Source organism: Nostoc sp. 'Lobaria pulmonaria (5183) cyanobiont' (genome assembly GCF_002949795.1).
Taxonomy (GTDB): Bacteria; Cyanobacteriota; Cyanobacteriia; order Cyanobacteriales; family Nostocaceae; genus Nostoc.
The window spans coordinates 2056772-2172114 of record NZ_CP026692.1 but is presented as its reverse complement, the minus strand read 5'-3'; the positions used below and the strand labels follow the sequence as shown (position 1 = coordinate 2172114).

General features: G+C 41.3%; 100 protein-coding genes, 3 tRNA genes and 4 pseudogenes (2 of these 107 running past the window's edge). 63 read left to right on the top strand and 44 right to left on the bottom strand.

What is annotated here, in order from left to right; all coding sequences use genetic code 11:
* Positions 1–548 carry the 3' portion of a DNA-methyltransferase gene (locus NLP_RS09345; protein ID WP_104906160.1) on the top strand. Its footprint begins 439 nt before the window's first position, so the window shows 548 of its 987 coding nt (coding positions 440–987); the start codon falls outside the window, past its left edge; it ends in the stop codon at positions 546–548.
* Positions 549–566: 18 nt separating this feature from the next.
* On the opposite strand, the gene NLP_RS09340 is transcribed toward NLP_RS09345, so the two are convergent.
* The gene (locus NLP_RS09340) at positions 567–1160 is read right to left on the bottom strand and encodes a restriction endonuclease (protein ID WP_104906159.1); all 594 of its coding nucleotides are present in this window, start codon (positions 1158–1160) and stop codon (positions 567–569) included.
* 420 nt (positions 1161–1580) lie between these two features.
* On the opposite strand from NLP_RS09340, the gene recA reads away from it, so the two are divergent.
* Together recA and NLP_RS09330 are read left to right on the top strand one after the other, a co-directional pair.
* Positions 1581–2660, top strand: coding sequence for a recombinase RecA (gene recA / locus NLP_RS09335; RefSeq protein WP_104906158.1), 1080 nt, complete (start codon positions 1581–1583; stop codon positions 2658–2660).
* Between the two features lie 550 nt (positions 2661–3210).
* Complete coding sequence (locus tag NLP_RS09330; RefSeq protein ID WP_094327275.1) at positions 3211–3534, top strand: thioredoxin family protein; 324 nt, start codon at positions 3211–3213, stop codon at positions 3532–3534.
* Here the strand turns inward: NLP_RS09330 and NLP_RS09325 are convergent.
* On the bottom strand, positions 3521–3754 hold the full coding sequence (locus NLP_RS09325; RefSeq protein WP_104906157.1) for a hypothetical protein: 234 nt from the start codon (positions 3752–3754) through the stop codon (positions 3521–3523). The two genes, NLP_RS09330 and NLP_RS09325, sit on opposite strands and share 14 nt — an antisense overlap.
* Before the next feature lie 83 nt (positions 3755–3837).
* Complete coding sequence (locus tag NLP_RS09320) at positions 3838–5688, bottom strand: S8 family peptidase (RefSeq protein ID WP_104906156.1); 1851 nt, start codon at positions 5686–5688, stop codon at positions 3838–3840.
* Between the two features lie 118 nt (positions 5689–5806).
* On the opposite strand from NLP_RS09320, the gene NLP_RS09315 reads away from it, so the two are divergent.
* Positions 5807–6241: a hypothetical protein gene (locus NLP_RS09315; RefSeq protein ID WP_104906155.1), complete on the top strand. Its 435-nt coding sequence runs from the start codon at positions 5807–5809 to the stop codon at positions 6239–6241.
* Between the two features lie 326 nt (positions 6242–6567).
* Here NLP_RS09315 and NLP_RS09310 read toward each other — a convergent pair whose 3' ends face one another.
* Together NLP_RS09310 and NLP_RS35500 are read right to left on the bottom strand one after the other, a co-directional pair.
* Entirely contained in the window at positions 6568–9453 is a 2886-nt protein-coding gene (locus NLP_RS09310; protein ID WP_104906154.1) for a choice-of-anchor D domain-containing protein, read from the bottom strand.
* A gap of 314 nt (positions 9454–9767) precedes the next feature.
* Complete coding sequence (locus NLP_RS35500; RefSeq protein WP_267894912.1) at positions 9768–9899, bottom strand: hypothetical protein; 132 nt, start codon at positions 9897–9899, stop codon at positions 9768–9770.
* Positions 9900–10324: 425 nt separating this feature from the next.
* On the opposite strand from NLP_RS35500, the gene thiD reads away from it, so the two are divergent.
* From thiD to NLP_RS09290, 3 genes are all read left to right on the top strand, one after another.
* Positions 10325–11158 (top strand): bifunctional hydroxymethylpyrimidine kinase/phosphomethylpyrimidine kinase, encoded by an 834-nt coding sequence (gene thiD, locus NLP_RS09300; protein WP_104906152.1) that lies wholly within the window; start codon positions 10325–10327, stop codon positions 11156–11158.
* A gap of 199 nt (positions 11159–11357) precedes the next feature.
* Positions 11358–11966: a hypothetical protein gene (locus NLP_RS09295; protein ID WP_104906151.1), complete on the top strand. Its 609-nt coding sequence runs from the start codon at positions 11358–11360 to the stop codon at positions 11964–11966.
* A 360-nt stretch (positions 11967–12326) separates the two neighbouring features.
* Positions 12327–12665, top strand: a complete 339-nt coding sequence (locus NLP_RS09290) for a P-II family nitrogen regulator (protein ID WP_012410794.1) — start codon at positions 12327–12329, stop codon at positions 12663–12665.
* 130 nt (positions 12666–12795) lie between these two features.
* Here the strand turns inward: NLP_RS09290 and rdgB are convergent, their stop codons facing one another.
* The 3 genes and pseudogenes from rdgB to NLP_RS36015 form a co-directional block, all read right to left on the bottom strand.
* On the bottom strand, positions 12796–13374 hold the full coding sequence (gene rdgB / locus NLP_RS09285; RefSeq protein WP_104906150.1) for an RdgB/HAM1 family non-canonical purine NTP pyrophosphatase: 579 nt from the start codon (positions 13372–13374) through the stop codon (positions 12796–12798).
* Positions 13375–13481: 107 nt separating this feature from the next.
* The gene (locus tag NLP_RS09280; protein ID WP_104906149.1) at positions 13482–14918 is read right to left on the bottom strand and encodes a phosphoglucomutase/phosphomannomutase family protein; all 1437 of its coding nucleotides are present in this window, start codon (positions 14916–14918) and stop codon (positions 13482–13484) included.
* Between the two features lie 225 nt (positions 14919–15143).
* Positions 15144–15602 (bottom strand): annotated as a pseudogene (locus tag NLP_RS36015) (IS701 family transposase); the annotation flags it as partial.
* A gap of 175 nt (positions 15603–15777) precedes the next feature.
* On the opposite strand from NLP_RS36015, the pseudogene NLP_RS09270 reads away from it, so the two are divergent.
* Positions 15778–16149 (top strand): annotated as a pseudogene (locus NLP_RS09270) (DNA cytosine methyltransferase); the annotation flags it as partial.
* A gap of 33 nt (positions 16150–16182) precedes the next feature.
* Here the strand turns inward: NLP_RS09270 and NLP_RS09265 are convergent.
* The 5 genes from NLP_RS09265 to NLP_RS09245 all read right to left on the bottom strand — a co-directional run bounded on the left by NLP_RS09265 (position 16183) and on the right by NLP_RS09245 (position 21231).
* On the bottom strand, positions 16183–16737 hold the full coding sequence (locus NLP_RS09265) for a SinI family restriction endonuclease (protein WP_267894933.1): 555 nt from the start codon (positions 16735–16737) through the stop codon (positions 16183–16185).
* A 441-nt stretch (positions 16738–17178) separates the two neighbouring features.
* Positions 17179–17658 carry a plasmid segregation centromere-binding protein ParR gene (locus NLP_RS09260; RefSeq protein WP_104906147.1) on the bottom strand — a complete coding sequence of 160 codons (480 nt, stop codon included), beginning with the start codon at positions 17656–17658 and terminating at the stop codon, positions 17179–17181.
* 5 nt (positions 17659–17663) lie between these two features.
* The gene (locus NLP_RS09255; RefSeq protein WP_104906146.1) at positions 17664–18821 is read right to left on the bottom strand and encodes a ParM/StbA family protein; all 1158 of its coding nucleotides are present in this window, start codon (positions 18819–18821) and stop codon (positions 17664–17666) included.
* Between the two features lie 239 nt (positions 18822–19060).
* Positions 19061–19684, bottom strand: a complete 624-nt coding sequence (locus NLP_RS09250; RefSeq protein WP_104906145.1) for a DedA family protein — start codon at positions 19682–19684, stop codon at positions 19061–19063.
* Positions 19685–20148: 464 nt separating this feature from the next.
* Positions 20149–21231, bottom strand: coding sequence for a Gfo/Idh/MocA family protein (locus NLP_RS09245; protein WP_104906144.1), 1083 nt, complete (start codon positions 21229–21231; stop codon positions 20149–20151).
* A 338-nt stretch (positions 21232–21569) separates the two neighbouring features.
* Here NLP_RS09245 and queC point away from each other — a divergent pair, with 338 nt between their 5' ends.
* Positions 21570–22244: a 7-cyano-7-deazaguanine synthase QueC gene (queC, locus tag NLP_RS09240; RefSeq protein ID WP_104906143.1), complete on the top strand. Its 675-nt coding sequence runs from the start codon at positions 21570–21572 to the stop codon at positions 22242–22244.
* Positions 22245–22296: 52 nt separating this feature from the next.
* On the opposite strand, the gene NLP_RS09235 is transcribed toward queC, so the two are convergent.
* A complete protein-coding gene (locus tag NLP_RS09235; protein ID WP_199784787.1) occupies positions 22297–23733 on the bottom strand; it encodes a hemolysin family protein in 1437 nt (478 codons plus the stop codon).
* Positions 23734–23799: 66 nt separating this feature from the next.
* Positions 23800–24501: a hypothetical protein gene (locus NLP_RS09230; RefSeq protein ID WP_104906141.1), complete on the bottom strand. Its 702-nt coding sequence runs from the start codon at positions 24499–24501 to the stop codon at positions 23800–23802.
* Between the two features lie 296 nt (positions 24502–24797).
* On the opposite strand from NLP_RS09230, the gene NLP_RS09225 reads away from it, so the two are divergent.
* A tRNA-Ile gene (locus NLP_RS09225) sits at positions 24798–24870 on the top strand.
* Between the two features lie 110 nt (positions 24871–24980).
* Here the strand turns inward: NLP_RS09225 and NLP_RS09220 are convergent.
* Entirely contained in the window at positions 24981–25412 is a 432-nt protein-coding gene (locus NLP_RS09220; RefSeq protein ID WP_104906140.1) for a hypothetical protein, read from the bottom strand.
* Between the two features lie 106 nt (positions 25413–25518).
* Between NLP_RS09220 and pyrE the strand changes: the two genes are divergently transcribed.
* Together pyrE and NLP_RS09210 are read left to right on the top strand one after the other, a co-directional pair.
* Entirely contained in the window at positions 25519–26142 is a 624-nt protein-coding gene (gene pyrE / locus NLP_RS09215) for an orotate phosphoribosyltransferase (protein ID WP_104906139.1), read from the top strand.
* A gap of 16 nt (positions 26143–26158) precedes the next feature.
* On the top strand, positions 26159–26488 hold the full coding sequence (locus NLP_RS09210) for a hypothetical protein (RefSeq protein WP_104906138.1): 330 nt from the start codon (positions 26159–26161) through the stop codon (positions 26486–26488).
* 163 nt (positions 26489–26651) lie between these two features.
* On the opposite strand, the gene NLP_RS34795 is transcribed toward NLP_RS09210, so the two are convergent.
* Positions 26652–26888 (bottom strand): hypothetical protein, encoded by a 237-nt coding sequence (locus NLP_RS34795; protein ID WP_234017259.1) that lies wholly within the window; start codon positions 26886–26888, stop codon positions 26652–26654.
* A 589-nt stretch (positions 26889–27477) separates the two neighbouring features.
* Positions 27478–27549: transfer RNA gene (locus NLP_RS09195), tRNA-Thr, on the bottom strand.
* Positions 27550–27914: 365 nt separating this feature from the next.
* Here NLP_RS09195 and argF point away from each other — a divergent pair.
* The 8 genes from argF to NLP_RS09160 all read left to right on the top strand — a co-directional run bounded on the left by argF (position 27915) and on the right by NLP_RS09160 (position 35999).
* Entirely contained in the window at positions 27915–28835 is a 921-nt protein-coding gene (gene argF / locus NLP_RS09190) for an ornithine carbamoyltransferase (RefSeq protein ID WP_104906136.1), read from the top strand.
* A gap of 209 nt (positions 28836–29044) precedes the next feature.
* Positions 29045–29650, top strand: coding sequence for a transcriptional repressor LexA (lexA, locus tag NLP_RS09185; protein ID WP_104909820.1), 606 nt, complete (start codon positions 29045–29047; stop codon positions 29648–29650).
* A gap of 78 nt (positions 29651–29728) precedes the next feature.
* Positions 29729–31210 carry a DNA phosphorothioation system restriction enzyme gene (locus NLP_RS09180; RefSeq protein WP_104906135.1) on the top strand — a complete coding sequence of 494 codons (1482 nt, stop codon included), beginning with the start codon at positions 29729–29731 and terminating at the stop codon, positions 31208–31210.
* A 324-nt stretch (positions 31211–31534) separates the two neighbouring features.
* On the top strand, positions 31535–31708 hold the full coding sequence (locus NLP_RS34065; protein ID WP_167407660.1) for a hypothetical protein: 174 nt from the start codon (positions 31535–31537) through the stop codon (positions 31706–31708).
* Positions 31705–33777, top strand: coding sequence for an AAA family ATPase (locus NLP_RS09175; protein ID WP_104906134.1), 2073 nt, complete (start codon positions 31705–31707; stop codon positions 33775–33777). The genes NLP_RS34065 and NLP_RS09175 overlap by 4 nt, the downstream gene beginning before the upstream one ends.
* 11 nt (positions 33778–33788) lie before the next feature.
* A complete protein-coding gene (locus NLP_RS09170) occupies positions 33789–34358 on the top strand; it encodes a Uma2 family endonuclease (protein ID WP_104906133.1) in 570 nt (189 codons plus the stop codon).
* A gap of 197 nt (positions 34359–34555) precedes the next feature.
* Positions 34556–35026, top strand: coding sequence for a DNA phosphorothioation-associated protein 4 (locus NLP_RS09165; protein ID WP_104906132.1), 471 nt, complete (start codon positions 34556–34558; stop codon positions 35024–35026).
* Positions 35027–35057: 31 nt separating this feature from the next.
* A complete protein-coding gene (locus NLP_RS09160) occupies positions 35058–35999 on the top strand; it encodes an HNH endonuclease (RefSeq protein WP_104906131.1) in 942 nt (313 codons plus the stop codon).
* Here the strand turns inward: NLP_RS09160 and NLP_RS09155 are convergent, their stop codons facing one another.
* Entirely contained in the window at positions 36000–37598 is a 1599-nt protein-coding gene (locus tag NLP_RS09155) for a DGQHR domain-containing protein (protein WP_104906130.1), read from the bottom strand.
* A gap of 172 nt (positions 37599–37770) precedes the next feature.
* On the opposite strand from NLP_RS09155, the gene dndC reads away from it, so the two are divergent.
* The 9 genes from dndC to NLP_RS09110 all read left to right on the top strand — a co-directional run bounded on the left by dndC (position 37771) and on the right by NLP_RS09110 (position 47724).
* Complete coding sequence (gene dndC, locus NLP_RS09150) at positions 37771–39429, top strand: DNA phosphorothioation system sulfurtransferase DndC (protein ID WP_104906129.1); 1659 nt, start codon at positions 37771–37773, stop codon at positions 39427–39429.
* A 277-nt stretch (positions 39430–39706) separates the two neighbouring features.
* Positions 39707–41770, top strand: coding sequence for a DNA sulfur modification protein DndD (dndD, locus tag NLP_RS09145; protein WP_104906128.1), 2064 nt, complete (start codon positions 39707–39709; stop codon positions 41768–41770).
* Between the two features lie 68 nt (positions 41771–41838).
* The gene (gene dndE, locus NLP_RS09140) at positions 41839–42225 is read left to right on the top strand and encodes a DNA sulfur modification protein DndE (RefSeq protein ID WP_104906127.1); all 387 of its coding nucleotides are present in this window, start codon (positions 41839–41841) and stop codon (positions 42223–42225) included.
* 51 nt (positions 42226–42276) lie between these two features.
* A complete protein-coding gene (locus NLP_RS09135; protein ID WP_104906126.1) occupies positions 42277–43734 on the top strand; it encodes a DNA phosphorothioation-associated putative methyltransferase in 1458 nt (485 codons plus the stop codon).
* Between the two features lie 245 nt (positions 43735–43979).
* Positions 43980–45494, top strand: coding sequence for an AmpG family muropeptide MFS transporter (locus tag NLP_RS09130; protein WP_104906125.1), 1515 nt, complete (start codon positions 43980–43982; stop codon positions 45492–45494).
* The gene (locus NLP_RS09125; protein ID WP_104906124.1) at positions 45479–45901 is read left to right on the top strand and encodes an ABC transporter permease; all 423 of its coding nucleotides are present in this window, start codon (positions 45479–45481) and stop codon (positions 45899–45901) included. The genes NLP_RS09130 and NLP_RS09125 overlap by 16 nt, the downstream gene beginning before the upstream one ends.
* A gap of 145 nt (positions 45902–46046) precedes the next feature.
* Positions 46047–46235: a hypothetical protein gene (locus tag NLP_RS09120; RefSeq protein WP_104906123.1), complete on the top strand. Its 189-nt coding sequence runs from the start codon at positions 46047–46049 to the stop codon at positions 46233–46235.
* A 22-nt stretch (positions 46236–46257) separates the two neighbouring features.
* Positions 46258–46809 (top strand): GNAT family N-acetyltransferase, encoded by a 552-nt coding sequence (locus NLP_RS09115; protein ID WP_104906122.1) that lies wholly within the window; start codon positions 46258–46260, stop codon positions 46807–46809.
* A 156-nt stretch (positions 46810–46965) separates the two neighbouring features.
* The gene (locus tag NLP_RS09110; protein ID WP_104906121.1) at positions 46966–47724 is read left to right on the top strand and encodes a HEAT repeat domain-containing protein; all 759 of its coding nucleotides are present in this window, start codon (positions 46966–46968) and stop codon (positions 47722–47724) included.
* Between the two features lie 61 nt (positions 47725–47785).
* Here NLP_RS09110 and NLP_RS09105 read toward each other — a convergent pair whose 3' ends face one another.
* The 7 genes from NLP_RS09105 to NLP_RS09075 all read right to left on the bottom strand — a co-directional run bounded on the left by NLP_RS09105 (position 47786) and on the right by NLP_RS09075 (position 58976).
* The gene (locus NLP_RS09105; protein WP_104906120.1) at positions 47786–48193 is read right to left on the bottom strand and encodes a phosphomannose isomerase type II C-terminal cupin domain; all 408 of its coding nucleotides are present in this window, start codon (positions 48191–48193) and stop codon (positions 47786–47788) included.
* A 175-nt stretch (positions 48194–48368) separates the two neighbouring features.
* A complete protein-coding gene (locus tag NLP_RS09100; protein WP_104906119.1) occupies positions 48369–49712 on the bottom strand; it encodes a PQQ-dependent sugar dehydrogenase in 1344 nt (447 codons plus the stop codon).
* 177 nt (positions 49713–49889) lie between these two features.
* On the bottom strand, positions 49890–51077 hold the full coding sequence (locus tag NLP_RS09095) for an EAL domain-containing response regulator (protein WP_104906118.1): 1188 nt from the start codon (positions 51075–51077) through the stop codon (positions 49890–49892).
* Between the two features lie 159 nt (positions 51078–51236).
* Positions 51237–51611, bottom strand: a complete 375-nt coding sequence (locus NLP_RS09090; RefSeq protein WP_158680322.1) for a hypothetical protein — start codon at positions 51609–51611, stop codon at positions 51237–51239.
* A 912-nt stretch (positions 51612–52523) separates the two neighbouring features.
* Positions 52524–55328: a glycoside hydrolase family 10 protein gene (locus NLP_RS09085; protein ID WP_104906116.1), complete on the bottom strand. Its 2805-nt coding sequence runs from the start codon at positions 55326–55328 to the stop codon at positions 52524–52526.
* Between the two features lie 1220 nt (positions 55329–56548).
* On the bottom strand, positions 56549–57874 hold the full coding sequence (locus NLP_RS09080; protein WP_104906115.1) for a TIGR03279 family radical SAM protein: 1326 nt from the start codon (positions 57872–57874) through the stop codon (positions 56549–56551).
* 277 nt (positions 57875–58151) lie between these two features.
* Complete coding sequence (locus NLP_RS09075; protein ID WP_104906114.1) at positions 58152–58976, bottom strand: undecaprenyl-diphosphate phosphatase; 825 nt, start codon at positions 58974–58976, stop codon at positions 58152–58154.
* A 447-nt stretch (positions 58977–59423) separates the two neighbouring features.
* On the opposite strand from NLP_RS09075, the gene NLP_RS09070 reads away from it, so the two are divergent.
* From NLP_RS09070 to nadB, 3 genes are all read left to right on the top strand, one after another.
* Complete coding sequence (locus tag NLP_RS09070; RefSeq protein ID WP_199784786.1) at positions 59424–60203, top strand: DUF3120 domain-containing protein; 780 nt, start codon at positions 59424–59426, stop codon at positions 60201–60203.
* Positions 60204–60774: 571 nt separating this feature from the next.
* Positions 60775–61203, top strand: a complete 429-nt coding sequence (gene psbU, locus NLP_RS09065; RefSeq protein ID WP_104909818.1) for a photosystem II complex extrinsic protein PsbU — start codon at positions 60775–60777, stop codon at positions 61201–61203.
* Between the two features lie 163 nt (positions 61204–61366).
* A complete protein-coding gene (nadB, locus tag NLP_RS09060; protein ID WP_104906113.1) occupies positions 61367–63043 on the top strand; it encodes an L-aspartate oxidase in 1677 nt (558 codons plus the stop codon).
* 269 nt (positions 63044–63312) lie between these two features.
* Here the strand turns inward: nadB and NLP_RS09055 are convergent, their stop codons facing one another.
* From NLP_RS09055 to btpA, 4 genes are all read right to left on the bottom strand, one after another.
* On the bottom strand, positions 63313–63549 hold the full coding sequence (locus tag NLP_RS09055) for a hypothetical protein (protein ID WP_104906112.1): 237 nt from the start codon (positions 63547–63549) through the stop codon (positions 63313–63315).
* Positions 63550–64294: 745 nt separating this feature from the next.
* A complete protein-coding gene (locus tag NLP_RS09050) occupies positions 64295–66499 on the bottom strand; it encodes a CHASE2 domain-containing protein (RefSeq protein WP_104909817.1) in 2205 nt (734 codons plus the stop codon).
* A 623-nt stretch (positions 66500–67122) separates the two neighbouring features.
* The gene (locus tag NLP_RS09045; RefSeq protein WP_104906111.1) at positions 67123–68106 is read right to left on the bottom strand and encodes a vitamin K epoxide reductase family protein; all 984 of its coding nucleotides are present in this window, start codon (positions 68104–68106) and stop codon (positions 67123–67125) included.
* Between the two features lie 106 nt (positions 68107–68212).
* Positions 68213–69061: a photosystem I biogenesis protein BtpA gene (gene btpA, locus NLP_RS09040; protein WP_104906110.1), complete on the bottom strand. Its 849-nt coding sequence runs from the start codon at positions 69059–69061 to the stop codon at positions 68213–68215.
* Between the two features lie 757 nt (positions 69062–69818).
* Between btpA and rimO the strand changes: the two genes are divergently transcribed.
* Together rimO and NLP_RS09030 are read left to right on the top strand one after the other, a co-directional pair.
* Positions 69819–71138 carry a 30S ribosomal protein S12 methylthiotransferase RimO gene (rimO, locus tag NLP_RS09035; RefSeq protein ID WP_104906109.1) on the top strand — a complete coding sequence of 440 codons (1320 nt, stop codon included), beginning with the start codon at positions 69819–69821 and terminating at the stop codon, positions 71136–71138.
* A gap of 281 nt (positions 71139–71419) precedes the next feature.
* Complete coding sequence (locus tag NLP_RS09030; protein ID WP_104906108.1) at positions 71420–72949, top strand: DEAD/DEAH box helicase; 1530 nt, start codon at positions 71420–71422, stop codon at positions 72947–72949.
* Between the two features lie 162 nt (positions 72950–73111).
* Here the strand turns inward: NLP_RS09030 and NLP_RS09025 are convergent, their stop codons facing one another.
* Together NLP_RS09025 and NLP_RS09020 are read right to left on the bottom strand one after the other, a co-directional pair.
* Positions 73112–74059, bottom strand: coding sequence for an aldo/keto reductase (locus tag NLP_RS09025; protein WP_104906107.1), 948 nt, complete (start codon positions 74057–74059; stop codon positions 73112–73114).
* A gap of 235 nt (positions 74060–74294) precedes the next feature.
* Positions 74295–74519: a hypothetical protein gene (locus NLP_RS09020; protein ID WP_104906106.1), complete on the bottom strand. Its 225-nt coding sequence runs from the start codon at positions 74517–74519 to the stop codon at positions 74295–74297.
* A gap of 523 nt (positions 74520–75042) precedes the next feature.
* Here NLP_RS09020 and NLP_RS09015 point away from each other — a divergent pair.
* Positions 75043–75432: a hypothetical protein gene (locus NLP_RS09015; protein ID WP_234017258.1), complete on the top strand. Its 390-nt coding sequence runs from the start codon at positions 75043–75045 to the stop codon at positions 75430–75432.
* Positions 75433–75578: 146 nt separating this feature from the next.
* Here the strand turns inward: NLP_RS09015 and NLP_RS09010 are convergent, their stop codons facing one another.
* Positions 75579–76388: an Rpn family recombination-promoting nuclease/putative transposase gene (locus NLP_RS09010; protein ID WP_104906104.1), complete on the bottom strand. Its 810-nt coding sequence runs from the start codon at positions 76386–76388 to the stop codon at positions 75579–75581.
* Positions 76389–76635: 247 nt separating this feature from the next.
* On the opposite strand from NLP_RS09010, the gene NLP_RS09005 reads away from it, so the two are divergent.
* The 4 genes from NLP_RS09005 to NLP_RS08990 all read left to right on the top strand — a co-directional run bounded on the left by NLP_RS09005 (position 76636) and on the right by NLP_RS08990 (position 80804).
* Positions 76636–78069 carry a BCD family MFS transporter gene (locus tag NLP_RS09005; RefSeq protein ID WP_104906103.1) on the top strand — a complete coding sequence of 478 codons (1434 nt, stop codon included), beginning with the start codon at positions 76636–76638 and terminating at the stop codon, positions 78067–78069.
* 77 nt (positions 78070–78146) lie between these two features.
* Entirely contained in the window at positions 78147–78953 is an 807-nt protein-coding gene (locus NLP_RS09000) for an inositol monophosphatase family protein (protein WP_104906102.1), read from the top strand.
* 216 nt (positions 78954–79169) lie between these two features.
* Positions 79170–79742, top strand: coding sequence for a hypothetical protein (locus tag NLP_RS08995; protein ID WP_104906101.1), 573 nt, complete (start codon positions 79170–79172; stop codon positions 79740–79742).
* A 108-nt stretch (positions 79743–79850) separates the two neighbouring features.
* Positions 79851–80804 carry an MDR/zinc-dependent alcohol dehydrogenase-like family protein gene (locus NLP_RS08990; RefSeq protein ID WP_104906100.1) on the top strand — a complete coding sequence of 318 codons (954 nt, stop codon included), beginning with the start codon at positions 79851–79853 and terminating at the stop codon, positions 80802–80804.
* 93 nt (positions 80805–80897) lie between these two features.
* Here NLP_RS08990 and NLP_RS08985 read toward each other — a convergent pair whose 3' ends face one another.
* From NLP_RS08985 to petP, 4 genes are all read right to left on the bottom strand, one after another.
* On the bottom strand, positions 80898–81185 hold the full coding sequence (locus NLP_RS08985; RefSeq protein WP_104906099.1) for a hypothetical protein: 288 nt from the start codon (positions 81183–81185) through the stop codon (positions 80898–80900).
* Positions 81186–81265: 80 nt separating this feature from the next.
* Complete coding sequence (gene chlG, locus NLP_RS08980) at positions 81266–82312, bottom strand: chlorophyll synthase ChlG (protein ID WP_104906098.1); 1047 nt, start codon at positions 82310–82312, stop codon at positions 81266–81268.
* A gap of 154 nt (positions 82313–82466) precedes the next feature.
* Complete coding sequence (locus NLP_RS08975) at positions 82467–83567, bottom strand: Get3/ArsA fold putative tail anchor-mediating ATPase NosAFP (protein WP_104906097.1); 1101 nt, start codon at positions 83565–83567, stop codon at positions 82467–82469.
* 121 nt (positions 83568–83688) lie between these two features.
* Positions 83689–83880 carry a cytochrome b6f subunit PetP gene (gene petP / locus NLP_RS08970; RefSeq protein ID WP_104906096.1) on the bottom strand — a complete coding sequence of 64 codons (192 nt, stop codon included), beginning with the start codon at positions 83878–83880 and terminating at the stop codon, positions 83689–83691.
* A gap of 157 nt (positions 83881–84037) precedes the next feature.
* On the opposite strand from petP, the pseudogene NLP_RS08965 reads away from it, so the two are divergent.
* From NLP_RS08965 to rfbD, 15 genes and pseudogenes are all read left to right on the top strand, one after another.
* Positions 84038–84279: pseudogene (locus NLP_RS08965) on the top strand (Uma2 family endonuclease); the annotation flags it as partial.
* A 125-nt stretch (positions 84280–84404) separates the two neighbouring features.
* Positions 84405–84557 carry a hypothetical protein gene (locus NLP_RS36010; protein WP_442946647.1) on the top strand — a complete coding sequence of 51 codons (153 nt, stop codon included), beginning with the start codon at positions 84405–84407 and terminating at the stop codon, positions 84555–84557.
* Positions 84558–84681: 124 nt separating this feature from the next.
* Positions 84682–84804 (top strand): hypothetical protein, encoded by a 123-nt coding sequence (locus NLP_RS36005; protein ID WP_334820196.1) that lies wholly within the window; start codon positions 84682–84684, stop codon positions 84802–84804.
* Positions 84805–85201: 397 nt separating this feature from the next.
* Positions 85202–86047 (top strand): ABC transporter permease, encoded by an 846-nt coding sequence (locus NLP_RS08955; protein WP_104906095.1) that lies wholly within the window; start codon positions 85202–85204, stop codon positions 86045–86047.
* 156 nt (positions 86048–86203) lie between these two features.
* Positions 86204–87502, top strand: a complete 1299-nt coding sequence (locus NLP_RS08950; RefSeq protein ID WP_104906094.1) for an ABC transporter ATP-binding protein — start codon at positions 86204–86206, stop codon at positions 87500–87502.
* A 133-nt stretch (positions 87503–87635) separates the two neighbouring features.
* On the top strand, positions 87636–89183 hold the full coding sequence (locus NLP_RS08945; RefSeq protein ID WP_104906093.1) for a class I SAM-dependent methyltransferase: 1548 nt from the start codon (positions 87636–87638) through the stop codon (positions 89181–89183).
* On the top strand, positions 89180–91501 hold the full coding sequence (locus tag NLP_RS08940) for a glycosyltransferase (RefSeq protein WP_104906092.1): 2322 nt from the start codon (positions 89180–89182) through the stop codon (positions 91499–91501). Before NLP_RS08945 ends, NLP_RS08940 begins: the two co-directional genes overlap by 4 nt.
* 13 nt (positions 91502–91514) lie before the next feature.
* A complete protein-coding gene (locus NLP_RS08935; protein ID WP_234017255.1) occupies positions 91515–92657 on the top strand; it encodes a DUF4214 domain-containing protein in 1143 nt (380 codons plus the stop codon).
* 4 nt (positions 92658–92661) lie between these two features.
* Positions 92662–93819, top strand: a complete 1158-nt coding sequence (locus NLP_RS08930) for a glycosyltransferase family 4 protein (protein WP_104906090.1) — start codon at positions 92662–92664, stop codon at positions 93817–93819.
* Between the two features lie 749 nt (positions 93820–94568).
* A complete protein-coding gene (locus NLP_RS08925) occupies positions 94569–95540 on the top strand; it encodes a GDP-mannose 4,6-dehydratase (RefSeq protein ID WP_104906089.1) in 972 nt (323 codons plus the stop codon).
* An 8-nt stretch (positions 95541–95548) separates the two neighbouring features.
* On the top strand, positions 95549–96730 hold the full coding sequence (locus NLP_RS08920; RefSeq protein ID WP_104906088.1) for a glycosyltransferase family 4 protein: 1182 nt from the start codon (positions 95549–95551) through the stop codon (positions 96728–96730).
* Positions 96730–97824 carry a glycosyltransferase family 4 protein gene (locus tag NLP_RS08915; RefSeq protein WP_104906087.1) on the top strand — a complete coding sequence of 365 codons (1095 nt, stop codon included), beginning with the start codon at positions 96730–96732 and terminating at the stop codon, positions 97822–97824. The genes NLP_RS08920 and NLP_RS08915 overlap by 1 nt, the downstream gene beginning before the upstream one ends.
* 91 nt (positions 97825–97915) lie before the next feature.
* Positions 97916–98992: a glucose-1-phosphate thymidylyltransferase gene (locus NLP_RS08910; protein ID WP_104906086.1), complete on the top strand. Its 1077-nt coding sequence runs from the start codon at positions 97916–97918 to the stop codon at positions 98990–98992.
* A gap of 118 nt (positions 98993–99110) precedes the next feature.
* Entirely contained in the window at positions 99111–99656 is a 546-nt protein-coding gene (rfbC, locus tag NLP_RS08905; RefSeq protein WP_104906085.1) for a dTDP-4-dehydrorhamnose 3,5-epimerase, read from the top strand.
* A 163-nt stretch (positions 99657–99819) separates the two neighbouring features.
* The gene (gene rfbD / locus NLP_RS08900; protein WP_104906084.1) at positions 99820–100710 is read left to right on the top strand and encodes a dTDP-4-dehydrorhamnose reductase; all 891 of its coding nucleotides are present in this window, start codon (positions 99820–99822) and stop codon (positions 100708–100710) included.
* 40 nt (positions 100711–100750) lie between these two features.
* On the opposite strand, the gene NLP_RS08895 is transcribed toward rfbD, so the two are convergent.
* The gene (locus tag NLP_RS08895; RefSeq protein WP_104906083.1) at positions 100751–101491 is read right to left on the bottom strand and encodes a 2-phosphosulfolactate phosphatase family protein; all 741 of its coding nucleotides are present in this window, start codon (positions 101489–101491) and stop codon (positions 100751–100753) included.
* Positions 101492–101972: 481 nt separating this feature from the next.
* Between NLP_RS08895 and NLP_RS08890 the strand changes: the two genes are divergently transcribed.
* Positions 101973–102392 (top strand): BlaI/MecI/CopY family transcriptional regulator, encoded by a 420-nt coding sequence (locus NLP_RS08890; RefSeq protein WP_104906082.1) that lies wholly within the window; start codon positions 101973–101975, stop codon positions 102390–102392.
* Complete coding sequence (locus tag NLP_RS08885; protein ID WP_104906081.1) at positions 102392–103231, top strand: M56 family metallopeptidase; 840 nt, start codon at positions 102392–102394, stop codon at positions 103229–103231. Before NLP_RS08890 ends, NLP_RS08885 begins: the two co-directional genes overlap by 1 nt.
* 394 nt (positions 103232–103625) lie before the next feature.
* On the opposite strand, the gene NLP_RS35770 is transcribed toward NLP_RS08885, so the two are convergent.
* Positions 103626–104684: an nSTAND1 domain-containing NTPase gene (locus NLP_RS35770; RefSeq protein WP_325034756.1), complete on the bottom strand. Its 1059-nt coding sequence runs from the start codon at positions 104682–104684 to the stop codon at positions 103626–103628.
* A complete protein-coding gene (locus NLP_RS08875) occupies positions 104674–105834 on the bottom strand; it encodes an AAA family ATPase (protein ID WP_104906080.1) in 1161 nt (386 codons plus the stop codon). The genes NLP_RS35770 and NLP_RS08875 overlap by 11 nt, the downstream gene beginning before the upstream one ends.
* A gap of 127 nt (positions 105835–105961) precedes the next feature.
* On the opposite strand from NLP_RS08875, the gene NLP_RS08870 reads away from it, so the two are divergent.
* A complete protein-coding gene (locus tag NLP_RS08870; RefSeq protein ID WP_104906079.1) occupies positions 105962–106201 on the top strand; it encodes a hypothetical protein in 240 nt (79 codons plus the stop codon).
* A gap of 208 nt (positions 106202–106409) precedes the next feature.
* Here the strand turns inward: NLP_RS08870 and NLP_RS08865 are convergent.
* The 4 genes from NLP_RS08865 to NLP_RS08850 all read right to left on the bottom strand — a co-directional run bounded on the left by NLP_RS08865 (position 106410) and on the right by NLP_RS08850 (position 108422).
* Positions 106410–106481, bottom strand: a tRNA-Asn gene (locus NLP_RS08865).
* Positions 106482–106625: 144 nt separating this feature from the next.
* On the bottom strand, positions 106626–107174 hold the full coding sequence (locus NLP_RS08860) for an NYN domain-containing protein (protein WP_104906078.1): 549 nt from the start codon (positions 107172–107174) through the stop codon (positions 106626–106628).
* A gap of 284 nt (positions 107175–107458) precedes the next feature.
* Complete coding sequence (locus NLP_RS08855) at positions 107459–108136, bottom strand: ABC transporter ATP-binding protein (protein WP_104906077.1); 678 nt, start codon at positions 108134–108136, stop codon at positions 107459–107461.
* A gap of 13 nt (positions 108137–108149) precedes the next feature.
* A complete protein-coding gene (locus NLP_RS08850) occupies positions 108150–108422 on the bottom strand; it encodes a hypothetical protein (RefSeq protein ID WP_104906076.1) in 273 nt (90 codons plus the stop codon).
* A gap of 444 nt (positions 108423–108866) precedes the next feature.
* On the opposite strand from NLP_RS08850, the gene psbD reads away from it, so the two are divergent.
* The 6 genes and pseudogenes from psbD to NLP_RS08820 form a co-directional block, all read left to right on the top strand.
* Positions 108867–109922, top strand: coding sequence for a photosystem II D2 protein (photosystem q(a) protein) (gene psbD, locus NLP_RS08845; RefSeq protein WP_012409998.1), 1056 nt, complete (start codon positions 108867–108869; stop codon positions 109920–109922).
* A 782-nt stretch (positions 109923–110704) separates the two neighbouring features.
* Positions 110705–110986: a 4a-hydroxytetrahydrobiopterin dehydratase gene (locus NLP_RS08840; RefSeq protein WP_104906075.1), complete on the top strand. Its 282-nt coding sequence runs from the start codon at positions 110705–110707 to the stop codon at positions 110984–110986.
* A gap of 497 nt (positions 110987–111483) precedes the next feature.
* A complete protein-coding gene (locus NLP_RS08835) occupies positions 111484–113226 on the top strand; it encodes an iron uptake porin (protein ID WP_104906074.1) in 1743 nt (580 codons plus the stop codon).
* 292 nt (positions 113227–113518) lie between these two features.
* A pseudogene (locus NLP_RS08830) lies at positions 113519–113728 on the top strand (transcriptional regulator); the annotation flags it as partial.
* Positions 113729–113806: 78 nt separating this feature from the next.
* Complete coding sequence (cysK, locus tag NLP_RS08825) at positions 113807–114769, top strand: cysteine synthase A (RefSeq protein ID WP_104906073.1); 963 nt, start codon at positions 113807–113809, stop codon at positions 114767–114769.
* A 15-nt stretch (positions 114770–114784) separates the two neighbouring features.
* Positions 114785–115343, top strand: partial view of a J domain-containing protein gene (locus tag NLP_RS08820; RefSeq protein ID WP_104906072.1) — the 5' portion only. It continues 143 nt past the right edge of the window; 559 of the gene's 702 nt are visible here — the first part of the coding sequence; its start codon is at positions 114785–114787; the stop codon falls past the right edge of the window.

Here is a 115343-nt window from a genome sequence, read left to right as displayed (position 1 = left end):
AAGGAGAACCAGCAGTCTTTAACAAAGTCTACACACCCATTCAAGTTTGTCGGCATTGCGGGGGAGAAATTCGTGACTATGGTGGGCATCGCAAAAAACTTAATGAGAAAGGTATCAACTTAATGGATGTTTGGGATGCGCCAGAAGACGTTTGGGAAGATACTTCTGAAGCCGATTATACCGGAGTTTTATGGACATTGACAGAGGAAATATGGACTGACATTCCACCAGTTCGGCATCGTCGGCATAAAAAACGAGTTCCCAACGAACTTGCTCCCATTATGCTAGAGCGAATTATTGCAATGGCATCTAATCCAGGGCAAATTGTAGTTGATCCATTTGGAGGCTCTGGCACTACATTTTACGCAGCAGAAAAGCTACAACGTTACTGGATTGGCTCAGAAATTGGGGATACACATCCAGCGCTAGAACGATTGACTGATCTGGCTAATGGAATCATGGAACAGTGGGAATCGGCAAGGGGAAGCAAGAAATTAAAACAAAGTAACACAACTGCGTTACAACTTCCAATTCCTTACTCTACATAGTTATATATGCAGGAGACTTCAGACTAAAGCACGACCATCAGTACCTTTAGTAAGTGTTCGTACATTCCTATCCACCTGATCGTGTTCAATTACAAAGATTGCAAGAAAACCCTCTTGGATTTGAACTGCCCGCCAAACATCAAAGTATGGCTCTAACTCTTCGTAGTTACCAATTCGATCCGTTAGGTAAGGGTAAAGTTTCCTGCTAGGGAGTACCAAGGCAGCACCTAGAAAAATACCACGTAGCAATCCGAGAACCATTTTATTAACTGCTCGATGGCTTGAGGAAATATTACCAGTTTCCCACTCAAGAGCGAAAAGATAATTGTCAAGGACTTTTGTTGCATCGACCTTTCCTGGTGATTTGGTTGCATAATTAATTCGAGTTTCAAGTCTCCATCCAAACTGATCTCTCAACGCAATCATGCAAGCTTCTTTTATAGGCTTCACACCATTACCATGCTTTGTTGGATTGATTGTAAAGCTGGATGTACCAGGAGGATACACAATTAGAGAGATAGCATTACGAATTTCAGTGCGAATGATACACCAATCGTTTGATTCTTCAAAACTTCCAATACTGATTAAAGAAACTTCTTGAACAATCTTCATAACTAAATCTCGCTTTACTTCGTTACACCACCTTAGAAGCCGTCTACATCTTCCCTTTACGCGATAACGCCCCTGTCTTGTCGATGATATGCTGATTGGCATGGCGATCGCTCCTCATTTAGCAACCTCCGCAAATGCTCACGAGTACGGTTCTACTGACAGTGTTGTTTAGGTAATTTATTTTTTCTTTAAAATCTCTTGCTTACCCAGCCAAAAAAAGCTATCTCTGAATGCAAGTTGGTATCATTGTGCAAGACTACCCTAATGTGGTAGCGATCGAGTTACGATCTTGTCACACCCTTTTTTTGATTTGAGAAGTCCTATTCCAGAATTTTCTGGTTAAAATAGTATATCTGTTCTACTCCAACTTCCAGAGCAACACTCCTTAAAACCATATATTTAGAGGCATTAGAGGCAGGAATGGCTATCAACACCGATACTTCAGGCAAGCAAAAAGCGCTGACTATGGTGCTCAACCAGATTGAGCGCAGCTTTGGTAAAGGAGCAATCATGCGCTTGGGCGATGCCACCCGGATGCGGGTGGAGACTATTTCCAGTGGGGCGCTCACCCTAGATTTAGCATTGGGTGGTGGTTTACCCAAGGGTCGGGTAATTGAAATTTATGGTCCGGAAAGTTCCGGTAAGACTACAGTAGCGCTACACGCCCTCGCCGAAGTGCAAAGAAATGGCGGTATTGCTGCCTTTGTTGATGCTGAACACGCCCTCGATCCTACTTATGCTGCGGCATTGGGTGTAGATATTGACAATCTGCTGATTTCCCAACCTGACACAGGCGAATCAGCTTTGGAAATTGTCGATCAGCTTGTGCGCTCTGCTGCGGTTGATATTGTAGTTATAGACTCAGTAGCAGCGTTGGTTCCCCGTGCTGAAATTGAAGGCGATATGGGTGATGCTCACGTTGGTTTGCAAGCGCGGTTAATGAGCCAAGCTCTACGTAAAATTACTGGCAATATTGGTAAATCTGGTTGTACAGTAATTTTCATCAACCAGTTGCGGCAAAAAATCGGTGTTACTTACGGTAGCCCAGAAACTACTACTGGCGGTAACGCATTGAAATTTTACGCTTCGGTGCGCTTGGATATTCGCCGGATTCAAACCTTGAAAAAAGGTACAGATGAATATGGTAATCGCGTTAAAGTCAAAGTTGCCAAAAATAAAGTAGCGCCGCCTTTTAGAATAGCGGAATTTGACATTATTTTTGGTAAAGGTATTTCTACCTTAGGTTGTGTTGTTGACTTAGCAGAAGAAACTGGCATTATTGTCCGCAAAGGAGCTTGGTATAGTTACAATGGCGATAATATCTCCCAAGGACGAGATAACGCCATTAAGTATCTAGAAGAAAAGCCTGAATTTGCTGAAGAAATTAAGAAACTAGTGCGTGAAAAGCTAGATAAAGGCGCTGTTGTTTCTGCTAACTCCGTAGCTAAAGCCAGTGACGAAGATGAAGAGGAAGAAGTAGATTTAGAGCCAGAAGAATAAGGAATCTGGATTTATTAATCTGCAATTGCTAACATATGGTGCGTTACAAAGACAGCTAACGCACCTTATTTTTTCAAAAATCGAGATTTGGGTATTGTAAAATATAAGTCTAAATCCAGACAGTGAATAGATTTGGACTCATCTTCACATCCTACTTGATATTTTGGGGTAGGCGTAGCCCGTCGTAAACATCGCACTGCCTTGTCACTATTGGTCAAAGATTGGGAATATGCTACTTAAGGCAGAGCCAATACTGCTCGGTTAAGAAGATTTCTCGGTTGGGTTGAAGGTCGTCAAACCCAATAAAGCCATAAAAATGTTGGGTTTCGTTCCTCAATCCAAGCTACCCCGAAGTGCTTTTTTAGGCAAAACCTACGCAGTATTGAAGCAGAGCCGGCTAAAAAATTGCTTCTTTACTAGAAGCAGAGAAGGAGGATAAAATACTGAATCAGGGTTTCAGTCTGAAGTTGACACTAATGACCATCTGTATGGTAATATCTCATAGCATTATGCTAAAAAACTTTGCCTAGAATCAAAGAGTAGCCAACCCATGAGTTTAGCTGTAATTAAGTTCTCTTCAGAAGAGTGCGGCATCTGCCACAAAATGTCTTTTTATGACAAAAAGGTGGCTGAAGAACTGGGTTTAGAATTTATTGATGTAAAAATGCAAGATACGACTGCTTATCGCAAGTATCGCAAGATTTTATTGACTCAATATCCCGATAAATCAGAAATGGGATGGCCTACTTACATTATCTGCAATTCTCCAGAGGGTGAATTTCAGATTGTTGGTGAAGTAAAAGGGGGTCATCCCAAAGGAGAGTTTAGAAGCCGTCTACAAGAAGTTCTGAATTCTACAGCTAATCAGAACTAATTACCTCAAAAGATTTGACCTCTAAGACAGGGCCAATCATGGCAATAGTCATGACATCTTCGCGTACCTGTCCTTTAACTTTTGCCTTTTGTCCGGCTTTGAGTAAGTCTTTGTCAGCCCCTTTAAGGATTTCGTAAGTAACACCCTCTTCTGTAACTAACGCCCATGCGCCTGTGCCAATATCACGACGTTCGATTGTACCTGTAAGTGTAATGCTCATAAGAATGGGGAGTGGGGAGTTAGGGAGTGGGGAGTAGGGAGTAGGGAGTTATTAAGAATTCTTTCCCATTCCCCATTCCCCGTTTACACAATTTTTTCTTCGTTTTTCAATGCTAAACGAGCAAGTCCATAGCAGATTAGGGCATTGACAATGAGAAAGAGGCGTGCTAAATTAGCACTTCCAAATCCCCAAACTGCCGGCTCGAAAAACGCACTTGTAGTTAAGCAGGCTGCTACACCTAAAGTTGAACCAATGGCAAACCATTTCCAACTAGGATGTCCCAGCAGCAATGCCATTAACACAATCGGAATCAGTACGCTAGCAAACAGGGGATTCAACGTATCAGTTCCTTGGAGGGTATTGCCTAGTTCGGGAATTGAACTGCCCAAAACTCGGAAAGGCCATTGAGGAAGATCAAAAATATAGATTCCCTTGAGGAAGAATAACCCAGAACTGCCGGCAATTAGTCCACTGGATAAAGACCAACTCCAAGCGAAGGGGAAGTAAACGCGTAAAAACCAAGCTAGCAGATAGGAACCAACTACCATTAAAATCTTGGGTAACAGTGCGATCGCACCACCATCAATCCAAAAGCCGGGGTTAAGATAGCCGCTATCCCGTAACCACCGAAAGAAATCTGGGAAACTGATTTGCCCGCTAAAGGCTAGTTTGACTGCTGCTTCTGCATTGAGTTGTCCGGCGCCATAATAGTTCAAACCATCATCCTGGATAACTCGTGCCGACTGCTTGAGGACTTTTAAAACTTCATCTGGTTCTTTGATGCCAGCAGCTTTAATTAATGCTACAACACCAGCAACGTGGGGAGAAGCCATACTTGTACCCTGGAAACCCAGAAATATGCCTTCGCCATTTTCATCGATAGTTTCTTGGAGAATCTTACCAGCTTCACTACCACCAGGAGCAGATATATCTACCCCTGCACCAAAGTTAGAATAGGGCGCTCTTTCGCCATCTGGGCCAATTGCCGAAACGCCGATGACATAGGGATAGCGGGCTGGATAACTTGCTCCGTTGGTGTTTTCATTTCCGGCTGCGGCAACAATAACTACACCTTTTCTATGGGCATACTCGATCGCATCTTTCATCAACTTGCTTTCACCGCCACCGCCCAAGCTCATATTAATCACATCTGCGCCTTTATCAGCGGCAAATTTAATCGCTTCGGCAATATCGGCAACGGTACCACCACCAAATGAACTGAGTACCTTCAGCGGCATCAGACTGGCTTCGTAGGCAATTCCAGCGACGCCATATTTGTTATTTGTAGCTTGGGCAATAGTTCCAGCAACATGGGTTCCGTGACCGTTATCGTCTGTGGCTTCTTCTCGGTCGTTAACAAAATCATAGCCCTTGACGAATTTTGTCTCATACAAGTCGCGAACCTTGGTAATTCCCGTGTCAATAACTGCGACTGTGATGCCACTGCCTTTGGTTTGGCTCCATGCGCCTTCAATACCGATTTTGTGCAAGTTCCACTGCTTGCTGTAATATTGGTCGTTGGGGCCAGTTAATGAAGGACTTGCTTCTTCATCTTCTTGGGGTCGCAAAAATTCACCTAGCCAAGCGGTTTTACCCGGTTGTGGAATCTTGCTGTAGATATAGTTTGGTTCAATGAATTCTGTAGCTTGGGCAAACTGAGATTTTTTCAGTTCTTGGAGCCGTTGGCGATCGCCCTTGATAATATACACATTATCTTTTTTGGAAAACTTGTTGTCTAATTGGGGTGTAACGTTGTATTGTTTGGCGATCGCTTGTAAATCCTGTTCCACGACAAGTGATGGAATATCTTCGCGAAAATCAAGCAAAATCGTCTCAAACTCTCCTTTAGCTGCCAATCCCTGAAAATTCAGGAAACTAAATATGGCAACTCCCAGCCCAATGACAAACAAGCACAATAATATAAGCTTTCTCATATTAACTCATCACCGCTTTTTGCCAGTTTGCTCACTACCATAACTTATCTGCACCCTTTGATGGTAGATTTTGCACTTTTAGTTACAAGTTTTATTCAGGAATCAGGATTTTTTAACGATGGAACGTGGTCTTTTGTGGTTGCCTCTGTTAGTAATGTTTTTCTGGTTAGCTTGGCAAGGCTCGAAGGAGTATCAAAAAGTCGAAGCCTATCGCGCCTGGGCAGAGCAATTTGAACGGGCTAAGTATGATATTTATGCTGTATTAGGTCAAAAAGACAACAATATCACTTGGGGAAAACCCACACCTCAAGGACCGATTAAACTAGAAACATTCTCCTTGCTTGATATCAAACAAATCCAACTTTTAGTAGATGAAAAATTAGTAGATGTAAACAATCCATCTGAAAAAGGTCGTTCTATAGAATTAGAATTTCTATTTTCCGAATCTACTAACTCAGTGCGGGTTCCGTTTACAGAAATCCCTTTGGCAGCAGAATGGGGTAAGTTTTTGCAGGGGCTATTACAAGACTTGCGATCGCAACCACAGCAGTAGTTATATTAAAACTATAAGTTACAAATATGACGGCTATTTCTGGTCAAAAAGTTAGATCGCTAGTAGTGATATTATTCATAGGCAATGACGTTTTTATTAGTAAAGATGTTTTTTGGAATGGCTTTTACTTAACTACCATTTATTCAACATCTCCATAAATTAAATATACGTTATCCAAAAACCTTGTAGAGATGTAGCACTGCTACATCTCTACATTCTTTTTCACCAGATGTTGCGCCCCTATGGGTGTGGTCTATCTAATTGAAAGCCGCCTTAAAATTCGATTCATGTTTGGATTACACTTGCATTCAGTTAACCCGACCCAGCTATGCTTGAATGATGAAATCAGAGGCAGTAAGAGAGGGCGCACCAGTAAGTTGTGCAAATTGACCACCACTGCCGAAACCAGCAGCGCTACCATTTTGATTGTAAAATAACTGCCCAGTCATACGGTCGTAAACAATTACAGCATCGCTAAGTGCCCCTAAACTAGTGATTTGGAAATCACTGGCGTTACTAAAACCCGTTCCCACATCAGAAGTAATAGCACTAAAAGTAGTCTGATCGAGGACAATCTTATCACCTTGAGAGTGATTGAAGTCACCAATAGTATCAATACCCACAGCAGCAGTATTAAAGATAGAATTGGTGTCGTAGAGGAAAGAGTCAGCACCTGTACCACCCACAAGAGTATCGTTTCCCCGTCCACCAATTAGAAGATCGTTGCCAGTACCACCCCGCAGTAGGTCGTCACCACCGCTGCCATCAATGGTATCATTACCCCCTTGACCATTAATCACATCGTTTGAACTGTAAAAACCGCTGATGTTATTGTTCAAGTCATTGAGGAAAGTGACAGTATTTGCTGTAGAAATATACGTTTGAGTGGAGTTGGCACTAATCACATCAAAGCTTTTGGTAACACTGTCTTCTCCGTCAAATATGATATTGCCAATGGCAGGTCTTGTTGTCGATGCGGCTAAGTTGTCTAGGTTTTCTAACTTAAAGTTTTGCAAAGTGACTTTGGTATTAGCCACATTTCCAAAGGTGACTTCTAAATTGTTGCCATTTTGAGTTAATTGCAGATTTCTTGCAGTCAATTCAGTCCCAATAAATTGCAAGGTATCTACTTTGGCAATTACCGCAGCCGAAGGATTTGAGCTAGTACCTACACCACCAAAGTCAGTGATGCTGTAATTGCCATCGCCTCGTCGGATAGTAAAGGTGTCATTGGAGTTAGTGCCATTGAGAACTTTAATTCCTTGAGGAGGAGCGGGTCTGACTTTGCCACTAATGGCAAAGTCAAAAGAGCTTTCATCAATATCGTTGTTTTTTAAACTTAAGTTGCCACTATAAGTACCGGCTGTAGTGGGATTGAGTGCCACCGATATGGTAGTAGAAGCATTAACAGCCACGCTCGTTGGAAGAGTTCCGACCAAACTAAATCCGTCGGGAAGTTTAAGATTACTCAGCTTGAGCGCGCCTGTACCGGTGTTCTTGATAGTAAAGGTTTTGGTCAAGGTATCACCAACAGTCGTTTCACCAAAGTTAATGGCAGTGGTGTCACCATCTGTAATGTCAACATTGTCATTGAGAACTTGAATTTCCGGGGTATAAACTGTGCCACTAATGCCAAAGTCAAAGGGGCTTTCATTAACATCGTTGTTGTCTAAACTGAGGCTGCCACTATAGGCGCCGGGTGCAGTGGGATTGAGTGCCACCGATATGGTGGTGGAAGCATTAACAGCCACACTCGTTGGAAGAGTTCCAACCAAACTAAATCCGTCGGGAAGTTTAAGATTACTCAGCTTGAGTGCAGCTATACCGGTGTTCTTGATGGTAAAGGTTTTAGTCAAGGGTTCACCAACAAGAGTCTCACCAAAGTTAATAGCGGTGTTGCCATCTATAATCTCAACATTGCCATTGAGAACTTGAATTTCTGGGGTTTTGGTAGAGTTGCGGGGAGCTTCGTATGCACCAATATCAATGACTGTACTGCCATTACCATCACCATCCTGAGGAGTCCTCTTAGTAATGCTATTGAAAGCATTGGAACCACCATCGATCGCAACACTTCCAGGTTTGAGTGCAAAATTCCCTTTGTCTGCATCAACAAATTGAGGATCTTGACCCAAAAGATTTTGTAACCCAGTAGCGTTTAAATTATCTGAAGCTTGGAATACGTTCGAGTTATAAACAAGATTGCGATCGAAAATTACATTTGTGTCATACCTAATTCTGTTAGCATTTTGATTGTCGCTTGCATACATAATGTTGTTGTATACACGTACATTTTCCGAGTAAGTAACACCAATCTCTCCAGATTCTGGAAGAACCTGGGCATTCTTGTAAGCTGTGTTATTGATCACATCAACATTGGTAGCTTTGAAAACATTAATGCCTGCACCTCCATTGTTGTAAGTAATGTTATTTGCAATTAATGCTTTACCTGTATAGGCCACATTATCTATGCTGATATCGGTAGTATCAAGCATAATCCCATGTCCCTCAGTGATTTTGTCAGTGCCTCCTCCTTTCCACGGAACTAAACTTTGGTTATCGTAGACAATGTTGTCTCGAAAAATCATTCTGTAGTCAGTGGTATTGTTATCAAAATTAAAACTGCGGAGAGACGTTATTCCCTGATTGCCGTAAGGTGAATACCAAGCGTTTCCAGACACAATGTTTTTCTCAACAGTTATATAGTCTGAATTACTGAATGCTATACCTCCACCTGGAAAGTTACGGATTGTGTTACCAGTAATGACAATATGATGGGGATTAGTACCACTTACACCAGCGTCGTTTTTCCATGTATTAACAGCAATTCCATCACTATTGGTCAAGGGATTATTAAGGTTATTCTTCTCTTGCAAGGCATAGTCGAGAGTGATGTTTTCCCGATTGCCTTTTATATCAAGTCCTTCAATCCGCACGTAGGATGAACTCAATATAGTAATGCCACTTCCCGTTGTTGTTATCGTTGGCGTAGCCCCTGGATAAGCTTTTATTGTTGTCCAGTTATCTGGTGAGCCATTCAAGTTTAAAAGCGTAACCCCTTTCATTTGATAATTTCCATTCATAACGTAGAGCGTGTCGCCTGCTTTCATCTCATACACAGCTCTACCCCAGGTGAGAAATGCAGATTTTTCGTCTAAGCCATTATTTTTATCGCTGCCTGTTGCAGAAACGTAATATGTATTGCCAGCCATCTGTTTACTCCGAATATATGTAGGGGAAATTGGTAGTACAATCTCAGCAACTTTCTTCAGTTGCTAAGTAGTTATTTGAATGAGTCATCTATCTGCACTGTTAAGGACAGTCACAGTTGTCCGGTCGCGACTTAAAATCGCGTCGATTGTAGAAACGCTGTTGTAAACCTGAAAAATTTTTCTCCTGTCAACCGTTGACGGTCAAACTAGGAATATCAATACCGTCAATTGTCAGAGTTTTGTTGAGAGTAATTGGACGATTAACGCGTAGATGCTCTACTCCAGACTTGTCATCAGACATCCTCTTAGCAAGACTAGATAAAGTTGAATTGAATCGTATCTTCATCTTTAGCAGCTGCATAGGCGTAGCCCGTCGTAGACATCGCTGCTCTTTGCAAACCAGCTTTAGCATCTACTTTTTTCAATAAAACGATCGTATTTGGCATATTAATTCCTCTGAACTTTATGCGTTGTTTTAAGTCAGGGGGTTGCCAAATCTGCATGGTAAAATTCACCCTTGGTTGATAACTGGGGACTTAAAGTTAAAGCAATCGAAGTTAAATTGGTTGAAACTTTAGTTAGGTTGACCCTTTAACTTAAGGGGACTAATGTAACAACTTAGTTGAACCTGTTTTAAGCGGTGTAACTGAGCGTTGTGAACTTAATTAAAACTAACCTTTACAAATAGCACTTGATATCAGTGAATGCTCGGAATGTGGTAAATTTTTTTACAACAAGCCCCAAAAAACTATGGAAGTGTCTAGTGGAGTCAGTCGTTGAAATCGGGCAGGAGGGAAGAGGATTTTAGCGTAGTTCATCAATCTTTGAGATAGTTTGGTTTGATGACACCAACTTACTTAATCTTTATAATATGAACACTGAAATAAACTCCAGAATACCTGTTGCTTTAACTATTGCTGGTTCAGATAGCGGTGGCGGTGCAGGAATTCAAGCTGATTTACGTACCTTTGCTTTTCACTGTGTCCACGGTACTAGTGCTATAACCTGCGTCACGGCGCAAAACACTCTAGGAGTGAAGAGGGTTGATGCTATGCCAACAGAGGCTGTTGTGGCGCAAATTCAGGCAGTAGTTGAGGATATTGGCGTACAAGCTGCCAAAACAGGAATGTTGCTCAATCAGGAAATTATCTTTGCTGTTGCCCAGCAAGTGGAAGCTTTACAAATCAATAATTTAGTAGTCGATCCAGTAATGGTGTCACGCACGGGAGCACAATTGATTGATGATGATGCTGTAAAGACTCTGTGCCATGCCCTGATTCCCAAAGCGGTTATGATTACGCCCAATCGCTATGAAGCCCAAATTTTGAGCGGTTTACAAATTAATTCTTTAGAGGATATGCAAGCCGCGGCTGAAATTATTCACAAGACTTTAAAGACGAAGGTTGTTTTAGTTAAAGGTGGAGGTATGCAGGGAGATTTGCGTGGCGTTGATATCTGGTTTGATGGGGATAAGTTGGAAGTTTTGACTTGCCAGCAAGTAGAGACAAAAAATACCCACGGTACTGGTTGTACACTATCGGCTGCGATCGCTGCTAATCTAGCTAAAGGAAAAGATTTGTGGCAGGCAGTGCAACAGGCAAAGGAATATGTGACTACCGCACTCACTTACGCCCTAGATATTGGCGAAGGGCAAGGCCCTGTGGGACACTTCTTCCCATTGTGGAGACTAGGGACTAGAGACTAGGGATTAGGGATTGGAGACTGGTCATTGGGGATGGGGACTAGAGAAAAGTTTTCTCAGTACTCCATCCCCAATGCCCAAATAAAAAATCTTTGCCCTTTCGATATTTTTCTATTATTCTTGGGCATAGTTTCAGGGGTGACTATCTCTGTTAGCATCTCTGTACGATCTAATTACTTTGATTTTTAATACCAAGCCCCCGATGCGAACAACCATAGGTTCTGTTCACAGGAATTCGCCAACACCAACTACTCAAGCCTACCCTCCCTCTGTACCGCTATCTGTATACAGGGAATTGTCAACAGAGTTGCAAGCAGTACAGGCGAGGCTAAATGCACTCACCATTCAAAATCAGCAACTAGCACAAGAAAATCAACTATTACGTCAAGAAATTACCAAAGTCGTTGAGTCTTTTTCTCGTTTGCAAAATTTTGTGGATTCCCATGCTACACCTAGTTATCACCAAGCCAACCAAGCTTCTGATGACGTTAAAAGTGCTGCCAAACAGCCGGTAACACAAGCACGTCCACCTCAGCAGGTTTCTCGTTCGCGTCCATCCGTTGTGCCCAAAACACCACCCGAAAAAAGCCGTCGCCAAGACTTTTCTACACCTGTAATGGAAATGAATTTTCCGATATCAGAACCAGTTTTTATAGAAGAGCAACAAGTAAATTATTATTCCACTACTGAGCCAGATGTTAAGGGAATCAATGGCTGGTGGTTAATTATTACCATCTTGTTAATCATGCTGACTGCCTTTAGTGCTGGATATTTCATTGTGCGTCCCTTGTTTGAACATCAGAAACGTTAGTTGACATTCCCACGGTTAGCAGCAGTAGCAGACTTTCAGGCTACCGTGTAATTTGTCTGTAATCACTCTCTAAATATCCGAACAAATATGCTAAATGGCAGAAACGAGCTATTTTTAGGTTATAAAAGCTACATAAAATGCTAAATTGACAGCAATTTCTTTATGTTAGAACCTCAAAGATTATCCAATTAACAAATTATTGCCGCTTGTCATGTCACAAAACCTCAAGTAAAGCACTTAAACTTTAAAAAAGTTGTAATTATTACATATTTTTTAGGAAAAGCACTGCTAGTTACAGCTTCAGACAGCGGATCTGGTTAGATATATAAACGAAGCTAGTAGAAGTCAGGAGTCAAGAAGATGAAAAAAGTAGAAGCTATTATCCGCCCATTTAAGCTAGATGAGGTAAAAATTGCCTTAGTTAACGCTGGTATTGTTGGCATGACTGTTTCTGAAGTCCGGGGGTTCGGACGGCAGAAAGGTCAAACTGAACGGTATCGGGGTTCTGAATATACTGTTGAGTTTCTGCAAAAACTCAAAGTGGAAATCGTCGTTGACGACAATCAGGTTGATATGGTAGTAGATAAAATTATTGCTGCTGCTCGCACTGGTGAAATTGGCGATGGTAAAATTTTCATCTCGCCTGTTGAGCAAGTGATTCGGATTCGCACCGGCGAAAAGAACACAGAAGCAGTTTAAAAAAGTTATGAGTCGTGAGTCAGGACTAATGAATGAAGATTTAGCAGAATTCATAAATCCTAACTCTTGTACAGACGCGTTAATCGCGTCTCTCCTAACTCTTGCACAGACGCGATTAATCGCGTCTCTCCTAATTCTTAACTCTCTCTAGTTGCGGAAGTAAAGCCGTAAAAGCCTTGCCTCGATGGCTAATTGACTTCTTCAACTCCCGTGTCATTTCAGCAAAGGTCAATTGCAATTCTTGCACATAAAAAATTGGGTCGTAGCCGAAACCACTATCACCACGAGGTACGTGGAGAATTTCGCCGCGACAAACACCTTCAGATTGTAATACGATCGCACCATCAGGACGAGCGATCGCTACTGCACAAACAAATTGAGCTTGCCGATTTACCTCGTTGCCTAATTCTTTGAGTACCTTAGCAATGCGTTCTGAGTCGGTTTTGGCGTAACGTGCAGAATACACCCCTGGGGCGCCATTTAGGGCATCTACTTGCAAGCCTGAATCATCAGCAATTGCCCAGTTTCTCGTAGCTTTAGCAATTTGTGACGCTTTTAGACAAGCGTTGGCGGCAAAAGTTTCGCCCGTCTCATCAATTTCCAATTCTTCAGGTTTGCGGGTTAATTCCCAACCAGAATTTTCCAGGTAAGCCTGCATTTCCCGCAGCTTACCAGGATTTCCTGTGGCTACTACAAGTAATTTGGTCATTAGTCATTAGTCATTGATCATTGGTCATTAGTCATTGGTCATTGGTTATTGGTCATTGGTCATTTACCAAGGACAAAGGACAAAAGACAAATGACTAATGATTAATTTTACTCCGCCCACTGTTTCGCCCAAGCAAGAGTTTGATGCACTTGCTCTATTGTCGGGGCTTCGCAGTAGAGGCGTAAAACTGGCTCAGTACCGCTAAACCTAATCATTAACCAGCTTTTATCAGCTAAACGATACTTATAGCCGTCAATTGTCTGGCAATCAATTACTGCTAACCCTGCAATTTCTGATAAGGGTTGGGTTTGCAGTTGTTGCAAAAGACGCGATCGCACTTCCATACTTGCTAAGGGTAAATCAATGCGATCATAAGCTGAGGTAAACCCTGTTTGTTTTTGCAAGTGGCGATAATACTCACCTAAATCCAAACTAGATTCTACAATCGCCTCTAGAACGTACAATGCTGACAGCAGGGCATCACGTTCGGGAATATGGCTACCATAGCCAATTCCTCCCGACTCTTCGCCGCCCAGCAATACTTTTGCTACTAACATTCTGTCAGCAATGTATTTATAACCAACTGCTGTCTCAAAGACTGATAGGTTATGTAGTGCTGCTACAAGGGGCATCAAGTCGGAACCACTGACAGTTTTGACTATTTCTCCAGTAAAACCGCGCCGCAGGGTTAAGTGGTCGATTAATATCGGGATTAATACTTGGGAACTTAGAAAGTTGGCTTCTCCATCTACAGCCGCGATGCGATCGCAGTCTCCATCAAATACCAACCCCACCGTTAAACCTGATTTATCGGTTTCTCGGTGAGTCTTGATGACTTCAAATAGCTTTGAAAGGTATTTAGGCAATGGTTCCGGCGCACCGCCACCAAATAGGGGATCGCGATCGCTGTTGATTTCTTTGACCTGATTGCCTAGTAGTCTTGCCAATCCACTAGCAGCAGCGCCATGCATGACATCAGCAAATAACGTTAGTTTGCCAGATGCGATCGCTTCTCGAAGTTTGGCGATATCAACTTTACCTTCTAGTGCTTGGGTATAACTGGGCCAAGGATCGAATTTTTCTTGCTTGCCTGGGGTAGCTGCTAGTGGTACTCCCACTGATAACTGCGCTTCTATCTCTTTTGTGACTTCTGGCGGTACCGATCCACCAAAATAACCCTTGACTTTTAATCCCAAATATGAACCTGGATTATGGCTAGCTGTAATTACCAGCGCCCCTAAAGCGTTGAGTTGTTTTGCTGCCCAACTATAAGCTGGGGTTGGGGCATAGCTCTCGCTCAATAGCACATCAAAGCCGACAGCGGTGACAGTATCGGCAACAGCACGAGCAAAGTCTTCGGCCATGAATCGGCGATCGTAACCGACAATTATTGTCCGGCTACCCACCGTAGAAAAATATGTATCATATAATACTTTTGCGGCGACTGGCGCGACCAGGGCTAGGCGTTCAAAGGTGAACTCGTCACCAATAACGCCCCGCCAGCCGTCTGTACCAAACTTGATTGAGTTAGCTACAACTGGCATCTAGGTATCCTAACTGTCTACTTGAGGATTCTAGCATTTATACAGTGTATAAAGTAAAAAAAGAATCTAGTAATAATATGTACTAATAATATTCAACATAAAAGTGAGCAAATTTATGCATTGTAGAGGTGTAATGTCTAACGGCACGTATACGCCTACCACATTTAAAAAAGGATAGCGCTTTTGTAGCATACTGTTTCCAGGACTTACGCAACTGGCACAAGCAATGGTGCCAGTTGCGTAAGTCCTGTGGTATACAAGCCCTTGCAGCATATTTTTCACATGGTCAATCTTGCTTAAACCATCATTGTCTGGATTGAAAATACGATAATCTATTACCCAGAAATTGAGAGTTTTAGGATTAACATATATGCAATTTACTATTCCTATCCCTCTAATAACGCCATGTTCATTACCACTATACTGCCTTCGTACTATTTCTATTTCCTCCGAAAATCTTTTATCTAAAACTGTATCATCAAATATAATATAAGCATCCTCGTCAGGGACAATTAAATCTTGGACATTATCCCAAAGTAAACGAGGAGTTAATTTTTCATTCTTTAAATAATAATTTGTTTTATCATGACTAATATTTGACAAATGTTCTGCTTGATTAGTCATTGTATAGTTAATTTGGCTGCTCAGTAAATATTGACAATAATTAAGTTTAGTAAATTTCATCACTAACCAACTTTTTAATACACTTTTATCAATTTTCTCATAAAATTTTGAACAACAAGATACATCATTGATTATTGTTACTAATTTGAGCAAAGCCAATCAAACACATTCTCGCTAATTGAATACGTATGTACTACTAGCTAGCGATCGCACTGTGCCAGTTGCGTAAGTCCTGTTACCTAACGACTTGATAAAAGAAGCAATGGGAGGGGCTTACAAATCTGGAGGCGGGAAAGTAGGGTTTTACAGAAGGTTATGTTGGGATAAGCCATCTCCTACTGTTACCACAAGTCCTTACCAAAAGGCTACAGATATGTGTCATCCAGAGGAACTGCGTCCTCTAAGTGTTCGAGAGTGTGCCAGGATTCAAACCTTTCCAGACTCATGGATTTTCTCTGGTTCGACAGCCTCTAAGTACCGACAGATAGGTAATGCTGTACCTGGACTCTTAGCTAAAGCTATTGGTGACTATTTACATAGTTTAATTAGACAGGAGAAACCTAAAGGGATACCAGTCTTTGAACAGCTTTCACTATTTAATCACTAAATTCCTAGCCTGTTAATTATTTTAATACTTTTATTACTGAATTTGTTGCCAATAATTACTATCTTTTACATACAATGCTGCATGATTTTCAGCAATAGTTTGTCTAACAAAGGTAGCAAAGTATTCTTCAGAAAGATTAGAGCATCCTATTAATTGATTCAGTTCTTTCCAATAGTAAGCTCCATTTTGAGCATTGACTCTATGCCATTTCCGAATGACAGTTCCTTTACGGATACTACTGCTCGAACTATTTTCAGAATTACTACGGTTTTTAACTTGTAATAGCTCACCTTTCTTGGTGCAAAAATCAACCTTATTTATAGTTTCACCCCAAGCACAGTACCAACCATAAAATGATAATTTTTCGGCAGGATATTCTTCTAAAAGAAGACCCAATATGTTTTCTGCCGACATGGAAAGACGATGAGCATACTTTATGTGATTAATGCCATCAGTGCTGAGAGTAGGTAAACGAGCGGAAAGAATCGTGTCAATAATTTTGTCAGAAACAGTGCCTATATTCTTACTAGTTCGCTTTGAGGCTCGATTATTATAACCGCCAAAATACTTATTTAACCACTTAGTAATGATAATCTAAGCGAGAATTGCATACTTTTAAATATGGAAATAATTCAGGCGAATTACAACAGACGAATAAAACTGTTTTTACAGAATCATTCCAGAACATCCCAAAACGAAGTTTTGCGATATTTTCAGCTTCTGACATGATCAGATTGGCATCAAAATCCGGTATTTTTAGGTTATTGCTCACAGTTACTATTGGGTAAAATCTGCTGTTTAAGTTACTTGTTCTAGTTTTCCCAACAATTCACAAGGAGTAATACCCAAAGCCTTACCTAACTCCAAAAACTTCACCATGTCCAAACTTTGTTTGTCAAGCTCATATTTATAGATACACAAATCTCAATAATCAAATATTTCTATATATAAACATTAACAATCCTTAATAGTTAATACTATTAAGGATTGTTAACATGAGCAAAAACTGCTCACAAAGCTGATTGTTCCTTAAAAATCATCGAGAAACTGACTAAGGCGACTGATTACGGGGTCAACCTCTTGAGGAGGGGTAGCAACAGTATAAGAAGTATTATTTACTACTTCTAATTGAGTTGGAGACGGAATGAACGATCGATCGTTGACTATGAGCGCCAGTTGTGCAACTTGTTGAGAAAGTTGCAGTAGATGATGTTCCATCGCCTCCAAACGATTAGATCCCTTGGCAAAAAAACGTTCCTCAAGTCCAGCCACTTGACGTTGCAGTTCACCGATTTGTTGATCAATTGGTGTTGTTGCTGCTGTTTGTGGAGCAGGTTGTACAGGTTCCGGTACACATAAAGATTGCCATAAGGCTTCTTTACAGAGGTCGCTGAAAGTCTTGTCTGGTTGTTTTTCCAAATAACTTTCTACTTGCGCTAACAAGCTTTCATCAGCAAGCTCTGGGTTGAACGTGACGGATTTAACTACCTTTTTTGACCATTGGAACATCAGCTTTATGCCCTAGCAGCGCGATTGGAGGATAATTGTGCCTCTCCATAAATATACTGCCCCAAAGCATTCGCCTGACGGGAAGGTGCTGCTAAATGAGCATTAATCTTTGCTTCTTTGAGCAGACGTTGAACGTCGTCCCAGAAGAACTCACCACCCCCACCAGTCAGAATCACATCGGTGACGCGTTCTGGCAACCAGGCTAACACACGGCTACAGATTTCGCGCGAAAACATCTCTGTGAGGTTGGGAAGAAAATCGTCTAGGTTGGTGGGCTTGCTAGCGCCTTTAGGACGGTAAAAGCGTTCGCCTCTGGGTTTGTTTACAGCGGAAATCAGCGCTAGAGATTGACTATCTGCTCCCTCAATTTCGGCAGACACCAATTCATAAAACTTATTCATCCCGAAGTCTTCACTCTTAGAAGCACCTCTGGCAAAACGGAAGTTATCTACCATCAAAAGATCGACGGTTTGATGTCCAATATCGACGATCGCCACCGATATTTTTGTAAAATCAGGACTGCCAGGGTTTTTCTTGGGTTGAGCTTCAGACCACAGCAAGCTGCCGTAACCTTCTGGCATTACCCATACCTTACTGACGTTCAGCGACACAGATTCGCCTCGGAAGTTCAACACATGAGGGCCACCGACTTGGCTAATTAACTGTGCTTTTTCCTTTTCAAATTGCTCTAAGGAAAGAAAAGGCAGACCTAGTACGACTGAGATATCATCTCTGAGTTTGAAGTAGCCAGCACTTGCTAACACTTTTACCAGTGCAGCCTCTACCTTAGATTGTCCGACTCCTAAATTCGCCCCAAAATCGGCTGCCAGTTGACCAACAGCATATCCATTTCCTTGATACTCCAGCCACAAATCCATTAAGGGGTCAGTAGCCCTGGCTTCAAAAACACCACCGCGTACTTGTTCGATTGACATCTGCTTGACGTTGGCAGGTACGAACACCACACTGCCGGGTTCACGACTCACACAAGTTTTTGTGGAAGTTCTTCCTAAGTCAACACTGAGAATGGTTTTTCCCGGAACACCGGCTGGCTTGGGAGGATTATTATTAACAGCATTCATGGGAGTCGATGCTAACGGCTGCCTATTCATGGGTATAGCAGCAGCATTGATTGGGGTAGCGGCGGAAGGTTGGTCTGTCATGAAAGCTCCTAGTTCAAACTTAACTGTAAAAAGTTGTCATGCTCATCTTACAAAAATGCGAGCAACCAGAAATTCTAGGTTGCGTCAAGTGTAGCTAGAAATACGCCAAAAATTAATTCCGGCGATACCTCTGGTGGGCTTTGCCAACGCACATCTAGTATTATTTGGCATAGTGTAGGCGAATTTTGGCCAGATGTAACCCCTGCTTTCACTGCTTTCAAACCAAAAGCGTCCGTGTTTCATCTTCTAGTGCGTCTTAACTGGCGCTTGAATATCCAGAAAACAAATGCTAGAACCAAACCGCCAAGTACGATTTTGGATACAGGAGCAAGGTACTTGTCCACAAGTTCATACTGACTACCCAATATGTATCCTGAGTATGTTAACAAACCCACCCAAGCAGCGCTACCTAATGTTGTGTAAAACAAAAATGGTAGCAAAGGCATATTGCTAATACCTGCGGGAACAGAAATCAAGGTGCGGATTCCTGGCACAAGACGACCAATTAATACTGCTGTTCTACCTTGTCGATCAAACCACTCTTTGGCCTTGGTGATGTCTTTACTGGATATGGCCAGCCATTTGCCATACTTGTCAGCCCAAGCTTTCAAACGGATTTCACCCAAAAACTTACCCGGATAGTACCAAATAAGTGCGCCCAATACAGAACCCAAAAGTCCTGCGAAAAATACACCAATAATATTCAGCTTTGCCCCTCCTGGTTGATATGGACTTGCTGTAAATCCAGCCAGTGGCATAATCAATTCTGAAGGAATGGGGGGGAAAAGGTTCTCTAAAAACATTAGTAGGGCGATTCCCCAATAGCCAAAATAGTTGATAGTATTAGTTATCCATTCAAGCATTGAGTCAATTCCTGAAATTGCTGGACTAGTCTTGTTACTAAATTCAGCTTTAGCTTTTTTAAAGGGTAATTATCCCCGCTTGTTAGAGTCAAGGTAATTTGGCTACACTAAAAATTGACATTACAACTGAAAAACAGAGTAAGACAAGTGGAAGCTATAGTTCTGTTTCATTAATGTTGAGAGTTATAAAAGTTTGTAAGTAGCTCTAGCCCTTGAGATTGAACGATTTATCGCTGACTACAAACCTCCCAAAATTAATGGGACAGAGCAGTAGGTTTTGTTTTCTAATTTTTTAGATCCCCCTTAGCCTGCTTTTTAAAGGGACTAGGAAGGATCTAAAGACTTGATGGCAAATTTAAAAACATACTCTAGGTTTTCTGCTGAAGTTGGGGCTGTGGGGTAGCATGGAGAGAGAAGGGAGAAAATTTCACCTTGTCCGCCTCATCCCCTCATACCCTCTTCTTCTAGACTGTGGGGGTCAAAGATTGTACCCTTGGTTCCGATTCCCAGTCTAAGGGATTCCAAACTCGATCTTCCAGCGCCATCTGCTCAATTAAACTTGCAAGTCTCAGGGCTTTGAGAGCTTGTTCGCCACCTACTGAAGGTTGATTACCACCGTGTACGCAGTTGACAAAATGTTCTAATTCTGCACTCAGTGGTTGAATATTGCTGGTGTAAACTTTTTCAATTACACCATCTTGTCTATAAAGTACTTGTCGGTGGTCGGTAAGAGAATTGGCAGCCGTTTGTCGGTGAATCAAAATTTCATTCTTGAGAAAATCTGCCTCAGTAAATGAATTTTTGCAATGGGCGACAATTCGGCGAATTTTGCGGTGGGTGACTTTACTGGCAGTCAGAGTAGCAACAATACCATTGGCAAACCCCAAGGTGGCGGTTACGTAATCTAAATAACCAGAGTCTAGGGAGCGAGTACCGCTAGCAGTCAATTTCGTTACTGGGGAAGCAGCTAATTCCAAAAGTAGGTCGATGTCATGGATCATTAAATCCAGCACAACTGAAACATCGTTTGCTCGATCTGAGTAAGGACTCATTCTGTGGGCTTCTAGCGCCAGTAATTCCTCTGTTTTTAGAACTTGGCTCAGTTCTTTAAAAGCTGGGTTAAAACGCTCAATATGACCTACTTGCAGGATACACCCAGACTCAGCCGCGGCATTTACCAAAGACTCTGCCTCAGAAATACTGGCTGCGATCGGTTTTTCAATCAAAACATGAATTCCCGCTAACAGACAGTTGATGCCCACGGCATAGTGCAGACGGGTGGGAACAGCTACACAAACTGCTTCCACAAGGGGTAGCAGATCGCAGTAATCTTCAAAAAAACGCACCTTGTACTTGCTGGCAGTTTCTAATCCTCGCTCGACGTTAATATCTGCCACTCCGACTAGTTCAACATCTTTCATTGAACTCAGCACGCGAGCGTGGTGTTGTCCCATGTTACCCACTCCAATCACGCCTATGCGGATTGGTCGTGGCTGGTTGCGCTGTGTATATGGATTCGGTTCTGCCACTGACATGCTATTTTGCACTATTATTCTCTCCTCAACCACCAAATTTAGAGACGCTACGGTCGTTGGCGTTTATACTCGAAAGCCGGTTACGATCCGTCTAAAACCATCCAGATGGTAACATAGAGCCTATGTTTATGAAGAATTTCAAAGTTTGTGATCGGTTCCCGTAATCCAAATATCTTTTGTATAGATATTTCGAGTTTGCTTTGGATTTTACACTTTCTACAAAAATATATGTATTTTTATTAACTTTAAAACTTTTAGTAAGACTTAAGTATAAATTCTCCTTGGCATTGCTTTCTGGCATCTTGTTAAGGTTTGATGCAGTGATTTGAAATCCAAAATTTGCAACCAAGATGAAAGCTGTAATTCTGTTATCTGGGGGATTGGACTCTTCCACAATTCTGTACAAAGCTCAAGCTGATGGCTGTGAATGTCATGCTATTTCCTTTGATTACCAGCAGCGACATCGACGAGAGTTACAGTCAGCGCTCAGTGTCGCTCAAAAAGCTGCGATCGCAAAACATCAGGTAGTTAACTTTGACTTACGGCAATGGGGCGGTTCCGCACTTACCGATGATGCCATTGATTTACCTCAGGAGCGATCGCTGGATGAAATGTCTCAAAATATTCCTGTAACTTATGTTCCAGCTCGTAATACCATCTTTTTAAGCTTTGCTCTTAGTTACGCCGAAGCGATCGCCGCAGAGCGTGTCTATATCGGCGTTAATGCCCTAGATTACTCAGGATATCCTGATTGTCGCCCCGACTATATCCAAGCAATGCAAGAAGTTTTTCGCCTGGGAACCAAACAAGGGCGTGAGGGACGACCAATTAATATTGTTGCACCCCTAATCAACTTGAAAAAAACCGAAATCATCCAATTGGGGAACCAATTGGGAGTTCCTTGGGAACTAACTTGGTCTTGCTATACGGGTGGAGATGTCGCCTGCGGTGTGTGTGATTCTTGTCGCTTACGGCTAGCAGCTTTTGCCGAATTAGGACTTGTCGATCCACTGGTGTATGCATAGTAGAGGCATTGGTCAAATAGGGTATTGAGAAGAGACAAAGGTAGAGACTTGTTCAATAATTCCCCCTTGTCTCCTCATCTCCTCTACTCCCCTGCTCCTCTGCTCTTCCCTCTTCCTCTAACCGTCGCAGTTGAATTTGATGTAGGCGTGGGCCAACAATTGATACCACGGTGAATTCGAGATTTTGATAACAAAAGGTTTCGCCTTTGGCAGGAATTTTCTGTAACTCATACAGCAAAAAACCCCCTAGTGTTTGGTATTCTCTGGTCAGAGGCAAATTGAGATGCAAAACTTCATTGAGGTCTTCAAGGTTGATTTGTGCTTGCACCAAAAATTTTTGCTCATCTAACATTTGAATCAGTAAGTCTTCACTGCTTTCAGATTCGCTGGGATCGCCAATAATTTCGGCAATCACATCTTTGATTGTCACTAGTCCCACAGTACCGCCAAATTCATTGACTACCATAACCATAGCGGGTTTCTCTTGCTGCATCATGGGCAAAAGTTCACTCAAGGGCGTGTGTTCTGGAACAAATCGGGCGGGACGCATCCAAGGTTGGATCTGTGTCTCTAAACTGAGCTTTCCTACAGCCAAAGGTTGTGCTAAATCTTTAAAATAAACAATACCGCGAACATCGTCCAAAGATTCACCAATCACAGGATAGCGAGAGTAACCAGTAGAAGCCATTTCCCTGAGTAATGTCTGAAAGGTAGCATCTTTTGGCAGCGTGACAATGCTGGTGCGCGGGATCATCACATCTTGGGCCATGACATCCCTAAACTCAAAGACATTATTGAGCAATTCTCGCTCTGCACGCTGTAAACCAGTAGACCCCCATTCTGTAGAGATGATCAGTTGCAATTCTTCAGGAGTTACAGGCGGTCGCCAGCCTTGACCTGTGTATTGAATGCCAAAAATTCGTAGTAAAAAACGAGTTGATTGGTTAAGAATCCAGATGAAGGGGCCAAAAAAACGCACGATCGCTTTTACGGGAGGCCCCAAAAACCTCGCTAGCTGTTCTGAGTACAGCATGGCTAAGGATTTGGGACATAATTCTCCGATCACAATTTGCAAATAGGCAATCAAGAAAAAGGCGATAGGAATTGATAGGGAATGGGCGAGGAAGGTAGTCATCCCACTGGGTAAAGGCCAGGATTTTAACCACGCATTCACCAGCACGACAATCGTACTTTCGCCAATCCATCCCAGTGCCAAACTAGAGAGGGTAATGCCTAATTGGGTGGTAGATAGCAGTCGGTCAATACTGCGTTGTAACATTTCTACAGCGATCGCTGGAATATCCCCAGCCTTAACTAGCTGGTGAATACGCGATCGCCGCACGCTCACCATCGAAAACTCCGCCGTTACAAAAAAGGCATTTATGGCAATCAGTAGTAACACTGACAACAACCGCAGCGCCACTTCTATCAAACTTAAATTAGGAAAACCACTTACCGCCAAAGCTCGTGTAAAACTCACGTCCTCCATTTAGGGGGAATAGGGAATAGTAAAAAATAACAGATAATTACCAATGCCCAATGTCCAATGCTTTTTCTACCTTTCTACAGGAATATTCGATGCCTCTAGCTTCAATTGTTGAGCGGGATAATCAGTGAGAGCAAGTGATATTTTCTTGACATCATCAAGTAAAGCTGTAGGAATGCTCACTGTACCTGAAAATACTGGCCCATTTACAGGCAATTCTGTTGGTAAACCCTCTGTACTTGCACTCAGGGTTCGTCCTTTGTCATCGGTAACATCTAAAAAACTATACAAGAAGCGCACAGAATCCTTACCTTTGTTCTGCATTTTCACTTTCAGTAGTAAATCACCGCCAGAGTAGCGAGCAGATTGCACAGTCATTGTTACACCCTGACTTTGGGCTGTAACCGGAAAACCTGGTAGGGGCTTTTCTTCAACTACTTCTGGGGGTTTTTCCTCTGGCTTCTGCTTGCTGCTATTGGTTTCTTCATCATCTTCTTCTGGCTTTTCCGATTTAGCGGCTTTGGTCTTACCCTCAATTCGCGCCTTGACAATTTTTAGAATCTCTTCCTCTTTTAATAGTACCAACCCTGCCTGTTGAGAGTTATTTGCCTTATTGCTGGCAAATTTGGTTGTGGGACGTCCATCTGGTGTAGTCACGCCTTTAAGTGCTGAACTCCCCAGTTCAAAGCCCAAAAAAGCGCTCACAGAACCTGCTCCCATCATCAGAATTAACAAAATCAAAGTAAGAAGTACAGTAGAATTTATTTTCATCGCTGAAAAGCTATCACAATAGAATGCTGGTCTATTTAAGAATAGTGAAGCTTTTGACCTCAATCCTTAAAGGAACTCAATCAATATTAGTTTGCACTATATCTATGATCAAATTATCTAGTATAAAAATCTAGTAAACTATTATCCAGTATTCACACGTGGTAAATATGTGCTATATTCATGGAATTGGCTAAACTCAGTGCGGGAGGTATTTTTCTCACTCTAAAATTAGCAAATGAGGTTGACTTAAGAGTTGAAGTAATTAACTTGTAGCAACCCAGAACCTTACAAAACAAGCGCCTTTGGCCGATTGGGGAGGCAACGAACTCATAATTCGTCTTCAGGCTGGTTCGATTCCAGCAGGGCGCACTGAATCATCAAAAACTACTAATAGAAAGGCATTGGGATTAGGGGAGAGATGACAGGTGATAGGGAATAATCTGTACCCTATTCCCTTGTTGACTCCCCACTCCCCAATCTTACCGAGATGGTAAAGTTTCAAACCGGAATTCAGTTCCGACTTTAAGTTTGTTGCTATAGCGAGGAGACATCATTAGCGATGTGTCATAAGGATTTGGTAAATCAGGAGTACGAATATAAGGATCGTTGCCAACTTGCTGAGTCAGGGCATCATGATATAAAGTATTAACCAACTCGGCATCGCGGGCAATTTCATTTTCTGGAAAGGAGCCACCGAAACCAGTACCAGATCCGAGAAATGAGTCTAGCTGACGCTTGATGCTGCCATTTTCGTAGAAATTGCGATCGTGACGAAAATAAGCTCGTTCAAATACATCATTCGTAGTTTCAGTATTGGGTGTTGCCGTTTGGGCAGATGCAATAGAAGGAAAAGCAATACCAGCAGCAAGTAGTACCAATAAACCGCCAAAGGTTTTAAATTTTATACGCACGTTTTTGATTCCTCAACTTTTGCTTTAGGCGAATCTTAATTTATGCTGAAGTTCAGAACTCTGATGAGTTCAACCTTTGGTGTAGCACAACTTTTAATGTTTTGTAATGACGTATCCTACTGAAACTCTTACCCACTCAGATATTTGGGCAACCACTTCTGAGTTAACTACTTTGCGCCACAAACTACTAGATTTATTTTGCCAACTTGCTTATCAAGAGGGTGATTTTCTCCTCTCTTCTGGGCTGCGTAGTTCTTATTACGTGAATAAAACACAGGTAACACTCCATCCTCAAGGCGCTTTGGCGGTTGGACGGTTACTATTTCCTTTATTACCTGTAGATACACAGGCTGTAGGTGGGTTAACAATGGGAGCTGACCCGATTGTGACAGCAGTGAGTATAGTTTCTGTTTATGAAAACCGTCCAATACCAGCGCTAATTATTCGCAAGGAAGCCAAGGGTTATGGAACGAAAGCTTATATAGAAGGCCCCAGTTTACCAGAGGGTGCAAAAGTAGTAGTTTTGGAAGATGTAGTAACAACTGGGCAATCTGCTCTAAAAGCAGTTGAACGTCTTAAAGATGCAGGTTATACCGTGAGTCAAGTAATTTCACTGGTAGACAGAGAGCAAGGAGGAGGTGAGTTGTACCAGTCAGCAGGGTTGAAGTTTGAAACTTTGTTTTCGATTCGGGAAGTTCAAGAACGCTACCGACAACTTGCGAATTCATGAATAAAAGGAGATAAATATGCAAGCAACTATATCTACAGAACTAACACAAGAAAAAGTTGAGAAAGCTGTGAACGCAATTCTTGAAGTACTAGGAAAACCAGAAAACGATTTACACCACAAAGCGCTAACAGCTTTTCAGAGTGGCGATCATCAAACTGTAAAGAGACTGGCATCTACCAACCTGACTGATAATTATTGCAAAGCTTTGGGATACCTGGGAGGAGCGCTGAAGCTTACTCCAAACACCGATACTATTTTGGCGGAATCGGCTCGTAGTGCAGCTGAATTTGTGAAAGAAAAAGCATTGCAGCACCTTGGTATTAAGATCGCTGATGCTTTGAATTAACCAATGCAATGAGTTTGCGCGATCGCTCTAAACAAATCAAAAAAACCCTCCTGAAAAACTTTTCAAGAGGGTTTGTGTAAGTATCTAATGCTCCATTGGATCGTCTCTCCCAATGCCAAGCGATCGCAGTTGTAATTTCTATGCCTTCCGGTTCCGTCCTGCATTAGTAAAACTGTTTATGGCGCAAATCAGCTAAATAATAGCCAGCTTTTACAGATTCAAGGCGAAATAGCTCAATGGCTACCTGCTGTTTGGTAATGCCGTACAAAAGCTCAAAATCATCGAAATTAATACTTATCGGCAAGTGCTTGTAAAATAGTTTGCCTTTTTTGAAATGCCATCCACCAACTACGCGTTCAATTACGCGATAGTAGTCGGGATGATAAACATTTGTGTCCATTTGCTATATTCCAAATATCAAGCTATTCCAGATTGGCAAGAGAAAGTGCGATCGGTGCTCTATGAATTGATCGAGACAGAACAACGATGCCTACAGCGAGCTACGCTAACGCTCAAGAATGAAAAACTTTTTATAAGGACAGACTTAGATATCTTAAGATTAGTAAACAGGAATCGTTATTTTAATTACACCAACAAAACAACTTTTAGAAAAGTTGTAGAAAAGCTTGTACGGCTTGCAACCGAGAGAATCAAGAAAGACGATTGGGAGATTAAGCCACAGGAATTACGAATTTAGGCGATCGCAACATCTTTATCAATTATCCACATTCACTTAAAACACCCCTGCGTCGAGCGGTGTTTTTGTTTGACAATCAAAAAGATAGAACCTTCCGTCTTTAAAGATTTTTCATATTCACAAAATCATCAACGCATTTGCTAACCCACTTCATTTGAACTAATTATGTTCTGTAATTAACCAGAATTTGGGCTAATTTAGCACAATATTAATATCGTCAATTGTGGTAGTTGCAACAAGACAAAAAACCACAAGCAAGTCCTAGCCAGAAAAATCGTTCTCTCTCAACAAAAGCCAGCAGCGGGATTTGAACTCGCGACCTTCCGATTACAAGTCGGATGCACTACCACTGTGCTATGCTGGCAAGTTTGACGAGGACTTTTAATTAGTAACCACAATTTCTTATTGTACCATAATCCATTTATTTGTCTAGCTGTAAATTCTAAAAAATATCTAGCTTTTCAGAAATAAAGCTAAAAGACCAGAAATTTTAGCAATATCGCTGCTCGTCTACGCCTAGATAGTTTTTCTGGTGTTGCCATTGTGATGAACCAGAAAAAATCAGTGATTCCGATCGCTGATAAAGTTAATAAATTAATATTCATAGCAAAAGCTAACTCAAATCCTGGGCTGAACGCAAAAATATCTAGTCAGTTCTGAAACTATATTTTCTTGGCACGGTTGAATAAAGGAACAGAAATATATAATTATTTTTTACAGATTACAAGCATGGCAGCATTGCTCGGACGAGATTTATTAAGTCTAGCGGACATCAGTACTACGGAACTTCAAGAACTCCTGCAATTGGCAACTCAACTTAAATTACAACAGTTGAAGTTGCAGTGTAATAAAGTTTTAGGGTTGTTGTTCTCCAAAGCTTCAACTCGCACGCGCGTAAGTTTTACTGTGGCGATGTACCAACTGGGTGGGCAGGTAATCGATCTCAACCCTAATGTCACTCAAGTTAGTCGCGGGGAACCTTTGCAGGATACAGCACGGGTGTTAGATCGATATCTGGATATTTTGGCAATTCGCACTTTTGCCCAGCAGGATTTGGAAACTTTTGCTCACTACGCCAAGATTCCGGTGATTAATGCGCTTACCGATGCAGAACATCCTTGTCAGGTATTAGCGGATTTATTGACGATTCAAGAAAGCTTTAACACTCTTGCTGGGTTAACTTTAACCTACGTGGGTGATGGGAATAATGTGGCTAATTCTTTGATGTTAGGCTGTGCTTTGGTGGGGATGAATGTCAAAATTGCTACTCCTAGCGGATATGAGCCAGATTATAGGATTGTAGAGCAAGCAAGAGCGATCGCTAATAACAAAACTGAAGTCCTTCTGACTCACGATCCAGAATTAGCTGCTAAGGGAGCTGCTGTACTTTACACTGATGTTTGGGCGAGTATGGGGCAAGAGGCAGAAGCAGACAACCGGATGCCAATTTTCCAGCCTTATCAAATTTCAGAGCAGCTATTAAGTCTTGCCGATCCAGAGGCAATTGTTTTACACTGCTTACCAGCCCATCGCGGTGAAGAAATTACCGAATCTGTTATTGAAGGTTCCCAATCACGAGTTTGGGAACAGGCAGAAAATCGTCTCCACGCGCAAAAGGCTTTACTTGCAAGTCTTTTAGGGGCAGAGTAAGAAAATAGGGCACAGGGGATAGAGTATCTTTTCTTCCTTATAACCTGTAAGCTCTAACCTGTAACCTGTAATATTCTTATTTGTCAAAAGGCAAAAGAGAAGAAAATAATTTTGCTTTTGCCTTTGATATTTTTACTTTTCTCTTGTTATGGGGAGTTTTTTGTAGTACTAATGTTCTAGAGACATTTATAATTACTTCCTGCAAATTTATGGAACGTCTAACAGAAGCTCAACAAGAACTTTACGAATGGTTGGCAGAATACATCCGATCGCACCAGCATTCGCCTTCAATTAGGCAAATGATGCAAGCGATGAACTTGAAGTCACCAGCCCCAATTCAAAGCCGTTTAGAACATTTACGGACTAAAGGATATATAGAATGGACTGAAGGACAAGCGCGAACGATTCGGATTTTGCGTCCTGTTAAGCAAGGTGTGCCAATTTTGGGGACAATCGCTGCTGGTGGTTTAATAGAACCGTTTACTGATGCTGTAGATCATTTAGACTTTTCTAATTTCGATTTACCTCCCCAAACTTACGCTTTGCGGGTAGCTGGCGATAGCATGATTGAAGATTTAATTACTGATGGCGATGTGGTATTTCTGCGTCCAGTAGCAGAACCAAATCATTTAAAAAATGGTACTATCGTCGCCGCTAGAGTAGATGGATTTGGTACGACATTAAAACGTTTTTATCGCCAAGGCGATCGCGTTACCCTTAAACCAGCAAATCCTAAGTACAATCCCATTGAAGTCATGGCTCAGCAAGTACAGGTGCAGGGTTCTCTCATTGGTGTATGGCGGGGTTACAACTGAGTAATGGGGAGTGGGGAGTAGGGAATGGGAAATGGGAAAGATAAGTACCAATGACCAATGACTAATGACTAAATAAATATGTACCTGACGAAAAATTCAGTGCAGCAACTGCCCACTTTTCGGTTGAAATTACCGTTTGCAAAAGAAAGTAAGGGCAGTTATTACACTCCGCAACCATTACCAGGATGCCCAAGAATGCCTGTGTCTCTGCAATTACGGCAATATCAGCGAGAAGCGATCGCTAGCTGGTTTACCAACAATGGCAGAGGGACGCTGAAAATGGCTACTGGTAGTGGTAAAACGATTACCGCACTAGCGATCGCTTGTGAATTATATCAGCAGATTAATTTACAAGTGTTGTTGGTGGTATGTCCCTACCGCCATCTCGTCACCCAATGGGCGCGAGAATGTGAAAAATTTAATTTGCAACCCATTTTAGCCTTTGAGAATCTACGCACTTGGCAAAGTCAACTTTCTACCCAAATTTATAATCTGCGTTCTGGTTCTCAAAGGTTTGTCACTGTGATTACTACGAACTCCACATTAATTGGAGATGGGTTTGGATCTCAACTCAAATATTTTCCCGCCAAAACTTTAATTATTGGGGATGAGGCGCATAATTTAGGCGCACCCAAGTTAGAAGAAAGTTTACCGCGTCGGGTTGGGTTGAGATTGGCTTTATCTGCCACACCGGAGAGGTATTTTGATGATTTTGGTACGCAATCTCTATTTGATTATTTCGGCCCGGTTCTCCAGCCAGAGTTTACTTTGAGAGATGCGATCTCTCAAGGTGCTTTGGTACATTATCTCTATTATCCGGTGCTGGTGGAATTAACTGAAGCAGAAAGCATTGCCTATTTAAAGTTAACAAAAAGAATTGGGCGATCGCTACTATATAGAGAACGAGAAAATGGACAAGCAGGAAACTTTGAAAACAATGAAGATTTAAAACCATTATTGATGCAAAGAGCAAGGTTAATTGGTGCGGCAGAAAATAAATTAACCGCTTTGCGGGATTTAATGATCGCTCGCCGCGAAACTACTCACACACTTTTTTATTGTAGTGATGGTTCCCAAGAGGCGGGACAACGTTCATCGCTACGCCAACTTAAAGCTGTTGCTAAAATTCTCGGAGTGGATTTAGGGTACAAGGTAAGTACCTATACAGCACAAACAACTTTACAAGAAAGGGAAATTTTACGGCATCAATTTGAAAGTGGGGAATTGCAAGGTTTAGTCGCAATTCGTTGTTTAGATGAAGGTGTCGATATTCCAGCAATTCAAACTGCGGTGATTTTATCAAGTTCTGGTAATCCTCGCCAATTTATTCAGCGACGGGGGCGAGTTTTACGTCCTCATCCAGCTAAAGAACGCGCGACAATATTTGACATGATTGTTTTGCCACCAGATTTAGATAGAGAAACTATAGAAGTTGAGCGTAATCTTTTGAAAAAGGAATTGCGTCGCTTTGTAGAGTTTGCTGATTTAGCTGATAACGCAGGTGAAGCAAGAATGAAGTTACTTGATTTACAAAAGCGATATGGTTTACTAGATATTTGATGATGAACTATATAGTTGTATTATTTTGTAAAATTTTTCGAGTTTTGAAAAAAGAAGCATTAAGTATGAAATAATAAAATTATGAGTTTGATTATAATGGTATACAAGTTAAGTTTTTAAAGCCACTCACATTCCATTATGATCTAGATTAATATTAATAATACCAAAAAATAATTCAACAATAAAGTCTTTTTTTAAAGAAAATTATAAATGTGAAAAAATAGTTTTTGCAAAATTAAAGATAACGCTAACAGTGGCTTTACGGAGGTAAATGTACTACTAGAGAAAGTTAAAATATAGAAAAACTATATTTCCAAACTGAAGATGTCACAAGAGGCGAATATCGATGATGTGCAAGAACCAATAACCAGCGCTCCGCCGGAGGTACGGCGAATTATTGAGCGGGTATGGAAGCTGGAAAAAGGCAGGCTAGATAAGAAGATTAACAGCCATATAAATGATAATATTTTGGACATTATTAAGGAAGAGGTGCGATGAAGCTGACTTCAATCAAGCTATGCAACTTTCGCTCCTTTTATGGTACGACACCAGAGATGATCCTGGCTGGGGGAGATGCTCAGAACACGACAATTATTCATGGCAATAATGGCTCTGGAAAAACTAGCTTGCTGAATGCCTTTACGTGGGTATTGTATGATAAATTTAGTGCAGCCTTTGCATCGATAGAGCAGTTGGTAAATAAGCGTGCGATCGCAGAAACTAAAAAAGGTCAAGCTGTAGAATGTTGGGTAGAAATTGGCTGGGAACATGAAGGTAAACGCTATCGAGTTAAACGCGCCTGTCGGGGTTATAAAAACGAAGGTGATTTTGACGCTGGCAAAACTCAATTAACTATGTGGGTTGGTGCGGATGATGGCAAATGGAATATACCAACTCAGCAACCAGACGATATAATTAATCAAATTTTACCCGCTACTTTACATCAATATTTTTTCTTTGACGGCGAACGAATTGAAGAAATAGTCCGTTCTGATAAAAAAGCTGAAATTGCTGAAGCTACAAAAATTTTCTTGGGTGTAGAAGTAATCAACCGTTCCATCAGACATTTGGGAGATGCTAAAAAAACTCTAGAAAATGAGTTAAAAGCTATTGGGGATTCTGAAACTAAACAACTATTACGACAGCAAGAAAAGTTAGAACGCGAACGTGAACGTATTACTAAACGGCAAACAGAAATTAAAGAAGAGTTAGAATATCAACAAACTTTTAAAAAAGAGACAAGTAACCGTTTGCGAGAATTAAGTGCTGCTAAGGAATTGCAAGAAAGATGGCAGGATTTAGAATCGCAGAAAGTTGCGAATCAAGAAGAATATAAAAAAAACAAGGAAGCGCTGAAAAAAGTTATTTCCGCGCGGGGTTATACCGTTTTACTCTCAGAAACTACATCCCAGTTTCGAGGAATTATCAATGATTTGAAGCAGAGAGGCGAGTTAACATCAGGAATTTCGCGGGAATTTGTGAATGATTTACTCAATTCTCAGCGCTGTATTTGTGGCGCAGAATTGCACGCGGGTAATCATTCTCATACTCATGTGAGTACTTGGTTAAATAAAGCCGGTTCCTCGGCGGTGGAAGAAACTGCAATTCGCATGAGCGCACAAGTAGATGAAATTGATAAGCAAGCCATAGGTTTTTGGGAAGAAGTTGATAGAGAACAAGCCAGAATTAATCAGTTAAGGCAAAGTATATCTCAAATTGAAGGCGATTTAGACAATATTCAAGAACGGTTGCGAAAAGATGCTAATGAAGAAATTAGCAGTTTACAAAAACGCTTAGATGAAATTGAAAGTAAAATTGATGAATTGAATCGAGAACAGGGTGCAAATCAGCAGCAAATTGCTCAACTCACAACTGAGATTGAAGGTTTAAATAAACAAATTGCAAAGCAAAAGCTGAATGAAGACAAGCAAACTCTAGCACAGCGACGAATTAACGCCACTCAAGATGCAATTGAACGGTTAACGGAAGTTAGAAATCGTCAAGAACAACAATTTCGCCTGCAACTAGAAAAGCGAGTACAAGAAATATTCACGGAGATTTCTGTAACTCCATACATTCCTAAAATTAGTGAAAAATATGAACTGACATTAGTAGAAAATACCACAGGTGTAGAAGCACCAGTTGCAGCATCCACTGGGGAAAATCAGATTCTCAGTTTATCCTTTATTGCCAGCATCATTGACAAAGTACGGGAATGGAGTGAAAAGCGGAAAATGATGATGATTCCCGATAGTAGCACTTTCCCAATTGTCATGGATTCACCCTTCGGTAGTTTAGATGAGAATTCGCGGCGACACATTGCGAAGACAATTCCCCAATTAGCGAATCAGTTGATAGTTTTAGTTACTAAGACTCAGTGGCGGGGTGAAGTTGAAGCAGAAATGACAGAGAGAATTGGTAGAGAATATGTGCTTACGTATTATTCATCTAAGCCGGATTGCGAACAAGATTATATTGAGTTGGGTGGAGAAAGATATCCTTTGGTGAAACAAAGTCCGAATGAGTATGAATATACTGAAATTATTGCGGTTGAACGTAATGTTTAAAGGATGAAGTTATGGTTGCGAGTCCAGACGGAAAGTATATGACTGCCCAGGAATACTTGGAATGGGAAGAACACCAAGATATTAAATACGAATATATCAATGGTGAAGTTTTCGCCATGACTGGGGGTACAATTCCCCATACTACTATTGCTCTCAATTTGGCTTCGGCGTTAAAAAGCCACTTACGAGGTAGTTCGTGTCGCGCTTTTATGGCGGATGCAAAAGTAGGTGTATCTGAAAACGGGCCGTTTCACTATCCAGATGTTGTGGTGAGTTGTGATGAACGGGACAGACAAGCGATTAAATTTATTCAGTATCCTTGTCTAATTGTCGAAGTTCTCTCTCCTAGTACAGAAGCTTACGACAGAGGTCGTAAATTTATTCAGTATCGCCGTATTCAGACTTTACAAGAATATGTCCTCATTGACGCTGAAAAAATTAGTTTAGATTGTTTTCGGTTAAATGAGAGAGGAATCTGGGAGTTACATCCTTATGAAGAAGGGGATGAAGTTCATTTAACTAGTGTTGATTTTCACTTTCCTATTTCTTTGGTTTATGAGGATGTTCAGTTTTCAATATAAGTTTTGGAGAAACGAACCGCCAAGGCGCAGAGGACACGGAGGGAAGAGAAGATGGTGAAATTGAGCTTATCCCTAACTAATTAAAAGATATAGCGATCGCCTGCATACTATCATAAAATCATACCTTGGCAAGTGCGTAAGCGTAGTGATCGCTTTTACCTGTCGGTTAGGATGGTAACAATGTAAATATTAATATTATGGCTGCAAATAGAATCAGGGTTGCTAAAGATAAAGCTGAGTTGGTGAAATCTCTAGTCGCATCAAAAGACACAACTGGGCCTTTTCAGACTTATGTAGAAATTATGGTGTTTGCAGCAGCATTAGGCGTTAAATATAAAAAGCGCGTTCCTTTGGGGGAAACCACAAAAAGAGAACCATCTCCAATTCCACAAGAAAATTTTGCTTCATTGGGATATGACCTAATCATTAAATTATTAGGAATTAATGAAACTCAAGATATTAACATAGTCTCATCTAGAGAAGAACAAGACGAAGATAAACGTACTCAAATATTTGAAGAATATGCTAATGGAGGGCTGGAAATTTTACAAAACGAGTTGCGGGGTTCTGTTGACTACTCAGAGCGACTTCTATTAGTCCTAATTTCTGAAAGAGGAACAAAAGAACAGCTAGAAGAAGAGTTTGACCTGAGTAAATTCTTAAATTGATTTTTTTGCTTGCTTAATTAAGCTATTAAATATGAAAAATATAGCGTATTATTGTCAAACATTTGCTGAATTAAATGTGAGTAATAGCCGGAAGCGTGGTAATGCTAAATATAAACCAATATTACTTTTATCTGTAATTGATTTGATTGCACGAGGTGTCATTACTATTAATGAGATTCCAGTTTCAGACGAATTGATTCAAATATTTGAGAGGTATTGGAATGTAATCGGTTCTTCGTCTTACAAAGGTGGTTTACACTATCCCTTCTTTCATCTGCAAAATGAGGGTTTTTGGTACTTAAAATTTAAGCCTGAATTTAATGGGTTGCAACCAAAAACAATTAACAAACTAAAAGAGGCTGTTGAATACGCATATTTAGACAGTGAATTATTTAATTTTTTGCAAGATGAATTTTCCAGAAAAGAACTAATTGACGCACTTGTAGCAGCTTTCTTTTCTGATAATAAAAATAATATAGAAACTTTTTTACAAATTAATCAAACTTTCCAAGATGACCTAGTAGAGATAGAAAAATTAATTGAAACAGGAAATTTAGATATTAATCCTAGATTGAGGTGGAAACGAGCAGTTATTAGAAATGCTTTCTTTCGGACAGCAATTATACATATTTATGATTACAGATGTGCCTTTTGTGGACTCAAAGTAACTAAAAAAGCAAATCAAAATATTGTGGATGGCGCACACATCAAGCCATTCTCACAGTTTTATAATAGTAAAATTAATAATGGAATTGCTCTTTGCAAAAATCATCATTGGGCATTTGATAGGGGTTGGTTTGCTGTAGATGAGCAATACAAAATCATAGTTAGTAATGATTTGGAAGAAGTATCTCCCCATGCTAAACCGATGAAATATTTTCATGGTGAAACAATACTTCTACCAAATACAGAGCAACACTTTCCAGAACTGGAAGCGTTGCAATGGCATCGCCAAAATATATTTCAAGCATAATTACAAGATAGGTGGAAGTCCTACCGCTTTCGGTTCAACAAACTTGCCATCAAAACCTATAGTTTTATCTTCCACAGTCCTAGCATCCGCTAAAGCCTTACGAAGTTCAGCACGTTCCATCTGTTCCTGAACTCCACCCAAGATGTAAACCAATAACTTCGCCGCCAAATCTCGTCCAGCAACCTGCACCCGCTTTTTATTTGGGTCGTACAAAACCCCATACCAGAGAGATTGGGGATATTCCATACCACTAAAGCCGCCTTGCTGGTCAAACTTCCGCAGTTTCTTAAAAATATCTGCTAGGGAAAAACCTTTTTTAAATACCAAAATTCCCAAAGCTTGCGCTAATGCAACTTGAGCAACCGGACGGAAAAGCATATTTCCTTCACCTCCATCTTTCTCAAAGCTGAACCGCCGTAAAGCTGCTGTATCCTCGTGTTCTAAAATTTTATAACTGGAAAGACTAGCTAAAGAATCAAATAGCTTGCTGAATTCCTTAATTCCCTGCTCAAGTTCTTCATCCTCTGGACGCATGGGAATTAAACCTTTCTCCAAGGGTTTCCAGTGAGGGAACTTTTGACCCAAATATCGCTCAGACATATCTTGCAGAGCTTGCAAAGTCGTTAAAACTGTAGAATTGGAAGCCACTGTTGCACTATTCCAATTGACACGGGGATTGCGCTCTTGTCGTTGTTCTAATAGTGGATGTGTAACTGCAATTTTTCTAGCAACGATCGCAAAACCATCATCTTCATTCAACTGTGTTAGCTGACCTTTAGTCAAGGGTGCAGCCATCAGGTTGACATGAACAAAAATCGATCTCACCCTCCGCCTCGCTTGGGTGCGAGTTTCCCCAGCCGCTACCGCACAGATGAACTCAATACCAATTTTTTCCTTGGGTAAATTTTGCAAGTAAGCAAGGTCTACTTGGTACTTGTCAATCAAATCATTGACTGTAATAAAACTGTCATCAACACCTTTATCTTTTTTATAGCGCTGGAGTTTACGAGTTTTAATTAACTCCATCAACCCCTGTACACCCATTAATCGGTGTTGACCATCTAATGCATAAATAGTCACATCATCCTCAGAAATATTTAGCAAACCTACTTTGCCGTCTTTATCTAGAGGTATAAAATCAGTAGTAGACTTTGTGGCGCGTCCTTCACTATCCCACTCAGCAGCTTTGGGATTATCTACCCACGGTTGATTAATCACCACCAGCACTGGTGGAAATTTGTGATTTTGTCGAGCGGCTAAATACTGCACTAGCGGCGCTTGACGTGACCAATCAAGGGGACGCTGCTGAATTTCATCAATGCTATCCGCATCTATCTCGACATTATCTGTCTCTGGATTGTACTTTTTCTGAAACAGAGGTAAGCCAGAGGCAAAGTGAACACGACCAGCAAACCATTCCAATGTAACAGAGCTAACATAAGCCTCAGTACCACCCATCTGGGTTTTTTGAACGAGAATCTGATCTTTTCTCCCTAAAAACTTCTCCAGGAGTAAAGCTAGTACCTGTTTTTCCTTGTTTTCTCGTTCCAGGTACTCTCTAGCGATGTCAGCAGTTGGGTCAGATGTACTATCTTTCATGTTAAATTTTAAAAACAGAATAGGATTATGTCGTTTAATTATCCAAAAAATTGGATATTAGTAGTAAAGTTTTTAAAAACTTTTCTTAAACCCACGGAGGTGGGTTTTGTCTGTATAGGCGCGAATTCTATTCGCCCGGATATTATGCCAGTGTTTCTAGAGAGAACGAGAAATGACTACAGCACAACAACCAGAAAATAAAGTTCAGCAAGCACGTACTGTAGCAGAGTTAGTGGACTCTATCCAAGCTCTCACGACTGAAATTCAAGAATTGTATTGTTTAGATGAGATACCTTGGGTGGTGGGGTATTCGGGCGGAAAAGATAGTACTGCCACTTTACAGCTTATCTGGAATGCGATCGCAGGACTACCAGTTGAAAAGCGAAAAAAGACAATTCATGTTATTACAACTGACACACTGGTAGAAAACCCTGTAGTCTCTGTTTGGGTACGCAAATCCTTAGAAAGGATGAGGGTTACTGCTAAAGAACAGAAAATGCCAATTGAACCCCATTTATTACAACCAGAAATCAAAGAGACATTCTGGGTAAGCTTGATTGGTAAAGGTTATCCAACGCCGCGAGGAAAATTTCGTTGGTGTACAGACCGTCTGAAAATTCATCCTTCTAACCGCTTTATCCGTGATGTGGTTAGAGTAAATGGGGAAGTTATTCTTGTTTTAGGTACGCGTAAGGCTGAAAGTATCAAACGTGCTATCTCAATGGAAAAACATCAAGCAGGTAGCCTAAAAGATCGCCTCGTTTCTGATTCAAGTTCACCTACATCCCTGCTTTACCATAGTGCAAGCTTACCTAATTCTTTAATTTATAGCCCCATCGAAGATTGGCGTACTGATGAAGTTTGGATTTACCTAAATCAGTGGCAAAACCCTTGGGAATATAGCAACAAAGACTTGTTCACTATGTATCGAGGTGCAACAGCCGATAATGAATGCCCACTAGTTGTTGATACTTCTACTCCTAGCTGTGGTGATTCCCGATTTGGATGCTGGGTTTGCACAATTGTTACTAAGGATAAATCAATGGAGGCAATGATTCAAAATGATCAAGAGAAAGAATGGATGCAGCCTCTATTAGATATCCGCAATGAATTAGATAATAGAGATGACCGCGATAAAAGAGACTTCCGTCGCATCTGGGGAGAAGTCCAACTTTTTGAGCGTCATGTAGATGGTGAAGCCTGTATTGAACCAATTCATGGGCCTTATACCAAATATTGGCGTGAGCATTGGCTCAGACGATTATTAGAAGCGCAAACAAAAACCCGTCGGACAGCGCCAGAAAATATGCGCGACATCACCCTAATTACTCTAGAAGAAATGAGCGAAATTCGCCGTATTTGGCTAGAAGAAAAACACGAATTTGATGATAGCTTACCCCGGATTTATCAAGAAGTGACTGGCGAAGAATTTCAAGACCCCCGTCCTGGTGCTGACTATAGCCTACTAGGTCGTGATGAATGGATAGTATTAGAAGAAATCTGTGAAGGTGATGCGATGCACTTGGAACTCATGGCAAAATTGTTAGACACAGAACGCCAGTATCGCAAAAAGACTCGTCGCGTGGGAATATATGAAACTCTAGAAAAATGTTTTAATACCAGTTCCCGTTCTCCAGAAGATGCAATTAAAAATGCTCGTTTGAAACGCGAATTAAGCGAAGCAGTTAGTCAAGGTGACGTTGCAAAAGTCAAGCAGATGACTTTGGGCGATGTTGCAGCAATCAATGAAGTAGATGAAGGTGAAAGTGAAAGTGATGAACAGGTAACTTGGGCAAGTATGAAATTTAAAAAGGAAGATTTAGAAGAATAAGAAGAAACCCGGCGATTGCAAATCCCGGCTACACAGACGAAACCCACCTTTCCTTCCCTACGGGAGGCTGCGCGAAAGTGGGTTGAAGAAAAATGAAGTCAAATTTTACGCAATTGTATGATATGCAAGAATAAATAAAACTATATTACGCAATGTAAATAATTTACATTTGCTCGTAGTGAGGGCTTCAGCCCTATTTTGTTCGGGTAGCGGACGCACCAGAGGGCTGAAGCCTTCACTACAAACTTTTAACTGGTATTTAATAATCTTAAAAATTATGATATTTCTTGAACTCGTATTACAAAACTTTGGCCCATACAGTGGGAAACAGGTAATCAATCTTAACCCAAAAGTTGATGAAGAAAACTCGCGTCCAATTATCCTATTAGGTGGCATGAATGGCGGCGGAAAAACTACGCTTATGGATGCCATTCGTCTTGCTCTTTATGGCCCCCGTGCCCAATGTTCTACCCGTGGTAATTTAAGTTATAACGATTTTCTCAATCAATGTGTTAACAACAAAGCGGAAAGTGCGGTCTTCTCCCAAGGGGAGACGCTAAAAGCGATGGGGTCTCCCCAAGAGGAGCAACTTTCCAAGAGAATAGATCCAGTTGCAGACACGCGTATTGAATTACTTTTTGAACATATTGAAAACGATAAACCAATAAAATACCGTGTTGTGCGTAGTTGGACAAAAAATCCTAAAGATGGTAAAGATACATTAGGTATTTTAGGTGACAGTGATACATGGCCTGATGCTTTAGTTAATATCTGGGATGAATATATTGAAAATCTCCTGCCATTAGGGATTTCTAACTTATTTCTCTTTGACGGTGAACAGGTTAAAGAACTCGCAGAACAGGAAACACCACCACCACTTGTAGTAGATGCAATTCGTGGACTTTTAGGGCTAGAGTTGGCAGATCGGTTAGCAGTTGATTTAGATATTTTAGTTAACCGTAAACTTAAAGAAGTTGGTAATACTAAGGATTTAGCAAACCTAGAGGAAATTGAAACTAGGTTAACCCAACAGCAAGAAGACTATCAAACAACAGGAGAAAAATTAGAAACTCTCAAAAATCAGGTAGAAGAATTAGAACAAAAGCAGCAAGAAGCCTTTAATAAATTTATTTCTGAAGGTGGAAAGATTGCAGCAGAACGCAATCAATTAGAATTACAACAGGATACAAAAACTGCGGAAATTGAACAAGTACGTCAATTGATGTGTGAATTAGCGGCTGATGTTTTACCTCTAGCATTAATTCCCAATTTGCTGAATCAGGCACAAGCACAGGGGGAAAAAGAATTTCGCCATCAACAGGTACAAATCTCCAAAGATTTATTACTTGAGCGAGATCAGCGCTTACTCGCTTGGCTAATTCAAGCCGAAATTTCTCCGATACAAGTTGAAAAAATCCAATCATTTTTAATCCAAGATGTCGATAGTTTATATACAAAGACTATCCAGATAGAAGCGTCTTGGCTATTAGCCGATGATGAAACTTTAAGTCAGCTAGATAATCTCATATATCATTTACAAAATTCTAAACTTTCTGCAAAAGAGAAATTAGCTATTCTCAAAAACAAAGAAGAAGAAATTCATACTCTAGAAAGACAAGTGCAGACAGCAGCAGCACCCGAAGATTATACAAAGCTGCGTCAAGCACTAGAAACGGCACAAAATCAGGTTGTTGAAGCTAAAGCAAATTACGAAACAATCCGTCGCCGTTTAGCTGAATTAGAAACTATAATTGCTAAGTCAAAAAAAGAATTAAGTGATTATACTGTAGAAAATATTAAACATAAAAATAGCGAACACATTATTACCTCAGCAGCGAAAGTTCAAAACACACTCAAGATTTTTCGTGAAAAATTAACTCTGCGAAAACTCAATAAATTAGAGGAGGAAGTTAAAAACTGCTTCCTTTATCTCCTGCACAAATCAGACTTAGTGCATCGTATCACCATTGATACCAAGACTTTTAGCCTTTTGCTTTACGATTTAAATGGTAAACCCGTCCCTAAACATCGCCTCTCTGCTGGCGAAAAACAACTACTAGCGATCGCCTTCCTCTGGGGACTAGCCAAAGTCTCTGGACACCGCCTACCAGTAGCAATCGATACGCCACTAGGCAGACTCGACTCATCCCACCGCAGCAACCTAGTTGAGCGTTACTTTCCATCCGCCAGCCATCAAGTAATTCTGCTGTCCACCGACACCGAGATTGGAAAGAAAGAAGTAGAAACACTGCGAGAAAACGAAGCGATCGCCCGTGAATATCTTCTCAAATATGACTCCGCCACCCGCCAAACAACTATCCAACCAGGATATTTTTGGTAGTAGATATTATTAAAAAATTGAGCGATGTCTAACGACAAGCCGCTACGCGTCTACGCAATTTCAAAATTATGGAATCCCCAATCGAAAGAATAAAACTCTCTCAAACAGCCAAAGACCAACTTACCAAACTTAAACGCAGCACAAAAATTGACCAATGGAATATCCTATGTCGTTGGGCATTTTGTCGTTCCCTCGCAGAAGTAACCGCACCCTCCCCCGTCCCAATTCCCCAAGATAGCAACGTCGAAATGACTTGGCGCGTCTTTGGTGGCGAAATGTCTGATATACTCCTCCTCGCCCTCAAGCAACGCTGTCACAATGACGGTTATCCCACCGATAAAGAAACCCTCGCCACTCAATTCCGCCTGCACTTACATCGCGGTATTGGTTACTTAGCAGGCGATCCAAATATCAAGAAAATTGAAGATTTAATTGAACTGGCCATTAAAAATTGAAAGGATATTAGTTGACTGTTAACTGTTCACTGTTAACTGACAACTAATATTATGCCTGAAGCGCTAGAAATCGAGCGTCATAGAGCTGCGATCGCTCGCACTGACATATCTCGCCCCGTGCGATTAGCAATAGAATGGGCAATCCTACATCAAGACACCACTTTTTTTGACTACGGTTGCGGCTACGGTGGTGATGTCCAGCGAGTAAAAAACTTAGGCTACACCAGTGCAGGCTGGGATCCTTACTATTATCCCGATGTACCACGCACCCCCGCTGATGTGATCAATTTGGGTTACGTCCTCAACGTTATTGAAGACTCAGAGGAACGCCGTCAAAGCCTAATCCAAGCTTGGGAACTCACCGGGAAAGTTTTAATTGTCGCGGCTCAAATACTGATTAACGCTCCCAGCAAAACCCAACTTGCTTACAATGATGGCATTGTGACCCGCCGCAATACTTTTCAGAAATATTACGAACAAGAAGAACTCAAAACTTATATTGATGAAGTCCTAAATGTAGATGCAGTACCGATCGCTTTAGGTGTCTACTTTGTTTTTCGAGATGAAGCTGAAAAAGAAAGTTACAAAGCTATCCGCTTCTTTTCTGCAACTTCTACACCGCGAGTCCGCATCCCTGTTAAGCGGTTTGAAGACTATCAAGAACAACTGCAATTATTAATGGCTTTTTTTACCAAACGCGGTAGACTACCCGTAAAAGGCGAATTAGAAAATGAACAGGAATTACTGAGCGAATTTGGTAACTTTCGCCGCGCCTTTGGTGTAGTTTTGCAAGCCACTGACGAGGAAGAATGGGATGCGATCGCTTACCGTCGTTCTCTCGATATCCAAGTTTATCTCGCCCTCACCCACTTCGATCGACGCCCTGCATGGCAAAAGTTAGCCCCAGAAATGCGGCACGACATTAAAGCCTTTTTTAGTAGCTATGAAGAAGCGTGCCTTGTAGCCGACCAAAAACTTTTCAGCTTAGGTAAACCTGGGGTGATTCAAACTGCGTGCGAAAAAAGCAAAATTGGTAAACATACGCGTGGTGCGCTTTATGTCCATGTTTCGGCACTTGCTGCACTTGACCCCATACTCCGAATTTGTGAAGGTTGCGCTAGCCGTACCATTGGGCGTGTCGATGAAGCTACATTGATCAAATATCACACTGATAAGCCGCAAATATCCTACCTGTCTTACCCGGAATTCGACACCGATCCGCATCCGGCATTAAAAGCCAGTATCGGTATTGATTTAAAAACCCTATTCGTCACTCATCGAGACTACGAAACTAGAGCAAATCCGCCGATTTTGCACCGTAAAGAAACATTTGTTACCAGCAACTACCCTCGTTACGAAGAATTTGCTAAACTCACCCAACAAGAACAGGAATTAGGGCTGCTTAACCAAAAAAGCGACATTGGTACGCGTGAAGGTTGGGAAAAATGCCTTGCTGCACACAGAGTAGAAATCAGGGGGCATCAGGTTTATCCAATTCAGGAAAGTTAAGGAAAAGCTAAAACTTTCAGGACATTCTTGATGAGCATATCAGCCAAGAAAATTTGGTACAAACTGGCGTATATGCATGAGATGGTATAGCAGGTGTGGCAAGATAACTGCAATTAGCTTACCAATTTTACGTGAAGCGCACAGCTTTATAATTCCTGCAAACTTTGCATGATAGGCGCTTGCTGTATCCGATAACGCGCATTCTTAAGTGAAATTAATCCAAGGTGAAAAGGAATGTTTAAACAATGAGAGAAATGCAAGCACTGCGACAAGCTGTCCAAAGTCGTAAGATGGGTGCTTTGTTATTGCTAGGTTTTGCATCTGGGTTGCCGTTGTTTTTAACTAGTAGAACGTTACAGTTGTGGATGCAAGATGCCAAGGTTGATATAGGGAAAATTACTTTATTTGGTCTGCTGGCTTTGCCTTATTCCCTGAAATTCTTATGGTCACCTTTATTAGATAGATTTATACCGCCAGTTCTAGGAGGAAGGCGGGGTTGGCTAGTAATCACGCAACTGGGATTAGCATTAGCGATCGCACTTCTAGCATTACAACAGCCTGCCCAAAATGACCAAGTACTACAAGTTCTGGCAATCAACTGTCTGATCATCACTTTTTTGAGTGCCACCCAAGACATTGCCGGTGATGCCTACCGCACGGACATTTTAAATCCTCTAGAATCCAAAACAGGTGCATCAGTTTGGGTTCTAGGCTATCGTTTAGCCCTGTTTATTACCAGTTCCTTAGCTTTAGTTCTAGCAGATCATATCCCTTGGAATGGTGTTTACTTACTCATGGCAGCTTTAATGGCAGGGAGTGTACTGACAACTTTATGGGCACCAGCAGAACCAAAGATCCGCGACAACACACAAAAAGCTGCACCCCTATCTTTCAAAGATGTCATTTTTCTGCTATTTATAACTGTGTTGGTAGTTGGATTAATCGGAGGTGTATTTGTCGGCTTTATCTCCCTACCTATATTTTATTGGCTATTAGCAACTTTGATATTAGCCTGGATAGTCACATCTTTGTTATTACCGACAGAGTTATTAGGTGAGGTAAGAGAAGATAGTCCGCCCCAAAATTTACAAGAAGCAATTTTCCTACCATTCAAGGAATTCTTTCACCGATTTGGGCTGACTCAAGGTAGCGTCATCCTAGTTTTTATCGTCCTCTATAAGCTAGGTGATTCTTTGGTGGGAATCACAGCAAATTTATTTTTGCGGGAAATCAGTTTTACCAAAACTGAGATTGGGGCAATTCAAGCTGGAATGGGCTTTCTAGCAACGACAGTCGGCGTATTAGTCGGTGGCGTCATTATGACTAGAATTAACCTCAATCGCAGTCTATGGATATTTGGCATACTGCAATTATTGAGTAACTTGGGTTATTATGCGTTAGCGGTTGCTGGCAAAGATTATTCGCTTTTAGTGTTGGCAGTGAACATCGAAAACTTCAGTGCTGGATTAGTCACAGTTGCTACAGTTGCATTTTTAATGAACCTTTGTAACCACCGCTTTACAACTACTCAGTTTGCTTTATTCTCTAGCTTAATGGCTATTAGTAGAGACGTTCTTTCAGCTCCTGCCGGAGATTGGGCTAAGGCCACAGGCTGGCCCTCATTTTTCTTATTAACCTTAGTAGCAGCCTTACCTGGATTGCTACTTTTACCGTTAGTTGCCCCCTGGAACCCTCAGCCAGTGGCAGTATCCAGACCAGGACTTGAGGAAGAAGACGAGGATATATGGGGAATCAAGTAGTTATTGCTGTCGGCACATTCATCCTCTTACTCACTGGTTTATTACTTGGGTATGTTCTCTCGCAATTAGTTCTGGGATTTCTAGCATTTAACCTCCTAACTTTTTTCGGAACACTCAGCCTAATTTTAATTTTTGGTACGCTTTATTACGTTTTATTTTGGCAATTGCGAAGAGAGCAGTCCCGGCCATCAACTCCATCAACCATTAATCAAGGGATACCAACCCAGGTTGAGGAGGGTTTATCTGATAGCTATCTCAAAAACAGACTAATTGCTAAATTATCTGGTGACACTGTCGCAGCCGAACGGTTAATTGAACAGGCAAAAGAGACTTATCCCGGGATGCCGGAGAATTGGTATTGCGAAAGAGTACTTGATGACTTGGAGAGCGATCGCCAGCGGGAGTAGGGCAGTAGGGGGACAAGGAGAATAACAATGCCCCATTCCCAATTCCCAATTCCCATGCACAGAAAATTGCTAAAATAAATCAAGAATACTTCACAAATCTTCAGCTAGGTTCTCATAAAAGTTCCTAGCTTCTTGCAATTAAAATATGGCTATTTTTCGTCAATACATCGCCCCACTGCTTGCAGTATTAGTATTTGTCTTTGCCCTAGTTGCAGTCAGCGCTCGGATCTTTTTACCGTCTGATATGGCAGCACCCGCACCAATTGAAGAGGTAGAGGTAACTTCTCAACCCACTCCTGCTAATTTACCTCCAGCAGCACATAACGCAAGCTAGCTAAGTCAATAAACCTATTTAAGTGTCTGAACAACTACTACCTGGATATATTATTCGCCGTGGCTCCCTTTTGGAGCGATCACTCCTGCTTAAATTCATGCAGCGAACTTACCAGGATCTATTTCCCAATGAAGATTTTTCCCATTTAGAGCAAACAGTTAAGCAATACTTTTCTAGCGATACGCCTTTGTGGTGGGTAGAAGAAGAGGGGGAGCAGGGGAGCAGGGGAGCAGGGGAGCAAGGGAGTAGTAAAGAATCTCTCTCCTCTGCCCCTGTGCCCCCCATCGCTTGCCTCTGGGTAGGCAATGCCATAGATCAAGTACATGGGAACCGTCATGCTCACATCTTTATCCTCTACGTTGTACCAGAACATCGGCGACGGGGTATTGGTACAGCCTTGATGCGATATGTGGAAAATTGGGCTATTCAAAGAGGCGATCGCCAAATTGGCCTGCAAGTGTTTCAATCAAACAAACCTGCATTGAATCTTTATAATCAGTTAGGTTATCAAACCCAATCCATCTGGATGGTAAAATTCCTGAGTGCAGAAAAATCAACTCAAGGACAGCGATAACATACTGTAGCGTTTGATTTATGGAGATTCTCGTTGAGATAAAACTCAACGAGGAAGAAAGGAAAATGTATAAGAACCCAACTAATATATATAAAGCTTTAACTTATTAGCACGGGGGATTATGTGTTAATCCCTTTTCGGGATTGAAATCAAATTATGTATGACGAAGACGATCTAAGCCTACTCGATATTGAGGAGGAGCTAGAAAGCCCCTTAGATAAAATAGAGCCGCTAACTGCCGAATCAGTTGTGGCAAAGCCAGATCCAGAAGTGATGCTAGCCTTGCTGGAAAATCCCCAGCCCCAGCAAAGAATGTTAGCGGCACGTGCTTTTTGTGATATAGAAGATGCCCGTGCTACCCCCCATCTGATTCGCCTGTTAACTGATACCTGTCCCTTAGTGCGGGTGAGTGCAGCTTATGGCATCGGACGTAATCCCAGTTCAGAGGCAGTAAGTCCGTTAATTGCTCAACTAAACAGCGATTGGAATGGCTATGTGCGTAAAGGTGTTGTTTGGGCTTTAGGAAACTGTCGCGATCGCCGTTCTTTAGCACCCTTAGCAGACGCCTTAAAAACAGACATTTCCGCAGTGCGTTTGTGGGCTGCTAGCGCCTTAGCACAGATGGCAGAAGTCGGTTATGAAGCAGTTATAGGGGCAATACCACCATTAATCGAAGCTTTAGTCCAAGATCCCGTGGCAGCAGTGCGAAGTAACAGTGCTTGGGCAATCGGTCAACTGTGCCGTGAATTGCCTTCTAATGTAGTTTATGCCACAGCGATCGATGCCCTAATTCAAGCCTTTGCCGAAGACCAAGATTTGGGAGTCCGGGAAGACGCCAAAGCCTCACTGTTAGGAGTGGGCGACCCACGTGGCTTGCAACTAATTGAAACCCTAGAACAAGAAGGGTGGTTTTGATTAAACATTGGGCATTGGGCATGGGGCATTATTCTTCTCCTGCTCCTCTGCTTCCCAGCCCTTACTGTCCTTCAGTTACAGGTTTGACCAAATTTAAGTCATAAGGGCGCTCGATATCATCCTCACCCAAATATTCACCATTTTGAATTTCCAGAATAATTAGCGGGATATGTCCAGGATTTTCTACTTTATGTAGAGTTGCTGAGGGGACATAAGTTGATTCGTTTCGATTGAGTAATATTTCCGCATCGCCACAAGTCACCTTTGCCACACCGGAAACTACAACCCAATGTTCATTGCGGTGATAATGAATTTGTGGTTTAATGCTGTGCCGGGGCTTGATTTCAACACGACTAATTCTATAGGTTTCTCCCTCTTCGATTACCTCCACCTCACCCCAATATCGTGTACCTGAATGTGCAGACAATTCGTTGATATTTGACTGAGTATTATTTTCATTAGGAGTCATAATCAATTTCTCAACCAGATAAGTATTAGTATTTATCAGTAATTTACCCTAAACGAGATAAACCTGGGTACAAAGATGCAGTCACAACATCTTAACTTTCTATAAATAATGATAACTGCTCTAATTTGACCCCAGCTTACAGATTTTATCCCCGAATTTATTAATTTTGAATTGTTCACTCCCCCGTATATTGAATCCGATAAATCCGATTATTGGCTTCTTCTGTCAGTAGTAGACTGCCATCTGGCAACACGAGTAAACCTACAGGTCGTCCCCAAGTGGTTGGTACAGAAGGATTTAGCAAAAATCCTGTAAGAAAGTCTTCGTAGTAGCCAAGCGATCGCCCTTTAGCATCGAAGGGAACAAATACAATTTTATAACCAGTACCGCGATCGCGATTCCAAGAACCACGAAAAGCTGCAAAAGCACCATTCCGGTATTTTTTTGGAAACGTTTTACCATCATAAAACTGTAAGCCCAATGCTGCTGAGTGCGCCTGGAACAGCACATCAGGCGTTTGAGTCCGGGCTGCTAAATCGGGACGTTTACTTTTGTCATCTGTCTTTTGGCGCGGATCGAGGTTGTTTGGTGTTAGATAAGCATAGGGCCAGCCATAAAATGCCCCCTGTTTAACGCGTGTCAGATAGTCTGGCACCAAATCATCACCAATTCCATCCCGTTCGTTGACAGTGGCGTAAAGTTCCTTAGTGACAGGATGAAAGTCTAAACCAACAGGATTACGCAAGCCGGAAGCGAAAGTTTGTTGTTGGGAACCATCTAAATTCATCACTTGTATCGAAGCCCGTGGTAGGGGTTCTTCATCTACATTGGTTCCCGATCCAACTGAAATATATAATTTATTGCGATCAGGTGAGACAACGACATTGCGCGTCCAATGATTGTTATAACCTTGAGCGGGCAAGTCGGCAATTTTTTCCCCCTTACCTGTAATCTTATTTTGATCTTGAGTATAAGGAAAACGCACCACAGCATCTGTATTCCCCAGAAAAAAGGAATTACCTGCAAAAGCCATCCCAAAAGGTCTATTGAGTCCGTTGTCCCTACTAGCAAAGGTTTCTCGAACGTCAGCTACTCCATCAGCATTGCTGTCACGTAACAGACGAATGCGATTTTGCCCGGTTTCAGTCACCAAGACATCACCACTGGGGGTTAAAGCTAGCCAGCGTGGGGCATCTAAACCCTCAGCAAAGACATTTACTGTGAAACCTGGTGGTACACGCAGCACTGGATTTTGGGGAATAGGCACAACTTCAGGCTGCTTGGAGGCGCTTTCTGTAGCGAAGGGTGCTGGTAAATTCTTCAGATTGATTCGGATGGGTGTAGGTGAAATTGCTTCAGTACGGACAATATTTTTTGGCTCTGTAGGATTCTGTGTCAGTTGGGCAGAAGGTACAGATTTTTGAGGTGTAGGATTATCTGAGTTAGCGCGAGTCTGATTACAGGCTGCTGCCAAAGTCATTAAAAAAACTGGCAGCAAGAAACGCGCAGGGAGTTTCATAATTGTAGACACTATACACAATGTTCTTACTCTAGACTTGAGGCTTAATAATTGTCGCCAGTCAAAAGTTTGATTTTTCTTAATTAGTCAACCTATTAACAATTCAAAAATAAAGCACTAGTGACTAAATTCTATTCCCAATACCCAATGCCCAAAATTTACACATACAAGCATTAGTTAGTGAGCAAAAAATGTTCTTTCAAATTCTGCTGCTGGTAAGGGACGACTAAATAGAAAACCTTGCATAGAATTACAGTTATGTTGGCGTAAAAAACCTAGTTCTGCTTCTGTCTCTACACCTTCAGCCACTACATCTAGATTGAGATTATGAGCCATCTCAATTAATGGCTTAGTGATAGCTGACTTTCGCAAATTATTAGCAACATTATGGATAAAATAACGGTCTATTTTTAATGTATTAATTGGGAAGTTTGTCAGATAAATCAAAGAAGAATAACCCGTACCAAAATCATCGATCGCAATTTTTACACCCAAAGATTGCAATTCGCTCATAGTAGCGATCGCCCTATTTACATCTTGCATAATCATACTTTCAGTGAGTTCTAGTTCTAAGTAATGTGGTTCCAACTCATTGATAGCTAGAAAAGTAACTATATTATGAATGAAATCTGGTTGATTAAATTCAATTACTGACAGATTTACAGCAACAATAAAGGAACGAATTCCGGCATCACGCCAGCTTTTAATTTGTTGACATACCCTTTTTAATACCCATTTGCCAATTGGGACAATTAAACCTGTAGACTCTGCTAACGGAATAAATTCTGTTGGGTAAATCATCCCCAACTCTGGACTTTGCCAGCGCAATAAACTTTCAGCAGCTACTATTTTTCCAGAAGCAATATCGACTATTGGTTGATAATAAATTTCAAATTCTTGAAAATTATCTTGTCTTATAGCTCGGTGTAAGCTAATTTCTAACAACTGCATTTTTGGAGACAAGTTATTAATTACAGTCTGAGGAGATAAATACCTTTTTAAAGTCGCGTATTTTCCCAACCTGTTCATGATGGCACTTAATAACTCAGATCGAGTAAATGGTTTAGTTATATAGTCATCTGCACCCATATCCATACCTCGACGGAAGTCAGATTTGGCAGTGAGAAAGATGAAGGGAATTGTTGCCGTTGATGGTTCTTCACGTAATTCTGTTAGCACGCCATAACCGTCAGTTTCTGGCATCATAATATCACAAAGAATTAAATCAGGAACTTCGGAGATAGCCAAATTTACCCCGATTCTGCCATTAGCCGCAGCAATAGTTTGAAAATCCTCAGCTTCTAGCAAATCTAAAATATTTTCCCTGACTGCTTCCTCATCTTCTATTATTAATATTTTTGGCATAAATTACCTCATTTTTATATTGTATTATTTAACGGCAAAATCCAGCAATATCTATTACAAAACTAAAAATATTTGTCATCAATATGTTAATTCTCTAGATGTATACATACTTTTTTAAAATTGCTATTTTTAATTCAGTATATAGTATATCAACACCATTTATAGAGGGACAAACTTATTCAAGAAGATATAAAATATATTCTCGATAAAAATTTGCCAATCTGGAATTTTAAATAGGGATTGTCTATATTGACTAAGTAAATTAAACTTGAAAATGCTATCATCTGAGAAAAATTTAATCGAATTTGAAAACAAGTTAGTCAAAATGTATGCCAGAAGTTTTTCATCAATGCAGCAGGTTACAAATTTATATTGAGTGGTGAAAAAAATCAAGCGTCGATAGCACAGATTCATCTGTATTTGTTCTGGCAATTGTCGGCTATGTTCAACCAAATTGAAGGATATTGATTTATACTCTAATTTTTCCACTTCTAATTGAGCAATAATCAACACATCATTCAACATTTCAGTCATGATTATGTGATCTTTGGGCATATTTGTCTGCATGACCCTAATTAGACTTACGGTATAAGTCCAAATCTTCCTCATAAACTTCAATCAAGTGAGTGTATTTGCCTGTCGTAGCTTTACGTAGTATAGCGCGTGTTAGTAACCATTGGGACTTAAGTAATTGTCTCTCAGCGAGAATCTGATGTTGTACCTCAAAGGAACCAATACTAGCATTAACTCTAGTTTTCTCTGTTTCTTGTGCTAGTGCTTGATTGATACTTTCAGGAGTAATATTACCGACAATATTACCTTGATTTTCTATAAGTAGCAGTAGTTTTAATTGCTGCTATTGCAACCGTTATAACACTGAGGCTGCCTCAAAAAATTCTGGCACATTCAATGTCATGACTAAGGTATGCATAACTTCAAAAGTATTGGCTGTTTTCAAGCTAGTTCTAGAAGCTACAAGCATTACCACATCATCTTTGGTGAAGTACCTTACTACCTGCGAAGATGAAAAAACAAGACACTCTTACCCGATGCTACATTAGTGCGTAAGCGTAGCCTGTTATAGACGTAGCATCTACTTTAATAGTGATGTTTTTAACACAACCATCAGCGGCAAACAGTCAATTCTTAACTCTAAGCTTTGTAGCCAGATGAGCTGAGGTAAGGCTTGCATAGATTTTAATGATAGCTATCATCAAATAATAGTTATCTAAAGCTGGTTTTCTAAGTATTTTCTAATATTTTGACGCTAAACAAGTAGTAATATTTGGGATACAAACACTATAAAACGTGTGTTAAGAATTACAAACTAGCTTATATCCAGCTAGTTGGGCATTGGGTATAAGAGGCAGAGGGGCAGAGGGGAAACACTTACTGCAACTTGCTCTCTACTCCCCTGCTCCCCTGCTCCCCGCCCCTCTACCTCTTCTACAAAGGACGCAACTGCACCCGCCGTTCGCCATAACGTAATAGCCTTTCTATAGTTACGAGGCGATTTTCCCAAACTTTGACTTGATAGGAATTCGACTTAATTTCTTGGCTCATCAATACTCGAAATTGAGACTGGAAGCGAGTTAGAGAGGCTCTTGCCACGAGTAACTTATTAGCAGAAGGAGAAGCCGCAAGCTGATTTAAAGCACTGCGTAAAACTTCTGCCTGATTGTTAAAATCTGAAATTTTCTCAGCAGACCTCTGTAGTTGGTCATTTTGGAAAACAAATTTCCATTCCCGTTGTAGGGCGGTGTAACGGATGGCAGCAGTTTGAAAAGGCTGGCGGTAAGGAATCGGTTCACTTGTTGTGGATTGAATTCTACCTTGGGTGTTACTAAAGAGTTTTTGGAGATCGTTGCTAAAATTCTCTGCGGCAAATAGTGCATAACCACTAACTGGCAAGTCCCTTACCAACTGGAGTTGATCGAATGCTCCGATTGTTGGCAAAGAAAGTAAGCGAATTCCCGGCACCAACAAGGTAGCTCCTAATTGTTTAGAGGCAATCCAGGGTTGGGCCAGTCGTTGAAACCGAGAAGTATCCAGAGCATAAGTCATGGGAACAATTAAATCTACATCCCCCCGCCTTGCCCAAGTTTCCCAATTTTGTTGAATTTTCTGAATCCGCTCTATTTCTGGCAAAGGAAATACTGCAACCGACAAAATCAAATTCGGTTGCTTTTGTCGCAACTGCTGTGATATTTGGGCGACAAAGCTATCAACTTGCTCGGTGCGAAATGTTGTCCATTTTTGCCACAAGTCTGCTTGGCTAGGAGAAATATTCACTGGATCTACACCAGTAAGTTTCTGAAATTGCGCTCTTGCAGCTTTCCCATAGCCATAAGTTCGACCTGCTGATGGGTCTTGGAAAGGGTAGCGAATGTAGTCTAGCTGTAGACCATCCACGTTATATTTAGTGACGATTTCCTCAAACAGCTTAAGCAAATACTGCCGCACTTCGGGGTTGGCTGGATCGAAGAATGGCTTAGTCTGACCAACGGGAATCATGTTGCCAAGGTTATCGTAGTTTGCCCAATCGGGATGAGCCGCTAGTACTGGCCCTGGATAATTAGGATTAAGGTTGAGAATTTCATTATGACGTTGGTTGCCAGCAGCAAAAGTCCAAACCCAAGCGTGTAATTCCATGTCTCGCTCATGGGCTAGTTTCACCGCCTCTTCCAGTGGGTTCCACCCACGAATTAATGGGTTTTGCTCTTTTGCGACTTGGCTCGGATAAATTGTATAGCCAGCGTTAACAGTTTCAAAAAAGACGGTATTAATCCCGGCTTGGGCGAGGCGATCAAAAATCTGTGCTAGTCCCGCCTTACTACCAGCACGAACAATCGTCCCCCGATCTAACCAAACTGCGCGAATTTCTGGTTGAGCCAGTCTCCGATCGACAGGAAACTGCTGCCATAAAGTCGTTTTAGCGGCCAGCCATTGCTGACGAGCGAGAGCATAGTTTTTTTGGGCAATCAATTGCGGTAAGTTTTTGGCAATTATCCTTACCTGTGCCAAAGCTTGCTCGTTACTCATGGCTAGCGCCCCCAGTTTGGTTGACGCCAATTGTGTTGGCTGCTCTTTGAGAGATTGAGGGGTATAAGTGTTCAAATGCCTAGAAGACTGCTTTTCCTCAGATATCGCTTCACCAACATTGGCCGCATTAGCTAATACCGCTAAATGAGCGCTTTCCACCCGACCAATCAGATTTTCTAGTTCTTGCTGGAGAGCGATCGCTTGGTTGTGATCAATCGGCTCATTGGAGTTAGGTGCAACATCCAAACGCACTGCTTGTTCTAATTGGTCAATAGCCTCCTGAGAACTTGGGGGTTTGACCATAGGGAGCGGTCTAGGTATGGGAGCAGTCGCAGTTTTAGGAGGAGTGAATGAGGGAGATAAAGGAGATGAACTACCCCTCTGCCCCCCTGCCTCTGTGCTCCCCTGCACTAAGGGTGCAGCCGCCACAGTCGTAGAGCAACTTTGGGAACCTCCTGCTATTTTTTTGGTGCGATTTGATGGCGCTAGTGCTGTCAAATAGTGATTGACACTAGTTTTTAACCAGGCATTATCTAACTCAGCTGCTGAGGCTGTATCTGTTCCCCAGCGCCAGCCTAAAAAGGTAGAACGCTCAGTTGTCACTACTGCGGCCGGATTATCTTTGGAATTCCAAACAGCAGGAGATTCAGTGCCCATATCGTTAGGAATCACAACACCCCCGCGCACTTTACCAAAGAGTCCAGTTTGATTTGTCCATTCTGGGATCTTGGTTTTTGCAGCTTGAATCTGTTCTGTGTCACTAAGGCTGAATCCCCAATAACCTCCCAAGAGCGATCGCAATAACTGCCGTACTCCTGGCGATGACAAACTACCTACAGGCCCACTAGCAATCAAACGCCCTCCCCTACTCATCCAGTCTTCTAGAGCGATCGCTTGAGTTGGTGTTAATGTCTCGACGTTTGGTAAAAATAAGACCCGGCGATCGCCCCAATCTCCCCCACTCTTGACATCACTTAGGGAAATTACACAATATTTCATCCCTATTGTCTGTAAGCGATCGCTTATGCCTCTCCATTGATTTGCATTTTCTTGCCCATACACTACACTCAATACGGGTTCTTCAGTCGCCGCCGTTACTGGCAAAATACTCAAAAAACTTAAAACTACAATTTCACAACTTAAAATAAATAATCTTCTAGCTTCTTTAATTTTTAAATTTATATCTTTTCGTTTTTCCTGATGGTTCACTAGTGACTCCTCACTTTATTATTAATTAATTTAGTTATTAGTCAGAATTCATTAGTACACAATATAGGACTCTAGTTTGATTCCTGGTAGGTTTACTGAGACTCTTACCTGGATTAAGTAAAGCTAATATTTGGCTTTTCAAAAATCAAATACGATTTCTATAAGCTTTTCGTAAAAGTACTTAGTGAATGACCTTTATCAATCTAGCCTATCAAAACCAGTAAAAAATGCCAAGATGGATACTCAACTTCACCAGGCGATTCTATAGAAATTGTTAGCTATTACATTGTGAATTTAATTCAGTTGGTGACTAGCTTTTGAGGAAATTCTGCATAGATATTTGCATAATTGCAGAGAGTTTTCACTTAAATTCAAAAGAGAAAATGCCACTCTTATTTTAATTATCTGTTTTTCATGATTTTTGTGAGTTAAAAAAGTAATACTAGTGCTGCTTGGAACGGTACTAAATAAAGAATAGATTACATGAATTAAAAGCCCTCACCCTAAGTCCCTCTCTTAAGCTTGGGAGAGGGACTTTTAAATGGGTTCCCCTTCTCCCAATTTTGGGTAAAGGGGTTGGGGATGCAAATTTTGTATTTGTGCAAAAGGTTTTATTACTACCCTTGATAATCACCTTTTGAAACAGAGATATTCTAGGTTTGAAAGTAGCATTTATAGATAGATGTGAAGCTAATAAATAACTGCGATCGCCAGGATTAAGCTAAGAATAATTCATCCGAAGCTTATCCAGCATTTTCTATCTAGGGAGAGGACAATAATTTCAACATTCGCAATTACAGCATTCATAATTACTTAAACGGAAAAATAAGCAATAAATTTACAAATTAAAGTTTATTAATTTTGGATTTAACATCCATAGGACTTACGCACATGTCACGCAAAATAAAACCACAGAGAACGCAGAGAACACAAAGGAATAAGAGTTAGAGAGGTTTTTTGCGTAAGTCCTAATCCAAATGCTAGGATGCGACAAAAATGAGTTTAGATTCAAAGGCTTGGAGTAAGTATTAAAGTAGTAAGCAAAAAGACCTTGCATAACGCAGTTAAATTATCTCTAGTATTTTCTAATAAAAACGATCTCCAGCTTAACCTCTCCCGCAACCCCTCTCCTTGGTAAGAATAGGGGTTAGAGGAGAGATTTTGATATATACTTCATTTATCTACCAACTGCTATAAACTAAATAGCCAACAAAAAAAGCTTAAAGAATACAGGTATTGATTAAATCTTCAACTCCTCCTACTGGTAAGATTTTTGTCTCCAATTTGCAGGCTAATTCTTCAATACTCATATCATCTAAAAATACCAATTCCCCATGTTTTAGCATTACATTTGGTAGTAAAATTCCATCTCCCAAATCTTGTCCTTGTAAGTTCAACAGCAAATCATGACCCGTTAATAATCCTGTGACAGTAATATTCTGTCCCCAATAATCGCTGCATAAAGCACGCATATTTACTTTTAAACCTTCAATAGAATTTAATCGTTTCAAGATAGGTTGAAAGGCGTTTTCTACTGCGTTACCTACTACCCAAGTTAATTTTCTCTGAGGATAAACTTTTGGCGGTAGTAATTCTGTTGCAGCAGTTGCAAATTGCTTGATAAACAACTGAATTGAACCAACACCATTATCAATTTGGGGATACTCTTCATATTCAGATTCGCTCGGTAATTCCTCACCTGCAATCAAAAACCACTCATCAGCTAACCAAGCGACGCTAGAGGAAAACTTTTGCCGGAATTGTTGCGAAAGTGTTCGTACTTGAGAAATCACTTCTTTGGCTTTTTCTCTAGTTACGGGTATGAGTTCGTCTTCTGGAGGCCGAAACCTTGTCAGTCCAACTGGCACAACTGCCACCGATGCCACCGCAGGCACTTCACCATTATGAAAGGATGCTAAATCTTTTAGGGTTTGCTCCAGATGTTCGCCATCATTTATACCAGGACAAACAACCACTTGAGCATGAATTTGTAGCCGTCTTTTTTGAAACCACTTGAGTTGTTGCAGGATTTGTCCCGCACGGGGATTTTTCAGCAGTCTAATTCTAACTTCCGCCTCTGTGGCATGAACAGAAACATACAACGGAGATAAGCGCATTTGTTCAATCCGCCGCCATTCTCTTTCTGGCAAATTGGTCAAGGTAAGATAAGAGCCATACAAAAAGCTTAAGCGGTAATCGTCGTCTTTAAAGTACAAGCTGGTGCGCTTACCTGGTGGCTGTTGGTCGATAAAGCAAAATGGACAGCGGTTATTGCACTGAATTAAGCCATCAAATAGGGCAGTTTCAAATTCTAGCCCCAAGTCTTGGTCGTAATCTTTTTCGATTTCCAGGCTATGAGTTTTACCGGCTGCGTCTAAAACTTCTAATTCCAAGACTTCATCAGCACACAAAAACTGATAATCAATTAAGTCGCGGGGGCGTGTACCATTGATTGCAACGATCGCATCCCCAGCTTCAAAACCAATCTCTGCGGCTATTGAGTCTGGAAGAACCTTGGTAATTCGGGCAGGATGAATGGTAGTCATGGGGAATGAGGCATTAGGCACTTGTACTGAGCGTTCGCGTAGCGTCTCGTAGAGAAGTCGAAGTATTGCGCATTATAGCGTTTCTTAGTTGAGTCTAATACAGACTTAACCCCAGCACCTTCCCTACTCGTGTTGGGGAGTAAAATTCAAAACCTCTCTCCTTTTAGGAGAGAGGAATGGAAGTGAGGTTAGATTGTATTGCATACAAACGAGCGGTCGCTATAGTCATTTGCTTTGGATAAAGGACAAATGACTAATAACAAATGACTAATAACTATTATCCTTTCCAACCTGCTGCGATCGCTAGTAAGATCGCACTACCAAATGCTAATCTATACCATACAAAAATCAAAGTATTTTTGGTTGCTAAGTATTTAATCAAAAATGCAATTGATAGGTAGGAAAAAATCAAGGTTGAAATAATTCCTACAATTAATAGTGCAACAATGTTATCTGGCAACTGGTGAGCTTGAAACAACTTGAATATTTTCAAGCTTTTATACAGCGTCGCAATGGTAAGAGTTGGAAACCCTAACAAAAATGAGAATTTCGCGGCTGTAGCGCGTTCTAATCCTAAAAATAAGGCAGTTGTCAAAGTCGAGCCAGAACGGGAAACGCCCGGAATCAAAGCAAGTGTTTGTCCCAATCCAACCAAAATACCATCCCGAATCTGCAATGACTCAAAACCTCGCTTCCGAGTGCCAAGTTTTTCTGCTAAAGCTAGTATAAGTGCCATGATAATTGACATGATGCCAATAATCAATGCACTCTCAGGTAAAATATCTTTCAAAAGAAAGCCGAAAATTAAAGCAGGCATTGTTCCTACTACAATACCGACAAGAATCTTCCATTCTTCGCGTTGCCAGTCTTTGGCTTTTAATGCTTCAATTCCACCTTTGGTAATACTATAAATCAGCGACCAAAAATACCCCACAATTGCGATAACGCTACCAAATTGAATTGCATCAACAAAATCTTTAGAACCTAGTTCTTTCCAACCAAATACCTTAGTAAAAATCAGAAGATGTGCAGTACTGCTGACTGGCAAAAACTCTGTAATACCTTGAACAATACCCAAAATAAAAGCTTGAATAAACTCCATTTGCAATTAATACCTTTTTCGTGTTTTAGACATTATTCTTAGGATGATGATGTTGTTTTATATACTCTCTATTGCACCTAATCTTGTAGAAAACTCAATTTTACTGATCGATAACATCATCGAAGACGCTGACTATGTTCTTACACCCATCTCAATAAGTCAACGAAATTTTGTCAATTCATCAAACTTTAATATTTAGCCCACTGATGTCAGTTCACTTTTAACTGTTAAATTTTACCCCTCACCTGTCTGTAATCCTCTACTTACAAGTAACTACAGAGCAGTAATGTACATAGTGCAACTTTAATGGATTCCTTTGGCAGAGAATGTTTTGTTTGGTTTGCGCCAAGGCTCCTGAAAATTTCAGTATAATTACAATGCCCCAGGGGGGGATTTTAAAGTGTGATATATTAAATAAGATAAAGTTTAGTAACAAATATTAAAAACTTGATTAATAATACACTGTCCTCTTACAGCGTTTCTACCCCTTCTATTGATACCGAGTTGGATTTAGCTGATACTGGGCTGAAGGGTATTAGGCAATTGGAATCTACACTCTCCTTTTCTCCCTATCTTCCCTTATCTAGTTCTGCCCGACAAAGTTGGTTAGTCTTTGCGGCGGCTGTGTTTTTGGTATCAGTACCAGTATTTGTCGAAGCGCCAATAGTGCGATCGCTACCAAGTCTGAGTTTAGCCCTGACAGGATTTTGGGTATGGCTAAGTTTTGCCTTAATGTCACGTCCTGCAACTTATGTCTGGGGGGATTTGCTCTTAGGGTTTAGCTGGAGTTGGTTAGCAGGAGCGATTTACTGGGGCTGGTTACGTTGGGAACCTTTATGGCATCTGCCGGTGGAGTTTATCGGTTTACCGTTTGCTTGTTGGTGTCTGGCGAAGAATTGGGGCAAGGTAGGTAACTGGTTTTATTTAGGTTCTTTACTCGGTACAGTTTTAACAGATGTATATTTTTATATAGTAGATTTGATGCCCTATTGGCGGCAAATCATGAGAGTAGATGCAGATGTAGTACCGCAAATCTTACAAGATGCTCTCATGCAAGTACAAGCACCTTGGGGACAAACTTGGGCGATAATTCTCGCGGTAGTGCTATTAACAGTAGGAATTTCAGCTTTAGGTCGAAATCAAAGACACTGGTATGCCTTTGGTGGCGCAGTTTTAAGCACAATTTTAGTAGACAGCTTATTTTTGTTAGCTGCGATCGCAGCGTAAAGCAGGCAGGAGACACTATATGTTGCAATAAGCGTATAGTAGGCTTCTGTTTTGGAAACTTTTCCCAGCCCAATCTACGACACATCAAAAATGATGCTGTAGATAATTAATTAGTTAAGAAATATTACATAAAACCCATCAGCATCAAGTCTTTTTTGGTAAGGTTTTCAATCTTAGAAATCGTGCAGTTTGGTGTCTGCGTCAGAGGTAGAATCAGCTACCCTGAAAAGATTTCATCTCACTGGGAATACAACCGGGATCGTGGATGCAACGCTATTGCAGCTATGCAGGTACTCTTTCCATGATGAAAATTTTTGGCAAAAGTACAGTCAAACCCAGTAACCGTAAATATTGTGGATATTAATACGCTGTATATTAGTTTCTGATGACTGCTGTGTTGACTAAGCTATCAGCTTTTGTCCTTTGTCCTTTGTCCTTCGTCCTTGGCGCTCTCACGTAGAGGCATTAACGGCTTCCCGCAGAGTATGACTAATGACTAATGACTAATGACTAATAACTGTTGTTAGCTTAAAACTTTTATTTCTGTTTGATGGAAAGAGGTAGAAAAATCGTGAAAGGATTGGCGCGTTTATTAACAGTGTTTAGTTTGTTACTTAGTTGCTGGGGATGGTTGGGAACAACTCAAATAGCCCAAGCTGCTAGTTTCAACAGTTTTGCTTTTCCCCAAGTCCCAGTTCTGGCAATTGAGCGGCAGAATCGGGCAGACGCTAAACTAGGAACGGAGTTTGGTAAAAAAATTGATTTGAATAATACCAACGTCCGAGCTTTTCAACAGTTTCCAGGGCTTTATCCCACCCTAGCTAAGAAAATTATCACCAATGCTCCCTATCAAAAGGTAGAGGATATATTGGATCTACCAGGATTGAGCGATCGCCAAAAACAAACCCTGCAAGCCAACCTTGAGAAATTTACCGTGACAGAACTAGAGCCTGCCTTTAATGAAGGAGACGATCGCTTTAACAACGGTATCTACAGATAACTAAATTGCAGTTAATGTAGCAAATAGCAGCCCACTCCTGATTCTAGGGAGTGGGAGTATTTTATTAAATATGAGGGGAATGAGGGAGACAAGGGGGACAAAGTAAAATCTTCCCTGCTCCCCTGCTCCCCTTCTCCCCTGCTCCCCTTTCTCCCCCATTACCTTGTCTCAGATAGATATTCCCAGCCAATTTGATGTCTTAGTAGTCGGCGCTGGTGCCGCTGGACTATACACATCGCTGTGTCTGCCAGAATCCTTGCGAGTCGGCTTGATTACCAAAGAAACCGTTGCTTTGTCCGCCAGTGATTGGGCACAAGGTGGCATTGCCGCAGCGATCGCCCCAGAAGATTCTCCAACACTGCACATTGAAGATACGATCCAGGCGGGTGCAGGTTTATGCGATCGCACCGCTGTCGAATTTCTCGCCCAACATGCCCCTAGCTGTATTCAATCCCTAGTTAACTTGGGGGTAGCTTTTGACCGTCATGGTCAAGCCTTGGCTTTAACTTTGGAAGCCGCCCATTCTCGCCGCCGTGTTCTCCACGCTGCGGACACCACAGGCAGGGAAGTTACTACCACCCTCACCGCCCAAGTATTACGTCGCCAAAATATTCAAGTCATTCAGCAAGCTTTAGCTTTGAGTTTGTGGATTGAACCTGAAACTGGTCGTTGTCAAGGAATTAGCCTGTTTTATCAAGGTAAAATTACCTGGATAAGAGCTGGTGCTGTGGTACTGGCAACAGGCGGCGGTGGTCAGGTATTTGCCCAAACCACGAACCCGGCTGTAAGTACGGGTGATGGGGTCGCGATCGCAGCTCGTGCTGGGGCTATCCTCCGCGATTTAGAATTTGTCCAATTTCACCCCACTGCTCTCACTAAATCTGGTGCCGATCGCTTCTTGATCAGCGAAGCTGTACGCGGCGAGGGGGCACATCTCATCGATAATGAAGGGCGACGTTTTGCCTTTGACTACCACCCTGCGGGTGAACTTGCACCTAGAGATGTGGTCAGTAGAGCAATTTTCAGCCATTTGCAACGTACCGCCCTTGATTTGGCTACTGCCCATGTGTGGTTGGATATGCGCCCCATCCCCGCCGAGAAGATTCGTCTCCGCTTTCCTAACATCGTCAAAGTTTGTCAGCATTGGGGCGTTGATGTCTTCCACGAACCAATTCCTGTAGCGCCAGCTGCCCATTACTGGATGGGTGGAATTGTTGCGGATCTGATGAATCGCACTAATATCCCCGGTTTGTATGCAGTAGGTGAAACAGCTAGTACAGGTGTGCATGGGGCAAATCGCCTTGCTAGTAATTCCCTGTTGGAATGTATTGTGTTTGGGGCCCAGATGGCTAATATTAAGTTAGAAAATATTGGGCTGCCCTCAGAAACACCAGTGCTGCCGTTACGGGAATTTAATGTTGATGCTAGTGAGTGGCACATCCAACAAGCACAGCTAGAAGCACTCAGGGAGAAGTTACCGCGTTTAGTATGGGAAAGTGCTGGTATTTGTCGAGAGCAATCAAGGCTGGAAACTGCGATCGCTACTATTGAATCTTGGCAGCAAGATTTCGCTGCCTTGCCTTTAAGTCAATTCTTGCTTGCTTTACGTCCAGCAGAACCCGCTAGTTTTGACCTACCAGATGTTGAACGCCAATTGGGACTTTGGGCAGAAACCCGCAATTTATTAGATGTAGCCGATTTAATTCTCAAAAGTGCTGCTTTTAGAACCGAAAGCCGAGGCGGACACTTCCGTTTAGATTATCCTCAACCAGACCCAAGTTGGCAAGTCCACACACTTGTACAAACAAATAATTGGTGGAAATCTCCACTATTGTCTTGAATAAATTACCTTAAAGAGTTTGACGGTTTTCAGCAACCTTAAGCACAACATCCTGCAATAAACTGCCAAGTTAAGGATGTGTGTTCAAGACGGTAGCTACCTCATTGTGCTGCCTTACCACAATTTATAGCAAAGTGCTGAGTGCTGTTAGCGGTAGGGGTGCGTTTAGCCATACTGAGTATAAACCCAGTTGCTTCAAGGCTTTGAGCAATCAACACTGTCCTAACATATCTGACTACAGCTATAAAATCTAAAATTCAAAATTGCCATCAACGCGTGCCGCTACCATTATGACTGTCGGGGCCACCATAATTTGGTGGAATATATATGTCTTTTAAATTTTGAGAATTGACCTTGCGGGCGATTAAGGTGTTACTGCTAGTAGCGCCTAAAGCATTAGCACTTGCAGTACTGAATATATCTGTGCAAGCAGCAATTTTAGGTAGCAGTATGTAAGCACTTATGCAGAATATCATAAACTTTGTGATTCGTAAGTTAGTTTTCATAACTCTCCGTAAATTTACTAGTTTTTAATTTTAGAAAGCATTTTTTATTTTTCACCGTGTATTTACTAGGCTTTTTTAAAAAAATATTTTAACTCTATGAAATTATTGCTGATCGCCTACAAACCATTGTGGTATTTGCTTGTAGATTAACCTTACTTTGACGATATTAAATAGTCTTTATACTTAAGTCGTATTTTTAATAAGCGGTTTTTACATCAGTCTAAGGTTAGATATATTGATAGATAACTGCGAGGATTTTGCTTAATTCACTATTTATTAATAATATCTTAATGTTTTTAAGTATAAACACTATGTTAAAAAAATTTGTGGTTCATAAAGACATGAAATAATACTTACTTGATTGTATAGTTAAGACTTAGATGAGTAACAATCTGTAAAGATAAAACAACATATCTGTCGTAATTATAAAGATTTTAAACATCAAAAAACAGCGTAATAAGCGCATAAGTACGAGTATAATTCTATTTGTAAAAATAATTACAACTAAAAATAAATTTTTTAATTATCTTTGATGACTAATTGCTTTCTGATATAAGTTGTTAGGTTTAGTCTGAAACCACACAAGCTTTACCATATCTACATCTTGGCTAAAAATCTACCTCGTATTAGATATGTCATATCTTTTCAAGGTGGTGCCTTAAACGTATGTCCAATCTAAATTTCTAATTTGAAGGTAAAAATTGTGACCAAAGTAAAAAAATCGGGAAACTTGACTTTTGACTAATTAAGCAAACTCGTAGCGATTTTTACCCAGGCGCTTGGCACGGTACATTGCTGCATCTGCTTGTTTTATCAAAGTTTCACTGTCTTGACTGTTGTATGGGTAGACACTAATGCCAATACTCGCAGAGACTCGGATTGGATAGCCGTCCAAAACAATTGGCTTGGAAATACTGTTTAAAATTTTTTCAGCGACTTTAGCAGCTATTTGGACATTAGGTATTGCCCGTAAAATCACAGTAAATTCATCGCCACCCAAACGAGAAACTGTATCACTAGCGCGTAAAGAGTTGCTGAGTCGTCCAGCAATAGTTATTAGCAAGCGATCGCCTGTCTCGTGTCCTAAAGTATCATTGACTTGTTTAAAGCCATCTAGATCGATAAACAGCAGTCCCAGCAATAAGTTGTTGTGTTGTGCCCAATGTAAGGACTCGTAAAGTTTTTCGGCAAAAAATTTGCGATTGGGTAAACCGGTTAGAGGGTCGTGATCCGCAAAATAACGTGAGCGCTCTTCTTTGAGTTGTAATTCATCGTTAAAGCGGGATAGTTCAGCAGCATTACGCTTAAGCTGTTCTTCCATCAGCTTGCGCTGAGTAATATCTCGGATGACACCAACTAAAAAGAAATTGCCAGCTGAGTCTTTGTGAAGCGATCGCTTAGTGGCAATCTGATAAGTATGTCCATCAGCATTTGTAAATTCTTCTTCATGTTCCTGGGCTTGCTGAGTCCGAAAAACAAGATCGTCCCGTTGTCGAAACACATCAGCTTCATGTATTGGGAAAAAGTCATAGTCTGACTTTTCAATTAATAACTTATTTGGATAACCGATAAATCGACAATACGCCTCATTTAAAACAATCCACTGGTGTTGTTCATTTTTCACAAAAATTGGATCGGGAATCGTGTTGATGACGTGATGCAAAAATTCTTTGGAACGTTTCAACTCTTGCTGCATGTGAGCAATATGACTAGTCATCCAAATAGCTGAAATGCCAAAGCAAACCAGTGAGGGAATGAGAGGTATCCACCAACCGTACAAGAAAGCAAGGTATGCACTCACGGTCAATACAAAGCAAGAAACTAGGATACAGAAGAAACTCCTAGTTGCGTGTCGTATCCGCCATATCGTCACGGCTCCCACATAAGACCAAACAAAAACCCACAAGTATTCCACCAAGTCAGGCCAGACTTTCAGTAATGGTCTTCCATCAACAGCAGCAGAGATTAACTGACTAATAAAATAAGCCTGCAATTGAATACCAGGTATAGGCTCAGGCTTTGCTATACCCATTACACTGCTGGAGTAGGGAATAAATACAGAATCTTGGAGACTGGATGCAGTGGAGCCAATAAGTATAATCCGATCTTTGATTAAGTTTGCTTCGACTTTATCTGCCAGTACATCTCTCACCGATACCTGGCGAAAACTACAAAGTTGCTTAGATGAAGTTTGACATTTAGGTTTGGGAAAATTGCTTAAAATTTGGTAGCCTTTATCATCAGCTCCCACATAAGCACCATCATTAGCCTTAAAACGAGTAAATACTGCCTTACCCAATTGCAAATACTCAGGGTTGCTTTTTGCTTTCGTAGGAGTAATTCCCTTTGACTTTAAATACAATAAACCCAACTTCAGGGCAAAACTTTCGTGTACTTCATTTTTAACGTGCCAATACAACAAACTGCGACGCACTTTACCATCAAGATCGTACAGCACGTTATTAAAGCCCACTTGATCCTGATTCAGTCCCAGAGGAGGCGGAACACTAAGGTTTTTGTTTTTTGATAGTAGTTCAATACCAATCAAGTTGGGCATTGAATTATAAGTATTACGCAATTCTTGCTTACCAGGTTCTACTGGTAAATCTCTGTAAATATCTAAGCCAATAGCACGGGGTTTGTAGACATTTAATTTTTGCAACAACTGGGCAATATTCGCATCTGAAATTGGCCACGAACCTACTTCGTTTATATAGGTCTCATCAATCACTACGATCGTAATCCGCTCTTCTGGTGGTTCATTTGGACGTAAGCGGAAAAATTGATCCAAAGCCGCCAACTCCAAAGATTGCAATAATCCAATGGAGTGCAAAAGCAGGACACAAACTGCAACGCTGGCCGCAGTAATCAATTCTCTGTGTCCTCGACTAAGCGATTGTTTCAGTCTAAAGATTAACTTTACAAAACACTTGCCTAGCTGTTGATTCATTCCCATTACCTAGTAGGCAGAAATATTATTTATTTCCTATAGCTATTAACTATCGGACTAACATAGCTCAAGTAGGAGCTAAATAGAGTTTCTAAAAATTTTTTCAACTCAGCAAGGTTCATCAAGACATCGTGGTATTTGTGATGTATTACCATATATTGAGACCAATTATCTGACCAAAGGGCAACTGGGACTCTTGTGGCTATCGGCACAGATTAATAAATATTGTTGGAAGTGAGTTCAGTAAATTTAACTCTCAAAGCCTTCTCTAGTAGAGCTTACTCAATTAAGCTCACATTTGCGATAGATTAGGTATTTTGCTGAGAATTACGTTAACTTCTAACAGATACACCTCCGGTTCGAGCCTGACATGATTACATCCCAAGGTGGCTCTCAAGTGTTATAAAAATAAATTAAAATATACATTTTTAAAGTAAATATACTTAGCAAATTTCCTTGAGCTTAAGTATTTGCAGATAAAAGCCGCAGTAAGATTGGTAATTGGGCATTGGATAAGACCTATTATCTATTACCAAAAACAAAAAAGCCAACTGGAAACAGATTTTACTTTATTCATCCAGTTGACTATGATGTGTGAACTACTGAAGGTCAGTGTAGGTACTTTACTTAAAATACTTGAAGTTGCGAGACCCTGTGTAACCAGAAACTTTCGCTAGTTCCTCTAAGTTTTGGACTCCGCTATAGCTTTTACCATTAACGATCCAAGTGGGGAAACCTTCAATTTTTGCGGCTTTACACAATTCTGGTTGAGCTTTGAGTCCATCGGGGGCACACTCTACCTTAATACCATTATTGATTATTTCCTCAGCTTCTTTACCAAAAAGCAGCTTTTGTTCATGACAGTGAGGACACCAGTAAGCGCTGTATTCCTTTGCACCTACCTTCGCCAGATGGCGTGCTAAGGCTGTTTCTGCCTCACCAGAAGTAGTGGTAACTTCCCAACCGAACGCTGGGTTGGGGTTTTCCTTGGGAGTAAAAGTAATTTTTGTCGGTTGTCCAGGAGTTCCAGGTGTAACATCTGATTGGTTCACGCCAGCATAGACGCCTAAAGTACCAATCAGCGTTACCATCCCTACAATCAGGGCGGTAAAGAAGATTTGTCCAATATCCTCCCAAGTCCGACCGATAATCGTTAGTACCAAAAGACTCACAGAAAACAAAGCTGAACCGATACAGTAAGGACAAATAGCTTTGATTTGAGATGTCAGCACATACATTAAGTAGCCGCTAAAGACAGACATAGCGATCGCACCTACCAGCAGTAGCCACCACGTCCAATTTTCCAATTGTTTGCGGTTATTGTTTTCCCCTGAGTTGAATACCAAGGGAGCCAAAGCCAATATCACCATACTGGTGTATGCTAAAAACCCAAACAAAGCTAATGGCTGACCAAAAACCGTTGCCCAAGGACTGGAAAGCACATCATTACAGCCCTTAGCACCAGCCTGTGCCACACAAGCGGCACTGCCTCCAGTTAACTTTTCTATGGTCAGATAACCTGTTATCAGGGCACCACATCCAGCGATCGCGGCAATCAATGGACGTGACCATTTATGAATCCAAGGAGTAGAACGGCGGCGAATCATAAATATTAGGAAATCGGGAATCGGGAATCGGGAATCGGGAATCGGGAATCGGGAATCGGGAATTGGGAATAATAATTGTTCGCTTGCTCCCGCTACTCCCCACTTTCTAAGAATGTAATTTCACTTGTTCTGCTGATTTGCTTTCACCTTTGGAGTTCCAATTGCGACGTGCGGCTTCCACAAATTGGCTAACGCGAATTGGGTCAATTGGTTGCTCTATGCGTCCATGACGTTTCAGGGAACTGGAAACTATTACACCATCTGCTGCCTGCATCAATGTATCAATATTTTCCCAATTGGCCCCACTACCGATGAACACTGGCGTACCGTTTGCTGCACCACAAGCTAGTTCCAAATCTTCTAAGTTAGGAGGACTACCAGTAGCCCAGCCCGATAAAATCACTCCGTCTGCTAAACCCCTTTCAATGGTGTCTTTCACGGCGACTGTGAGATTTGGAGAACTCAAAGGACGGGCGTGTTTCACCAACACATCGGCCAGGATTTTAACATTAGAACCTAACTCCCGTCGATAGCGGAGTAATTGATGGGCTTCTCCCTCAATTAATCCCTGGTCGGTTGCCATCACGCCTGTGAGGACGTTGACACGGATAAATTGCGCCTGTACACAGCTAGCGATCGCTATTGCACTTTTGGCATCGTTTCGCAATACATTTAAGCCTATGGGTAAAGTCACCAAATTCTGTATCCGTTGCACCACAATGGTCATGGCACTCACAACCACTGGATCGACTTGGTTTTTGGTAAACGGCGCGTCGAAAAAATTCTCGACAATTAGACCGTCAACCCCTCCACTTGCTAAGGCTGCGGCTTCTTGTTCGGCACGGTCAATCACTGCTTTTAGGCTACCTCCCCAACGGGGTGAAGTCGGCAGTGGTAGCAGGTGAACCACGCCAATAATTGGTGAGCGAGTTTTAAATATCTGATATAAGTCCACGTCTTTAATCCGCCTCGCGGAGTCCAGAGTCCAGAATTTTTTGACTATTGAACGCCAGTTCAACACCACTCCCCTGAAGGTCGGGAACCTCTATATAAGGGTGGCTCTTCAACGGGGAAAACCCCGCACGTGAATGGCTCCTATTGACCCTTGACTCTTGACTTTTCATTAACTAGTCAAATGTGTTTTATGATAGTCGGTTTATTGCCTCTTTCCCCAGATGGAAATTGGCGTGAAACCTCCCATAAGATATGTTAAGATAAAACCTGGCTACAAGAGGAGTTTGCCACTCACTAGACGCAAGGCAGCTTTCCGTGGTTTAGGCGTCTTGTCCGCGCATTGTCGTAGGACTTGCCAATCGCCAGGGTAACATTACTGCTTTATAGGCGTAGTCGCTTTCGTCGATTTCCCTGAGGGTAGCGGCTTCTCACAACAAGCCCTTTGGGCGGCTCCCCGATGGGTAGGTTAACAACGCACACGCTGTGGTAATGTAAAATACCAATAGGTGAATTGTTAAAAAAGGTTACAAGTGTCAAATGTACCCAAAGACACTTCAATTTACCCTGGGGAACAGATTGATAAAAATATCATAACATGACCTCTATTTTTATTATTGATAGAGTCATAACTCTATGAACAGTTACTGACAGTGAGAATCTGCGGCTGTACTGTTATTAGAAGGATAACAATCGCGAAAAAGCGAAATGAGCGCACAAATGTTTGACTACAAGAAAAAAAATGAAGATATTTTCAAAATATGGGTGACAAGCCAACAATTGCCATTTCTCACCTGGGCTGCGAGAAAAATCGAATTGATACAGAACACATGCTGGGAATGCTCGTAGAAGCAGGCTACGGTGTAGATACAAATGAAGAGTTAGCAGATTACGTTATTGTTAATACTTGTAGTTTTATTGAAGCGGCCCGGCAAGAATCTGTCAGAACTTTAGTAGAACTGGCAGAGGCAAATAAAAAGATTGTAATCACTGGCTGTATGGCGCAACACTTCCAAGAACAACTTTTGGAGGAGTTGCCGGAAGCAGTAGCCGTTGTGGGTACAGGCGATTATCACAAAATTGTAAATGTAATTGAGCGTGTAGAACAAGGCGAGCGGGTCAAACAGGTTAGTATAGAGCCAACCTACATTGCCGACGAAACTACACCGCGCTATCGCACTACAACCGAGGGCGTTGCTTACCTCAGGGTTGCTGAAGGATGTGATTATCGTTGTGCATTTTGTATCATTCCTCATCTTCGAGGAAACCAGCGATCGCGTACTATTGAATCTATCGTCGCCGAAGCGGAGCAATTAGTTAGTCAAGGGGTAAAGGAAATTATTTTAATTTCCCAAATCACCACTAATTACGGTTTAGATATTTACGGTCAGCCAAAATTAGCTGAATTACTTCGCGCTTTGGGGAAAGTAGATATACCGTGGATCAGAATGCACTACGCTTATCCCACGGGACTGACCCCAGATGTGATCGCGGCGATCCAAGAAACACCCAACGTCCTGCCTTATCTGGATTTGCCCTTGCAGCATTCTCATCCAGAGATTCTCCGCGCCATGAACCGTCCTTGGCAAGGACGTGTAAATGATGGGATTATAGATCGCATCAAAACGGCGCTACCAACAGCCGTACTGCGGACAACATTTATTGTTGGTTTCCCAGGAGAAACTGAAGAGCATTTTGAGCATCTACTAAAGTTTGTTCAACGGCATGAATTTGACCATGTTGGTGTCTTCACCTTTTCCTCTGAGGAAGGAACCCCAGCTTACAAGTTGCCAAATCAGTTGCCCCAATTGGTGATGGACGAGCGCCGATACCAAATTATGGAAATCCAGCAACCGATTTCCCAAAAGAAAAATCAACAGGAAGTAGGCAAAATCGTTGATGTCCTGATTGAGCAAGAAAATCCTGAAAGTGGTGAATTAATCGGTCGTTCAGGTAGATTTTCCCCAGAGGTTGATGGTCTGGTGTATGTCACAGGCCAGGCAAAATTAGGAACCATCGTGCCAATAGCGATTCACCACGCTGATACATACGACCTCTATGGTCAAGTAGTCAATAACTAAATTGTCCTTTGTCTTTTGTCCTTTGTCTTTTGTTAAATGACCCTTACAGATTCACCCTTATCCCAAGATCAACGCTGCATTAATGGCAGTTTTCATGAGGGTTTACCTGAAATTCGGGGACTCACTCGTGGGTATAGCTTCTCCAAGATTTGAGGCTTTGCTATTGCCCTTGGCTGACTAACTAGCCAATAACTAATGACTAATGACTAATGACTAATGACTAATAACTAATGACTAAATGACTAATCCAAAAATCCTTACATAAAATTTAGGACGAATTAATGACTCTTTCATTTCAAGAATTAGGTATTTCCCAAGAACGTGTCGAACAACTAGAAAAAATTGGTTTTACCGAACCAACTAACATTCAAGTGCAAGCAATTCCCCAATTGCTTGCCGGTCGTGATGTGGTAGGTCAATCTCAAACTGGAACAGGCAAAACGGCAGCATTTTCACTGCCAATTTTAGAGCGGCTAGATATTAATCAAAAAGCCGTGCAAGCCATAGTTTTAACACCAACTCGTGAATTAGCGATGCAAGTTCACGATGCGATCGCCCAATTCATCGGTAATGAAGGATTGCGGGTGTTAGCAATCTACGGTGGTCAATCAATTGACCGTCAAATGTTACAACTCAAACGTGGCGTTCACATGGTCGTGGGTACTCCCGGACGGGTGATCGATTTGCTTGATCGCGGCTGTTTAAAGCTCGATCAAGTCAAGTGGTTTGTATTGGATGAAGCTGATGAAATGTTGAGTATGGGCTTTATCGACGATGTGATAAAAATCCTCTCTCAAGCGCCCGTAGAACGCCAAACAGCTTTATTCTCGGCAACAATGCCACCATCGATTCGGATGTTGGTGAACAAGTTCTTGCGATCGCCTGCGACTGTCACCGTTGAGCAACCAAAAGCTGCTCCCAACAAAATCAATCAGGTAGCTTACTTGATCCCCCGCCACTGGACAAAAGCCAAAGCTTTACAGCCGATTCTGGAAATGGAAGATCCAGAAACAGCTTTAATCTTTGTCCGCACCAGACGCACAGCCGCAGAACTCACTAGTCAGTTACAAGGGGCTGGTCACAGTGTCGATGAATACCACGGTGACTTGTCTCAACAAGCACGGGAACGGTTATTAGTCAGATTCCGTAACCGTCAAGTTCGCTGGGTAGTAGCAACTGATATTGCAGCCCGAGGGTTAGATGTCGATCAACTCTCCCATGTAATCAACTACGACTTACCCGATAGCGTAGAAACCTATGTCCATCGCATTGGTCGTACTGGTCGTGCTGGTAAAGAAGGAACAGCAATTTCTTTAGTACAACCATTTGAGCGGCGTAAACAACAGACATTTGAACGTCATAACCGCCAAAATTGGCAATTGCTGACTATTCCTACACGCGCCCAGATTGAAGCGCGACACATCCTGAAATTGCAAGAACAGGTACGGGAAGCTTTGACAGGTGAGCGTTTGGCTTCATTCTTGCCAATTGTCAGCGAACTGATTGAAGAATACGATGCTCAAGCGATCGCCGCAGCTGCACTACAAATCGCTTACGATCAAACTCGTCCCGCTTGGTTGAGTTCAGACGTGGAAATTCCCCAAGAAGAATCTTCTGCTCCCAAACCAAGACTTGGCAAACGTCGTGAATCTTCCAGCGATCGCCCCCGTTCTGCGTGGAAATCAGATAACAGCAATGGTGAAGAAGAAAGACATTCTTCTCCCAAGCCCAAACTGCGGACAAGTCGTGAGTCTTCTGCATCTCCTAGTAAAAAGCTAGGTTCACCTACAGCCAGAGAATCAGCTTCTTAGTCAAGAGTTAGAAGTTAATCAATTTTGGATTTTAGACTTTTCTTTTAATCCAAAATCCAAATCTAAAATTCGCAAAGTTGAGAGTTGAGAGTTAAAAGTCAAGAGTTAAGATTTTAACTTTGGACTCTTGACTTTTTGACTTTTTCAGACCGTTTAAAAATACTACAGCCAAAGACGACTAGCTTGTTCTAACTCTCCAATTTCATCGTCGCTCAATCTCCAGCCTAAAGCACCAGCATTCTGCCGTACCTGTTCCGCTGTCTTCACGCCAGCAATAGGAATAACGTTCCCCTGAGCAATTAACCAGTTAAGAGCAACTTGAGCAGGAGTGCGATCGTATTTTTCCCCGAAGTTGCGTAACAAAGATATGACTGGGGCAATTTTTTGCAAACCTTCTTTCTGGAATCGTGGGTCTATTTTCCTCGCACCAGTGGGCGTTTCAGCACTATCAATACTGTACTTCCCTGTGAGTAATCCCTGAGCTAAAGGACTATAAGCCAAGATAGTCACACCCAACTCACGCGCAGTTGCTAGAATCCCCTTGCTTTCAATTTGGCGACTGAGTAAAGAATAGCGTACTTGGTTCACAGCCAAAGGCACTCCACGGGCCGCCAATATTTGATGCGCGTCTCGCATTTGCTCTGCTGAGTAATTACTTACACCGACTGCGGCAATTCTGCCCCGCTTGACTTCATCCGCTAGGGCATTCATCAAACTTTCTTGGCTTAAAAAGAAGGCAAAAGGCCAATGCACTTGATACAGGGCGATTCGCTCAAGTTGTAGCCGTTTGAGGCTGGCTGTTAAAGCATCAGAGACGGATTGGGCTGTAAATCGCCACGGTAGGGGGCCAAATTTTGTGGCGATTTGCACAGGTTGTTGTGTCTGTTGCAGAAATTGCCCTAAAAATTTCTCGCTCTTTCCCATTCCGTAGACTTCGGCAGTATCAAAGAAGGTAATACCAGCTTCTAAGGCTGCGGTAAAGGCTTCTTGTAACTGTTCTGGGCCGTAGCGATCGCCATAATTCCAAAATAGTTTATCACCCCAAGCCCAAGTGCCTATGCACAAGGGTGTAACAACTGGGCCATTTTGCCCCAATGTGATGTTTTCCACGGTTGCAAAATTTAGTTTATTTACATTTCTTTACTTTTATAGTGTATCGTTATAGATAAAATACGGTGCGATCACTACCACTTGGCTGCAATTCTTGTTGTGCGTAGGCGTAGCCCGTCGTAAACATCGCGGTTTGCATAAAGATTTACAAATTACATCTGACAATTTACTATTCTCAGAATTAAGGGAGGCTAATAACCTCCCTTTTATAATAGTTGAGTGTATTTACTTGCATTTAAGAATTAGATGATTTATCCTGCTTAGCTTTTTTGATTAATTCCATGTAGACATTAATCTCACTAATTTCTACATCATGCTCAACCCTGGTTACTTTCCATCTCTCCTTTTTTAGGTAAACTTCCTCTCCTACTCTGGGAGTAAATTGGAGATCATAGAACTTTTTGAGAAAATCTTTTTGGTTTTCTTCCCATAATATTACTTTAACTGGTTCTTTGTTCATTGCTTATGCCTTTTTTGTAACTAGATGAAGGTGAGTAGTTTGAGGACATATATACGGTAAGTTTATCTCACTAATTCAATGCAATAGCGTAGTGAAAACCACATTTTCATATTGATATTTTTATGTGGCTTGATTGCGTCCGATAAAGTTACAGCACAATACCATAACCTCAGAATTAATTGCCAGATGTTGACACCCATCCTGTAGAGTAACCTTGAATGGTTGATACAGTATCTTCATAGCTTATCGTCACCACTTTGCCATAACTGGCTAAAAATAAAACATAAAATACATAACACTTTAGGACTGGTGCAGGTGAAAGGCTTGTTAGTAACAATGGGTTACAAATATCAGGAGCTTTGAGTAAAATTTTCCACGGTATCCGAACTAAGGAGTATACCCAAAGTGATCTAAATCAATTCTTGAGTAATAAAGAGATTTGGCAAAAAACAGCTGGTGATGATAAAGGTATTGGGATTTTGTCATCTTTGCTGTGAATCTGTGCTGAAGCTTTTCAAGTTAATTGACCCAAATTAGCAATGATATGTTTAGTTATAAAGATGAATCAGCTAGGGCTGCAAGTGCAACCTACCGAAAAGTAAAAGCTGCAATAACAGAGACTCTAGGCATAGACTTACCAAATACTAAGTATCCGAATGAAGACTTTCAAAATGCAGTGGATTTAATTGATGAAAAAATTTTGAATGCCTACAAACAGGGCTTAAAACGTGGTTTTAGACAAGTAATTGCCTGGATTGCTGATGGAACGATCATTTGTAAAAATGGTGAATTTAAAGTCAACGCTGATTTAAAGCTTGAAATTAAGAGAGTAAAACCGGATGGAACGTACCAAATTTTAAAATACAAGCTAACACCTGTTGATCTTGGTTTAGAGAAGAGAGAAAGTGACTAAAAAATGCAATAGGGTTTGGGTGACACCAGTATTAGTAGTAAAAGCCACGGATAAACAACGATCTTAGTTATGAAATGCTGACAACGAGCAAATGAAATTCACCAGTTATTTTGCGGAAATCTGACAAAAGACATTAAATGTCCATTCTACGTGCTTGACTGTGCGCCAAGCTGAACAGCTTCTATATCAACATTGAGGTGTTGAGCAATCTGCTCCACACTCATCCCTGCTTTTAGTAACAGAGGCACGGTAAGTTTCAACATTTCAGCTTCCCGTTCTTCTCGACCTTCTTCTCGACCTTCGGCTTTGGCTTCTTGATAAACCCTTGTTTGCTCCAAAGTCAGTCCTAGCATAGCTTCAACTTCCTCTCTACTCAACGAAGAAAACTTATAAACGGCAATTGTAGTTATGATGTCTAGTATTTCGTTTTTCGGCAGTGTGTCTGTCTCCTCCAATTTTACCCGTTCAATCAATTGCTGTGCTTGCTCCGCCATCACTTCATCCGATGCTAGAGTCAACTGCATCAAGTTGATGCCTATTGGCTGCTGATTAGTCGCGCCTAACTCATCTAAATAGATTCGCTGCACTTGGTCGCTGTTGAGAAATATTCGATGAGTTTTTTGATCGCTTGGTTCCAAAGAGCGTGATGAAAAAATTACCACACAGAACCAGTCATCGTACTGAAAACGATTTCGGTTCAGGTACATCAGCGATTCGGTAAAGAACCGATGGTAGAGGGCTTCATCTTTTTGGAATTGAACTTCAGCAAAAAAGATCGCTCTGGATGTTGCATCCTCTGGAGGTAAAAACACACCATCTATGCGAAAAGCTGTTTCTTTGACTTCAACTGATTCAAATCGATAGTTTTGCCCTTGCAGAGGAGGATTATCAACTAGTTCAAAGAGTAATCCAGGAAAGCGCTTAAAAATTTGATAGTAAATGGAATCTCGTTTCACTACTTCATCCTAAAATTCTCTCGTTATCCGATCGCAGATTACAACCAAGCCATAAAAATTAATCCTAACTTGGCTGAAGCATACGCTAATCAAGGTGTATAATTGCTTGCCAAAGAAGTGCGATCGCCTCTGGCGAGCGGAACGCCATCGCAACTTCCACTTTTCATTCGCTGATTTCGAGCAGCTAGGGTTTATCTTTATTTAAAGAGAGAGATTAAATCCTAATAAACCATACGAAAAAGTAGCTATGGCAAGTGGTGAAGTATTTGATACCAAAACAAAAACCCTATCTGTGCCAAGAGTAAACCTGCTGACCATGTTTCGGCTGGGTTTATTTCAAATGGGGTTGAGCATGATGTCCATCTTGACTCTGGGCGTACTCAACAGAGTCATGATTCAAGAAATAGCAATTCCAGCGACGCTGGTATCAGTAGTTTTAGCACTGCCTTTATTTGTTGCTCCTTCCCGTGTCTGGTTCGGCCAGATTTCCGATGCCAAGCCGTTATGGGGTTCCCACCGCACAGCTTATGTTTGGGTGGGCGCGGCAATATTTGCGATCGCAGCATTTTTAGCTGTACAAGTGATGTGGCAGATGAATCTTGCTGGAAATAGTGCAGGTACTTGGGTATGGACAACCCAAACAATCGGCTGGACAGCGCTTCTGGCTTTAGTTTTTGCTGTATACGGTCTAGGAATTTGTGCTAGCAGTACTGCTTTTGCTGCTTTGCTGGTGGATATATCTGAAGAAGATAACCGTTCCAAAGTAGTCGGTGTGGTTTGGTCGATGCTAATGGTGGGGATTATTGTTGGGGCGATTATTAGTGGCAGCTTGCTAAAACAGTTAACGCCAGAAGCAACCGTAGAAACCTTGCAGGGAGCGGTCAACAGGTTGTTTACTGTAGTTCCAGCAATTGTATTTGGTTTAGCGATCGCAGCGACATTCGGCGTAGAAAAAAAGTACTCCCAATACCTAACCCGTTCCACACTAGTGAACCGGGAAGATAGCATTACTCTAGGCAATGCTTGGAAAATCTTGACAGCTAGCCCACAAACAGGTATATTTTTCACCTTTTTATTGGTGATGACTATCAGTTTGTTTATGCAAGACCCGATTTTGGAACCTTATGCGGGTCAAGTGTTTAAAATGCCACTAGCGGAAAGTACCAAATTAAATGTTTTTTATGGAACGGGTCTACTGATTGCCTACGGCGTTACGGGCTTTTACATTGTCCCGCGTTTGGGTAAGCGCAGAACTGCACGTTTTGGCTGTATGTTGGTAGCATTCTGTGCAATATTGCTGGGTATATCAGGATTCACAGCTAATGCAGCAGTTCTCAAATTAAGTTTGGTATTGTTCGGTTTAGCCACAGGTTTCTTAACTACGGCAGCAATTAGCTTGATGTTGGATCTCACCGCAGCAGAAGCCGCAGGTACGTTTATTGGGGCATGGGGATTAGCACAGTCCCTTTCTAGAGGTGTGGCGGTAGTAATCGGAGGTACAGTTTTGGATATTGGACGCAAGCTGCTACCAAGCCTAGAACTAGCTTATGGATTGGTATTCGTTCTAGAAGCCGTGGGAATGGTGCTGTCGATTTGGTTTCTGAATCGGGTGAACATTACAGAATTTCAAACAAGTACAAAGCTTGCGATCGCTTCGGTTTTAGAAAGCGATTTAGATTAAACTGTATAGGGCATGGGGCATGGGGCATGGGGCATGGGATAAATGACTAATGACAAATGACAAATGACTAATAACCAATGAATGATTTTTGGACAACAATTGTTGATTTTGCCCAAACTACCACTACCAGAGTGGGCAAGCAGCTAATGCAAGATTTTGGGCAAGTACAGGCTGACCAAAAAGCTGATGGTAGTTTGGTGACACAAGCAGATAAATGGGCAGATCAGGAAATTCGGGATGCGATCGCTTCTAGTTTCCTTGGCTACGGCATTTTGAGCGAAGAAAGCGATCAGTCATTTCCCGGTACGGAGTGGTGCTGGGTAATTGACCCTCTAGATGGTACAACCAACTTCACACGCGGCATTCCCATCTGGACAATTTCTCTGGGTTTACTGTATCGAGGCACACCCATTTTTGGTTATGTTTACGCACCAACTTTGAATCAAGCTTTTCATGGTTTCTGGGCAGGTTCATCTGGTTTAGCAACACCAACAGGAGCATTTCTCAATAACCACCCCATCCACACCAGTACTGATAGTCCAAGCAACAATCACTTTTTTAACCTCTGTTCCCGTAGCACCGCAGTTATCCAAAATGGCTTTCCCTGTAAAATTCGGATGTTGGGTGTGGCTAGCTATAACTTTTTGACAGTTGCCACTGGGGCTACTCTCGGTGGTATTGAGGCGACACCAAAAGTTTGGGACTTAGCGGGGGCTTGGGTAATTGTCCAGGCTGCTGGTGGGGTCTGGTCATCGCTTAAATCAGAACCATTTCCGTTGTCACCGGGAGAAGATTATAGCGATCGCTCTTTTCCCACCCTTGTAGTTAGTCGTCCCGAATTAGTTTCGGTATTTCAACCTTTTCTCGAAGGCATAAAAATTTAATTTGCAGCTCATTTATTTGTAAGCAGTAATTTTTTCAAGCAGCCTAGTGGACAATAATATACCCGATATTAAACTTAACAAAACCCTAGTCAAACAAAGAATTGAGTATAAATAAAGCTAGTAATAATCCTGGTTTAAGCACAAAATCAGTGTAGTTATTAATTTAAGTAGTGTTGTGGCTTTCATCACACTGGTTAATTTAGTATAAAAAATTTTATGTTGTCTAATCTAGATTTAATTCGAGAGTTTGTACAAAACTCTATTCAGAAAAAAGACGTTTTGTTGTCAAATCCTGTTTTGACAGCGCAAACAGTGTATAAAACAAATCAACTGACAGCAAAATCTGAAGGCGTAATTGTCACTGCTCAAATATCTCACACTCTATCTGAATTCTCGATTTCTCCAAAATCAACCCAGTGGGAATTGATAAATCAGGCATTAGCAGAATATAGTTATATCCTCAAAGGAGAAGTAGATAGTCGGGGTTTCTATCAGTATCAATACTGCGAAGTTCCCAAAGGCTATCAAATGCACTGTACTAAATGTGTCATTCTATGGCGAGCCTGGTGGACATATCGTAAGTATACTTCCAGACCAGGGATTCCGTTAGAACTTCTGATTAGAACACGAGATTCATGGTATCCAATTAGAGATTTAATTATCAGTGATGGACTTCTCTATATCAAAACCTTGGGAAGTGAGATTGCACTTGGTTCAGATGACTTAGTTACTTGGTTAAGCAAAGTTGATGTAACTAGAATTAAAGAAATACCTTCTACAGAGACATAGGTGTGGTTATAGGGGTACAGATGTACGCTCGTATATATATTTATAAATATTTATAAAAATTTTTTAAAGTGGTATGACAACATAATTAGGCAAAGGACGTGAAGAAAAATGAAAGGACTTTGGCTCGAAAACAACCAGTTGCAATTACGTACAGATATTCCCATTCCTGAACCACCACAAGGAGAAGCCTTGATACGCGTCTTGCGTGCAGGTATCTGCAACACTGACCTAGAACTACTCAGAGGCTACTATCCTTACACTGGTATTTTGGGGCATGAATTTGTTGGCATCGTTGAACAAGGGCCACAACACTTAGTGAACCAGCGCGTAGTTGGAGAAATCAACGCTGTGTGTGGGCATTGTCGGTTTTGTCGTAGTGGACAACCAACTCACTGCGAAAATCGTACAGTTCTGGGTATTGTCAACCGCAACGGAGCCTTTAGTGAATATCTCTGTTTGCCGGTGCAGAACCTGCATCCCGTACCTGAGAATGTACCAACAGAAGTAGCAACATTTACTGAACCTTTAGCAGCAGCTTTGGAAATTCAGCAGCAAGTGCCATTGCATCCAAACGATCGGGTGATAGTGGTTGGAGATGGCAAACTAGGGCAGTTGGTAGCCCAGACACTAGCTCTAACTAGCTGTGAACTCTTAGCTGTGGGTCGTCATCAAGATAAACTGGCTAACCTAGAGGCACGGGGGATAAAAACGAGTCTGGCCGACGCTGTTACAGATGGATATTTTGATATCTCAGTAGAATGTACTGGCAACCCAGAAGGATTTGCGATCGCCCGCCGCGCCCTACGTCCCCGTGGTACTCTTGTACTTAAAAGTACTTATGCTGGCAACCTCAGCCTTGATGCTTCCTCTTTAGTAGTGGATGAAATCACCCTCATCGGCTCACGTTGTGGCCCCTTTACTCCGGCTCTCCAGTTACTAGCCACAGGAAAAGTTGACGTGCAACCTCTGATTCATGCCACCTACCCTCTGATTGAAGGGCTTGCGGCTTTTGAACACGCTCAGAGTCGGGGTGTTTTAAAGGTATTATTGGAGATTAGTTAATTGTCATTGGTCATTTGTCATTTGTCATTGGGCATGGGTTATTCCTATTGTCTCCCTCATCTCCACCAGTTCCCAGTCCCCAGTCCCTAGTCCCTAATACAGATAAGGATTCGTCTTCGGTTGATAGTCAGAACAATCTATCGCTTCTTCTGTATTGGCAATAGATGGGCGTACAGTACATTTAAGACGGTAATTATCGGTAAAAAATTGACAACCAGTACAGGGGATTTGATGCATTTGCTTGGCTGTAGTTACACTATCTCGCGCCGCCGTCCAGAGACTTAAAACAACGAGAATAGTTACAGTCCAAGCACCGATAAAACAAATCGGGATTAACAAAGGTTGAATCCCATGAATGATGAAAAATATCAGTTTAAACACGGTATGCCTTAATACAAATTAGGAGTAGGAAGTATATTAAATCCTAACTCCTAATTCCTAACTTCTCACTATAGTATAAGTTAAACGCCAGCATGACCCAGCGCTAAACCTGTTAGCAGCATTCCTAGAACGAGGAAAGGTTGAGCGCTGGCTTGGTACTTAACATCATTCTTCACAGGGTCACGTAGGAAATACATATCCTGTAAGGTGATTTGCGGGATGATTAACAGTACTAGTATTGCTGCATACAAATTCTCGTGGATGCTGACGAGATAAGCTGCAATCAATCCTTGAAAGACATCAATTGTCACTACACAAATCCATGCTGCGGTGGTGATGCCAAACATTACGGGTAGTGAATTTAATCCTAACTGGCGATCGCCTTCTACACTCTTAAAATCATTGACAATAGCAATACCCAATCCAGCCAAGCTGTAGAACATTGTCAAAATCACAATTGTGGAATTTAGTTCCCCAAACAAAGCGTGTCCTGTAGACCAAGGTAGGGTAATGTAGCTTGCACCCAAGGCGTAGCTCCCTAGCCAGCCGTTTTGTTTGAGTTTCAGGGGAGGTGCAGAATAAATGTAGGCAATGAAAGAACCGATAATCGCGATCGCTGTAATTGTCGGGAATTCATGACCAGACCACACATCAAGCACAAATGCCAAACCAATACCAGCAATCAGTAATACCCAAATCTGAATAATTACCTGGGGTAGGGGAATTGCCCCAGACGGAATAGGACGATAAGGTTCATTGATCGCATCGATTTCGCGATCATAGTAATCATTGAGGATTTGGGTGTAACCTGTCATCAATGGCCCAGCCAGTAACATACAGGCTGCTACCTTCAACACATTTTCCAGCGTCCAAGTATAGTTACCAGAAGAAGCCGCACCACAGATTACGCCCCAAATTAGGGGAATCCAGGTGATGGGCTTCATTAGCTGCAAACGAATTTTCCAAATTGAAGTTTCCCCAGATGCTGCACCTTTCATGCCCAGCATCTGCCTAGTTTTCGCACTGCGATCGGCAGATGCGTTCGCTTGCTCATTGGCATTATTTACCACTAAGTCTAGTGCTTCAGATGGGTTAGGGTCTGGGGGAATGGGAGTTGATTCTGACATAGTTTTTACTAATTAATGGGAAATTGGGCATTGGGAATTGGGCATTGGGCATTGGGCATGGGTGATTGGGCATTGGTGATTAAGTTTATTCCCTATTATCCCGTCCCCAGTACCCAGTCCTCAGTCCCCACTCTCCATTTCCCACTCCCATAAATTAAAACGAAATTATCAAATAATTATTCTGAAACTTTGCTCCAGCAACGGGCCTGCCACTCAAAGCCGGGGGTAAGGGAATATTGCGCCGCTGATCTCCTGCTTCTATTGTGACTTCTGGCCCATATTGGGTAAGCTTGACCTGTTTTTTGTCAAATCCTGGCAAGAATAAGCGTACTTGACGATTGTGGATGTCTATTTCAATTGGTTTGGGAGCCTGTAAAGCTTGTGCTTCAAAGTTGGGTAGAGCGTCTATCAGTGGTTGCCAATCACCTGTGGACGAGTCGGGAACGACGCTCACAGGTAGGGGTATAAATTCCTCTAACAGATTGACATTTGTCTCAGTAGACACAAGCAGAACACCACCGACAGTTAAACCGATTTGTTGAGCGCTACCCCATAAATAACGAGCATTTGCTATCTCAATCGGATCTTCTGTAGTCACTAAGAAAGCAGCGAGACGCTTCGGATCGGCAAGAGCGGCTCTTCCTTTTTCTAAGAAATTATTGACTTGGTTAGTGGGCCCTGCAAAGTTATCTGCTGTCCAGTTGACATTGAAAAAACTGCTAATCAGCGGTTGAATCAAGGGCGATTCAGTAATCATCTTCCCCAAGTCGGAGTTGACAAATAATTGCCGAAATCGCCGGACATACCAACTCAGAGATTCTGGCAAACCCAACGTTCGCAGCGTTAAAGAGTCGCCCGTGCCATCGTAGACGATCGCATCATATTTGCCACTGGCATCATATTCGCGGATAGCATTCAGTGCTAGGGCGTTGTCCATCCCCGGCAATACTACCAGTTCTTGACCAAAAACGTCTTTGAAGATGGGCGTGCGGAGGTATTGCGCCTCAAGTTTCTTCACTTCGTCCCAGTTGCGTTCTAGCAGTACAGATGCTTGAAACTGGACTACTTGTAAATTGGGAGCGATTTCCTGGGGATCGGCAGCAATAGGACTACCCAGCAGGATTTGCAACGTTGGTTCTGCTTGTCCTGCTAGGAGTACGCGCTTGCCTTGACTTGCCAATAATTTGGCGGCGGCGATCGCAATTTTGGTACGAGCGGTGCCGCCTTTGCCCAAAAATGTCAATATTAGAGTCATTACTTGATTCCTATTTTCACCGCCGAGCTTTTCAACTCCAACTTAACATTCAACAAAGACTCTCAACCTGTGCTTGAAATTTCAGATGCCAAGAAAAATTCGGATCTAAGTTCTTTCACTACTACACAGGTTTGATTTCATCTTCAAAAAACCAAGTGGAATAATTATCGTCAAACAGCACCACTACACCGATCCCAGCACCATCAGTGACTTTGTAACCTTGGATAATACCTACTTGTCCGAGTTTTTTTACAACTGGGGGAGAAACGCGATCGCGCAAACGATAGACTTTAACTTTTTGTCCGATTTCCATGCCTGATTACAATTCAGATAAACCAAGTCTCAGTGTAGCGGAATCCGTGACTCTGCTCTCATAAATTCAGTGGAGATGGGGGAGATGAGAAAGAATAACTCCTAACTCCTGACTTAACAGCTTAAAATTAAATCAACAATCAAACAGGTACATGCCCATATTTGTCACAGCGCAACAGCTAGAACAGCAAATGCCTGATGCAACTCGGTTGTTAAGTGATGAGCCGGAGATAGAAATTTCGTTGTATATGCAGCTACTGCTGCTAGTAACTTCCCTTGAGTGGCTCTGGCATGACTGTAATGATTTCTTTATAGGTGCGAATCTAACTATTTTAGCCGTCAGCAATTGCGAAATCGAGATTTTCACGGTCTAGACTTTTTTTTGGTCAAAGACACCGAAATAGCGATCGCGTAGTTCCACCAAAGGAAATTGCTATTGTAGCGCAACGACAGGCATCGGAAGCACAATTGCGATCGCTAGGAGTTAATCCAGATAGGTTGAGTTAAGCAACAAAGGTAGTAGTCATGTATCAAACAGATCCACCCCGTTCGCCACAAGAAACAATGCCTACGATGTATGATTTACCAAGTAAATTGGTAGGAGAATCAGGTTTGCCAGATGAATTTCACCGCATTCAGGCGGACTTGCTCAGTGGACTTGTCAATTTATTCATCTGAAGAAATTTTACTTGCTAGCGATTTGAACCGGTTGCAAGAGTTATAAGTAGGATTGGGTCTTTGGCAAGGTTCTTATCAGCAGACAACAGGTTTGTGGTTGTGTTGGTATAATGCAACAGGTTAAATGCCGACGCGAAGAGAACAAGCACAACAAGAGCGCCAACGGGCTGAACAAGAATATCAACGGGCAGAGCGATTGGCAGAATATTTGCGATCGCAAGGAATTGATCCAAACAACCTACCCTAGTAAAAGGTAGCTATGACTAAAAACATCAAAATAGCCAATCCTAACATTGATTGAATATTCCAATTCAGACGATGAACCATTACAACAAGAACACTAACAGGCTGATAAATTATTAGTAGAGTATTTGCGATCGCAAGGAGTTGCTCCAGATAACTTGAGTTAAGCAAACATTTGCATCCTTAACAAGGAAAGCAGTCTTGCCGACAAAATTTAGATTTAAGTAAAAATACACTTACCAATAGCAGATTTATTGTATAATCTCCAAGACAATTTAGGTAATATTTTTTAGTAATGATGTATTCTTCAAGGAAGACAAGAGTACTTTCATCGCTATAAAGATTTATAGAAAAAATTGGGTGTGTAAGTAGTGAGCGAGGAAGGGAAATTGTTACGAACAATGCGAGGATTTTTACGGAAAACAGAGAGTCTAAGGCGCATACTGCCGATAAATGAAAGGTTTTGGGCAAAGTTTGACTTGCTGAGAACTTTGGTACGTCGGGATTTAGAGGCGCGGTATAAAGGTTCTATTTTAGGTAATTTGTGGCCTTTACTAAATCAGCTATCACAATTACTGATTTACACGTATGTGTTTTCGATTGTGCTAAGAGTGAAGTTGAGTATCAAAAGTTTGCCAGAAAATAACTTCACCTTTGGTTTGTGGCTATTTGCGGGTTTGCTTCCCTGGATTGCTTTTTCGGGGGGGTTGATACAGTCTGCTACTTCAGTCGTAGGACAGCCGAATTTAGTCAAGAAGGTTGTATTTCCCCTAGGTTTGTTACCGCTCGTGCCAATTTTATCAACATTCATTGAGAGTTCCTTTGGTTTAATGGCATTGATTTTTTTCGTGGCGGTAAATACTCATACTTTACATGCTACCTTGGCGCTATTACCTTTGGTTTGGTTAACACAGTTATTGCTCACAGCAGGGTTGGGTTATTTAGCAGCAGGACTAACGGTATTTTTGCGAGATATCCCGCAGACTTTAGTAGTAATTTTAAATGTTTGGTTTTATGCAACACCGCTTGTCTATCCAGTATCAGCAATTCCAGAGCAGTGGCAGAGTTTGGTATTCTGGTTAAATCCAATGGCAGCGATCGCTGAAGTTTATCGTGACATAGTTTTAGTTGGGGAGGTGAAGCATTGGGGCGAATGGGGAGTAGCTTCTATGATTGCCTCGGTCATATTTTGTTGCGGCTTTACTGTGTATAAACGGTTACGTCCAGCGTTTGCCGATGTTTTGTAGGGAATTTTTACTGATCCATTGAATCTTAAATCAGCGTTAATGGCAAGGCTAACTATACAGTACACCATAGCGCTATGATTCAAAAAAGGGTAGAAAGTTTGATTAGTTGATGATAGTTGTGCAGTCTGGATGAACTAATAGTAAGTGTGTAGTAATATGGGTGAAGAGATTGCAATTTCGCTGAGGAATATCTCGAAGTGCTATAAGCGGTATGCTCGACCAGTAGATCGACTAAAAGAACTTTTGCTACCTGCTAAAAGCCGCGCTCAGGAGTTTTGGGCATTGCAGGATATTAGCCTAGAGGTTCCTAAAGGTGACACTGTGGGCATCATTGGTCAAAACGGCTCTGGCAAAAGTACACTGCTACAAATTATTGCCGGAACGCTGACACCAACTATAGGTAAATTGTACGTAAATGGTCGGGTTTCAGCATTATTGGAACTTGGTAGTGGGTTTAATCCTGAGTTTACTGGACGGCAAAATGTATTTTTTAATGGACAAGTTTTAGGGTTAAGCCGAGCAGAAATAGAAGCTAAGTTTGACAAAATTGCTTCTTTTGCTGAAATTGGCGATTTTCTTGAACATCCCGTTAAAACCTATTCCAGTGGCATGGTAGTAAGATTAGCATTTGCAGTAGTTGCTAATACAGAACCAAGTATTTTAATCGTAGATGAAGCCTTGGCTGTAGGAGATGCGAAATTCCAAGCTCGCTGTATGAAGCGTATTCGTCAGCTAAAAGAAGAAGGAGTAACTATATTATTTGTTTCTCATGATTCTGGCAGCGTCAAAATGTTGTGTAACAGCGCAATATTGATGAATCATGGAAAAATGCTAGAAATAGGTAGACCTAAAGAGGTTGTAAATCATTATATTGCTTTATTAAGCTCAGACGATAATCAAGTAGAAATTGAAAATAATAAATCTGAAGATAGAACATTAGTTCAACAAAATAATATTGAATTAATCGATGATTTTGTCAAAAATAATCCAGACGATAGTTTACATAGGCATGGCAATAAATTAGCGATTATTAAAAATGTTCAACTTATTGATTTAAAAGGTAAAAAAATAGCAAAATTAGAAACGGGACAAAGATTCCAAATCAGTGTATTATTGCAAGCAAAAGCAGAACTATCAGACTTAATTGTAGGTATCTCAATTAGGAATTTAATGGGTTTGGTAATATATGGAATTAATACTCATTTACTAAACATTAAATTACCAGAAATAAATCAAAATCAGGAATTAACAGTATTGTTTAAAATTCCCTGTTATATGAATAAAGGAGTTTACACAGTTACACTGGGAATACATTCTGAAGAAGGATTAAGTTATGATTGGGTCGATGAACTAGTAGTGTTGGAAGTCAATAACAGTATTTCTTGTGATGGCTTAGTAGATTTGCGATCAACTGTCAAATTTAATATTCCAGTAAATCACACAATAGGGGGCTAACTTGTAAAAGAAAACTAATTTTTACTATGAGTTTAAATTGCTAATTTGAAACAAACAAATAGATTCATAGCAATGGAATTTGAGCTAATAAGCTAATAAATGTAATATTTTAATATACTGTGTAAATTAAACTATGTTTGATTCTAATAACCCTGAAATTAATATCGATGAGTTAATGCAAAAGATCCGCGAAGAGGTTGCTAAACGCCAAGTAGATTCTCAACCATTAGCTGCAAAAAATCATGCAGATATAACAGATTTAATCTCAAAGATTGGATATATTGAATCTTTACTTATAAATGCAGAAGCTAGAGCTTGTGCACGCACAAAGTGGCCTGATAAACTTAATCGCTTTCCTTTAAAGTTCAGCTCAAAATTACAAAAATTCATTCTAAAACTTATTAATTTTTTATTTAAAGATCAAAGAGAGGTCAATTTAAATTTAATTCTTGCTTTGAAAGCGTCTGTAACAGTTAACCGCCAGCTAATAGAACAAATTAATACTTTAAAGACGCAAATAGATGAGCGCTTGATTAATGTTGATAGTCGCTTCCAAGGAATAGATGAGCGCTTGGTTAATGTTGATAGTCGCTTCCAAGGAATAGATGAGCGCTTGATTAATGTTGATAGTCGCTTCCAAGGAATAGATGAGCGCTTGGTTAATGTTGATAGTCACTTCCAGGGAATAGATGAACGCTTGGTTAATGTTGATAGTCACTTCCAAGGAATAGATGAGTGCTTAGATGTTATGGATATTCGTTTTCAAGGTATAGATCATAGTTTGAATACCGTTAATAAATTTGCAAATAATTATATGACTGATATGGAAGAAAAGTTAAACAATTTTAAGACTCATATTCAAGGGATGGATGAGCGCCATATTAGAAATGACAATTATCTAAAAAATGATTTGATACAGCAGAAGCGTATGATTGCCTTGTTTTTAGAAGAAGCACGGGGGCGGTTGCCACAACCATTCAATCAACAGCAAATGCAAACTTTTCTCAATGAAGACCAACATTTATTAGATGCCTTCTACGTTGCTTTTGAAGACCAGTTTCGAGGTAGCCGTGAGCAAATTCTTAATAGATTGAAAGTATATTTACCTTTGATTGAAGAAGCAAAAATTGGTAGCTTAAACTCCCCTATTTTAGATCTGGGTTGTGGACGGGGCGAATGGCTACAGTTACTGCGAGATTCTGGTTACACAGCAAAGGGTATAGATATCAACAGGGTGATGCAAGAGCAATGCCAAGCCAGAAAACTTGATGTAGTTGAATCTGATGTAATTCTATACTTGCAATCCCTACCAGATGATAGCTTAGGTGCAGTCACGGGTTTTCACATCATTGAACATTTAGAATTTCCGGTGTTAATCAAGTTATTGGAAGAAGTAGTGAGAGTACTTAAACCAGAGGGAATTGCTATTTTTGAAACGCCAAACCCCAAAAATTTAGTAGTTGGGGCTTGCAATTTTTATTCAGATCCAACTCACCGCAATCCAGTTTTTCCTGAAACAATTCAATTTTGTATGAGATTTAAAGGCTTATCAAATGTTCAATTATTGTATTTAAACCCAGTAGAAAATAGCCCCTTTGACAAACAAGATATAGAAAGTGTGACTCTTAATGACTGGTTCTTTTGTTCCCGCGATTATGCAGTAATTGGATATAAAAAATGAAACCAATAGCTTTAGTTACCCCTTGGTTTGGTAATGATTTAAAAGGAGGCGCAGAACAACAAGCTTGGCAATTGGCGACACGTTTAGCACGACGAGGACATCAAATTGAAGTTTTAACAACTTGCTGTCACTCTTTTCACGATGATTGGTCAGTTAATCATCTTAAATCTGGATTGAGCCAAGAAGAAGGTTTAAAAATTCGCCGCTTTAAAGTTGATTGCCGGGATCGCGCTAGTTTTGATGGTGTTAACGCTTTGATATTAAGCTTACCATCGTCTGCCTTAAAGCCGGGAGTCAGCCCTATAAGTTTAAAAAATGCAGCTATATTTTGTTCTGAGAATATTAACTCTAGCGATTTACTAAACTATCTAAAACAATATCAAGACCAGTATCAAGCCTTTTTATTTTTACCTTATCTTTATGGACTTATTTTAAATGGTTTGGAGATTGTAGCCAGTCGTGCTTTTTTACAGCCTTGCTTGCACGATGAGGCTTATGCTTACTTGCCACAAATTGCTAATATTTTTCATTTAGCAAAAGGATTATTATTCATCAGTGAGGGTGAAGCTCAACTAGCAAGAAAATTATATGGTCCTGGTATTATTAGTAAAAGCCTTGTAACAGGTGCTGGAATAGAAGCGTGTGTTTCTAATAACACAGAAATTATTCAAATAAAAGATTTTCAAATCCAACAAGAGCGGTTTATTCTTTGTTTAGGTCGCCGAGATTCAACAAAAAATACAGATATATTAGTTAAAGCTTATATAAATTTTAAGCAAAAGCACCCAAACTCTAATTTAAAATTAGTTCTTGCTGGTCCTGGTAATCCATCTTTTATTGCTTCCGTACCGGATTTAATTGATTTAGGTTTAGTTGCAGAAAGGGAAAAAGAAGCATTATTAGCTAACTGTTTAGCTTTATTTCAACCTAGCCAGAACGAAAGTTATTCCCGCGTAATTATGGAAGCTTGGTTCTATAAAAAACCTGCTGTTGCTCATCGAAAGTGTTTGGCTACTGCAATGGCTGTCGAGTCTGCCAAGGGTGGTTGGCTAGCAGATACAGAAAGTGAATGGACAGAATTATTCGCTAAAATTGACCAAATAGAAAAGGAAACATTAACAGAATATGGAGCAAACGGTCAAATTTATGCAAATCAAAATGCTGTATGGGATAACATTATTCAACGTTATGAAGCTGTATTTGGACTATCTAAACAATCAGCACCAGTAACAACTAAGTCTAAGTTAGGGAAGCTTCAAGAAATACATCAACTTCTACCCAATCTTGCTTATGGTGATGCTATCTCCAATCACGCACTAGCTATCAGAAACTATCTCCGCGACTGGGGATATAAATCTGATATTTTTGTTAGGTATGTAGATGAAAGAGTTGCTCATGAAGTAACAGTATTCCAATCAAAATATATCAATCGTCAAGCCGGATTAATTTACCATCATTCAATTGGTTCTGAACTTACAGATTATGCGATCGCTCATCCTGGTGTAAAATGTTTAATCTATCACAACATCACGCCATCTGAGTTTTTTTTGCCTTATCGACCGGAGTTTGCCAAAATTCTAGAAAAAGGTCGCAATGAACTAAAACAACTAGCTCAGTACTTTCCAATATCAGTTGGAGATTCTGCTTACAATGCAGCGGAACTTGCAGCGTCTGGGTTTCATGAACCAGGGGTATTACCAATCGCTACTAACCCTAATAAATGGGATATGTCTGCGGATGCTCAATTAATGCAGCAATTGCAAGATGGTAAGGCTAATTTGCTTTTTGTTGGTCGTTTAGCACCAAATAAGCGTCAAGATCAACTCCTAGAAGCATTTGCCCACTACTTAACAATGGATCAAGAGGCGCGGCTAATTTTAGTTGGTTTTGGTGAGATAAACGATCCGTACTACTCTCACCTAATCAATACTATTGAAAAGTTCAACTTGACAAATTTTGTAATGCTTCCAGGGCAAGTAAATGATGCCCAATTGTTAGCATTTTATCGAACTGCACACTTATTTTGGTCAATGAGTGAGCATGAAGGTTTTTGTGTACCTTTGGTTGAAGCAATGTGGTTTGATGTTCCTATTGTGGCTTACAAAAGCACTGCTATACCAGAAACGTTAGGTGAAGCAGGGCTGATGTTTAAGAGTAAGGACGATTTAGTTCAGGTTGCAGCCTTGGCAAAGTTACTGATATATGATAAATCACTAATATCAAAGGTAATTTATGCACAGAGAAGAAGGAGAGAAAAATTTTTAACCACAGCAGTATTTGAAAAATTAGATAGTGTAATTTTAAGGATGGAGGAATAACGCAGTGAACTATGTGAATAAATTATTAGATTTCTTAAATAAAGGAAGACAAAAAAATAACCATAATTGGAATTCAGAGAATATTTCTACATCTGAATCTAATAAGATTTTTTTAGAAAATGCGTATAAAGAAATTTTGGGTCGAGATATAGACCCAGGTGGGTTAAATCATTATATGAACCTTCTAAATTCTGCATATAGTCGAACCAACGTTCTTATAAGCCTAGTGAAATCAGATGAGTTTATTAACAAAGTTTTACAAGAAAATTATCATATCCAAAATTTAAGAGAATTAAGACCATTAAGTTATGAATTAGTAGATGACATTTCAAAAATTAATAAAATTCTCGTTTTTAATGTCAAGAGTCAAGATGATTTTGATTGGTTGGAAGCAATGATTTTGGAACATGGTTATTATGAAAAACCAGGTGTATGGGGTTTAAATATTGATATAGATAAAAGAATAATGGCAGAAATTATCTCATTGTTTCAGCCTGTTAGAGCCTTAGAAATAGGCTGTGCTAATGGTACGATTTTACAATGCCTTCATGAACTTAATATATTGTGTGAAGGCGTCGAAATTAGTCAAATGGCAATAAATAAGGCTTTTCCTGAAATTCAGAAAAATATTCATAAAGGAGACTTATTAAGTTTAGAAAATTTAGGAACATATAATTTAGTTTTTGGATTAGATATTTTTGAACATTTGAATGTTAATAAACTTGACGATTATATTGCTAAAATAGCCAAGGTATTGAGTGATGATGGCTATTTATTTTGTAATATTCCAGCATTCGGTCAAGATATTATTTTTGGCACAATTTTTCCCATTTATATTGAAGATTGGAAGGAAGACATTGTACAGGTAAGAAATTTTTCCAAGCTGCATGTAGACAAAGATGGATATCCAATGCATGGACATATTATTTGGGCTGATACTCAATGGTGGGTAAAACAATTTGAAAAACACAATTTTTATAGGCAACTAGAAATTGAAAAAGTACTGCATGAAAAGTATGACAATAGCATGAACAAAATATCCATATCAAGAAAATCATATTATGTTTTTTCCAAAAATCCTCATCCAAAAGAAAATGAAGCGATCGTAGATCATATACGTTTCACGAAATCACAAATCAAAGCTTTTTATAATTAATGTTATGCGAGTAGCTTTCGTAGTCCAACGCTGTGGATTAGAGGTTAACGGTGGAGCCGAAACTCACTGTATTAAAATTGCCCAGCGTATGTCTAATTATTGGGATACGGAAATACTGACAACCTGTGCATTAGACTATATGACTTGGAAAAACTACTATTCACCAGGGTTAACAGAGGTGGCTGGTGTTAAAGTGCGGCGTTTTCAGGTAGCACAGACACGTGATATCAAAAAATTTAATCATTTGTCTGAGAAAATATGTCCTCATTTAAAAAACATCTCAATCAAGGAACAAGAAGCATGGATGCGATCACAAGGGCCATTTTCTCCTGACTTGATTACTTACGTCAAACAAAGAGAGCGTGAATACGACGCATTTATTTTTTTTACTTATTTATATGCGACGACTTATTTCCCTTTGGCATTTGTAGCAAAAAAAGCTTATTTAGCTCCTTTAGCTCATAACGAATGGCCCATTTATATGAGTATGTGGGATAAATTCTTTGAAAAACCTCGTGGATTTATCTTCAACACGATAGAAGAACGAGATTTTCTCAAAACTCGTTTTCCCAAAATAAACTTAGACGGACCCGTTGTTGGTGTAGCGATAGATCCACCATCAACCATTAACGCAAAAGAATTCAGGCAAAAATATAACATCAATGAACCATTTCTGCTTTATATTGGTAGAATCGACCCGTCTAAAGGGTGTCAAGAGCTTTTTCACTACTTTATACAGTTGCGAAAGCAGGAATCTGCTTCAAGAAAGTTAGTATTGCTAGGTAAGCCAACAATGCCAATTCCCCACCATCCAGATATTGTGGCGCTGGGTTTTGTAGATGAGCAGACTAAGTGGAATGCTTTAGCAGCTTGTGATTTGCTGGTAATGTCCTCACCTTATGAAAGTCTTTCTATGGTGTTGTTGGAAGCTTGGATAATGGGCAAGCCTGTCATAGTCAATGGAAAATGTGATGTTTTGGTGGGACAATGTTTGAGATCCCAAGCTGGAGTTTGGTATACCAATGCAGATGAGTTTCAGGTGGCTATAGAAAAAATGGATAACCAAATTAGATATCAACTAGGTTTGCAGGGAAAAAAATTTGTTGAAAGTAATTATAGGTGGTCGAAGATAGAGAAGGATTATTTAAAATTACTGGATTAATTGCAAATGTGGTTCTAAAGATAGAATAATTTGGTCAAGCAATCGCTACTGTTGTGATAGTTTAGTAACTAATTTTAACAATATACAACAGTTAGTGTTTTCAAAAAAATAAGATGGATTTGCAGGTGATCGCTAAAAATAAATCTATTCAACTATTTAATTGAGTTTGTTACTTCGTGTAAATTTTTGAATCAAAGAGTAATAATAATTTGTTACAAATCATAAATTATGAAAAAAATATCGATGAATTAATCCTGATAGTAATTCCCCTTTTTAATGATTGCTAATCATTAGTTAGATATTTTGCTGATAAATTTAGACGAAGTAAGGAGATTATCAATCTGGGTATTGCTGGCCCATCTATATTTTTAGTTTATGTTTTCTCAGCTTTGTTGGGTTACTTTATATTTAGAGAAACTGTTCGCGTAACCCGTATTATCGATTTGGGCTTTATCATGGGTAGAGTTATTTTGGTAACTTTGCAAAAATAAAACCCAGTTGAATGTAATGAATCTCATCAAATAATCAATAATAAAAAGCTCTCATCGCCACACTATTTCTAGAATATGCTTTGTCCAATATCGTCAAAAAACTGTAACTAGGGCGATTCCCTTACCCGACTCTTGCATAGGCGCTTATATAGCCATTATAGACATGATGCTTTTAACCAGAGATGTTAATTGCTACCCTATTAATTTTCACACCTTATAGCTAATATTTCCACAATCTTGATAATTTTGTTGTAGCACATGACTAAAAAAGCCCTAATCACAGGTTTAACAGGACAAGACGGCTCTTATCTGGCTGAACTTCTTCTCGCTAAAAGCTACGAAGTTTTTGGCTTAGTCCGCCGCTCTAGCACAAGTAACCTAGAGCGCATCAACCACCTCTCAGGCAATGTTCAAATTGTATCTGGCGACCTTTTAGACCAATCTTCTTTAATGGATGTGGTTAGCGAGTGTCAACCCGACGAAATTTATAATCTCGCCTCGCAAAGCTACGTTCCTCTCTCTTGGACACAACCAGCCCTGACTGCTGAGTACACAGCCCTTGGTGTTTCTCGCCTTTTAGAATCTATCCGGCGCTGCAAACCGGATGCTCGATTCTACCAAGCATCTAGTAGTGAAGTTTTTGGTCAACCAGATGAATCGCCTCAGACTGAACGCACCGCCTTTCGTCCGCGCAACCCTTATGGTGTTGCCAAAGCATACGCTCACTGGATGACTGTCAACTATCGGCAGAAATACAACCTTTACAACTGCTGTGGTATTACTTATACTCATGAATCACCTCGACGTGGAACAGAATTTGTATTTCGCAAAATCACGCACGCAGCTGCTCAAATTAAACTGGGTTTGGCAAATGAACTAAAATTAGGCAACCTAGATGCCTGTCGTGACTGGTGCTATGCCAAGGATGCTGTTTACGCTATGTGGCTGATGTTGCAGCAAGAACATCCTGATGACTATATCATCGCCAGTGGTGAAACTCACTCTGTCAAAGAACTCGTTGAGTGTGCTTTTAACTGCGTTGGTTTAAACTGGCAAGATTATGTCTTGGTTGATCCTGCTTTTTATCGTCCTGATGAATCAGTCCAGTTAGTTGGTTCCATTAATAAAATTAAGACGGAGTTAGGTTGGCAGCCTCAGTACTCATTTGAGCAATTGGTTGAGGTTATGGTTGATTATGACCTGAAAAAATTGAGCAAAAACGCAGCCTAAGTATTCTGATGCTAAAAATTGTAGTTGATGCCACCCCAGTATTTCCAAAACCTAGTGGAGTTGGCTTTTATGTTGCTAATCTAATTCGCTCACTTAATGCTTTACAGTTTCAAGAAGAGTTTCAACTGGGTATTGCCTATCAACCAGGCTTCAAAAATTGGCTTCTAGGCAAAGGAACTGTACCTACTTGTTTAAATGAATATTCTCATATTTATTTACTGCCTATACCTGTCAGAGTCTCGGATTTATTATTAACATCAACTCAAGTTTCAAATTTATTTCTATATTATTTTCAAACATATTTTGAACAAAGTTTTGATTACCCAAATTTATTACATGGAACAAATTACTCTGTTTATCCTTGTAATAATAGTCTAAAGGTAATGAATATATATGATTTAACTTTTATTAAATATCCAAATTATATAGATTCAGTTGTAAAAAGATATGCAGAAAAAGTTAAACGATGTTTACAATGGACAGACTTAGTTTTGACAATTTCAGAAAGTTCTAGAAAAGACATTATTGAGTATTTACAAGTAGATCCCAAAAAAGTTTATGTTACTCCTTTAGCTAGTCGCTACAGTCCTAATTATTTATCTGATAAAAAAAATATTGCGGCTTTAGAAAAGCAGGTTAATTACGATTTTTCAAACCCGTATCTACTTTTTGTTAGTACAATCGAACCAAGGAAAAATATTAATGCTATTATCTATGCTTTTAATTTATTAAAGAAAAAATACAAAATTGAGCATCAATTAATATTAATTGGTAAAAAAGGTTGGAATTACGATCCAATATTTGCTGACATTGAGAGTTCACCTTGGAAAAGCCAAATTCATCATCTTGACTACTTATCTGATGAATTAGTAGCATTATTTTATTCAAAAGCTGATGTCTTTGTTTATCCATCTCACTACGAAGGGTTTGGTTTACCCGTATTGGAAGCAATGACGCTAGGCGCTCCAGTCGTTACTTCTAATACTTCGTCAATACCAGAAGTTTCAGGAGATGCTGCTATATTAATTGACCCCAGTGATCCTGTTCAACTAGCCGAAGCTATCCTGAAAGTAATCAGTGATTCCCAGTTACGCCAAGAATTAATTAATAAAGGGAAAGCCAGAGCAAAATTATTTTCTTGGGAAAGAACGGCAAAAGAAACATTAAACGCTTACAGAACCATTATTTAATGAAAATAGTAGATAATACCTCTGCCAAACAATTAATTATTAACTTATCTATTCTATTGTCTAAACCAACGGGTATAGGCAACTATGCTCAAAACCTTTTTCCTTATTTAAAATCTTTGCAACCCACTCTATTATTAGCGCAAAAATATCCTGATTTTGACTACTATCCAATTCCGTCAAACTTAACACCAGACCACGGCACAAAAGGTCATTTTAAGCGCCTGATTTGGACACAATTTCAATTACCACAAATATATAAAAATCTCAAATCTAGTCTTTTATTCTCCCCGCTACCGGAAGCACCCCTTTATACTGACTGTCGTTTTGTTGTCACATGTTTTGATATGATACCGTTGCGTTTTGCCAAACGCTTCTCACCACTCACAGCCTACCACCGCTACTACACTCCCCAAATTCTTAAGCAAGCACAACACATTATTTGCATCTCCCAGACTACGGCTAAAGATATCACCGATTTTTACCAAATTCCCGCCAGTAAAATTACTCCAATTCCTTTAGCGCACGATCGCACTCACTTCCTTCCTCTCAACCTTCCCACCCGCAACTACTTTCTCTACATTGGACGCCAAGATCCATACAAAAACATCCAGCGACTCATCAGTGCTTTTGCGGCGTTACCTAATTGCAAAGACTATGAACTCTGGTTAGTAGGGCCAATTGATTCGCGTTACACCCCGATTTTAAAAATGCAAGTTGCAGAATTGGGTGTAACTAATCAGGTAAAGTTTCTTGACTATGTACCTTACAGCGAATTGCCAAAAATCATCAATCAAGCGATCGCTCTGGTTTTCCCCAGTCTCTGGGAAGGTTTTGGTTTACCTGTCCTCGAAGCAATGGCTTGTGGTACTCCCGTCATTACCTCCAATCTCTCCTCATTACCTGAAGTCGCTGGCGATGCGGCGATTCTAGTCAATCCCTACAACACCGGAGAAATTACAGAGGCGATGCAGGCGATCGCAACTAATTCAGAATTGCGATCGCGCCTTTCTAGCCAAGGTATCACTCACTCTCAACAATTCAGTTGGGAAAAAACAGGAAAAGCAACCGCCGAAGTGTTATCTCGTTACATATAAGCTAACGCCAGAATTTAAATGCAATGATTTGGGATTCTGTCAAGTTTTCCGATTATCTTGACTATTGACTTGTAATTAATCCTAAATCCTTATGAAAGCACTCATTCTTTCTGGCGGTAAAGGCACACGCTTACGTCCCCTCACCTACAGCGGGGCAAAACAACTTGTCCCAGTTGCTAACAAACCTGTTTTATGGTATGGCATTGAAGAAATGGTCGCGGCTGGTATTACTGATATTGGCATCATCATCAGTCCAGAAACCGGGGCAGAAGTCCAAGGGAAAACCGGAAATGGAGAAAACTTTGGAGCAAACATCACCTACATCATACAAGAGCAGCCACTTGGACTTGCTCACGCCGTCCAAGTCGCTCGTCCCTTTTTAGGAGATTCTCCCTTTGTCATGTACTTGGGCGATAACCTGATTCAACTAGGTGAGTTACGTTACTTTCTGCAACAATTTAGCCAACAACAGCCAGATGCTTTGATTCTCTTACGTTCAGTTGCTAACCCTAGTGCCTTTGGTGTGGCTCAGGTGGATGAAACAGGACGGGTATTACAGTTAATTGAAAAACCCAAAGTTCCTCCTTCAAATCTGGCATTAGTAGGAGTTTATTTCTTTTCTCACCTCATTTATGATGCGATCGCAAATATCCAACCTTCCACCAGAGGCGAGTTGGAAATCACTGATGCTATTCAATACCTGATTAATCAGCAAAAGCAGGTCATAGCCCACAATCTCCAAGGCTGGTGGTTAGATACTGGTAAAAAAGATGATTTATTAGAAGCTAATAGATTGATTCTCGATACCTATCTAACAGCATCAGTTCTGGGCGAAATCGATGCCCAAAGTCAGATTATTGGACGAGTCCAAATCGGTGCAAAATCTAAAGTAATTAACTGCACAATTCGGGGGCCAGTAGTCATTGGTAGCAATTGTCATTTAGAAAACTGCTTTATTGGGCCTTATAGTAGCATCGCTAACAATGTCACACTTATTGATACTGATTTAGAACACAGCGTTATTTTAGAAGGTGCTAAAATTGCCGGAATCCATCAGCGTATTATTGATAGTGTGATTGGACAAAGGGCACAATTGAGTCTTGCACCTCGTCGCCCTAAAGCCTTGCGATTTATGATTGGCGATGACTGTCAAATTGAACTAACGTGATTTACTTGTTACAAATAGGACAAGCCACCGTCAAAGTTGGAACACAGTGCCTGTAAAATATGAATGCGAAATTCATCTAACAATCAGAACACTGTGGCACATCCTATAAATAATATTAATGAGCATTGTACATACCAAAATTCCTGAAGTTCTACAATTTGAACCCCAAGTATTTGCAGACGATCGCGGTTTCTTTTTTGAAGCTTACAACCACCAAAGATTTGCTCAAGACATAGGGATTGTTACGAACTTCGTCCAAGATAACCACTCTTGCTCTAAGCAAAACGTCCTACGTGGATTGCACTACCAAATCCAACAACCACAAGGGAAACTCATCCGTGTTGTTTTCGGTACTATTTTTGACGTAGCCGTAGACATTAGAAAAAGCTCGGCCACTTTTGGTAAGTGGATAGGTTCTGAACTCAGTGCTGAAAACAAACGCTTACTGTGGATACCACCAGGCTTCGCTCATGGTTTTCTTGCAGTTTCAGAAATAGCCGAAGTTCTCTACAAAACTACAGATTACTACGCGCCCCGAAGCGATCGCACAATTCTATGGAACGATCCAGATTTAGCGATAGATTGGCCCCTGAGTGCGCCACCAATTTTATCAGCTAAAGACCAAGCGGGTAAACTTTTGAAAACTGCTGAAGTATTTGATTAAGTAGTCATTGGTCATTGGATTTTATTACATACCCCGCCTCTTGATATACCCTAAACTTACTTTTATAGTGGGCGGAAAAACTTTGTCTTTCATCGGACTAATTCAAACTACGTTAAAGAGTGGGCGTGGCTTCTCTTGGACAAATGACAAATGACAAATGACTATGAGTAAATCAATTTTGCTGATTGGTAGCAACGGTCAAGTGGGTAAGGAACTACAACAAATACTCTCATCTTATGGCGATATTATCTCAGTAGCACGCCCAACAGTAGACCTTGCTCAACCTGATACCCTCCGCAAAGTTATCAGATCCAAGCAGCCGCAAATCATCATTAATGCCGCCGCTTATACTGCTGTAGACAAAGCCGAAAGCGAACCCGAACTTGCTACCGCTATTAATGCTACTGCACCCCTAATTCTTGCCCAAGAAAGCCAAAAATTAGGAGCTTTTCTAATTCATATTTCGAGCGATTACGTTTTTGATGGTAATGGGTGTACCCCTTACCAGGAAACCGATGCGACTAATCCTTTGAGTGTTTACGGTAAAACCAAACTCGTTGGGGAAGAAGCTATTCGGAAAACTTGCACTCATCACTTCATTCTCCGCACTGCTTGGGTTTATGGAACTTTTGGCAAAAGTAACTTTGTCAAAACCATGCTGCGACTAGGTGCAGAACGCCAAGAACTCCGTGTTGTCGCCGATCAAATTGGTAGCCCGACTTGGGCACAAGATATAGCGGCAGTTATAGCCCAGATAATTCCCCAGTTAACCCCAGAAATTAGCGGCATTTATCATTACACTAATAGCGGCGTTGCTAGCTGGTATGACTTTGCCGTTACTATTTTTGAAGAAGCACAACAGTTAGACTTCCCTTTGAAAGTTGAACGTATTGTCCCCATTACAACTGCCGAATATCCCACACCAGCCCGTCGCCCTGCTTATTCCGTCCTTGCTTGTGGAAAAATTTCCACAATTTTAGGGACTTATCCTTCCCATTGGCGACAAAGACTTGGGCAAATGCTCACAGATTTGAAAATTGGGCATGGGGCATAGGGCATTGTGATTTTCCTTACCCCCCTCATCTTTTTATTCCTTATTTCTTTTGACTTTTTAATACTCCTATTTCATGTTGTATGGGCAAGACATCTAAAATATCAGTTTGGGAACAATATTTTAAATCTTCTTGACAGTCAAGGCGCAACAATCGTTGACCGTGACTAGCTTGGTGAAGTAATCCCAATAAGTTATCTTGCCATTGAGAGTAAAGAGCGATCGCACTAATTACTTCATCGTTACCAGCGAGTTCTTCTGGTGACAAGTTGCTTTGCTGCAAAATACTATGAGCGATCGCACCCGCACAAACTGTATCCTCTAAAGAAAAACTGCCTTCCCAACCTGAACCGACAATCCACACTGTCTCTGGTTGCTTATCTAAGAGAAATTGCACCACCGCCGCCCGGTTAATCAAGGCTGCTGCTAATAGATTTGGGGAGTCTTGTACCCGTTGTAAAGCACGAGTGCCATTTGTGGTACTGATAAACAAACGCCGCCCCTGTACTAATTCTGGTGTGCAGTCGAGAGGAGAGTTACCCAACTCAAAACCAGCTACTTTCGCGCCGCCGCGTTCTCCAGCCCGTAGACGTTTTTCAGGGGGCCATTTTTCGCTAACTTCAATTAACCGATCTAAATCGCTGAATACTTGTACAGCTTCACCTCCAGATGCCAAAACTGTCGCAATTGTGCTAGTAGCTCGCAAGACATCGACTGCGATCGCACATTCTGGCGCTTTATCCGTTGGAGTCAATTCAGGAGTGTGGTATACGAATAGCTTCACGCGCTGGATACACCTAGTTTAATAATACTGTCGCAAATAACATTCTACCTAGTTGGTGTCACTAACTTAGTTACAATTGCTCCAGGAAAATTTTTTATCATCAAAATACAGAATGTATCTCATTCAATACATAGATGGAAGTGGGGACTGGGGAAGAAGCAGGGGAGCAGGCTTGCCGTAAGCGTAGCCGAACGGGAGCAGGGGCGCAGGGGAGAGTTATTGTACAAGTTCTTTCCCCTCTGCCCCTGTGTCTCTTTTCAATCCCTAATCAATATTCAAAAAGCCCATTTTTATGATTTTAGACTTTCAGCCTTGCTGCACTATCTTGTAATCTAAAACAAGAACAGACCTTCTAAAAGGGGAAAAAGTTACAGCTTCAAGGTTACAGCCCAAAGGGACGGATATTCACTCATTCCCTACTCCCCAGTACAGACGAGATTAATCGCGTCTCTCCCACTCCCCACTCCCCATTGAAATTGCTATGGCACCTTTACCCGACTACCGCCCGAAACAACTATCTTTAGGCCCGTTAGAAGCGGAAATTTTAAATATCATTTGGGAACTTGGTTCAGCCACAGTCAAGGATGTACACGATCGCATCCTCGCCGATCCCAACCGCGAATTAGCGTATACTTCTGTCACCACCATTTTACGTCGCCTCACTGATAAAGGTTGGCTGGCTTGCGACAAGAAAGAGCGGGCATTCTATTGGCGGCCAATGCTGAGTAAGCAGCAATCAGAAGTCATCAAAGCTCACGAGCAGTTACAGCGATTTTTGGCAGTGGGGAATCCCGATGTTGTCGCAGCCTTTGCTGATAGTCTGGATGAAGCAGCTAGCGAGCAAATAGCAGCGATCGCTAAACGCATTCAATCTGCACGCCAAGCCAGGGAGGAACAATGATGCATCTAATAATGATTTTGAATGCTTTGGCAGTTGCCTGGTGGTTAAGATCCTCCTGGAATCAACCCCAAGCTAGTTGGAATCGGCGGTGGCAGCGATCGCTATTTTTGTTTCTCTTTCCGCCCTTGCTAATTTTCATGACTGCGATCGCTGTGCTGTTCATGGGGCCTCAAGGACAAATGGGCGGAATGTATACAGGCTCGATTAGCTATTTACTAGCATTAATTTATTTGGCATTTTTTGCCATTTCATGCATTAAACTTGCTTTCCAAGGTTGGCAGTCTGTAGAATCTGCCCGTAACTGCCCCTTAGTGAATGTTGGCGATAGACGAGCCAGACTGCTGCAAACGGGGGCGCTGTTCGCAGGTCAAATTGGTTTTTGGCAACCAGAACTAGTGGTTAGCCAAGGATTAGTGCAAACTCTCTCACCCGCTCATTTAGAAAGCGTCTTAGCCCATGAGCAAGGGCATCACCATTACAGGGATACGTTCTGGTTTTTCTGGCTGGGTTGGGTGCGTTCCTGCACAGCATGGTTGCCGAATACAGAGCCTTTGTGGGAAGAATTGTTAGCTTTGCGCGAACTCCGTGCCGATGGTTATGCAGCATTGCAGGTAGACCCTCTGGTATTAGCGGAATCACTTTTATTAGTAGTTAGTAGCAGTCCCGTTTTATCGGAAATTTGCTGTGCTGCATTAGGTTCCTCTGGTGCAGATCGCTTAGAACAAAGAGTAGAAGCTTTATTAGCACCACCAGAAGCAACCCCAGAAGCTAAATTGCAATCCTGGCATGGCTTTCTATTGGCGTTTTTGCCTCTACTGACTGTGATATTTCATAGTTAAGTTGAATTTAGCAAGCTATTACAGCACTAAATCGTGATGTTTGTAACGAGAATTATGATGTTTGTAACAAAATCGTGGTGTTTGTAACAAAAATCATCTTGTTTGTAACGAAAATCGTGGCGTTGCTAACGAAACTCGTAGCGTTTGTAACGAAACTTGTAGCGTTGGTAACGAAACTCGTAGTGTTGTTAATGAAAACGTAGTGTTTGTAACTAAAATTGTGATGTTATACCAATTTGAAAAAGAATGCGACAAATAGACCACCTGTAGAGACGCGATTCATCGCGTCTTTACTCAAGGATGTGTTGCAATCATTAATTAAATTGGTATTAAGAACAAATTAACAAGCAGTAATTACGAATTATATGCCGCGCTGTACTAGTGTAGCGATCGCTTATTCTTCTTCTAGCAACTGTTCTATAAATTTTTGCACCAAAGGCACTTGAAAAGCATTGCCTTCTTGAGTCAAAATCTCTTTTCGCGTTAGTTTGCGGACAACGCCTTTGTCTTGCTGTGCGGGAGTTTCCCCGTAAATTATCCGGCGCAGGAGAGAGCGATCGCTATCTGTTAAACTCGTCCATAATTCCCGAAAATACTGATCGCCTCGCTCTAGCACAACAGGTATAACTTCTTTAACATCCTGTGCAGTAGCTTTTGCTGTATCTGCTTCTCGCCTGTTTCTTCTGATATCGCGGTTTAGCAACTCGACTAACTCATAACACACCAACTGAACGAGATAAGGTTGACAGCGAGTAAGTTGGATAATTTCATCTACAGCTGTTGGTTCATAGATATCGCTGAAGTTCTCTACTGGCTGTTGAATCAAATCGCGGGCTTCTAACTCGTGCAGGTAAGTCATTCGCAAAGCACGGGTGTTAATTAGATAGTCACTCCAGTAATCATCAAGTTCAGATAACTCCTGTGAACCACTAAAAAGTAAAATCCACTTGCGTTGGTGTTGCAGCAGGTTACGGATAAAATTGAGCGGCGCACGGCTGCTTGTTGCTTTCACTACTTCACCCAGGCGTTCATATTCATCCAAACAGAGGAGAAATTGCTTATCGGAGTTGCTGCGTTCTATTTCTCCTAACCAAGTTTGCAGCGCTGGAAATGGATCTTCAGCTAGTCTACTGGCATCTGGATTAGGCAAGTATACTTTGCGGGGTAATCGCCGTGCAGCTTCGATAATTTGTTGAGCTAAATTTTCAGCCAATCCTTTTAACGTTGTCGCTGATGCTGCACCCTGTAAATCTACCAGCAAAGGTACAATATTTGCTTGTATTCTATAAGGTAGATATTTCAGCGCTGAGGTTTTCCCTGTCCTCCGCCCACCATAGAGTAACAGCACTGGCGGTTGCTCAGAAAGTGCCAAAGTTTCAATTTCCCGAAATATATCAATTCGCCCTTTGAAACGATTCTTCGCTGTTTCCGGGTCTAGGGAGTTACCAGCAATATAAACTTGCCGAATTTCTTGCGATCGCTGTGCCTGTTCGTTTAAAGTGCGCTGCGCCGTCTCTAATATAGTTAGCCAGCTTTGTGCAGTATTGCCAAAAGAGACAGCAACGCGAGCATCTTTTGTCAAAGCTAGACTTTGCCCCAGTTGGCATAATGCGTTGCAGAATCAACATTCCGGTAATTCTGCTTTTAACATCATCCCAACTCGCACCAATGAATGCGGCTACACGACCCAGACGCAACGGTATATCCCATAACAAACCCAGCAATGATTGCCACCACTTTCCTTTTACTTTAGATTTAGGATCTGCAAGCTGTTGTTTAAACTGCTGTTTCGCCCACTTGATATCCTTGCCTTGTTGACGTGCTTCCCACAAATAGTAACCAGCCAATTGCAACTTATAAGGATGACGATTACCCCACTGCTGGGCATGATTCTGTTCATCTACACTCAAAGCTGCACCATTTGTAGAGCGAGTTGGTAAGCGCGACAGTTCAATAGCCTCATCTGTAGTTAGTTCATTCAAAGAAATCGTGTGAGCAATATTGAAAAACCTAGAGACAAACCGATGCTCGTTAGCATAAACATCCAGTCGTTCACGGGAAGCCACCACTAGCATCAAGGCATTGCTATCCATCAGCGATCGCAAATTGTCATAAAATCCATTATCGAATTTATCGGGATATTTCAAAAGGCTTTCAAAATCATCCAAACAGAGAACGGGTAACTTCCCTTGCTGTTTCCATTGCTTAACCGCATCTGAAAATGCTTGACAATTAAGCGGTTTAGTCTTCCAAGGATTTTGCAGACTGCGTTGTTGCCATCCCGGAACGTGACTGAGTAAACCTTCGGCTACAGCTTCATAGAAACCCGTTTCAGTTTGGCAATCTACACCCCGTAACGGGAGGTAAATTACCACATAACTACTGCTGTTTAATACTCGCTGCTGCCAAGTCAGAACAAAATAATGCAGCAACGAAGATTTACCAATGTGCTTCTCGCCAACTATATTAATACTTGTAGGCTGATCGCCCTTCATGCGAGATGCGATCGCGTGTAATTCATCTTTACGACCAACAAACAGCCTGGGATCTTCAATCATCCCCGCAGCCACAAAAGGATTGTCAGGCAGCGCTCCAGAAGTCATGTAAAGCGTTATCCTAGTTTCAGCAATTTAAGTGCAATCACCTAAAAGAATAGCACTAGCCCGATAATGTCTTTGCGATCTAGTTCTTGGGTATGTGCATTTCTCTGTTTGCATTATTTATCTGCTGATGAATAACATAATTATTTGCATTTTCGATAAAACTCTTGACAAAGCAACTATCGAACGTAAAGGTTGGCTTGGGCAAAAAGTTATTGAAGCTAAACTTTCAGAAATATCAGGGCTGAATATGGATGCAGTTGCAATTGACACAGTAACAGGTACAAGTTCAAGCAGTTATAATATTGTCTTAAACTTGGTATCTGACAAAAATATTTATTTGGCTGCTGGCCCAATGTTTACTGCTTAAGAGTCCAGAACAAACCATTGAAGCGATCGCCAGCTTCCTGAAATCAGATTAACCTCAGAGCAACGCCTTTAGCACCTTTGCCAAATACTCATACTGCTCTAAAGTCTTGTAAATTTATGCCCAAATCCTTACCAAAAGCCGAGTCAAGCGACCACAAACCTCTGATGGATAATCTAGAATCCAAAATTTAAAATCTAAAATTACTAAACTCCCCAGGCTGGATTCGAACCAGCGACCAATCGATTAACAGTCGATCGCTCTACCACTGAGCTACTGAGGATCACTCACGATTTATAATCTTAGGGCTAAAAATCGGATTTGGCAAGTAGTTTCGCCAATATTTTTTTTAGATATTTAATTTAGATAATTTTTACAGCCAAAATCTATTCAGGAACTTAAGCAGAGACTGTTAAATACTAAATCCCTATAATCCCATTCGTAATTCAGCCAAACGCTGCCGCGCCTTTGCATCAATGGCATTAGCTAAAAACCTACTCTTAGATTGTTTGCGCGTATGATACTTTTGTCGCATCCGGCAGACAGTAGCTTCCACTTCCCCACAGAGTTGTTGTGCTGACAACCATTCAGCTCCATACCCCTGTATCATCAACTGCTGTGCCCGATCTGAAGTAGCAACAATCACACGAGAAATCAAAGATTGAGCTATTTGCTGGCGAAAACAAGCGCAGGATTTTTCAATATAAGTATCTGCGGTTTGCCCAAAATCAGTGTAATAAACAGATAAAAGCTCAGTAATAATTTCTTTATTACTAGAGGTGTTCTGATATTGGGCATCAAAAACTATCTGAGTTGTGTAACCTTGAAACGCACTATAATTAGTCATCGCTTCTACAAGTTCACCCCGTGCTGCCTCTAATCCAACGCTATCACGCGTTTTTTTAAGGCAAGGCCAAGCGCCTATGATATTGTAGCCGTCCACTAACAAAACGGCTTGGAGTAAGGAACGGGGCATGGTTTTTAATCACAATTTTCTAGAGTTAACAAAATTCATTCATAAGTTTTATAATAATTGATGCATTGTCTGTAACACTATGTTACACAAAATAAAAAATACGTAGCCTCACAAAACTCAAACCTCAGATAGACGCACCAACTTAAAACGCGCCTTTTAAACAAAGGCGCGTTACAGTTCTTTTTTAGTAGTATTCAGGAGTGCTGTTAGCGATAGCGGGGGTGCAAGGAATTTTACTTATTTACTCAGCACTCGTTACTCAGAACTCAGCACTCAGCAATCAATTAGGAGGCTTCGCTGTGTACCTCCATCAGACGTTGCTTAAGACGTTGGGCTTCACCGCTATCTACCAGAGAGCCTTTTTCTAGCAAGAAAGCGCCGTCACAGTAATTTAACTCATCTAATCGATGTGTCACCCACAGGGCTGTAATACCTCGACTTTTGACAAGGCGACGGACACCAGCAACTAAATCCAACTGGCTATCTGGATCTAGTAAGGCAGTGGGTTCATCTAATAATAAGACTTCACAGCGACGGGCGATCGCACCTGCGATCGCTACTCGTTGTTTTTGTCCCCCAGAGAGTGCATAGATAGGGCGTCGTTGCAGGGTAAGCAAATTCACCGCCCCTAGTGCCTCCTCAACCCTGGCTCTGGTAGCAGCAGGTGGCAACTTTTCTTCCACCAATCCAAAAGCCACATCAGCACCAACCGTTGGCATCACCAGTTGATGATCCGGATTTTGGAAGACAAAACCAACGGGGTGTAAAATCCGAATTTCGCCAGATGCAGGAGCTAATAACCCCGCCAGCAATCTTAGTAACGTAGATTTTCCACTGCCATTTGTACCCAAGAGCATCCAAAACTCACCTTTGGGTACTTCTAAAGAGCAAGATTTGATAACTTTCTCTCCATTAGGCCAACTGAAATTTAAATCTTTGACCTCAATGCCCACTTGAGCCATTTGTCAACCTTGGTTACTCAGCAGCTACAGCGAAAAAGCCAGGTGGTCTGCCGCCACCAGGGGTTGTACCATCTTTCTGAACAATCTGTACCCCAGAAATTTCACTAGCGCGGACAGCAATTTTTTTCTCTGTCTTGCCTTCGCACTTGAGTTCTATAATGTCAGGGTTCCCAGAACGGATTGCTGCCAAAATTAGCTGATAGATAGCCTCAGCATCCTCTGCTGACTTACGTTGTACTGAGATAGGGAAAGCAGTGTTTCTGATGCTTAAATCGATGGTAAACATTTAGCAATAATCTTTCTTTAACTGTGGACTCATTTTAGCGTCAGCTGAGTGATTCTAGGGAAATGAGGATTGGGCATGGGGAATGGGGCATTGGGCATTAGTTATTTCTTTCACTACTCCTCTGCCCCTCCGGTTACTGAGCGACTTGCCCTCTTGGTAGTCGTTGGCGCAGCCTCTCGTAGAGAAGGGAGTCGAAGTATGCCCCTCTGCTCCTCATTCCCTATTCCCTACTGTTCATTTATCACCTCATCTGAATCAAAAATTAATTTTTATGAGAAAACCCCTAGAAAAATTAGCAATTTACACCTAATATGATTAAAGGTGTGTAAAAAATTGTAAACTAGGTTAACAACCTGGTTAACTTTCTGCTTATAGAAGGCTTTTTTGTGGGCGTCTATAATAGAGATACAACCTGTACTTATAAACATTTGGAGATTTGCTCTAATGACCATCGCAGTTGGACGCGCGCCCAGTAGAGGGTGGTTTGACGTTCTAGACGACTGGCTCAAGCGCGATCGCTTCGTATTCGTAGGTTGGTCAGGGATACTATTGTTCCCCTGCGCCTTCCTAGCACTAGGCGGTTGGCTGACTGGCACCACCTTCGTTACCTCTTGGTACACCCACGGATTAGCCTCCTCCTACCTAGAAGGTGCTAACTTCCTGACAGTGGCAGTATCCACCCCCGCCGACAGCATGGGACACTCCCTATTGCTGTTGTGGGGGCCAGAAGCTCAAGGCGACCTCACCCGTTGGTTCCAATTGGGAGGCTTGTGGCCATTCGTGGCGTTACATGGAGCCTTCGGTTTGATTGGCTTCATGTTGCGGCAATTTGAAATTGCCCGTCTAGTAGGGATACGTCCTTATAATGCTCTCGCCTTCTCAGCTCCGATTGCAGTATTCGTCAGCGTATTCCTGATGTACCCCTTGGGACAATCTAGCTGGTTCTTTGCACCCAGCTTTGGCGTCGCGGCAATTTTCCGATTCCTACTATTCCTGCAAGGGTTCCACAACTGGACACTCAACCCCTTCCACATGATGGGTGTTGCTGGAGTATTGGGTGGTGCTTTATTGTGCGCCATTCACGGAGCCACAGTAGAAAACACCTTGTTTGAAGATGGTGATGGTGCTAACACCTTCCGCGCCTTCAATCCTACCCAGTCGGAAGAAACCTACTCAATGGTGACGGCAAACCGTTTCTGGTCACAGATTTTCGGGATTGCTTTCTCTAACAAGCGCTGGTTGCACTTCTTTATGTTGTTCGTGCCAGTCACAGGCTTGTGGATGAGTGCCGTCGGCATCGTCGGTTTAGCACTCAACCTGCGGGCTTATGATTTCGTCTCCCAAGAATTACGGGCGGCGGAAGACCCTGAGTTTGAAACCTTCTATACCAAAAATATTTTGCTGAACGAGGGTATCCGCGCTTGGATGGCTCCTCAAGATCAACCCCACGAACAATTTGTATTCCCTGAAGAAGTTCTACCTCGCGGTAACGCTCTCTAAGAATTCAAATTTGACCATGACCTAATATCAGGTTTGTGGTTGGCAAAAATTGACACACCCAGATTTAAAATAATCTCCTTGTAATCAGCCAATAAAGTGTCAATTTTCAACATTCTCCAGAAATCTCTCATCAAAAGGTGGGAGATTTTTTCTATATATGTTTAATATCTCTAAATTTATATGTTATATTATTTATAGGTTATGAACCCAGAGTAAATCCTCTGCCCTTTTGAAACTAAGACCGTTTAGGCAATAAGGAGGTGATGCCCATGATAGAAAGTAGTAAATGCATGGGTCATCAGGTTGCAGTTAGCCGGCTGTGTGCCGGAGCTGTTCTCTAAAAGTTAGCCTTAGTTATCTTTGAGATACTAAGTTAGCTCAAGTAGCTAGGCAAGCTCGGAGTTCCTTCCGGCAGTCTGGTTGCAACCTGAAGACCCGCTAGACCGCCCTGACTTAGATCATCCGATCTAAATCAGGGCGGATAGTTTTTTATGGGTGATTTTGCTTTATCAATGGTTACTTTTGAAAAGTTAAATAGCGAGCCTGCCGCCGACAAAGCCAACCCATTTAAGTTTTCTTAAATAAGAATAAATATCTTGCATTAAATCTTAGAGTCTGACTAGATGTGAGCAATATTATATATCTGTCAAGTCTGATTTAAATCTAGACACACGCGTTATTGCCCTAATTTATCCTCTTATACTTTCTGTGTGGAGAATAAAAGAGGTTTGCCTTTGTCAAATGCAAAATGTAACAAAATATATAAGTAAGATTTTCTTGATATGGCAGAACTACTCACCGAAGCGGAAATTCAAGAACAGGTAAAGAGTCTGACAGATTGGACTGTTCAAGACTCCAAGTTGCAGATTACCGGCACATTCAAAGATTTTATTGAAGCAATTGAGTTTGTCAATAAGCTGGTTGAACCTGCTGAGTCAGCTGGACATCATCCACATATAGAGATTTCCTACAATAAAGTAAAGATTACACTCATAACACATGATGCAGGCGGATTGACGCAGCTAGACTTTGATCTAGCACGAGTGATTTCCCAGATCGACTAAGTGATTTCTTCTAAATCTTGCACCAGACGACAGGAAGTCACTACGATATAAGCTTTGTATCGCCGAGTCAGTGTGTTCTAACTAGCGTGAGATTTATATTAGGGGTAAGTGCAAGAAGCGATTTTTGATGGCAAACTGCTAAGTGTCTAAAGGTCTAAAGCTTTCAGCAATTTAGCCTGCGTAGAGAGTGAATCACCCAAACCCTACCCCCTGCTTAGATATTTAGATAAGTATGTGTGACAGTTATTAAGGCGATCGCTCCAATCTTGCCATCTAGATCGGATGTTTTATAATGTTATGATATAAAGATATGTTTTTGCATAAGTTAATCACATCAGTTTTTAACCCCAAGTTAATCGTTTATTAGCTTTGCAAAAACTAGAATTGTAGTAGTGGCAACTATGTCTCATTCACAGGTTTGAATGAGATGTCGCATTTTCGAGAATTAGGTGCAACGAAATCAATTATCTAAACAAGGTGTGAGGAGTAAGGTAAAGATGTCTAATCTGTTGTGGAAATCCTTAGTGGTTAGTCCAGCAGTTTTGGGAGCAACGTTGTTAGTTTCAACCGCAGCAATGGCGGCCCCAAACCCAACCACAGAAGTATCATCAGCTAAACAACTAGGTGTAACCGAAGTTGCCCAACAGCCAGAAGTATTGGCTCAAACAACCATAGATCAAGTTAACCGCTATAGTAACGAAGGTAATCAAAATAACTCTCAGTCCCAAGTAACATCAGTTTCTCAATTTTCCGATGTACAACCTACTGACTGGGCATTCCAAGCATTGCAGTCCTTGGTTGAGCGCTATGGTTGTATTGCAGGTTATCCGAATGCCACTTATCGTGGTAATCGTGCTTTGACCCGTTATGAATTTGCCGCTGGTTTGAATGCTTGTTTGGATCGGGTTAACGAATTGATTGCCACAGCAACAGCTGACTTGGTGACTAAACAAGATTTAGCGACCTTACAACGGTTACAAGAAGAATTTTCCGCCGAATTGGCAACCCTACGCGGTCGCGTAGATTCCTTAGAAGCGCGGACTGCTGAATTGGAAGCGAATCAGTTCTCCACTACCACAAAACTAGTTGGTGAAGCCGTTTTTGCCGTTAGTGATGTATTTGGGGGTAACACTGGTGACAACAACAATACTGTCTTCCAAGATCGGGTACGTTTAGACTTGCAAACTAGCTTCACTGGTAGAGACGTTTTACATACACGTCTAGCAGCAGGTAATTCACAAGCCTTTACACAATTTGACGACGCTAATAATCCCATCGGTACTGCTGAAGGCACACAAACATATCAAGTTGGTATAGGCAATGGTAACAACAATGTCAGAGTAGACCGCTTGACTTATGAAGCTCCCATAGGGCCAGCCCAAGTTTACATTGCAGCTAGTGGCGGACGCCATAGCCAGTATGCATCTGTCAACAATCCTTACTTTTTTGACAACACTGACGACGGTGGTAACGGCGCTTTATCTACCTTTGCTTCTGAAAGTCCCATCTATCGGATTGGTGGCGGTGCCGGTATAGCGCTCACTCTACCCATTGGTAAAGGTGGCGGTATTTTAGGAAATAGCTCAATCACTGCGGGTTATTTGGCATCACAAGCGAATGTTCCTGGTCTTCAAAATGGTGTCAATCAAGGTCTGACCAATGGTGACTATGCTGCTTTAGGACAGTTGAACTTTAGTGTTGGCGATCGCGTGGCTTTAGCTGCTACCTATGTCCACGGATATAGCGCCAGTGGTGCTTTATTCGACTCTGGTAGAGACGGAGCAACTGGAGCTTTTGATGTAGGTACTGGACAAGCTAACTTTTTAGGTAATGCAGCAGGTGTAACCCCATCTAGCAGCAACTCCTACGGTGTGTCGGCTGCGTTCAGACCCAGCGACAAACTGTCCATTAGTGGCTTCGTCTCTTACCATGACGTCACAGGTGTTGGTGCAGGTGATGATTATGAAGCTTGGAGCTACGGTTTAGGAGTAGCCTTACCTGATTTCGGTAAAAAGGGTAACGTTTTAGGTGTTTTTGCTGGAGCAGAACCCTATTCCTTTAACCGCCCAGGTTTTGGCGGCAACAATGATATACCTTATCACTTTGAAGGCTTCTACAAGTATCGTGTGTCGGATAATATCTCTGTAACCCCTGGTGTAATCTGGTTGACTTCTCCTGGTCAAAACAGCGATAACGATGATGCTATTATCGGTACCCTCAGAACTACTTTCACCTTCTAGAGTGTTGATTATCTACTGACAAATTTGAACTCTATTTCTCCCCGCCATCAGGCGGGGTTTTTTGTTTTCAGTAGTAATAATGGATAAACCCCAGTAGTTAACCGGAGTATACTAGAAAAGTTAGGAGTTATGGCAGGTTTGATATGAATAGACCAGAGTAATGCCCACTCTACAAGTGACTTACACCGTGAGCAGCTTTTTCTGAGCAAGCTTTTTTAGTAGAAGTTGGCGGTATAAAGCTAGATATTGCGTAGTATCTTAACTCTACCAATTTGAGATTTTGAATTTTGGATTTGAGATTTTGGAATGTTTAGAAGGCTTAGAGGCACGAGGTGGTAAAGAAAACGTTAATTCCAAAAAAAGCATAGACAGTTCAGTTATAGAAGAAATTTGGCAAGAAGCAAGTCGCGCGGCAAATTCCGTCTTGCAAAAATATACGCTCCAGGATCTTTGTGAAAAACGAGATTCGCGGCGGCAATTAGATATCATGTACTACATTTAGTCAAGAGTGATTTGTCATTTTTTGATGACTAATGACCAATCGCTAATAACTAAATAATTAATAATTAAGGACTAATTTATGCGAATAGCTCGTAACATTACAGAACTGGTTGGTCGTACCCCTCTAGTGCAGTTGAACCGTATTCCTCAAACAGAAGGATGTGTTGCGGAAATTCTGGTGAAACTGGAAAGTATGAACCCATCGGCATCAGTCAAAGACCGGATTGGGGTAAGTATGATTAACGCCGCAGAGGAGGAGGGGCTAATTACTCCTGGGAAGACAGTATTGGTAGAACCCACTTCTGGAAACACCGGAATTGCCCTAGCAATGGCAGCAGCAGCTAAGGGTTATCGATTAATTTTGACAATGCCAGAGACGATGAGTGGAGAGCGTCGGGCAATGTTGCGAGCATACGGGGCAGAACTGGAACTAACACCAGGAATGGAAGGCATGAGTGGGGCAATTCAACGAGCGCAGCAGATAGTTAATACTACACCAAATACTTATATGTTGCAGCAGTTCCGCAATCCAGCTAATGCAAAAGTGCATCGGGAAACTACGGCTCTTGAAATCTGGGAAGATACTGATGGACAAGTCGATATAATTGTGGCAGGAGTGGGTACAGGTGGTACGATCACTGGTGTAGCAGAAGTGATTAAAGCACGCAAGCCTAACGCTCAGGCGATCGCTGTTGAACCAGCCAATAGCCCAGTTTTATCTGGAGGACGACCAGGCCCCCACAAAATCCAGGGAATTGGTGCTGGGTTTATTCCCCAAGTACTCAAGATAAAATTGATTGATGAAGTGATTACCGTCACCGATGAAGAAGCGATCGCCTACAGTCGGCGTTTGGCAAAAGAAGAAGGGCTACTATCTGGTATTTCCAGTGGAGCCGCTTTATGTGCAGCAATTCGCGTTGCCCAACGTCAAGAAAATCAGGGACGTTTAATTGTAATGATTCAGCCCAGTTTTGGTGAGAGGTATTTGAGTACGCCGTTGTTCCAAGACCTAGAGGCAAGGCTAGCGGCTAGCGTCAGTTAACGATAAATTGAATTAATGGTCAATTCTAAGCACGTTTCTAACCATTACGAAACTCTCAAAGTTAGTCCAAGTGCAAGCCTTGCGGAGATTAAGCAAGCTTATCGCCGCTTGGTTAAGTTGTTTCATCCTGACAGTAATCAGGAAACAGCCGATCGCGAACAGATTATCCGCATCAATGCAGCTTATGAGGTCTTAGGCGACAACCAAAATCGCCGCAATTACGACCAAGAACTGCAAAATGAATCCCAAAAATTAAATAGCGATCGCCAACAGCGTACAGCATCAGCCCAACAGCATTACCAGACAAGACGAAAAACTGGACGAGATGTTGACGAGCAAGTTGAAGAATGGCTGCGCCAAGTTTATCAACCAGTTAATCGCTTGCTTTGTACCGTTCTTTATTCGTTAGAAGAACAAATGGAACAATTAGCTGCCGATCCCTTTGATGATGAATTGTTAGATGAATTTCAGGAATACTTAAAAACCTGTCGAGATGACCTCAAGCAGGCACAAACTACTTTTCGCTCCCTGCCAAATCCCCCTAGTCTAGCAAGAACAGCGGCTCACCTTTACT

Bases quoted from the DNA above. Each gene is read 5' to 3' on its own strand.
- NLP_RS36005 (WP_334820196.1), top strand. From the start codon at position 84,682: ATGCCGACGCGAAGAGAACAAGCACAACAAGAGCGCCAACGGGCTGAA.
- NLP_RS08950 (WP_104906094.1), top strand. From the start codon at position 86,204: ATGGGTGAAGAGATTGCAATTTCGCTGAGGAATATCTCGAAGTGCTAT.
- NLP_RS09280 (WP_104906149.1), bottom strand. From the start codon at position 14,918: ATGCCAGTTGTAGCTAACTCAATCAAGTTTGGTACAGACGGCTGGCGG.
- NLP_RS09160 (WP_104906131.1), top strand. From the start codon at position 35,058: ATGAAAAATATAGCGTATTATTGTCAAACATTTGCTGAATTAAATGTG.
- NLP_RS09295 (WP_104906151.1), top strand. From the start codon at position 11,358: ATGCGAACAACCATAGGTTCTGTTCACAGGAATTCGCCAACACCAACT.
- NLP_RS08995 (WP_104906101.1), top strand. From the start codon at position 79,170: ATGTTGTCTAATCTAGATTTAATTCGAGAGTTTGTACAAAACTCTATT.
- petP (WP_104906096.1), bottom strand. From the start codon at position 83,880: ATGGAAATCGGACAAAAAGTTAAAGTCTATCGTTTGCGCGATCGCGTT.
- NLP_RS09330 (WP_094327275.1), top strand. From the start codon at position 3,211: ATGAGTTTAGCTGTAATTAAGTTCTCTTCAGAAGAGTGCGGCATCTGC.
- recA (WP_104906158.1), top strand. From the start codon at position 1,581: ATGGCTATCAACACCGATACTTCAGGCAAGCAAAAAGCGCTGACTATG.
- NLP_RS08955 (WP_104906095.1), top strand. From the start codon at position 85,202: ATGCGAGGATTTTTACGGAAAACAGAGAGTCTAAGGCGCATACTGCCG.
- psbD (WP_012409998.1), top strand. From the start codon at position 108,867: ATGACCATCGCAGTTGGACGCGCGCCCAGTAGAGGGTGGTTTGACGTT.
- NLP_RS35500 (WP_267894912.1), bottom strand. From the start codon at position 9,899: ATGCCAAATACGATCGTTTTATTGAAAAAAGTAGATGCTAAAGCTGGT.
- rdgB (WP_104906150.1), bottom strand. From the start codon at position 13,374: ATGACCAAATTACTTGTAGTAGCCACAGGAAATCCTGGTAAGCTGCGG.
- NLP_RS09080 (WP_104906115.1), bottom strand. From the start codon at position 57,874: ATGACTACCATTCATCCTGCCCGAATTACCAAGGTTCTTCCAGACTCA.
- NLP_RS08930 (WP_104906090.1), top strand. From the start codon at position 92,662: ATGCGAGTAGCTTTCGTAGTCCAACGCTGTGGATTAGAGGTTAACGGT.
- NLP_RS08940 (WP_104906092.1), top strand. From the start codon at position 89,180: ATGAAACCAATAGCTTTAGTTACCCCTTGGTTTGGTAATGATTTAAAA.
- NLP_RS09325 (WP_104906157.1), bottom strand. From the start codon at position 3,754: ATGAGCATTACACTTACAGGTACAATCGAACGTCGTGATATTGGCACA.
- rfbC (WP_104906085.1), top strand. From the start codon at position 99,111: ATGAGCATTGTACATACCAAAATTCCTGAAGTTCTACAATTTGAACCC.
- dndE (WP_104906127.1), top strand. From the start codon at position 41,839: ATGGAATCCCCAATCGAAAGAATAAAACTCTCTCAAACAGCCAAAGAC.
- NLP_RS08835 (WP_104906074.1), top strand. From the start codon at position 111,484: ATGTCTAATCTGTTGTGGAAATCCTTAGTGGTTAGTCCAGCAGTTTTG.
- thiD (WP_104906152.1), top strand. From the start codon at position 10,325: ATGAACACTGAAATAAACTCCAGAATACCTGTTGCTTTAACTATTGCT.
- NLP_RS08855 (WP_104906077.1), bottom strand. From the start codon at position 108,136: ATGGCTCAAGTGGGCATTGAGGTCAAAGATTTAAATTTCAGTTGGCCT.
- NLP_RS09310 (WP_104906154.1), bottom strand. From the start codon at position 9,453: ATGGCTGGCAATACATATTACGTTTCTGCAACAGGCAGCGATAAAAAT.
- NLP_RS09105 (WP_104906120.1), bottom strand. From the start codon at position 48,193: ATGACTCCTAATGAAAATAATACTCAGTCAAATATCAACGAATTGTCT.
- NLP_RS09075 (WP_104906114.1), bottom strand. From the start codon at position 58,976: ATGGAGTTTATTCAAGCTTTTATTTTGGGTATTGTTCAAGGTATTACA.
- NLP_RS09320 (WP_104906156.1), bottom strand. From the start codon at position 5,688: ATGAGAAAGCTTATATTATTGTGCTTGTTTGTCATTGGGCTGGGAGTT.
- dndC (WP_104906129.1), top strand. From the start codon at position 37,771: ATGACTACAGCACAACAACCAGAAAATAAAGTTCAGCAAGCACGTACT.
- NLP_RS09290 (WP_012410794.1), top strand. From the start codon at position 12,327: ATGAAAAAAGTAGAAGCTATTATCCGCCCATTTAAGCTAGATGAGGTA.
- NLP_RS08860 (WP_104906078.1), bottom strand. From the start codon at position 107,174: ATGCCCCGTTCCTTACTCCAAGCCGTTTTGTTAGTGGACGGCTACAAT.
- NLP_RS09030 (WP_104906108.1), top strand. From the start codon at position 71,420: ATGACTCTTTCATTTCAAGAATTAGGTATTTCCCAAGAACGTGTCGAA.
- NLP_RS08945 (WP_104906093.1), top strand. From the start codon at position 87,636: ATGTTTGATTCTAATAACCCTGAAATTAATATCGATGAGTTAATGCAA.
- NLP_RS08915 (WP_104906087.1), top strand. From the start codon at position 96,730: ATGAAAATAGTAGATAATACCTCTGCCAAACAATTAATTATTAACTTA.
- NLP_RS08850 (WP_104906076.1), bottom strand. From the start codon at position 108,422: ATGTTTACCATCGATTTAAGCATCAGAAACACTGCTTTCCCTATCTCA.
- NLP_RS09055 (WP_104906112.1), bottom strand. From the start codon at position 63,549: ATGAAAACTAACTTACGAATCACAAAGTTTATGATATTCTGCATAAGT.
- NLP_RS08990 (WP_104906100.1), top strand. From the start codon at position 79,851: ATGAAAGGACTTTGGCTCGAAAACAACCAGTTGCAATTACGTACAGAT.
- dndD (WP_104906128.1), top strand. From the start codon at position 39,707: ATGATATTTCTTGAACTCGTATTACAAAACTTTGGCCCATACAGTGGG.
- NLP_RS09155 (WP_104906130.1), bottom strand. From the start codon at position 37,598: ATGAAAGATAGTACATCTGACCCAACTGCTGACATCGCTAGAGAGTAC.
- NLP_RS09000 (WP_104906102.1), top strand. From the start codon at position 78,147: ATGAATGATTTTTGGACAACAATTGTTGATTTTGCCCAAACTACCACT.
- rfbD (WP_104906084.1), top strand. From the start codon at position 99,820: ATGAGTAAATCAATTTTGCTGATTGGTAGCAACGGTCAAGTGGGTAAG.
- NLP_RS34065 (WP_167407660.1), top strand. From the start codon at position 31,535: ATGTCACAAGAGGCGAATATCGATGATGTGCAAGAACCAATAACCAGC.
- rimO (WP_104906109.1), top strand. From the start codon at position 69,819: ATGGGTGACAAGCCAACAATTGCCATTTCTCACCTGGGCTGCGAGAAA.
- NLP_RS08910 (WP_104906086.1), top strand. From the start codon at position 97,916: ATGAAAGCACTCATTCTTTCTGGCGGTAAAGGCACACGCTTACGTCCC.
- NLP_RS09050 (WP_104909817.1), bottom strand. From the start codon at position 66,499: ATGAATCAACAGCTAGGCAAGTGTTTTGTAAAGTTAATCTTTAGACTG.
- NLP_RS08920 (WP_104906088.1), top strand. From the start codon at position 95,549: ATGCTAAAAATTGTAGTTGATGCCACCCCAGTATTTCCAAAACCTAGT.
- NLP_RS09235 (WP_199784787.1), bottom strand. From the start codon at position 23,733: ATGGAGGACGTGAGTTTTACACGAGCTTTGGCGGTAAGTGGTTTTCCT.
- NLP_RS09210 (WP_104906138.1), top strand. From the start codon at position 26,159: ATGCAAGCAACTATATCTACAGAACTAACACAAGAAAAAGTTGAGAAA.
- NLP_RS09170 (WP_104906133.1), top strand. From the start codon at position 33,789: ATGGTTGCGAGTCCAGACGGAAAGTATATGACTGCCCAGGAATACTTG.
- NLP_RS09260 (WP_104906147.1), bottom strand. From the start codon at position 17,658: ATGTTCCAATGGTCAAAAAAGGTAGTTAAATCCGTCACGTTCAACCCA.
- NLP_RS09130 (WP_104906125.1), top strand. From the start codon at position 43,980: ATGAGAGAAATGCAAGCACTGCGACAAGCTGTCCAAAGTCGTAAGATG.
- NLP_RS09095 (WP_104906118.1), bottom strand. From the start codon at position 51,077: ATGCCAAAAATATTAATAATAGAAGATGAGGAAGCAGTCAGGGAAAAT.
- NLP_RS09120 (WP_104906123.1), top strand. From the start codon at position 46,047: ATGGCTATTTTTCGTCAATACATCGCCCCACTGCTTGCAGTATTAGTA.
- NLP_RS09005 (WP_104906103.1), top strand. From the start codon at position 76,636: ATGGCAAGTGGTGAAGTATTTGATACCAAAACAAAAACCCTATCTGTG.
- NLP_RS09180 (WP_104906135.1), top strand. From the start codon at position 29,729: ATGTACCTGACGAAAAATTCAGTGCAGCAACTGCCCACTTTTCGGTTG.
- NLP_RS08890 (WP_104906082.1), top strand. From the start codon at position 101,973: ATGGCACCTTTACCCGACTACCGCCCGAAACAACTATCTTTAGGCCCG.
- argF (WP_104906136.1), top strand. From the start codon at position 27,915: ATGGCAGCATTGCTCGGACGAGATTTATTAAGTCTAGCGGACATCAGT.
- cysK (WP_104906073.1), top strand. From the start codon at position 113,807: ATGCGAATAGCTCGTAACATTACAGAACTGGTTGGTCGTACCCCTCTA.
- NLP_RS36010 (WP_442946647.1), top strand. From the start codon at position 84,405: ATGTATCAAACAGATCCACCCCGTTCGCCACAAGAAACAATGCCTACG.
- NLP_RS09045 (WP_104906111.1), bottom strand. From the start codon at position 68,106: ATGATTCGCCGCCGTTCTACTCCTTGGATTCATAAATGGTCACGTCCA.
- NLP_RS09315 (WP_104906155.1), top strand. From the start codon at position 5,807: ATGGAACGTGGTCTTTTGTGGTTGCCTCTGTTAGTAATGTTTTTCTGG.
- NLP_RS09165 (WP_104906132.1), top strand. From the start codon at position 34,556: ATGGCTGCAAATAGAATCAGGGTTGCTAAAGATAAAGCTGAGTTGGTG.
- queC (WP_104906143.1), top strand. From the start codon at position 21,570: ATGAAAGCTGTAATTCTGTTATCTGGGGGATTGGACTCTTCCACAATT.
- NLP_RS09020 (WP_104906106.1), bottom strand. From the start codon at position 74,519: ATGAACAAAGAACCAGTTAAAGTAATATTATGGGAAGAAAACCAAAAA.
- NLP_RS09100 (WP_104906119.1), bottom strand. From the start codon at position 49,712: ATGAAACTCCCTGCGCGTTTCTTGCTGCCAGTTTTTTTAATGACTTTG.
- NLP_RS09250 (WP_104906145.1), bottom strand. From the start codon at position 19,684: ATGCTTGAATGGATAACTAATACTATCAACTATTTTGGCTATTGGGGA.
- NLP_RS08875 (WP_104906080.1), bottom strand. From the start codon at position 105,834: ATGACTTCTGGAGCGCTGCCTGACAATCCTTTTGTGGCTGCGGGGATG.
- NLP_RS09090 (WP_158680322.1), bottom strand. From the start codon at position 51,611: ATGACTGAAATGTTGAATGATGTGTTGATTATTGCTCAATTAGAAGTG.
- pyrE (WP_104906139.1), top strand. From the start codon at position 25,519: ATGACGTATCCTACTGAAACTCTTACCCACTCAGATATTTGGGCAACC.
- NLP_RS08870 (WP_104906079.1), top strand. From the start codon at position 105,962: ATGAATAACATAATTATTTGCATTTTCGATAAAACTCTTGACAAAGCA.
- NLP_RS09135 (WP_104906126.1), top strand. From the start codon at position 42,277: ATGCCTGAAGCGCTAGAAATCGAGCGTCATAGAGCTGCGATCGCTCGC.
- NLP_RS09125 (WP_104906124.1), top strand. From the start codon at position 45,479: ATGGGGAATCAAGTAGTTATTGCTGTCGGCACATTCATCCTCTTACTC.
- NLP_RS34795 (WP_234017259.1), bottom strand. From the start codon at position 26,888: ATGGACACAAATGTTTATCATCCCGACTACTATCGCGTAATTGAACGC.
- NLP_RS08885 (WP_104906081.1), top strand. From the start codon at position 102,392: ATGCATCTAATAATGATTTTGAATGCTTTGGCAGTTGCCTGGTGGTTA.
- NLP_RS08840 (WP_104906075.1), top strand. From the start codon at position 110,705: ATGGCAGAACTACTCACCGAAGCGGAAATTCAAGAACAGGTAAAGAGT.
- NLP_RS09175 (WP_104906134.1), top strand. From the start codon at position 31,705: ATGAAGCTGACTTCAATCAAGCTATGCAACTTTCGCTCCTTTTATGGT.
- NLP_RS09340 (WP_104906159.1), bottom strand. From the start codon at position 1,160: ATGAAGATTGTTCAAGAAGTTTCTTTAATCAGTATTGGAAGTTTTGAA.
- NLP_RS09230 (WP_104906141.1), bottom strand. From the start codon at position 24,501: ATGAAAATAAATTCTACTGTACTTCTTACTTTGATTTTGTTAATTCTG.
- NLP_RS08925 (WP_104906089.1), top strand. From the start codon at position 94,569: ATGACTAAAAAAGCCCTAATCACAGGTTTAACAGGACAAGACGGCTCT.
- chlG (WP_104906098.1), bottom strand. From the start codon at position 82,312: ATGTCAGAATCAACTCCCATTCCCCCAGACCCTAACCCATCTGAAGCA.
- NLP_RS09110 (WP_104906121.1), top strand. From the start codon at position 46,966: ATGTATGACGAAGACGATCTAAGCCTACTCGATATTGAGGAGGAGCTA.
- lexA (WP_104909820.1), top strand. From the start codon at position 29,045: ATGGAACGTCTAACAGAAGCTCAACAAGAACTTTACGAATGGTTGGCA.
- NLP_RS08975 (WP_104906097.1), bottom strand. From the start codon at position 83,567: ATGACTCTAATATTGACATTTTTGGGCAAAGGCGGCACCGCTCGTACC.
- NLP_RS09255 (WP_104906146.1), bottom strand. From the start codon at position 18,821: ATGACAGACCAACCTTCCGCCGCTACCCCAATCAATGCTGCTGCTATA.